General features: G+C 67.5%; 117 protein-coding genes, 6 tRNA genes and 3 riboswitches (1 of these 126 only partly in view). Of the genes, 54 read left to right on the forward strand and 69 right to left on the reverse strand.

Features of this window, described 5'->3' with window-relative positions:
• The 3 genes from serC to C8K36_RS10265 all read left to right on the forward strand — a co-directional run.
• Positions 1-554, forward strand: partial view of a phosphoserine transaminase gene (gene serC / locus C8K36_RS10255; protein WP_107984396.1) — the final stretch only. Its footprint begins 565 nt before the window's first position; only the last 554 of its 1,119 coding nucleotides appear in the window; its start codon lies beyond the left edge, outside the window; its stop codon occupies positions 552-554.
• Between the two features lie 362 nt (positions 555-916).
• Positions 917-1,777: a septation protein SepH gene (sepH, locus tag C8K36_RS10260; RefSeq protein WP_181319501.1), complete on the forward strand. Its 861-nt coding sequence runs from the start codon at positions 917-919 to the stop codon at positions 1,775-1,777.
• Positions 1,732-2,523 (forward strand): DUF6928 family protein, encoded by a 792-nt coding sequence (locus C8K36_RS10265; RefSeq protein ID WP_258195363.1) that lies wholly within the window; start codon positions 1,732-1,734, stop codon positions 2,521-2,523. Before sepH ends, C8K36_RS10265 begins: the two co-directional genes overlap by 46 nt.
• A gap of 6 nt (positions 2,524-2,529) precedes the next feature.
• Here C8K36_RS10265 and C8K36_RS10270 read toward each other — a convergent pair whose 3' ends face one another.
• Genes C8K36_RS10270 through C8K36_RS10280 form a run of 3 tightly spaced genes read right to left on the reverse strand, consistent with a single transcriptional unit; the run spans position 2,530 to position 4,245 of the window.
• Positions 2,530-2,802, reverse strand: coding sequence for a DUF2537 domain-containing protein (locus tag C8K36_RS10270; protein ID WP_107984399.1), 273 nt, complete (start codon positions 2,800-2,802; stop codon positions 2,530-2,532).
• Positions 2,799-3,605, reverse strand: coding sequence for a TrmH family RNA methyltransferase (locus tag C8K36_RS10275; RefSeq protein WP_107984400.1), 807 nt, complete (start codon positions 3,603-3,605; stop codon positions 2,799-2,801). The genes C8K36_RS10270 and C8K36_RS10275 overlap by 4 nt, the downstream gene beginning before the upstream one ends.
• A gap of 31 nt (positions 3,606-3,636) precedes the next feature.
• Positions 3,637-4,245 (reverse strand): TetR/AcrR family transcriptional regulator, encoded by a 609-nt coding sequence (locus C8K36_RS10280; RefSeq protein ID WP_107984401.1) that lies wholly within the window; start codon positions 4,243-4,245, stop codon positions 3,637-3,639.
• Between the two features lie 70 nt (positions 4,246-4,315).
• Here C8K36_RS10280 and C8K36_RS10285 point away from each other — a divergent pair, with 70 nt between their 5' ends.
• On the forward strand, positions 4,316-4,867 hold the full coding sequence (locus C8K36_RS10285) for a hypothetical protein (protein ID WP_107984402.1): 552 nt from the start codon (positions 4,316-4,318) through the stop codon (positions 4,865-4,867).
• On the opposite strand, the gene C8K36_RS10290 is transcribed toward C8K36_RS10285, so the two are convergent.
• The 3 genes from C8K36_RS10290 to C8K36_RS10300 form a co-directional block, all read right to left on the reverse strand.
• On the reverse strand, positions 4,819-6,036 hold the full coding sequence (locus C8K36_RS10290; protein WP_107984777.1) for an MFS transporter: 1,218 nt from the start codon (positions 6,034-6,036) through the stop codon (positions 4,819-4,821). The two genes, C8K36_RS10285 and C8K36_RS10290, sit on opposite strands and share 49 nt — an antisense overlap.
• A gap of 92 nt (positions 6,037-6,128) precedes the next feature.
• Positions 6,129-6,560, reverse strand: coding sequence for a MarR family transcriptional regulator (locus C8K36_RS10295; protein ID WP_107984403.1), 432 nt, complete (start codon positions 6,558-6,560; stop codon positions 6,129-6,131).
• Between the two features lie 35 nt (positions 6,561-6,595).
• On the reverse strand, positions 6,596-8,086 hold the full coding sequence (locus C8K36_RS10300; RefSeq protein ID WP_107984404.1) for an NCS2 family permease: 1,491 nt from the start codon (positions 8,084-8,086) through the stop codon (positions 6,596-6,598).
• 81 nt (positions 8,087-8,167) lie between these two features.
• Between C8K36_RS10300 and C8K36_RS10305 the strand changes: the two genes are divergently transcribed.
• Entirely contained in the window at positions 8,168-8,416 is a 249-nt protein-coding gene (locus C8K36_RS10305; protein ID WP_107984405.1) for a DUF2530 domain-containing protein, read from the forward strand.
• Positions 8,417-8,462: 46 nt separating this feature from the next.
• Here C8K36_RS10305 and C8K36_RS10310 read toward each other — a convergent pair whose 3' ends face one another.
• From C8K36_RS10310 to C8K36_RS10320, 3 genes are read right to left on the reverse strand one after another with little or no spacing between them, the layout of a single operon-like run.
• Positions 8,463-9,020: a phosphatase PAP2 family protein gene (locus C8K36_RS10310; protein WP_107984778.1), complete on the reverse strand. Its 558-nt coding sequence runs from the start codon at positions 9,018-9,020 to the stop codon at positions 8,463-8,465.
• Positions 9,017-11,779 (reverse strand): sacsin N-terminal ATP-binding-like domain-containing protein, encoded by a 2,763-nt coding sequence (locus tag C8K36_RS10315; protein ID WP_107984406.1) that lies wholly within the window; start codon positions 11,777-11,779, stop codon positions 9,017-9,019. Before C8K36_RS10315 ends, C8K36_RS10310 begins: the two co-directional genes overlap by 4 nt.
• Positions 11,776-12,639, reverse strand: coding sequence for a DUF3027 domain-containing protein (locus tag C8K36_RS10320; RefSeq protein WP_107984407.1), 864 nt, complete (start codon positions 12,637-12,639; stop codon positions 11,776-11,778). Before C8K36_RS10320 ends, C8K36_RS10315 begins: the two co-directional genes overlap by 4 nt.
• Before the next feature lie 48 nt (positions 12,640-12,687).
• Between C8K36_RS10320 and C8K36_RS10325 the strand changes: the two genes are divergently transcribed.
• From C8K36_RS10325 to C8K36_RS10335, 3 genes are all read left to right on the forward strand, one after another.
• On the forward strand, positions 12,688-13,455 hold the full coding sequence (locus tag C8K36_RS10325; protein ID WP_107984779.1) for a glutaminyl-peptide cyclotransferase: 768 nt from the start codon (positions 12,688-12,690) through the stop codon (positions 13,453-13,455).
• A gap of 90 nt (positions 13,456-13,545) precedes the next feature.
• Positions 13,546-15,270 (forward strand): MFS transporter, encoded by a 1,725-nt coding sequence (locus C8K36_RS10330; RefSeq protein WP_107984408.1) that lies wholly within the window; start codon positions 13,546-13,548, stop codon positions 15,268-15,270.
• Positions 15,271-15,297: 27 nt separating this feature from the next.
• Positions 15,298-15,795, forward strand: a complete 498-nt coding sequence (locus C8K36_RS10335) for a DUF2771 domain-containing protein (RefSeq protein ID WP_258195365.1) — start codon at positions 15,298-15,300, stop codon at positions 15,793-15,795.
• Positions 15,796-15,874: 79 nt separating this feature from the next.
• Here the strand turns inward: C8K36_RS10335 and C8K36_RS10340 are convergent, their stop codons facing one another.
• Complete coding sequence (locus C8K36_RS10340) at positions 15,875-16,288, reverse strand: cold-shock protein (protein ID WP_181319519.1); 414 nt, start codon at positions 16,286-16,288, stop codon at positions 15,875-15,877.
• A gap of 276 nt (positions 16,289-16,564) precedes the next feature.
• On the opposite strand from C8K36_RS10340, the gene C8K36_RS10345 reads away from it, so the two are divergent.
• The 6 genes from C8K36_RS10345 (at position 16,565) to C8K36_RS10370 (ending at position 21,691) form a co-directional block, all read left to right on the forward strand.
• A complete protein-coding gene (locus C8K36_RS10345) occupies positions 16,565-17,341 on the forward strand; it encodes a cyclase family protein (protein WP_107984411.1) in 777 nt (258 codons plus the stop codon).
• The gene (locus tag C8K36_RS10350; RefSeq protein WP_107984412.1) at positions 17,338-18,993 is read left to right on the forward strand and encodes a thiamine pyrophosphate-binding protein; all 1,656 of its coding nucleotides are present in this window, start codon (positions 17,338-17,340) and stop codon (positions 18,991-18,993) included. Before C8K36_RS10345 ends, C8K36_RS10350 begins: the two co-directional genes overlap by 4 nt.
• 305 nt (positions 18,994-19,298) lie before the next feature.
• Positions 19,299-19,823: an alternate-type signal peptide domain-containing protein gene (locus C8K36_RS10355; protein WP_107984413.1), complete on the forward strand. Its 525-nt coding sequence runs from the start codon at positions 19,299-19,301 to the stop codon at positions 19,821-19,823.
• A 2-nt stretch (positions 19,824-19,825) separates the two neighbouring features.
• Positions 19,826-20,374 (forward strand): hypothetical protein, encoded by a 549-nt coding sequence (locus C8K36_RS10360; protein ID WP_258195366.1) that lies wholly within the window; start codon positions 19,826-19,828, stop codon positions 20,372-20,374.
• Entirely contained in the window at positions 20,371-21,015 is a 645-nt protein-coding gene (locus C8K36_RS10365; protein ID WP_107984414.1) for a signal peptidase I, read from the forward strand. The genes C8K36_RS10360 and C8K36_RS10365 overlap by 4 nt, the downstream gene beginning before the upstream one ends.
• A 91-nt stretch (positions 21,016-21,106) precedes the next feature.
• Positions 21,107-21,691: an alternate-type signal peptide domain-containing protein gene (locus tag C8K36_RS10370; RefSeq protein WP_107984415.1), complete on the forward strand. Its 585-nt coding sequence runs from the start codon at positions 21,107-21,109 to the stop codon at positions 21,689-21,691.
• 403 nt (positions 21,692-22,094) lie between these two features.
• Here C8K36_RS10370 and C8K36_RS24790 read toward each other — a convergent pair whose 3' ends face one another.
• Positions 22,095-22,238 (reverse strand): hypothetical protein, encoded by a 144-nt coding sequence (locus tag C8K36_RS24790; RefSeq protein WP_181319502.1) that lies wholly within the window; start codon positions 22,236-22,238, stop codon positions 22,095-22,097.
• Position 22,239: 1 nt separating this feature from the next.
• Between C8K36_RS24790 and C8K36_RS10375 the strand changes: the two genes are divergently transcribed.
• Entirely contained in the window at positions 22,240-22,695 is a 456-nt protein-coding gene (locus C8K36_RS10375; protein WP_107984416.1) for a hypothetical protein, read from the forward strand.
• 426 nt (positions 22,696-23,121) lie between these two features.
• On the opposite strand, the gene C8K36_RS10380 is transcribed toward C8K36_RS10375, so the two are convergent.
• From C8K36_RS10380 to C8K36_RS10390, 3 genes are all read right to left on the reverse strand, one after another.
• Positions 23,122-23,736, reverse strand: a complete 615-nt coding sequence (locus C8K36_RS10380) for a signal peptidase I (protein ID WP_107984417.1) — start codon at positions 23,734-23,736, stop codon at positions 23,122-23,124.
• Between the two features lie 7 nt (positions 23,737-23,743).
• The gene (locus C8K36_RS10385) at positions 23,744-24,355 is read right to left on the reverse strand and encodes a SipW-dependent-type signal peptide-containing protein (RefSeq protein WP_107984418.1); all 612 of its coding nucleotides are present in this window, start codon (positions 24,353-24,355) and stop codon (positions 23,744-23,746) included.
• Between the two features lie 261 nt (positions 24,356-24,616).
• The gene (locus tag C8K36_RS10390; protein WP_107984419.1) at positions 24,617-25,246 is read right to left on the reverse strand and encodes a hypothetical protein; all 630 of its coding nucleotides are present in this window, start codon (positions 25,244-25,246) and stop codon (positions 24,617-24,619) included.
• A 115-nt stretch (positions 25,247-25,361) separates the two neighbouring features.
• Between C8K36_RS10390 and C8K36_RS10395 the strand changes: the two genes are divergently transcribed.
• The 3 genes from C8K36_RS10395 (at position 25,362) to C8K36_RS10405 (ending at position 27,164) form a co-directional block, all read left to right on the forward strand.
• Positions 25,362-25,601 (forward strand): hypothetical protein, encoded by a 240-nt coding sequence (locus C8K36_RS10395; protein ID WP_107984420.1) that lies wholly within the window; start codon positions 25,362-25,364, stop codon positions 25,599-25,601.
• 36 nt (positions 25,602-25,637) lie between these two features.
• On the forward strand, positions 25,638-26,045 hold the full coding sequence (locus C8K36_RS10400; protein ID WP_107984421.1) for a YccF domain-containing protein: 408 nt from the start codon (positions 25,638-25,640) through the stop codon (positions 26,043-26,045).
• A 309-nt stretch (positions 26,046-26,354) separates the two neighbouring features.
• Positions 26,355-26,527: riboswitch (cyclic di-AMP (ydaO/yuaA leader) on the forward strand.
• Positions 26,528-26,534: 7 nt separating this feature from the next.
• Positions 26,535-27,164 (forward strand): resuscitation-promoting factor Rpf1 domain-containing protein, encoded by a 630-nt coding sequence (locus tag C8K36_RS10405; protein WP_107984422.1) that lies wholly within the window; start codon positions 26,535-26,537, stop codon positions 27,162-27,164.
• Between the two features lie 72 nt (positions 27,165-27,236).
• Here C8K36_RS10405 and C8K36_RS10410 read toward each other — a convergent pair whose 3' ends face one another.
• Positions 27,237-27,425 carry a hypothetical protein gene (locus C8K36_RS10410; RefSeq protein ID WP_107984423.1) on the reverse strand — a complete coding sequence of 63 codons (189 nt, stop codon included), beginning with the start codon at positions 27,423-27,425 and terminating at the stop codon, positions 27,237-27,239.
• Positions 27,426-27,485: 60 nt separating this feature from the next.
• On the opposite strand from C8K36_RS10410, the gene C8K36_RS10415 reads away from it, so the two are divergent.
• From C8K36_RS10415 to C8K36_RS10430, 6 genes are all read left to right on the forward strand, one after another.
• Complete coding sequence (locus C8K36_RS10415; RefSeq protein ID WP_107984424.1) at positions 27,486-29,786, forward strand: helicase-associated domain-containing protein; 2,301 nt, start codon at positions 27,486-27,488, stop codon at positions 29,784-29,786.
• Positions 29,787-29,942: 156 nt separating this feature from the next.
• Positions 29,943-30,068 carry a hypothetical protein gene (locus tag C8K36_RS25160; RefSeq protein WP_258195367.1) on the forward strand — a complete coding sequence of 42 codons (126 nt, stop codon included), beginning with the start codon at positions 29,943-29,945 and terminating at the stop codon, positions 30,066-30,068.
• A gap of 13 nt (positions 30,069-30,081) precedes the next feature.
• Positions 30,082-30,288 carry a hypothetical protein gene (locus C8K36_RS10420; RefSeq protein WP_107984425.1) on the forward strand — a complete coding sequence of 69 codons (207 nt, stop codon included), beginning with the start codon at positions 30,082-30,084 and terminating at the stop codon, positions 30,286-30,288.
• 10 nt (positions 30,289-30,298) lie between these two features.
• Positions 30,299-30,460 carry a hypothetical protein gene (locus C8K36_RS24795; RefSeq protein ID WP_181319503.1) on the forward strand — a complete coding sequence of 54 codons (162 nt, stop codon included), beginning with the start codon at positions 30,299-30,301 and terminating at the stop codon, positions 30,458-30,460.
• Between the two features lie 150 nt (positions 30,461-30,610).
• Entirely contained in the window at positions 30,611-32,269 is a 1,659-nt protein-coding gene (locus C8K36_RS10425; RefSeq protein ID WP_107984426.1) for a DNA repair helicase XPB, read from the forward strand.
• 12 nt (positions 32,270-32,281) lie between these two features.
• A complete protein-coding gene (locus C8K36_RS10430; RefSeq protein WP_107984427.1) occupies positions 32,282-32,950 on the forward strand; it encodes a DUF3239 domain-containing protein in 669 nt (222 codons plus the stop codon).
• 34 nt (positions 32,951-32,984) lie between these two features.
• Here the strand turns inward: C8K36_RS10430 and C8K36_RS10435 are convergent, their stop codons facing one another.
• The 7 genes from C8K36_RS10435 to C8K36_RS10465 form a co-directional block, all read right to left on the reverse strand.
• Positions 32,985-33,161, reverse strand: a complete 177-nt coding sequence (locus C8K36_RS10435; RefSeq protein WP_258195368.1) for a hypothetical protein — start codon at positions 33,159-33,161, stop codon at positions 32,985-32,987.
• A gap of 276 nt (positions 33,162-33,437) precedes the next feature.
• Complete coding sequence (locus C8K36_RS10440; protein ID WP_181319520.1) at positions 33,438-34,688, reverse strand: MCE family protein; 1,251 nt, start codon at positions 34,686-34,688, stop codon at positions 33,438-33,440.
• Between the two features lie 131 nt (positions 34,689-34,819).
• The gene (gene idi / locus C8K36_RS10445; RefSeq protein WP_107984430.1) at positions 34,820-35,446 is read right to left on the reverse strand and encodes an isopentenyl-diphosphate Delta-isomerase; all 627 of its coding nucleotides are present in this window, start codon (positions 35,444-35,446) and stop codon (positions 34,820-34,822) included.
• Between the two features lie 40 nt (positions 35,447-35,486).
• A complete protein-coding gene (locus tag C8K36_RS10450) occupies positions 35,487-36,470 on the reverse strand; it encodes a phytoene/squalene synthase family protein (RefSeq protein WP_107984781.1) in 984 nt (327 codons plus the stop codon).
• Positions 36,463-38,085, reverse strand: coding sequence for a phytoene desaturase family protein (gene crtI / locus C8K36_RS10455; protein ID WP_107984431.1), 1,623 nt, complete (start codon positions 38,083-38,085; stop codon positions 36,463-36,465). Before crtI ends, C8K36_RS10450 begins: the two co-directional genes overlap by 8 nt.
• Positions 38,082-39,377 carry a glycosyltransferase gene (locus C8K36_RS10460; RefSeq protein ID WP_258195369.1) on the reverse strand — a complete coding sequence of 432 codons (1,296 nt, stop codon included), beginning with the start codon at positions 39,375-39,377 and terminating at the stop codon, positions 38,082-38,084. The genes crtI and C8K36_RS10460 overlap by 4 nt, the downstream gene beginning before the upstream one ends.
• Entirely contained in the window at positions 39,374-40,189 is an 816-nt protein-coding gene (locus C8K36_RS10465) for a carotenoid biosynthesis protein (RefSeq protein ID WP_107984433.1), read from the reverse strand. Before C8K36_RS10465 ends, C8K36_RS10460 begins: the two co-directional genes overlap by 4 nt.
• A gap of 407 nt (positions 40,190-40,596) precedes the next feature.
• Between C8K36_RS10465 and C8K36_RS10475 the strand changes: the two genes are divergently transcribed.
• Positions 40,597-41,562 (forward strand): sigma-70 family RNA polymerase sigma factor, encoded by a 966-nt coding sequence (locus C8K36_RS10475; protein WP_107984434.1) that lies wholly within the window; start codon positions 40,597-40,599, stop codon positions 41,560-41,562.
• Here C8K36_RS10475 and C8K36_RS10480 read toward each other — a convergent pair.
• Complete coding sequence (locus C8K36_RS10480; protein WP_107984435.1) at positions 41,492-42,091, reverse strand: carboxymuconolactone decarboxylase family protein; 600 nt, start codon at positions 42,089-42,091, stop codon at positions 41,492-41,494. The two genes, C8K36_RS10475 and C8K36_RS10480, sit on opposite strands and share 71 nt — an antisense overlap.
• Positions 42,092-42,222: 131 nt before the next feature.
• Between C8K36_RS10480 and C8K36_RS10485 the strand changes: the two genes are divergently transcribed.
• Positions 42,223-43,407 (forward strand): pyridoxal phosphate-dependent aminotransferase, encoded by a 1,185-nt coding sequence (locus tag C8K36_RS10485; protein ID WP_107984436.1) that lies wholly within the window; start codon positions 42,223-42,225, stop codon positions 43,405-43,407.
• On the forward strand, positions 43,404-44,420 hold the full coding sequence (locus tag C8K36_RS10490; RefSeq protein ID WP_107984437.1) for an AraC family transcriptional regulator: 1,017 nt from the start codon (positions 43,404-43,406) through the stop codon (positions 44,418-44,420). Before C8K36_RS10485 ends, C8K36_RS10490 begins: the two co-directional genes overlap by 4 nt.
• Here the strand turns inward: C8K36_RS10490 and C8K36_RS10495 are convergent.
• The 5 genes from C8K36_RS10495 to C8K36_RS10515 all read right to left on the reverse strand — a co-directional run bounded on the left by C8K36_RS10495 (position 44,417) and on the right by C8K36_RS10515 (position 46,673).
• The gene (locus C8K36_RS10495) at positions 44,417-44,707 is read right to left on the reverse strand and encodes a WhiB family transcriptional regulator (protein WP_107984438.1); all 291 of its coding nucleotides are present in this window, start codon (positions 44,705-44,707) and stop codon (positions 44,417-44,419) included. The two genes, C8K36_RS10490 and C8K36_RS10495, sit on opposite strands and share 4 nt — an antisense overlap.
• A gap of 103 nt (positions 44,708-44,810) precedes the next feature.
• Entirely contained in the window at positions 44,811-45,254 is a 444-nt protein-coding gene (locus C8K36_RS10500; protein WP_107984439.1) for an SRPBCC family protein, read from the reverse strand.
• 19 nt (positions 45,255-45,273) lie between these two features.
• Positions 45,274-45,606 carry an ArsR/SmtB family transcription factor gene (locus tag C8K36_RS10505; protein ID WP_107984440.1) on the reverse strand — a complete coding sequence of 111 codons (333 nt, stop codon included), beginning with the start codon at positions 45,604-45,606 and terminating at the stop codon, positions 45,274-45,276.
• Positions 45,603-46,070, reverse strand: a complete 468-nt coding sequence (locus C8K36_RS10510; RefSeq protein ID WP_107984441.1) for an SRPBCC domain-containing protein — start codon at positions 46,068-46,070, stop codon at positions 45,603-45,605. Before C8K36_RS10510 ends, C8K36_RS10505 begins: the two co-directional genes overlap by 4 nt.
• Positions 46,071-46,250: 180 nt before the next feature.
• Positions 46,251-46,673 (reverse strand): hypothetical protein, encoded by a 423-nt coding sequence (locus tag C8K36_RS10515; RefSeq protein WP_107984442.1) that lies wholly within the window; start codon positions 46,671-46,673, stop codon positions 46,251-46,253.
• Positions 46,674-46,868: 195 nt separating this feature from the next.
• Between C8K36_RS10515 and C8K36_RS24800 the strand changes: the two genes are divergently transcribed.
• The 5 genes from C8K36_RS24800 (at position 46,869) to C8K36_RS10535 (ending at position 49,078) form a co-directional block, all read left to right on the forward strand.
• Positions 46,869-47,009, forward strand: coding sequence for a hypothetical protein (locus C8K36_RS24800; protein WP_181319504.1), 141 nt, complete (start codon positions 46,869-46,871; stop codon positions 47,007-47,009).
• A gap of 37 nt (positions 47,010-47,046) precedes the next feature.
• Positions 47,047-47,412, forward strand: a complete 366-nt coding sequence (locus tag C8K36_RS10520; RefSeq protein WP_107984443.1) for an STAS domain-containing protein — start codon at positions 47,047-47,049, stop codon at positions 47,410-47,412.
• Positions 47,413-47,429: 17 nt separating this feature from the next.
• Positions 47,430-47,849, forward strand: a complete 420-nt coding sequence (locus C8K36_RS10525) for an ATP-binding protein (protein WP_107984782.1) — start codon at positions 47,430-47,432, stop codon at positions 47,847-47,849.
• On the forward strand, positions 47,846-48,280 hold the full coding sequence (locus tag C8K36_RS10530; RefSeq protein WP_107984444.1) for an anti-sigma factor: 435 nt from the start codon (positions 47,846-47,848) through the stop codon (positions 48,278-48,280). The genes C8K36_RS10525 and C8K36_RS10530 overlap by 4 nt, the downstream gene beginning before the upstream one ends.
• 63 nt (positions 48,281-48,343) lie before the next feature.
• Complete coding sequence (locus C8K36_RS10535) at positions 48,344-49,078, forward strand: SigB/SigF/SigG family RNA polymerase sigma factor (RefSeq protein WP_258195370.1); 735 nt, start codon at positions 48,344-48,346, stop codon at positions 49,076-49,078.
• Positions 49,079-49,087: 9 nt separating this feature from the next.
• On the opposite strand, the gene C8K36_RS10540 is transcribed toward C8K36_RS10535, so the two are convergent.
• The 4 genes from C8K36_RS10540 to C8K36_RS10555 all read right to left on the reverse strand — a co-directional run bounded on the left by C8K36_RS10540 (position 49,088) and on the right by C8K36_RS10555 (position 53,101).
• Positions 49,088-49,531 (reverse strand): response regulator, encoded by a 444-nt coding sequence (locus C8K36_RS10540; protein WP_107984446.1) that lies wholly within the window; start codon positions 49,529-49,531, stop codon positions 49,088-49,090.
• On the reverse strand, positions 49,528-51,153 hold the full coding sequence (locus tag C8K36_RS10545; protein ID WP_107984447.1) for a sensor histidine kinase: 1,626 nt from the start codon (positions 51,151-51,153) through the stop codon (positions 49,528-49,530). Before C8K36_RS10545 ends, C8K36_RS10540 begins: the two co-directional genes overlap by 4 nt.
• Entirely contained in the window at positions 51,150-52,346 is a 1,197-nt protein-coding gene (locus C8K36_RS10550; RefSeq protein ID WP_107984448.1) for a PP2C family protein-serine/threonine phosphatase, read from the reverse strand. Before C8K36_RS10550 ends, C8K36_RS10545 begins: the two co-directional genes overlap by 4 nt.
• Positions 52,347-52,489: 143 nt before the next feature.
• The gene (locus C8K36_RS10555) at positions 52,490-53,101 is read right to left on the reverse strand and encodes a TetR/AcrR family transcriptional regulator (protein ID WP_107984783.1); all 612 of its coding nucleotides are present in this window, start codon (positions 53,099-53,101) and stop codon (positions 52,490-52,492) included.
• 200 nt (positions 53,102-53,301) lie between these two features.
• Between C8K36_RS10555 and C8K36_RS10560 the strand changes: the two genes are divergently transcribed.
• Positions 53,302-54,405, forward strand: a complete 1,104-nt coding sequence (locus C8K36_RS10560; protein ID WP_107984449.1) for an alpha/beta hydrolase — start codon at positions 53,302-53,304, stop codon at positions 54,403-54,405.
• A 4-nt stretch (positions 54,406-54,409) separates the two neighbouring features.
• Here the strand turns inward: C8K36_RS10560 and C8K36_RS10565 are convergent, their stop codons facing one another.
• The 3 genes from C8K36_RS10565 to C8K36_RS10575 all read right to left on the reverse strand — a co-directional run bounded on the left by C8K36_RS10565 (position 54,410) and on the right by C8K36_RS10575 (position 57,028).
• Positions 54,410-54,835 (reverse strand): VOC family protein, encoded by a 426-nt coding sequence (locus tag C8K36_RS10565; protein ID WP_107984450.1) that lies wholly within the window; start codon positions 54,833-54,835, stop codon positions 54,410-54,412.
• 109 nt (positions 54,836-54,944) lie between these two features.
• Positions 54,945-55,589 carry an SdrD B-like domain-containing protein gene (locus C8K36_RS10570; RefSeq protein ID WP_146176487.1) on the reverse strand — a complete coding sequence of 215 codons (645 nt, stop codon included), beginning with the start codon at positions 55,587-55,589 and terminating at the stop codon, positions 54,945-54,947.
• Between the two features lie 362 nt (positions 55,590-55,951).
• Positions 55,952-57,028, reverse strand: a complete 1,077-nt coding sequence (locus tag C8K36_RS10575; RefSeq protein WP_107984452.1) for a 3-deoxy-7-phosphoheptulonate synthase — start codon at positions 57,026-57,028, stop codon at positions 55,952-55,954.
• A gap of 278 nt (positions 57,029-57,306) precedes the next feature.
• Between C8K36_RS10575 and C8K36_RS10580 the strand changes: the two genes are divergently transcribed.
• Together C8K36_RS10580 and C8K36_RS10585 are read left to right on the forward strand one after the other, a co-directional pair.
• Positions 57,307-57,648: an ArsR/SmtB family transcription factor gene (locus C8K36_RS10580; RefSeq protein WP_107984453.1), complete on the forward strand. Its 342-nt coding sequence runs from the start codon at positions 57,307-57,309 to the stop codon at positions 57,646-57,648.
• A gap of 3 nt (positions 57,649-57,651) precedes the next feature.
• The gene (locus tag C8K36_RS10585; protein ID WP_107984454.1) at positions 57,652-58,137 is read left to right on the forward strand and encodes an SRPBCC family protein; all 486 of its coding nucleotides are present in this window, start codon (positions 57,652-57,654) and stop codon (positions 58,135-58,137) included.
• On the opposite strand, the gene C8K36_RS10590 is transcribed toward C8K36_RS10585, so the two are convergent.
• Positions 58,106-59,365 (reverse strand): DUF4303 domain-containing protein, encoded by a 1,260-nt coding sequence (locus tag C8K36_RS10590; RefSeq protein WP_219910006.1) that lies wholly within the window; start codon positions 59,363-59,365, stop codon positions 58,106-58,108. The genes C8K36_RS10585 and C8K36_RS10590 overlap by 32 nt on opposite strands.
• A 142-nt stretch (positions 59,366-59,507) precedes the next feature.
• On the opposite strand from C8K36_RS10590, the gene C8K36_RS10595 reads away from it, so the two are divergent.
• Positions 59,508-60,197, forward strand: a complete 690-nt coding sequence (locus C8K36_RS10595) for a nitroreductase (RefSeq protein WP_107984785.1) — start codon at positions 59,508-59,510, stop codon at positions 60,195-60,197.
• 271 nt (positions 60,198-60,468) lie between these two features.
• On the opposite strand, the gene C8K36_RS10600 is transcribed toward C8K36_RS10595, so the two are convergent.
• Positions 60,469-61,107 carry a TetR/AcrR family transcriptional regulator gene (locus C8K36_RS10600; protein ID WP_258195372.1) on the reverse strand — a complete coding sequence of 213 codons (639 nt, stop codon included), beginning with the start codon at positions 61,105-61,107 and terminating at the stop codon, positions 60,469-60,471.
• Positions 61,108-61,271: 164 nt separating this feature from the next.
• On the opposite strand from C8K36_RS10600, the gene C8K36_RS10605 reads away from it, so the two are divergent.
• The 4 genes from C8K36_RS10605 (at position 61,272) to metE (ending at position 68,122) form a co-directional block, all read left to right on the forward strand.
• Positions 61,272-62,504, forward strand: coding sequence for a cytochrome P450 (locus C8K36_RS10605; RefSeq protein WP_107984455.1), 1,233 nt, complete (start codon positions 61,272-61,274; stop codon positions 62,502-62,504).
• Between the two features lie 29 nt (positions 62,505-62,533).
• Positions 62,534-63,679 (forward strand): phosphotransferase family protein, encoded by a 1,146-nt coding sequence (locus tag C8K36_RS10610; protein ID WP_107984787.1) that lies wholly within the window; start codon positions 62,534-62,536, stop codon positions 63,677-63,679.
• Positions 63,680-63,744: 65 nt separating this feature from the next.
• Positions 63,745-65,358: an ABC transporter substrate-binding protein gene (locus C8K36_RS10615; protein ID WP_107984456.1), complete on the forward strand. Its 1,614-nt coding sequence runs from the start codon at positions 63,745-63,747 to the stop codon at positions 65,356-65,358.
• Positions 65,359-65,491: 133 nt separating this feature from the next.
• Positions 65,492-65,711: riboswitch (cobalamin riboswitch) on the forward strand.
• A gap of 149 nt (positions 65,712-65,860) precedes the next feature.
• Entirely contained in the window at positions 65,861-68,122 is a 2,262-nt protein-coding gene (metE, locus tag C8K36_RS10620) for a 5-methyltetrahydropteroyltriglutamate--homocysteine S-methyltransferase (protein WP_181319505.1), read from the forward strand.
• 48 nt (positions 68,123-68,170) lie between these two features.
• Here the strand turns inward: metE and C8K36_RS10625 are convergent, their stop codons facing one another.
• Together C8K36_RS10625 and C8K36_RS10630 are read right to left on the reverse strand one after the other, a co-directional pair.
• Positions 68,171-69,052: an NAD(P)-dependent oxidoreductase gene (locus C8K36_RS10625; protein WP_107984457.1), complete on the reverse strand. Its 882-nt coding sequence runs from the start codon at positions 69,050-69,052 to the stop codon at positions 68,171-68,173.
• Positions 69,053-69,282: 230 nt separating this feature from the next.
• Positions 69,283-70,707 carry a short-chain fatty acyl-CoA regulator family protein gene (locus C8K36_RS10630; protein ID WP_107984789.1) on the reverse strand — a complete coding sequence of 475 codons (1,425 nt, stop codon included), beginning with the start codon at positions 70,705-70,707 and terminating at the stop codon, positions 69,283-69,285.
• A gap of 171 nt (positions 70,708-70,878) precedes the next feature.
• Between C8K36_RS10630 and prpD the strand changes: the two genes are divergently transcribed.
• The 3 genes from prpD to C8K36_RS10645 are packed head-to-tail and all read left to right on the forward strand — an operon-like array spanning position 70,879 to position 74,415.
• The gene (gene prpD / locus C8K36_RS10635; RefSeq protein WP_107984458.1) at positions 70,879-72,381 is read left to right on the forward strand and encodes a 2-methylcitrate dehydratase PrpD; all 1,503 of its coding nucleotides are present in this window, start codon (positions 70,879-70,881) and stop codon (positions 72,379-72,381) included.
• A 1-nt stretch (position 72,382) separates the two neighbouring features.
• Entirely contained in the window at positions 72,383-73,297 is a 915-nt protein-coding gene (gene prpB, locus C8K36_RS10640) for a methylisocitrate lyase (protein ID WP_107984459.1), read from the forward strand.
• Positions 73,294-74,415 (forward strand): bifunctional 2-methylcitrate synthase/citrate synthase, encoded by a 1,122-nt coding sequence (locus tag C8K36_RS10645; protein WP_107984460.1) that lies wholly within the window; start codon positions 73,294-73,296, stop codon positions 74,413-74,415. Before prpB ends, C8K36_RS10645 begins: the two co-directional genes overlap by 4 nt.
• Before the next feature lie 99 nt (positions 74,416-74,514).
• Here C8K36_RS10645 and C8K36_RS10650 read toward each other — a convergent pair whose 3' ends face one another.
• From C8K36_RS10650 to C8K36_RS10675, 6 genes are all read right to left on the reverse strand, one after another.
• A complete protein-coding gene (locus C8K36_RS10650; RefSeq protein WP_107984461.1) occupies positions 74,515-75,312 on the reverse strand; it encodes an ABC transporter ATP-binding protein in 798 nt (265 codons plus the stop codon).
• Complete coding sequence (locus C8K36_RS10655; RefSeq protein ID WP_420910872.1) at positions 75,309-76,349, reverse strand: FecCD family ABC transporter permease; 1,041 nt, start codon at positions 76,347-76,349, stop codon at positions 75,309-75,311. Before C8K36_RS10655 ends, C8K36_RS10650 begins: the two co-directional genes overlap by 4 nt.
• Positions 76,346-77,395: an ABC transporter substrate-binding protein gene (locus C8K36_RS10660; protein ID WP_107984462.1), complete on the reverse strand. Its 1,050-nt coding sequence runs from the start codon at positions 77,393-77,395 to the stop codon at positions 76,346-76,348. Before C8K36_RS10660 ends, C8K36_RS10655 begins: the two co-directional genes overlap by 4 nt.
• A 67-nt stretch (positions 77,396-77,462) precedes the next feature.
• Positions 77,463-78,218, reverse strand: coding sequence for a class I SAM-dependent methyltransferase (locus tag C8K36_RS10665; protein ID WP_107984463.1), 756 nt, complete (start codon positions 78,216-78,218; stop codon positions 77,463-77,465).
• Positions 78,215-79,219 carry an ABC transporter substrate-binding protein gene (locus C8K36_RS10670; protein WP_107984464.1) on the reverse strand — a complete coding sequence of 335 codons (1,005 nt, stop codon included), beginning with the start codon at positions 79,217-79,219 and terminating at the stop codon, positions 78,215-78,217. Before C8K36_RS10670 ends, C8K36_RS10665 begins: the two co-directional genes overlap by 4 nt.
• 60 nt (positions 79,220-79,279) lie before the next feature.
• Positions 79,280-79,412: riboswitch (cobalamin riboswitch) on the reverse strand.
• A gap of 106 nt (positions 79,413-79,518) precedes the next feature.
• On the reverse strand, positions 79,519-80,964 hold the full coding sequence (locus C8K36_RS10675) for an MFS transporter (RefSeq protein ID WP_107984465.1): 1,446 nt from the start codon (positions 80,962-80,964) through the stop codon (positions 79,519-79,521).
• A gap of 444 nt (positions 80,965-81,408) precedes the next feature.
• Between C8K36_RS10675 and C8K36_RS10680 the strand changes: the two genes are divergently transcribed.
• A complete protein-coding gene (locus tag C8K36_RS10680) occupies positions 81,409-82,179 on the forward strand; it encodes an IclR family transcriptional regulator (RefSeq protein ID WP_107984466.1) in 771 nt (256 codons plus the stop codon).
• Between the two features lie 164 nt (positions 82,180-82,343).
• Here C8K36_RS10680 and C8K36_RS10685 read toward each other — a convergent pair whose 3' ends face one another.
• From C8K36_RS10685 to C8K36_RS10695, 3 genes are all read right to left on the reverse strand, one after another.
• Positions 82,344-83,504 (reverse strand): Rieske 2Fe-2S domain-containing protein, encoded by a 1,161-nt coding sequence (locus C8K36_RS10685; protein WP_107984467.1) that lies wholly within the window; start codon positions 83,502-83,504, stop codon positions 82,344-82,346.
• 88 nt (positions 83,505-83,592) lie between these two features.
• The gene (locus C8K36_RS10690) at positions 83,593-83,865 is read right to left on the reverse strand and encodes a hypothetical protein (RefSeq protein WP_107984468.1); all 273 of its coding nucleotides are present in this window, start codon (positions 83,863-83,865) and stop codon (positions 83,593-83,595) included.
• A 99-nt stretch (positions 83,866-83,964) separates the two neighbouring features.
• Positions 83,965-84,720, reverse strand: a complete 756-nt coding sequence (locus tag C8K36_RS10695; protein WP_107984469.1) for an SDR family NAD(P)-dependent oxidoreductase — start codon at positions 84,718-84,720, stop codon at positions 83,965-83,967.
• 185 nt (positions 84,721-84,905) lie between these two features.
• On the opposite strand from C8K36_RS10695, the gene C8K36_RS10700 reads away from it, so the two are divergent.
• Positions 84,906-85,487 carry a TetR/AcrR family transcriptional regulator gene (locus C8K36_RS10700; RefSeq protein ID WP_107984470.1) on the forward strand — a complete coding sequence of 194 codons (582 nt, stop codon included), beginning with the start codon at positions 84,906-84,908 and terminating at the stop codon, positions 85,485-85,487.
• 74 nt (positions 85,488-85,561) lie between these two features.
• Here C8K36_RS10700 and C8K36_RS10705 read toward each other — a convergent pair whose 3' ends face one another.
• The gene (locus C8K36_RS10705) at positions 85,562-87,994 is read right to left on the reverse strand and encodes an ATP-dependent Clp protease ATP-binding subunit (protein WP_107984471.1); all 2,433 of its coding nucleotides are present in this window, start codon (positions 87,992-87,994) and stop codon (positions 85,562-85,564) included.
• Positions 87,995-88,290: 296 nt separating this feature from the next.
• On the opposite strand from C8K36_RS10705, the gene C8K36_RS10710 reads away from it, so the two are divergent.
• Positions 88,291-88,797 carry a putative immunity protein gene (locus C8K36_RS10710; RefSeq protein ID WP_181319521.1) on the forward strand — a complete coding sequence of 169 codons (507 nt, stop codon included), beginning with the start codon at positions 88,291-88,293 and terminating at the stop codon, positions 88,795-88,797.
• A 56-nt stretch (positions 88,798-88,853) separates the two neighbouring features.
• Positions 88,854-90,290: an MFS transporter gene (locus C8K36_RS10715; protein WP_107984473.1), complete on the forward strand. Its 1,437-nt coding sequence runs from the start codon at positions 88,854-88,856 to the stop codon at positions 90,288-90,290.
• Between the two features lies 1 nt (position 90,291).
• On the opposite strand, the gene C8K36_RS10720 is transcribed toward C8K36_RS10715, so the two are convergent.
• The 3 genes from C8K36_RS10720 to C8K36_RS10730 are packed head-to-tail and all read right to left on the reverse strand — an operon-like array spanning position 90,292 to position 92,763.
• A complete protein-coding gene (locus tag C8K36_RS10720) occupies positions 90,292-90,831 on the reverse strand; it encodes a VOC family protein (RefSeq protein ID WP_107984474.1) in 540 nt (179 codons plus the stop codon).
• 5 nt (positions 90,832-90,836) lie between these two features.
• A complete protein-coding gene (locus C8K36_RS10725; RefSeq protein WP_107984475.1) occupies positions 90,837-91,718 on the reverse strand; it encodes an oxidoreductase in 882 nt (293 codons plus the stop codon).
• Between the two features lie 55 nt (positions 91,719-91,773).
• Positions 91,774-92,763 carry an alpha/beta hydrolase gene (locus C8K36_RS10730; protein ID WP_107984476.1) on the reverse strand — a complete coding sequence of 330 codons (990 nt, stop codon included), beginning with the start codon at positions 92,761-92,763 and terminating at the stop codon, positions 91,774-91,776.
• Between the two features lie 501 nt (positions 92,764-93,264).
• Between C8K36_RS10730 and C8K36_RS10735 the strand changes: the two genes are divergently transcribed.
• Positions 93,265-94,158 (forward strand): pseudouridine synthase, encoded by an 894-nt coding sequence (locus C8K36_RS10735; RefSeq protein WP_107984477.1) that lies wholly within the window; start codon positions 93,265-93,267, stop codon positions 94,156-94,158.
• Positions 94,159-94,266: 108 nt separating this feature from the next.
• Positions 94,267-95,043 carry an SDR family NAD(P)-dependent oxidoreductase gene (locus tag C8K36_RS10740; RefSeq protein ID WP_107984478.1) on the forward strand — a complete coding sequence of 259 codons (777 nt, stop codon included), beginning with the start codon at positions 94,267-94,269 and terminating at the stop codon, positions 95,041-95,043.
• A gap of 21 nt (positions 95,044-95,064) precedes the next feature.
• Here C8K36_RS10740 and C8K36_RS10745 read toward each other — a convergent pair whose 3' ends face one another.
• The 4 genes from C8K36_RS10745 to C8K36_RS10760 form a co-directional block, all read right to left on the reverse strand.
• A complete protein-coding gene (locus tag C8K36_RS10745; protein WP_107984479.1) occupies positions 95,065-95,640 on the reverse strand; it encodes a TetR/AcrR family transcriptional regulator in 576 nt (191 codons plus the stop codon).
• 11 nt (positions 95,641-95,651) lie between these two features.
• Positions 95,652-97,274 (reverse strand): FAD-binding protein, encoded by a 1,623-nt coding sequence (locus C8K36_RS10750; RefSeq protein ID WP_107984480.1) that lies wholly within the window; start codon positions 97,272-97,274, stop codon positions 95,652-95,654.
• Between the two features lie 37 nt (positions 97,275-97,311).
• Positions 97,312-98,487, reverse strand: coding sequence for a 3-hydroxy-9,10-secoandrosta-1,3,5(10)-triene-9,17-dione monooxygenase oxygenase subunit (hsaA, locus tag C8K36_RS10755; RefSeq protein WP_107984791.1), 1,176 nt, complete (start codon positions 98,485-98,487; stop codon positions 97,312-97,314).
• A gap of 198 nt (positions 98,488-98,685) precedes the next feature.
• Positions 98,686-99,288: a TetR family transcriptional regulator gene (locus tag C8K36_RS10760; protein ID WP_107984481.1), complete on the reverse strand. Its 603-nt coding sequence runs from the start codon at positions 99,286-99,288 to the stop codon at positions 98,686-98,688.
• A 235-nt stretch (positions 99,289-99,523) separates the two neighbouring features.
• On the opposite strand from C8K36_RS10760, the gene C8K36_RS10765 reads away from it, so the two are divergent.
• Entirely contained in the window at positions 99,524-100,282 is a 759-nt protein-coding gene (locus tag C8K36_RS10765) for an IclR family transcriptional regulator (RefSeq protein ID WP_107984482.1), read from the forward strand.
• Between the two features lie 74 nt (positions 100,283-100,356).
• Here C8K36_RS10765 and C8K36_RS10770 read toward each other — a convergent pair.
• The 13 genes from C8K36_RS10770 to C8K36_RS10830 form a co-directional block, all read right to left on the reverse strand.
• A tRNA-Phe gene (locus C8K36_RS10770) sits at positions 100,357-100,430 on the reverse strand.
• A 55-nt stretch (positions 100,431-100,485) separates the two neighbouring features.
• A tRNA-Asp gene (locus C8K36_RS10775) sits at positions 100,486-100,559 on the reverse strand.
• 56 nt (positions 100,560-100,615) lie between these two features.
• Positions 100,616-100,692 (reverse strand) — tRNA-Phe (locus tag C8K36_RS10780).
• 56 nt (positions 100,693-100,748) lie between these two features.
• Positions 100,749-100,822: transfer RNA gene (locus C8K36_RS10785), tRNA-Asp, on the reverse strand.
• A gap of 48 nt (positions 100,823-100,870) precedes the next feature.
• Positions 100,871-100,943 (reverse strand) — tRNA-Glu (locus C8K36_RS10790).
• A gap of 117 nt (positions 100,944-101,060) precedes the next feature.
• Positions 101,061-101,717: a TetR/AcrR family transcriptional regulator gene (locus C8K36_RS10795; protein ID WP_107984483.1), complete on the reverse strand. Its 657-nt coding sequence runs from the start codon at positions 101,715-101,717 to the stop codon at positions 101,061-101,063.
• 237 nt (positions 101,718-101,954) lie between these two features.
• The gene (locus C8K36_RS10800) at positions 101,955-103,007 is read right to left on the reverse strand and encodes a magnesium transporter CorA family protein (protein WP_258195373.1); all 1,053 of its coding nucleotides are present in this window, start codon (positions 103,005-103,007) and stop codon (positions 101,955-101,957) included.
• 441 nt (positions 103,008-103,448) lie between these two features.
• On the reverse strand, positions 103,449-103,583 hold the full coding sequence (locus tag C8K36_RS25165) for a hypothetical protein (protein ID WP_258195374.1): 135 nt from the start codon (positions 103,581-103,583) through the stop codon (positions 103,449-103,451).
• Positions 103,584-103,925: 342 nt separating this feature from the next.
• Positions 103,926-103,998, reverse strand: a tRNA-Lys gene (locus C8K36_RS10805).
• Positions 103,999-104,370: 372 nt separating this feature from the next.
• Entirely contained in the window at positions 104,371-105,099 is a 729-nt protein-coding gene (locus C8K36_RS10810) for an MBL fold metallo-hydrolase (RefSeq protein ID WP_107984484.1), read from the reverse strand.
• Positions 105,100-105,113: 14 nt separating this feature from the next.
• Positions 105,114-105,698, reverse strand: a complete 585-nt coding sequence (locus C8K36_RS10815; RefSeq protein ID WP_420910876.1) for a hypothetical protein — start codon at positions 105,696-105,698, stop codon at positions 105,114-105,116.
• Complete coding sequence (locus tag C8K36_RS10820; protein WP_107984486.1) at positions 105,692-106,084, reverse strand: MmcQ/YjbR family DNA-binding protein; 393 nt, start codon at positions 106,082-106,084, stop codon at positions 105,692-105,694. The genes C8K36_RS10815 and C8K36_RS10820 overlap by 7 nt, the downstream gene beginning before the upstream one ends.
• A gap of 437 nt (positions 106,085-106,521) precedes the next feature.
• A complete protein-coding gene (locus C8K36_RS10830; protein WP_258195375.1) occupies positions 106,522-107,961 on the reverse strand; it encodes an MFS transporter in 1,440 nt (479 codons plus the stop codon).
• A gap of 96 nt (positions 107,962-108,057) precedes the next feature.
• Between C8K36_RS10830 and C8K36_RS10835 the strand changes: the two genes are divergently transcribed.
• From C8K36_RS10835 to C8K36_RS10850, 4 genes are all read left to right on the forward strand, one after another.
• Entirely contained in the window at positions 108,058-108,972 is a 915-nt protein-coding gene (locus C8K36_RS10835; protein WP_107984487.1) for a LysR family transcriptional regulator, read from the forward strand.
• Positions 108,973-109,176: 204 nt separating this feature from the next.
• Positions 109,177-110,130: an acyl-ACP desaturase gene (locus C8K36_RS10840; RefSeq protein ID WP_107984488.1), complete on the forward strand. Its 954-nt coding sequence runs from the start codon at positions 109,177-109,179 to the stop codon at positions 110,128-110,130.
• 98 nt (positions 110,131-110,228) lie between these two features.
• A complete protein-coding gene (gene dusB, locus C8K36_RS10845; protein WP_107984489.1) occupies positions 110,229-111,371 on the forward strand; it encodes a tRNA dihydrouridine synthase DusB in 1,143 nt (380 codons plus the stop codon).
• A gap of 157 nt (positions 111,372-111,528) precedes the next feature.
• Positions 111,529-112,389 carry a DUF5996 family protein gene (locus C8K36_RS10850; RefSeq protein WP_420910877.1) on the forward strand — a complete coding sequence of 287 codons (861 nt, stop codon included), beginning with the start codon at positions 111,529-111,531 and terminating at the stop codon, positions 112,387-112,389.
• Positions 112,390-112,442: the final 53 nt, after the last annotated feature.

Consider the following 112,442-nt stretch of genomic DNA (forward strand, 5'->3'; position numbering starts at 1 on the left):
ACTACTTCGCACCGCAGAAGTGCTTCGCCGCCGACGGTGGCCTGTGGATCGCGCTGATGAGCCCGGCCGCGCTCGAGCGTGTCGCCGAGATCAAGGCGTCGGGCCGCTGGACCCCGGAGTTCCTGTCGCTGCCCATCGCGGTCGACAACTCCACCAAGGACCAGACGTACAACACCCCGGCGCTCGCGACGCTGCTCATGTTCGAGAACCAGATCGCGTGGATGAACGCCAACGGTGGCCTGGACTGGACCACCGCGCGCACCAAGGATTCGTCGGATCGTCTGTACTCGTGGGCCGAGGCCTCCGAGTTCGCGACGCCGTTCGTCGCTGACCCGGCGAACCGCTCGCAGGTCGTCGGCACCATCGACTTCGCCGACTCGGTGGACGCCGCGGCGGTGGCGAAGATCCTGCGTGCCAACGGCATCGTCGACACCGAGCCGTACCGCAAGCTGGGCCGCAACCAGCTGCGCGTCGGCATGTTCCCGGCGATCGACCCCGAGGACATCACCCAGCTGACCAAGAGCATCGACTGGGTCGTCTCGCAGCTCGGCTAGTTCTCCACCGAGCTCACGGAGCTTCCACACAGAGGGCGGGCGCGCGCATGCGTGCCCGCCCTCCGTGCGTCTCACCCCTCCCCTGGCCACCCCTGCCTTCCCCTGGCTACCCCCGGCCACCCCTGACCTCCCCTTCTCCTTCCCCCTCGCCCCCGCGTTTTGCGCACTTGTCGCGCGCGGTCGACCCCCCTCCCCGCGCTTCGCGCACTTGTCGCGCTCATCACACCGAAGGCGGCGCGATAAGTGCGCAAAACGCGCAGGAGGAGTGATATATGGCTCGCGTGTCTTCCAGCGCGAGGGTCACAGATGAATTACAGTCGATCTTGACGTGATCGCGAGTCGGCGCGATGAGGAGGACGAACGTGCGAGAGCTGCGAGTGATAGGTCTCGAGCCTGGCGGCGCGCACGTAGTGTGTTCTGATCCAGACACCGGCGAAAAGTTCCGGCTCCCAGCCGATGACAAACTCCGCGCGGCCTCCCGCGGGGACATCGCTCGACTCGGCCAGATTGAGATCGAAATGGACAGTCAGCTTCGCCCCCGGGAAATCCAGGCCCGCATCCGTGCCGGTGCGTCCGTCGAACAGGTCGCCGAGCAGGCGGGCATCCCGCACGCCAAGGTGGATCGTTTCGCGTACCCGGTACTGCTCGAGCGCGCACGTGCCGCGGAGATGGCGCAGGCCGGACATCCGGTGCGCCCGGACGGCCCCGCAGTGCACACACTCTCGGAGATCGTGACGCTCGCCTTCAAGGCGCGCGGCCAGGACATCGAGGTGGCCGCGTGGGACGCGTGGAAGGACGAGACCGGCCACTGGGTGGCTCAACTGCAGTGGCAGGCCGGCCGCACCACCAACGTCGCGCACTGGCGTTACCAGCCGGATGCCCACGGCGGCACCATCGTCGCGCTCGACGACACCGCTGCGCAGCTCGTCGACCCCGATTTCGGTCGGCGCGGCCTCGCACCCGTTCCGAGTAACGCCATCTACGGTCCGGCGGACTTCGAGCAGGACCACGAGCAGGAGTCCGTGGAGCAGAAGGAAGAGTCACCGGTCACGTTGGCGGACAACGACTCCGACGACATTCCGGTAGACGCCATCGACGAGCCCGAGCACGAGAACCCCAAGACCGCACCGCAGCCGGCGCCGGGCAAGGACAAGCGCGGCAAGCCCGCCCTGCCGTCGTGGGACGACGTGTTGCTGGGCGTGCGGAGCAACGGGCGCGGCTGACGCGGGTGCTGGGTGTCACCGCTTCCACGATCTGGTACGTCGATGCCCCCGAGCGCGTCTCGACTCTGCCCGACGCCGCACCGGACCGGGATGCCGCGCAGGCACTGGCCGCGGCGCTGCACCCCGGACTCGACGTCTCCTTCCTCGGCAACGAGCAACTGTCCGAGGCAGTGAAGCCCGAACCAGGCGAGGTGATCGTCGGGTGCTATCCGGGCGTCGCCGTGGTTCGCACGGGCGAGGCGCTACCACCGACGCCGTCGACACTCGTCGAACACTGGATCCGCCCGACCGATGCCGCGCACACATACCTGTGTTCGTCGACTCCCCCGATGGCGGCCGGTTCGTGGGGAGCGTTCGCGCACTGGGAGAACGGTGAGTTGAAGCGTTCCTTCAGCGCCACTCCGGTTCACATCATCGAGGACGTCGGACTGCCGCAGGTCTGGGAGCGCCCGTTCTGGGCGGGCGACCATCCGGCGCCGCCGATGATGGACGTGCTGCCGGACCCCCAGACGCTGCCGTTCGATCCCGGCGCGTTCGCCGAGGCAGCACCGCACGCGTGGCTGGGCGACGACCTGGATGCGTCATCGATCACGGTGTGCCGCTTCGCCGTGTATCCGCCCGGTCAGGTACCCGAGTCGGTGCGACTCTTGGCGGAGAAGCAGCGCGCGGAGCCGCCGCGCAGCGTGCGGCAGGCGCAACCGAAGCGGCGGTCGCTGTTCGCCAGACTTTTCGGCCGCTCGGGCTGACGAGCCCTAGAGGGCACCGAAAAGCAGTGTGATCCAGCCGGATACGACTCCGGCGGTCACGCCGTACACCACCCACCGCCACACGGGCAGATTCCGCCACCGGTAGACGGTGGGTGCGGCGCCGCCGACGGCCACCAGGTTGAAGCCCACTGCGAGGAGCGGATGGATGTGGGCGAGGGTGACGCCGAACGCCACTACCCCGACCATCGTCACGACCGCCACGAAGACACTCACCAGCAGGCCTGTGGCCCACGGGGTCGGTTCCGGGGGCGTCGTCACGATCCGGTCCGGATGCGCTCGTAGAACGCCATCGCTGCCGCGGTCGCCACGTTGAGCGAATCGGTGCCCGTGGACATCGGGATTCGGGCACGAACGTCGGTGGCACGCATGGCGTCTTCGGTCAGCCCGGGGCCCTCCGCGCCGAGCAGGAGGGCGACCCGGTCGCCCGTCATGGCCTCCGCGAGCGTCGGCGCGGCCGGGTGGGGGGTCAGCGAGATCAGTTGGAAGCCCTTGTCACGCAGAGTGTTCAAACCGCGCGGCCACTCCGGAACCTGCGCGAACGGGACCCGTAGCGCGTGCCCCATCGACACGCGTACCGCCCGCCGATACAACGGGTCGGCCACCGACGCACCGAACAGGATGGCGTCCACGCCCAGACCGGCGGCGTTGCGGAACATCGAGCCGATGTTCTCGTGGTCGTTGACGCCCTCGAGCACCGCGACGGTGCGCGCGCCGCGCAGGACGTCCTCGATGTCGAGGGCGGGCGGGCGGTTCGCGGCCGCGAGCACGCCGCGATTGAGGTGGAATCCCACCACCTCCGCCATGACGTCGGCGGTGGTCCGGTAGAACGGCACGTCCACTCCGTCGAGGTCTTCGGCGAGTTCGGCGAGGCGGCGATCGACACCGAGCAAGCTGTTCGGCGTGAAGCGGGACGCGAGCATCCGCTGCACAACCAGCACGCCCTCCGCGATCACCAGACCCTTGCCCCCGGGCAGGTCGGGGCGACGATCCGACGAGTTCAGATCGCGGTAGTCGCCCAACCGGGGGTCGGCGGGGTCTGCAATGTCGATGACGTGAACCACGGAACCATCGTGCCGTATGCCCCGCAGGCCACTAGCGAGCGCTCCCGTCGCCGACGAGGAGCGACCCGAAATGAGCGTCGAGGACGGCCCGGATCTGCGCGGGCCCGACCCGGTGCGGGTGGTTGATCCCGTGCGCCGCGAGGCCGTCGACGAGGGCGTGCAACCGCATCGCCTCGACATCCGGCGAGGCACCGGGCGCCAACAGGCCCGCATCCCGGAGAGCGAGCGTCGCCCTCAGGAACCCGTCGTACATCTCGCTGTCCGTGCGATCGCGCACCTCGGCCAGTGCCGGGTCGGTGCGCGCGGCGACGGTGAACGCCTGCCACACGTCCATCTCACCGCGCCGGTCGTCGTCGAGCGGGACGAACTGCTCGGTGAGTCGCCTGACGTCGGCGCGCAGGTAGCCGGCGAACTCGGTACCCGCGATCCGGTCGTAGACCCGCTTGGTGACGAGTTCCATCGCGAAGAGCAGCAACTCCGACTGGGTGCCGAAGAAGTGCCGCAGCGATCCGGTGGACAGCCCGGCCTCGTCTGCCACCGTCCGCACGCTCGCGGCCCCGACGCCGTCACGCCGGATCACCCGCAGGACCGCGTCCGCGATGTCCTCGCGCCGCGCATCGGGGCTGGTTCGCTTCACCACCTCGCCAAACTAACACAGCCGTGTTAGTTTCGACCTCGACTAACACAGTCGTACTAGAAATGAGGCGGCCATGATCGTGCCACTGATAGTTGCGTGCGAGATCCTCTTCTGGGTGTTCCTCGGCACCGGACTGGCGGCCCGCTATCTGCTGCGGCGGCCGACGCTGGGAGCAGTGCTGTTGGTCGGCGCGCCTCTCGTCGATGTCATCCTTCTCGTCGCAACCACGATCGATCTGAGCGGCGGCGCCGTGGCATCGTCGAGCCACGGCCTGGCCGCGGCCTACATCGGATTCTCGGTGGCGTTCGGGCACAGCATCATCCGATGGGCAGACGCACGATTCGCGCATCGTTTCGCGGACGGTGCCGCGCCCACGAAGCCGCCACGGCACGGGGCGGCACGCGCGATCCGCGAATGGCGCGAGTTCGGCAAGGCCGTGGTCGCGTGGGCCATCGCCTGCGGTCTGCTCCTGGCCGCGATCGCGATGGTCGGCGAACCGTCGCGCACCGCGGCGCTGTCCGACTGGATCCGCGCGCTCACCGCGGTCCTGGGCATCTGGGGCGTGATCGCCCTGAGCTACACGGTGTTCCCTGCACGGGCGAAGGTGGCCGAGCGCCGCACGTAGACCGCGGCGGCGACGCCCGCGAGGACGGAGACGATTCCGCCGGCGACGAGCGGGGCGCGCGGATCGACGGCGTCGGCGAGCCAGCCGAGCAGCGGACTGCCCAGTGGCGTGCCGCCGAGGAACGCGAGCATGTACATGCCCATCACTCGGCCGCGCATCGCGGACGGCACCGACATCTGCAGGATGCTCATCGCCGCAGTCGAGAACGTGAGGACGAGCGCGCCGGTCGGCACGAGCAGGATCGCGACGGCGACGTACGACGGCATGAGGCCGAGCGCCGTCTCGAGGACGCCGAATCCGACCGCGGCGGCAAGGCACCGTCGCACCGTCGGAGTCGTTGCGCCGCGGGCCGCTGCAGTGGCGCCGATCAACATGCCGATGGCGAGCATGGTCGAGAGCAGGCCGAAGGCGTCGGCTCCCCTGTCGAAGGTGTTGCGGGCCAGAACTGCAAGGGTGAGCGAGAAGTTGAGCCCGAAGGTGGAGACCACGAACACGGTGAAGAGGAGGACGGTGAGATCGGCCCGCTGCCGCACGTACCGGAAGCCCTCGCGCACCTGGCCTTTGGCTCGCGGTGCGGGCGTGGCCGGAGTGAGTTCGTCCGCCCGCATCCACACGAGCGAGGCGAACACCGCAACGAAGGACACGGAGTTCACGAGGAACACCGGACCGGTGCCGATGAGTGTGATCAGGACGCCGGCGACCGCCGGGCCCACGATGCGGGCGGCGTTGAACATCATGGAGTTCAACGCGATTGCATTGGCCAACCGGTCGGGGCCCACCATCTCGATGGTGAACGACTGCCGCACCGGAGTCTCCAGGGCCGTCACGCAACCGAGTGCGAAGGCGAGCACGTACACGTGCCAGAGTTCCACCACGCCACCGACGTCGAGGATTCCGAGGATCGCCCCGAAGGTGGCCATCGCGACGAGCGAGATCATCAGGATGCGCCGCTTGTCGTAGCGGTCGGCGAGCACACCGCCGTACATCGACAGGAACAGTGTCGGCCCGAACTGCAGGGCCATCACCACGCCCACCGCGAAACCGTCTCCGCCGGAGAGGGTCAGGACCAGCCAATCCTGTGCCAGCCGTTGCATCCACGTGCCCACGAGGGACACGATCTGACCGGTCGCGAAGTACCGGTAGTTACGCGAGCGCAGCGCGGCGAACATCGACGGCGCGAGATCGGTTGACACGACGCGATCTTGCCCGCGAACGTCAGCTCACGGGACGATGGATCCCGGTGACCGGTCGAGGTGGGGCGTCAGTCCTTCTCTGCGACCAGCGATCCGATGATCGCGACCGCACCGCGCAGGGTCGCGAGTTGCTCGGCGTCGAGGCTCGCGAGCTTCTCCGTCATCCACGCCTCGCGGGCCTGCGCCTCGCCTTCGATGAGGGAGTGCCCGGAATCGGAGAGGGAGACGATGATCTGCCGGCCGTCGGTGGGATGCGGTGTGCGCTCGACCAGCCCGAGATCAGCGAGGGACGCGATGACCCGGGTCATCGACGGCGGCTGCACCTTCTCGCGCGCCGCGAGCGCGCCCGGGGTCATGGAGCCCTCGGCGCTCAGGGTGGCGAGCGCGGAAAGCTGCGTCAGCGATACCTGTGCGTCCGCTCGCCGCCCCCGCAGGTGGCGCGTCAAACGCACCACTGCTAGGGACAGGTCGCTGGCCAGGGCGCGAGTATCCGTTGTCACAAGTTCGAACAATACGGGAACTCGCGCCCCGCCAATCACGTAACGGCGTCAGTGATCGGGCCGACCGCAAAGTAGGCCACGAACAGTGCGGCGACGATCCACAGCAGCGGATGCACCTTCTTCGCGTTGCCACCCGCGGCCGCCAGGACGACGTAGGAGATGAAGCCGACGCCGATGCCGTTGGCGATCGAGTAGGTGAACGGCATCGTGACGACGGTCAGGAACGCCGGCAGGGCGATCGCGAACTTGCTGAAGTCGATGTCGCGCAGCTGACCGATCATCAACGCGCCCACCACGACCAGAGCCGGCGCTGCCGCCTCGATCGGGACCACCGAGTACAGCGGCGTGAGGAACATCGCGGCCAGGAACAGCACGCCGGTGACGACGTTGGCGAGGCCGGTGCGGGCGCCCTCGGCGATGCCGGACGCGGATTCGACGAACACCGTGTTGGACGACGCGGACGCGCCGCCGCCGACGACGGCGCCGGCGCCCTCGACGATCAGGGCCTTGCCGATGCCGGGCAGGTTGCCGTCCTCGTCGGCCAACTTGGCTTCCTTGCCGAGGCCGGTCATGGTGCCCATGGCGTCGAAGAAGTTGGCGAGCACGAGCGTGAAGACCAGCAGGCTGGCGGCAAGGACACCGATGCGGGTGAACGCGCCGAAGATACTGACGTCACCGACCAGGCTCAGGTCCGGCAGCTGCGCGACGACGTCGGGCATCGCGGGGACGCTGAGGTTCCAGCCCGTGGGGTCGACGCCCTTGGAGGCGCCGATGTCGAAGACGGCCTCGAGGATCGCGGCGAGCACGGTGGTGACGACGATGCCGATCAGCAGACCGCCGCGGACCTTGCGGACGGTGAGGACGCCCATGATCAGGACACCGAAGATGAAGACGGCCGTCGGCCATGCCGCGATCGAACCGTTGATGCCGAGTCCGACGGGGACGGAGGTGCCGGCAGCGTCGGGGATGCGGCGCACGAATCCTGCGTCGACCAGGCCGATGAAGGCGATGAACATGCCGATGCCGGCGGCGATCGCGGCCTTCAGTTCACGCGGGATCGCGTTGAACACGGCGGTGCGGAAACCGGTCGCGGCGAGCGCGACGATGATGATGCCGTCGATGACGACCAGACCCATCGCCTCGGGCCAGGTCACCTGCGGCGCGATGGTGACGGCGAGCAGGCTGTTGATGCCCAGGCCGGCGGCGATACCGAACGGATAGTTCGCGATGATGCCGAAGGCGATGCTCATCAGTCCGGCGACGAGCGCGGTCACGGCGGCAACCTGGCTGACCGGCAGGATGTTTCCGAGCACGTCGGTCTTGGCCGCGGCGTCGTCGGCCGAGAAGCTACCGAGAATCAGCGGGTTGAGGACCACGATGTAGGCCATGGCCACGAACGTGACCAGGCCGCCGCGGACCTCGGTGCTGATGGTCGAGCCCCGCTCGGTGATCTTGAAGTAGGTGTCGAGCAACCGCGAGGGTGCCGACGGCCGCGTGGGCTCGGTGGTTGTGTCGGTAACCGCCATGTCGTGTTTCGGTCCAATCGCCGGGAAGTGGGGTTTCGCACCTGGCAGATTAGGGCACCGACGCGCGGGTAACTTAATTGTGTGACCGAAATCCATAGCACGCCGACGCTCGTGGAGCGCCTGTCCGACCCGCGGCCCGTACTGGCGGTGGGGACCCTCGCGTGGGTCGCGGCGACCGTGGTGGTGCTCCTCGCCGGCGAGCGCTGGAATGCAGCACTACCAGTCTGTTACGCCGGAACCGCCCTGGGCCTCCTCGGATTCGGGTTGTTCCTCGTTCAGCGCCGGGCCGCGCGGCGCGGCAGTCGCGGCGCTCAGCAGGGCCTGACCTGACCGACCGGCCTCGGTCTCGCGCAACCCGTTTGCCCGGTGACTGATCTCACACGGCGGGCGCGTGTGTCCGGCGGCGACTCCGATGGCTGATCGCCCAGATCCACAGCGCGGCCCACGCGACCCCGAACGCCCATCCGGCCAGCACGTCGGTGAGCCAGTGCGCGGCCAGATACACGCGCGAAAGTCCCACGGCGACCGTGTAGCAACCGAGCAGGACGAGCAGTCCGATCCGCCGCACGCTCGGTGCGACGAGACGCACGACGACCGCACCGAGCACGCACGCGAGGATCGCCGACATCATCGCGTGCCCCGAGGGGAACGAGTAGCTGTCGAGTTCGACCAAACGCTCGGGCACCGGCGGACGTGCGCGCCCGAACAAAAGTTTGAGCAGGCTCATCGCGGCCCACCCGGACAGCATCGCGCCGGCGACCATGACGGCCTCCGCCGCGTGCCGACGCACCAGCAGCGCGACGGTCACGACGGTGGAGATGACGAACGCGGCGACGGTGCCGCCGCTGTGGGTGACGACGGTGACCGCGTCGGTGAGTCCGGGCGTGCGGATCTCGAGCATCCAGTTCAACACCGACTGGTCGACGGCAGTCATCGCCGCTCCCCCGTCCAGCGTCGTCGGCAGTGCACGCGGCCGTCGTCGTCGATCCACCACGGCACCGCGACCTCGCCGTCGAGGGCGCCGCCGAGTCGCACCACCAGGTCGTCGTGCACCACGACGCCGCCCGTGGGCAGGTCGAGCCCCAGCGCCGTGCACGCGAGCACCGCGCCGGGTTCGCGGTCCCACGTGCTGGGCTCGCCGTCGCCGACGACGTCCGCGTGGATCGCGGCCGACGCGAGCGGCAGGTCCAGCAGGTCGGCGAGCGCGGACGCGGTGTCGAGCGCGCCGAGCACCAGACGCTCCGGCGGAACCACAGCCGCGAGATGGGCGCGATCGAGCACCAGCGCGACGTCGGGGTCGACGACGTTTCCGGTCAGCGCGCGCACCTTCGCGGGCAGGTCCAGGTCGTCGAGGTCGAGCACCCCGCGGCGGGCAGCGTCGGCGAGCAGGCGGTGCGCGCGGACCGCGACGTCGGGGGTGGGTGTGCGCTCGGGGTCGGCGAGGCGGTCGAGCAGGACGGCGGCCAGCTCGTTGTCGTCGACGATCGGCGGCGCCAGCGCCGCGGCCAGCGCGGGAGCGGCGGGGTGGTCGAGGACGTCGAGCAGGCCGGCGAAGGTGTCGTCGCCGGGAGCGCGGAGCAGCCCGAGGGTGCGGCCGTCGATCTCGGCGTGGGTGCGCAGCCACCACGCGGTGTAGCCGTCGCGGTCGGTGAGCGTGGACGCGGTCTCCGGGTCGCCGGCCAGCAGCGACAGCGCCTGCGGCCAGCGCGCGGGGTCGACGAGGTCGAGGTCGCGGACCGCGATCATGGTCGCGGGGTCGTCGGCGAGGGTGTCCCACCAGGCGTCCTCGTCGTCGAGGTCGTGTTCGGGTCCGGTGGGCAGGTCGGCGCGCAGCACCGTGAAGCCCCAGCCGACGCCGACGGCGCGCAGCGCCTGCTCCCCCACCTGCTCCACGAAGGTCGGGTCGACGGTGGCGAACGGGGAATCGTCGTCGAGCACGTCGGCCAGCGGCGCGCCAGGCAGCAGCAGCTGGTCGGCGGGCACCAGTTCGCCGTCGCCGTCCGGCAGCGGCAGTTCGCCGAGCCACGGCGGACGCGCGTCGGGCGCGGCGAGGACCGCGAGCGCGAGCACGGCCGACGCCAATTCGGTTGCCGCACTGGGATCGTCGTAGTCGAGGTCCTCGATCCGCGCGCGCAGCGCCGGATCCGACAGCAGATCGCCCGCGGTGGCGCGCTGGGCGCCCAACCGGCCCAGCAGCGGGTGCGCCGCGTCGGGGTGGACGAGCCGCACCCAGTCCAGCGCGGAGGCGGCGGCGTCGAGCGCATGCCCCAGGCCGGCGCCGGTGACGACGGTCCGCGGTCCGGTGACGGTGCGGCCGTCGGCGAGCGGAACGGGAATGGCGGCAAGTTCTTCCACCGCCAGCGCGTCCACGACGAGCGGTTCGAGGGCGTCGTAGAGGGCGTGCCACCACGACGGCTCGCGACTGTGCCCGCCGAGCATCTCCGCGACGCGGGCCAGCCCGAAGCGGTGCACGTCGACGGCGGCGAGGGCGGGTGCGTGACGCGGCCCGGACAGGTCCGGATCCACCAGCCCGGGGACGACGTCGGTGAGGGCGTCGGCCAGTTCGGGGGTGAGCCCCGACAGCACGCTCGCGCGGGTGGGGACGAGATCCTTTGCTTCGGGGCCGGTCTCTGCCGACGGCACCCACGGCTGGGCCCGCAGGTCGCGCAGCAGCTCCTCGCGGAGGATCGCATCGGCCTCGCTGCGCGCGAACCCGGGCACCGGTACCAGGGCGAGGCGCTGGTCGCGGGGCAGCGCGGCGACGAACCGCGAATAGCCGTGCGCGACAGCGGCGAGTGGGGCGCCGGGCAGCAGGCGTCGACGATCGGGCTGCAGTGGGACGTCGGCGATGAGCAGCGCGGGCAGCGACAGCTCCTCGTCGGACCGGGTGGGGGCGCGCAGGACGTCCTCGCCGACGGGACGGACGCGGCCGTCGACCACCGGAACCAGCCAGCGCGCGGAGTCGGTGGCGTACTGCCACCACGTGCGGTCGCCGATGGTGATCTCGGTGAGCCCGCCGTCCAGGTCACGGGTCGTGCGGTGCAGCGCGCGCTCGCCGACGGTGACGGTCTCGAGCGCGGGCAGTTCCAGGAGCACGTCGACGGCCTCGTCGGCGAAGCCGGACAGTAGTGCGGCCCCATCGACGTCGGACCGCAGGTGCAGGACCACCTCGGAGTCGAAACCGGCGGCCGGCGCCTCGTCGGTGCCCCACACCAGGCGCAGCACCGGAATGCCCGACGTCGGCGCCTCGAGGCCCGCCTCGGCGATCCGGGTGCGGGTACGGGCGGCCGAGAACAGAAGCGAGCCGGTGGTGGAGCGGAGTTCGATCTCGTCGCTCACCGAACGCACGGCGGTGAAGCCGACGCCGAATTGTCCTACGCCCTCGGCATTTCCGGCCTTCCCGGAGGCCCGCAGCGCGGCCAGGGCCTGCACGCCCTCGAGGTCGAGGGGCGCCCCGGTGTTCGCGACCCGCAGTACGTCGCCGTGCAACTCGACGCGCAGCGTCCCGGGGACGCCTTCCTTGGCGGCGGCGTCCGCCGCGTTCTGCGCCAGTTCGGTCAGCAGGCGGTCGCGGTACCCGGCGCGGACGAGGTCGGCCTCGGCGGCGGCGTCCTCACGCAGTCGGGTGGGCGAGTTACGCCACGCGAGGAGCGTCCCCTCGCGTAGCGCGTCGGTACCGAACGGGTCGGTCAATCCGTCGATGCCGCGTCCGGAGCCGCGTCGGTCGGTTCGGGCGCCTCGGGCTGAGCGCGCTCGATCTCGACCACCTCGATCGCGGCGTCGTCGTACGCGTCGTAGCGCGGCGTGCCCGCCCCGGTGGGCAGCATGGTGTCCGAGTGGGCACCGCAGCCGTAGGTCGCGGTCACGACGTGACCGTCGGCCGCCATCTCGTTGCCGCACACACCGAACGCGGCGTGCAGCGAACCGGCCAGCGGAAGGTAGAAACCGCACAGGTGGCATGTCGAGGGCGCGGCCTTGGCCATCTCGGAGTCGGGGCCGAAGTCACCGTCGTGCCAACGCTCGGCGCATTCGAGCCGACCCTCACGGCTCATGACCTGCTTGCGTCCCAGGCCCACCTCGTACGCGACGTCGTCGACCTCGGGGTCGCCGGTCGCGACATACCCGGGGACCAGACGCGGATCGCCGGCGAGCGGTGCCAGCAGGTCGCCGGGTCCGAGGTCGCCGGGGCGGACGCGCTGATCCCACGGCAGCCACTCGGGTGCGACCAGCGCATCCGGTCCGGGCAGCAGCGCGAGTTCGCTGACGGTGACGTGATCGGAGCCCGGGACCGCGGCCACGACGACGGCCCACTGCCAGCCGCGGTAGCCGGGAAGCTCGGCGTCGAAGCGGTGCGTGGCGGCACATTCGTCCTCGGCGGTGACACCGAGGTGCCTACCGACTCCGCCCTCGGCCAGGTCGATCAGTGCCGCTCGGGCAAGCTCGACGGAATCGGCCAGGACGGGGCGCACGACGGCGCACTCGGGAGACGACGTAACACTCACGCCGTCCATCTTGCCGCACTCGGTCCGCTCCGCGCTCGTGCGGGCTGCCATGCTGGGCGGGTGAATCTGCGTAGCACCCCTGTCCGGGCCGCGATCGCGATGTCCGTGGCGGCTGTCGCACTGCTCTCCGGATGCGCCGGCAGCACCCCGCCGGCCGGCGCGACGATCGCCGAACGGATGCACCCGGAGATCGTCCGCGAACTGCCGCACGACCCGGCCGCGTTCACACAGGGCCTCGAGATCTCGGACGGGACGCTGTTCGAGAGCACCGGCCGGGTGGGGCAGTCGTGGGTGCGGGCGTCCGCGCTCGACACGGGCGCCGAGCAGGCCCGCGCCGACCTGCCGCTGCCGATGTTCGGTGAGGGCATCACCGTCGCGGGCGACACGGTCTGGCAGATCACATGGAAGGACGGTGTCGCGTTCGCGCGCGACCGCGCCACCTTGGCCCAGAGCAAGATGGTCGAGTACGACGGCGAGGGCTGGGGGTTGTGCACGCAGCCCGAGCGCCTGGTGATGAGCGACGGTTCCTCCACGCTGACCTTCCGGGACCGCGACTCGTTCGAGGAGACCGGGACGGTGGATGTCACGCTCGACGGCCGTCCGATCGACCGGCTCAACGAACTCGAGTGCGCCAGTGACGGTTCGGTGTACGCCAACGTGTGGACCACCGACACGATCGTCCGGATCGATCCGGCGTCGGGGATCGTGACGGGGCGGATCGACGCGGCGAACCTGAAGGACGCGCTGCCGTCGGATGCGAGCGGCGTCGACGTCCTCAACGGCATCGCGCAGATTCCCGGCACCGACCGATTCCTCGTGACGGGCAAGCTGTGGCCCCGCATGTTCGAGGTCCGATTCGTCGCCTGAGCACGCTTCGTCGGGTTCCGACACGTCCGAGCGAACTGGAAGAGACCGCCCGTGTCGTGCAATGTCCGGGGACTAGGACAGAATTGAGGAGTGACCGGACCCCGCGACCCCCACGACGCCACTGGGCGTGGGCAACACCCGCAGGATCCTTCGCCGCGACGCCACCCCGGATACGAGAACTATCCGCCGTCGCAGCGGGTCAGCGGCCGTAGGGCGCCGCTGCCACCGCTGCACCCGGTGGACCGGTCGCCGCGCACCGAACGCATCGAGCCGCCCACCGAGCGCATCCCCTCGACGCCACCGCCTCCGCCGCCGCCACCGCCGAACGACGCGGACGCGACGGACGACGGTGTGGACGGTTCCGCGACCGACACCGCCGCCCCCAAGCCCCGGGCCATGCCGCGCAAGCTGACGGTGACCCGGGTCGCCGCGATGCGCGGTCGGGAGCTCACCAACAAGGGCATCGCCTCGTTCCGGCGGGCCGCGACGGCGGACGGCGCTGACAAGTCGGGTCTGACCGCGATGACGTATGCGGTGATGGCGAACTTCGCGACCGACGCCACCGTCGCGGTCGCGCTGGCCAACACGCTGTTCTTCTCGGCGGCCACGGGCGAGGACAAGACCAAGGTTGCGCTCTACCTGTTGATCACGATCGCGCCGTTCGCGGTGATCGCGCCGCTCATCGGCCCCGCGCTCGACCGCCTGCAGCGCGGCCGCCGGATCGCGCTCGCGACGTCGTTCGCGTTGCGGACGGTGCTGGCGATCGTGCTGGTCTTCAACTTCGACAGTTGGGCGCTGTACCCGTGCGCGCTGGGCATGATGGTGCTCAGTAAATCGTTCTCGGTGCTCAAGAGCGCGGTCACACCGCGCGTGCTGCCACCGGAGATAGACCTGGTGCGGGTCAATTCGCGGCTCACGGTGTTCGGCCTGCTCGGCGGCACCATCGGCGCCGGCGCGCTGGCCGGCGCCCTGGCTTTCCTCCTCGGGTCGACGGGCGCGCTGTGGCTGACCGTCCTGATCACCGCGTTCGGCGCGTACCTGAGCATGCGGATTCCGGCGTGGGTGGAGGTCACCGAGGGCGAGGTGCCGGCCAAGCTCTCCTTCCACGGCGACGACTCCCCCACCGAACTGATCGACGCGTCCGCCGTCGCGGGCGCCGCGCCGAACAAGCGACGCCAGCCTCTCGGTCGCGCGGTGGTCACGGGGCTGTGGGGCAACGGCACCATCCGCGTGCTCACCGGCTTCCTCACGCTCTACATCGCGTTCGTCGCGAAGGCCAACACCGAACACGAGGCGATCATGCAGGCCGCGATGCTGGGCCTCGTCGGTGCCGCCGCGGGCATCGGCAACTTCGCCGGCAACGCCACGGGTGCGCGTCTCGAACTGGGCCGCCCGGCCGTCATGGTCGTGCGGTGCACGATCGCCGTCACCGTCGTCGCGATCCTCGCCGCGATCACCGGCAACCTGCTCACCGCGGCGCTGGCCGCGCTCGTGGCGTCGGGGGCCAGCGCACTCGCGAAGGTCTCGCTGGACGCGTCGCTGCAGCAGGATCTGCCCGAGGAGTCCATCGCGTCCGGGTTCGGGCGGTCCGAGACCGTCCTGCAGCTCAGCTGGGTCATCGGTGGCGCGATGGGTGTCATGCTGCCCACCGAACTCTGGATCGGTTTCACTGTCGTCTCGGTGGTGCTTACGATCGGACTGGTACAGACCGTGCTCACGTATCGCGGCGGCTCGCTGCTGCCCGGCCTCGGCGGCAACCGTCCCGAGCACGTGAACCAGGAGACCACCGTCGGCCACAGCCCTCGTGCCGACTGATCCACCGAACGAGAAACGGATTCCATGATGCAGGACCGGACGAAGAAGATTCTTGCCCTGATCGCCGCGGTGGTGATCGTGGCGGCTGCCGGTCTGGCGGGGGTCGTGGCCTACCTCGTGGGACAGTCCGAGGAGAAGCTGCCGACCATCACGGCGTACGCCAAGCAGGAGACCGTCAGTGCGGTTCCGGGCTTCTGTGACCCGTCGCTGCAGTGCGAGGGCCTCGAGATCGTCGAGCTGAATGTGCCGGAGGGCTACCCGCTGCAGCTGTCGCTGCCCAAGCAGGTCGCCGATTCGGATTGGCGCCTGAACGTGCAGATCGGCAACCCGAAGACAGGCGAGATCTACGAGGGCTACCGCGACTACAAGCCCGGCGAGGCGTGGGCCGTGACGGTGCCCGGCGCCCCCGGCGAGCAGCTGATCAGCGCCATCATCCAGCTTCCGGCCCAGGGCGGGCTGGCACCGGTGTGGGCCCTGCAGACGATGCCCCTGCCCGGCGGCGGTGTGGTCGCCCCCGCCTCCTGATTCGACGGCGCAACCGAAACGGGCGCCTTCCGGTGATGATCACCGGAAGGCGCCCGTTCGTCTGTTCGTGGTGGGCGACTCAGCTGTCGAGTTCACGGGCCACGGCCCGAACCACCTCGGAGATCCGCTGCGCGGTCTTGCGGTCCGGGTACTTGCCCTTGCGCAGGTCAGGCTGAATCTTGGCCTCGAGCAGGGTAATCATGTCCTCGACCATGCCGTGCAGCTCGTCGGGCGAGTGCTTGCGCGCCACCTGCTCCTTGCGCCCGCCACCGTTCTGACGGAGCGTCGGGGCCGGCTCGAGCAGCGTCACGCTCAGCGCCTGCGGGCCGCGGCGGCCGGCGGCCATGCCGAACTCGACGCGCTGGCCGGCCTTGAGGCCCTCGACACCGTCGGGCAGCGCGGCCGAGCGGACGTAGACGTCCTCCCCCTCGTCCTGAGAAAGGAAGCCGAAGCCCTTTTCGACGTCGTACCACTTCACCTTGCCGGTAGGCACCGCGTTCACCTGCTCATCTGACTGCCGCACTCACCGTTGAGTGCGCGCGTGGGTAATGCAAAACAACGCGCCCCCACTCGGTGTGCGGGACGCGTGAATGCCCGAGTGTACCCGCCGGGTTCGGGGCTGGGCACCCTCGTTTCCCGCCGCGCGAATGTCACGACCAGACGGTCGGTCTGGGGACGACGTGCCCGATACTGTCCCGACAGTCCTGATGCCCCAGGCGGTATGCCCCGGTCGGTCATCAGGACACTCGACGACCGATAGGACGCCACCGTGACGACGCTGACCGACCTGCTCACCAAGATCGGCTCCAAAAGCATCGAGGTCCTCGACCTCACCGCGCCGCTCAGTTCCGAGACACCCGTTCTACATCTGCCGGAGCCGTTCGCGAACACCATTCCGGCGCGGCTGGAGACGGTCAGCAACTTCGACGACGACGGCCCGGCGTGGGCGTGGAACAACCTGCACACCGGCGAGCACACGGGTACGCACCTGGATGCGCCGACGCACTGGATCACCGGCCGCGACGGCGCGAGCGTCGACCAGATTCCGCCGAGCCGGCTCATCGGCCCGGTCGCGGTCGTCGACGTCACCACCGAGGTGCAGCAGAATCCCGACTTCGTGCTCGAGGTGGAGCACCTCGAGGCGTGGGAGGCCGAGAACGGCACGCTGCCCGACGGCGCCTGGCTGATCCTGCGCACCGGGTGGGCCGAGCGGGGCTCCGATCCCGTGCGGTTCGCGAACGCGGACGCGGACGGTCCGCACACCCCCGGCATCTCGGTGGCGGCCGCCAAGTGGCTGGCCGAGCAGAGCCCCATCACCGGTCTGGGCGTGGAGACGGTCGGCATCGACGCGGGTATCGCGGCCGGCTTCGACCCCATGTTCCCGGCGCACTACTACCTGTTGGGCAACGACAAGTACGGCCTCACCCAGCTGCGGGGCGTCGACAAGCTGCCCACCCTCGGTGCGGTGCTGGTGGCGTCGCCGCTGCCGATCGTCGGCGGCACCGGTAGCCCGGCTCGCGTGTTCGCGCTGGTCGAGCAGGCATGAGTTCCACCGTCACCGGTTCCACGGTCGCCCAGTTGGTGGGCGCCACCATCGCCGATCTCGGTGTGGGGCACGCGTTCGGGGTGGTGGGCAGCGGCAACTTCGCGGTCACCAACGCCTTGATCGCGGCGGGAGTGCCCTTCGTGGCGGCCCGACACGAGGGCGGCGCGGCCACCATGGCCGACGCCTACTCGCGCATGTCGGCGCTGCCCGCGGTCGTCACCACCCATCAGGGGTGCGGGCTCACCAACGCGATGACGGGGATCGGGGAGGCGGCCAAGAGCCGCACACCGCTGATCGTGCTCACCGCCGACACCGCCGGGTCCGCGGTGCGGTCGAACTTCCGGATCGACCAGGATGCGTTGGCGCGCAGCGTCGGCGCCGTCGCCGAGCGGGTGCATTCGGCGCAGTCGGCGGTGGCCGACACCGTTCGTGCGTACCGCACCGCGGTCCGCGAGCGGCGCACGGTGGTGTTGAGCCTGCCGTTGGATGTGCAGGAGCAGGCGGCCCCGGACTCGTGGGCGGTGCCGCTGCTGCCGCCGATCCAGCGGGTGCGGCCCGACGCGGGCGCGCTGACGTCGCTGGTAGCGCAGCTCGAGCGGGCCGAGCGCCCGGTGTTCGTGGCCGGTCGCGGCGCCCGCGACGCCGGACCGCAGATCGCGGCTCTCGCCGAACGGACCGGCGCGCTGGTCGCGACATCGGCGGTGGCCAACGGTTTGTTCGAGGGAAATCCGTTCTCGCTCGGCATTTCCGGCGGCTTCTCGTGTCCGCTCACCGCGGAGCTGATCGCGGGCGCCGACCTGATCGTCGGCTGGGGTTGCGCGCTGAACATGTGGACGATGCGGCACGGGTCGCTCATCGGCGCCCACGCCACCGTGGTGCAGGTGGACGTCGAGGACGAGGCGCTGGGCGCGAACCGCCCGATCGATCTGGGTGTGCTGGGCGACTGCCGGGAGACCGCCGTCGCCGCGCTCGCGGACGTCGGGGCGACGCGGTCCGGCTACCGCACCGACGACGTGCGGGGCCGCATTGCGGCGCAGGGCCGTTGGAACGACGTGGTGTTCGACGACCTGTCCACCGAGTCGACGATCGACCCGCGCCTGCTCTCGCGCGAACTGGACGCGATCCTGCCGCGCGAGCGCACGGTATCGGTGGACTCGGGCAACTTCATGGGCTACCCGAGCGCGTATCTGTCGGTGCCGGACGAGTTCGGCTTCAACTTCACGCAGGCCTTCCAGTCCATCGGCCTCGGTCTGGCCACGGCGATCGGAACCGCGCTGGCGCAGCCGGATCGGCTGCCCGTCGCCGCGCTGGGCGATGGCGGGTTCCTCATGGGGATCTCCGAACTCGAGACCGTGGTCCGCCTCGGTCTGCCGATGATGCTGGTGGTCTACAACGACAGCGCGTACGGCGCGGAGGTCCACCACTTCGATGCGCCCGGCACCGACCATTCGGCAGTGACGTTCCCGGACACCGACATCGCGGCCATCGCCCGGGGTTACGGCGCCGAGGCCGTGACGGTACGGTCGGTCGGCGATCTCGACGCCGTGCGTGCGTGGGTCGCGGGTCCACGGACCCGGCCGCTGCTGATCGATGCCAAGGTCAGCTCCGACGGCGGGGCGTGGTGGTTGGCGGAGGCGTTCAAGGGGCACTGACCAGGGGTTTTCGGGCCCATAACGGGCAGCTTCCCCAATCCCGACGATGTGGGACAAATCTCTTCTGGACGATTGACCAGTTTTGCCTTCAGCAAGGTCACGGAAGTGCTACAAATTACACCGGCACCGCGCGGGGGCAGGTGCCAAACGTTCGACCCAGCTCTTCCAGCTTTGCCAGCGCCGGACAAGCGCCGACCAGATGTTGTGAGCAAGAAAAAGTTTCGACTGGTCCAGTGTCTGAACGCCGACGCACCACCCTTGCAACGACCCCTACCTCCGGGGCCAGAAGAAACGAGAACACCCGCATGAACAAGAAGACCAAGGGCGCCATCGCCGCCGGTGCAGCTGCACTGATCCTCGCCGGTGGTGCCGGCACGTTTGCAACCTGGAGCGATACGAAGGACCTGACCGGCGGCAGCGTCACGTCAGGCCACCTCGCCTTCTCGGGCACTGCCACCGGCGACTGGTACAAAGGCACCGACACCAGCATTGTTGCGAACAAGATCGCGGACATCGCTACCTTCCGGATCGTGCCCGGCCAGACGCTGACCTACAAGGCGACTGCAGACTTCCTTGCCGAGGGCACGAACCTGAACGCGAAGCTGGAGCTGGTTGGCGGCAACACCACGGACGGCATCGGCTTCGATTGGGAAGACACCGTGTTCGCTGCAACCGGTGTTGACAGTGGTAGCGGCGTCATCACGCCGAGTTCGACCACGCGCACCGCAACCGTCACGAAGTCGGTGACCTTCGATGCCACCGGCATCGCCAACCAGGGCAAGGTCGCTGACCTCACCGGCCTTCAGCTGAAGCTCACGCAGACCAGCTAACGATGTCCAAGAACCACCGTTGGTGGGCACTCGCAGCGGTGCCGGTCGTTGGGCTGATCTTCTTCTCAACCCAGCAGACCGGGGCCCTGTGGAGTGGCACACAGAATCTCAACGGCGGAACCGTCACTTCCGGAACCCTCGATATCGCCGTCGGCGCTGGCGGCACGACGATGAGCAACTACCCGTTCACGGCGCTGGCCAAGTCCGGAATGATTCCGGGCAGTTTCGCGCAGGCACCGCTGACCATCCGGAACTCCGGCGACGTTGCAATGAAGTACCGCCTGCAGAACGGCGCTCAGTCGAATCCGGCAGTGCCACTGACTCTCACGGTCGCGACGGTCGCGAACGAGGCAGCCTGCCCGGCAACCGGCAACCCGAGCGGAGCTACACAGGTGTACACCGGTGCGCTGATCGGCGCGCAGATGGCGCAGTTGCGCACGCTCACCCCCGGCACCTCCGAGGTCCTGTGCATGCGCGGTGCGATCGGCGACAATGCCGCCCAGAATGCCAACACCACCGCGACGTTCACGTTCGCCGCTGAGGTCGGATGAGCCAAGCGGTCGAGAGCCAGGATCAACCCACCACCGCCTGGTGGTGGGTTAAGTCTGTTGTGTCCTGGGTCCTCCTGATCGCAATGATCGGCATTCTTGCTCTTACGATCGCAATCCCACGACTTACCGGTTCGAGTCCTTACACGGTCCTGACAGGCTCGATGGAGCCTACCTTCCCGCCGGGAACGCTGATCGTCGTCAAGCCACAGGACGCAAGCGCACTTCAAGTCGGTGATGCGATTACGTTCCAGTGGGAGTCCGAGAAACCCGAGGTCGTCACGCACCGCATCGTCGCGGTTCAACAGACGTCAAAGGGCGAACCGCGGTTCACGACCAAGGGCGATGCGAACTCGTTACCTGACGAGAGACTCGTTGTTCCCGAGCAGGTTCGCGGCAAGGTCTGGTACGCCGTGCCGTACGTCGGGTACGTCAACAACTACATCACAGGCAAGCAACGTTCGATCCTCCTCGTGGTGGTCGTCGGCGGCTTACTGACCTACGCGGTGGCGATGTTCGTCAGCTCGGGCCGCGATAAGGCACGCAAGCGCCGGCAGCCGCCGATCGAAGACGACGACAACGCCTCGACGATGGACATCCCAATGCTCCGCAACGAGAGTTCCGCGTCAGATACAGCGCGCTAGCCGCCGCATCACCCGCACCTTGAGACAACCGGGCTACGAACTGAAACGAACAGGGTCGAATTATCGCGATCCGAGGGGAATGAGAGAACCGATGAAGATACGGACGAGGGGCCTCGTCGCAGCTGCCGCGCTGAGCTCGACCCTCCTGCTCACCGCCTGCGATCCGATCGGCACCGGGAGCGCCGGCAGCTCGGGCGGCGGAACGACGACGACCCCTGCCGGGCCGACCACCACAGCACCACCTACCACCATCGGTGGTGGCGGAAATACCTCCGGTTCTTTGGCTCTCACGACCCTCACCGAGCCCACATGGAGTGATCAGAACGGCCCGATCAATATCGCCACTATAAAGGTCGTTCCGGGCGACGTTCTCACGTACCGGGGGACGTTCAAGATCACCCTCAAGGGGGATGGACTGAAGGCGCGACTCAGCACTGGCGATGTGATCTTCACGGGCGGTGGGCAGCTTGAGGGCAAGCTGCAGCCGGTAGTGACGGCCACGGTCAACGGCGCTCCCCTGCCAGCGGGCAACATTGTTACAACCGCGCACGATGGCGCAACCGTCGAGGTGGCAGCCAAGTTCACCTTCGATCCTCAGACGGCCGGCACTGTCGGACAGTCTGATACGGCCAGCTTCCAGGACATCGGCGTTCATCTCGAGCAGGTCATCGGCTAGCGCTCTACCCACCTCTTCAGGGCCACTGGCGGTCCCCCTCCCGGCCAGTGGCCCTGGCTTGCACCACACAGGCTCCCCAGTCTCGATTGAGACTGGGGAGCGTTGTCGTTCGCCCGCGAGCGCGGCGGCATTCAGCGTGGGCTAATGTTCTCCTGCGTGTCCTCGCCGCCAATCGGACCTACGATCCCCGCTGGGCCAGCCGTTGTGGGCGGCCAGGTACTCCAGGGCCTATGCCACGCCCGAGAACCATTCACGGCAGCCCCACCGACCGCCTATCGATCAGCCTGTCGAGTCACGGCATCACAGCCGACCTTGGCCGTTGAGAGCTGTTGGTGTACAGACGCAAACGAAAACGGGGCCGCTATCGACGTTGGTCGATAGCGGCCCCGTTCCGGGGCTACTTCTAGTTGCTTAGTGCGGCAATCGCGGTCGGCACGGTCGTCGACTCCGAGTCGACCGGCACAGCACTCCAGACGCCGGCGGCGACGCGATAGATCTTCCCGTCATCGACGATCCACAGGGTGTCGTCCGTCGAATCCCATTGCACGATGGCATCTTCCGAGACTCGCCAGGAGAACACCTCCTCGCCGGCCAAGTCGCGGACAACAGCATTCGGACCCGACTTCCCGGCGACGTATGTCCCCGCGGGAGACACACTCGCATCCGCCAGCTTCGTCGTCGTCGGTGTCGTCGGTGTCGTCGTGGTCGGTGTCGTCGTGGTCGGTGTCGTCGTGGTCGGTGTCGTCGTGGCCGGTGTCGTCGTGGCCGGTGTCGTCGGTGTCGTCGTGGTCGGTGTCGTCGTGGCCGGTGTCGTCGTGGCCGGTGTCGTCGTGGCCGCGCTCGGCGCTATCGTCGTCGTCGGCATGGGCTCCGCTGAGCTCGAAGGCAAGGGGTCCTTCGCGTCCAAAGGAACCGACACACGCGCCGCCTGCACACCACTAGGCGCCGCTCCGTCACATTTGCCAAGTGAAACCGTGAACGACCACAGATTCTCACCCGAGTAGGCCGTGCCGGTCTGCCCATTTCGGATGGACCGGACCTCGAATCGCGCGGAGCTCGAAGTCTCCCTCACATCGTCCCAATAGTTCACGGTCACTGAAATTGGATCACCGGCGTTAGCCGGAATTGTCGGCGTGAACGACCGACTGCCACGTGAGCCATTGACAATTCGCATGTCGTACGTATAGCCAGGTCCTAGATGCGCCCACTTCATTGCGCTGCTGCCCACACCGCTCGAACCGCCACCTCCAGTGCAACCCAGCCATTTCGGTGCAGGCCAAAAGTCAGCACTCGAGCTGTACGTGTTCGCGGCGGAAGCAACGTCGGTGAACGCCGCGACCGTCCCGACCGTCGAGACGCCCATGGCTGTCACGCTAATGACACCCAAAGCGATTAACGTGTGTCGCAGGGAAATTCGCATCGAGATTCCTTTAGCTACGTATCGATTCGGTGGGCAAACCGGCCGCAGTCTTCGAGCAGCCCAGCGGATACTCGGGCCGCAAGTCGCCGGGCATATCTGAGGATTCGGAATCGCCGTCTTTGCGCTTCGAACCAGATCCGAAGGCCAGCACCAGGACCCCGCCAACCAGCACACCACCGAGGAAAATGGCGACTGGCGACGACAGCCAGGACACCACGTAGCCGAGCGCTGGCACGCTGAAGAACACGCGATCAGCCTCGGTCACGGTGTAGGGCGTGACATCCGCATCCTGGTTGGCATCACCCTTGAGGATCAGCACCGACGTGGAACCTTCCGAGGAGGCGATCTCATCGACACGGTGTGTAATCCGGATGCCCTGCTCAGTCGAGACGCTGACCACGTCCCCGACCTTCAAATCGCTTGCCGGCGTGGTCTTCGACAGAGCCAACGCGCCGGTCGGGATGTCGGGTGACATCGAGCCGGAGCGGAAAATCAACGGCTTAATACCGAACAGGAGCGAGCCCGTCGCCGCGAGCACACAGATCAACCCGGCAACTGCGCCCACATTGAGAGCGATCTCACGACCCCGGGATCGACGGGATTCATTCGAACTCTGAACGGCCATGCGCCACTCACACAGTCGTCGCGCTGAAGTTGAACGACGTGGCGAGGTTCATTCCCTGCACAGACGTCGGCGCCGCCGGATCCAGTTTCACCTGGAAGCACAGTGTCTCACTACCTTGACCGGAGACCGGTCGTGCGGTACTAATCAGGTCCGCCACACCCCCGGAGACCAACGGGATGTCAGTCGCGATCGCTTCGCCTCCGCTGCATACGGTGCCGTTCGACGTGCCCGTCGAAACGGTCACCTTCAGATAGGGCGCGAGGGTCGACGACGTCGCTGCGGCGTACAGCGCGTACGAGAACGGGACCGTGCCTGTGTTCTGGACAGGCAGTGCCGCCGCCACCGAATTGCCGGGCAGCATGTTGGTCTTCGTCAGCGTCGCAAAATCGTAGGCCGTCGGATTACCTTCATTCCCGTTGAGCTTCAGGTTGATCGTGCCCGTCGAGAACGTTCCCGACGTCGCGACCGCGGTGTCGCTCCACGCGGCGAGGGTGCCGATGGCGCCAAGACCCAGGACGATTCCGAGGGACGCGACCGCGCGAGTGCGGCTACCGGTCAGCACTGCGCGGACGCGCGCACCGACCCTCGGGCGCGAGCCCGGAACAATGTGACGAGACATGAGGGTAAGTGCCTTTCCTACAACAGAACCGATCGGGCGCCGCCACGCCGGGAGACCTACCGGGTCAGCGTCAGATAGATATTTACCACCCGAATGGGACTCTTCGCGGCAAAACTGGTCAATCGTCCAGTAGAAAATTGGGCAGGTCAGCCTGCACATTTCTCACCTACCGCCGGACGACGCCGAACGGGCGGCCACCTGGTCCTCGACTGGGAGCCGGGTCAGACAGCCGCCCGCCGGTCGATCAGGCGTCTTCGACGATCAGGACGCGAGACTGCCCGAGCTACCCGCGCCGGCGAAGAGGCAGGACAGCGAGCCCAGGGAACCACTCGGGACGCAGCCCGGATCGGGCAACTCACCCGGAGTGAAGCCGACGGCCCACTTGGGGTTCACGGTGCCGTTCTGCGTGCCGTTGTTGGCGTCGGCCGGCATGCCGACGACGAGGTCGATGTTCGCGACGGCACCGGCCTCGAGGTGAACCGAGCGGACCTCCGCACCGGGCACCACGGCACCACCATGAACGAGCGTCACCGGTGTTCCGACGTTGCCGCCGACGTCGACGCGGGCGGTGGCGACCATGTCCGGGGTCAGCGTGTAGTTGCCCACCGCGAATCCGACCCAGCCCGCCACACCGGACGCATTGCGCACCTGGAAACTGGTCTTCAACTCCTCCCCGGGCACCAGCACGCCGGGATTCCAGTCGATCAACTCGGGGCCGCCCCACGTGGTGCCGCCGTCAGCCGAGTACTCGACGGTCGCGGGCTCGTCGGCGCGCGCCACGGACGGCACGGCGATCACGGCGACGGCCGACAGGAACAGCGCGAGCAGCACGGCGCCCAGGAGCTTGCCCGGCAGCGAAAGCGCCCCGGACACACGGGTGATAGCGGTCATTTCGCGGAGCCTAGAGCAGACTTTCGGACCAAGCGTCCAATTTGGAGATATTGGATGGATCACCCGAGCCGTACAGGCGTGCACCTCGCCGCCCGCGGTGGCCTACCGTTGTGTTGTGACGAACGAACCGAACCGCAACGACGCCGCCGCCTCCACCGAGCATGGCAAGGGACTGTTCTATGCGGCAGTCGCCAGCTTCCTGATCGGGATTGCCGCGATCGTCGCCATCTTCTTCGTCCACTCGCTCTCCGAAGGCGACCCCGGTCTGGTTCTCTACTTCTTGACGCTGGCGTGCCCGCTCGGCTTCGTGCTCGCCATCGCCTACGCTCTGCGCTCCGGCCGCCGGACCCGCTGAGCCGGCCAGTCCCCGACAACTGAAAGGAACGAGACCATGAGGATCCTGCTGAACATCATCTGGCTGATCTTCGGTGGTCTGTGGCTGGCACTCGGATACTTCCTGGCGGGCATCGTGATGTGCATCCTCATCATCACGATCCCGTTCGGCATCGCGTCGTTCCGCATCGGCGTGTACGCGCTGTGGCCGTTCGGCAAGACGGTGGTCGACAAGCCGACCTCCGGTGTGGGTTCGCTCATCGGCAACGTCATCTGGCTGATCCTCGCGGGCGTCTGGCTCGCGCTCGGCCACATCGCCACCGCGATCGCGATGGCCATCACGATCATCGGCATTCCGCTCGCGATCGCGAACCTCAAGATGATCCCGATCTCGCTGATGCCGCTCGGCAAGGAGATCGTCGACGTCGGTTCCCGCGATCGGGCGGCGTGGTCCGCGCCCGCCTGATTCCGTTCCGGATTCTGAGACAAGCGTTCGGTATACCTGTGATCTCGATCACATTACGCCGCGATAACGGAGCGGTGTCGGACCGTGACCCACGCTCACCCGGCGCGACTAGCTGGGGCTAAGCCGTCTTATTCGAATCCTGCTCGCGAACAACACAAGACGCGCCGCGTTATCAACCGGTGACGTTGAGCGACGAATTCTCGTACCGTCGTTTTCGGCCGCAACCTCGGCCACACCGGGCCCGCCGCGCCAAACCCCGTCCAGTGGGCCCGGAAGCACCCACGAACCATCCATGGACGGGGACGGGGGACCCAAGGTCCTCCGGGGAAACAAGTCCCGAACGAGGGACGACCCCGCAGGCATCGGAAGAGCAATCTTCCTGGGGGTGAAGCCAGACCCGCTCCAACCAGGAGTGGCGAGGCCGGGCGACCTCTCAGTCCGAACCCGACAGCTGACCTCGCAGGCGCGTGCGGAGAGGAAACGACCTACATGAGCGGACGCCATCGCAAGCCGACCACCACCGGCCGTACCGTCGCCAAGGTTGCCGTCACCGGCGCCATCATGGGCGTGGGCGGCGTTGCCTTCGCCGGCACCGCCAGCGCGGCCCCCGATTCCGACTGGGACCGACTGGCGCAGTGCGAGGCCAGCGGCAACTGGGGCATCAACAACGGCAACGGCTACCAGGGCGGGCTGCAGTTCTCGCCCAGCACCTGGAGCGGTCACGGCGGCGGCCAGTTCGCGGCCACCGCTGACAAGGCCACCCGTGAGCAGCAGATCGTCGTCGCCGAGCGTGTGCTCGCGTCGCAGGGCTGGGGCGCCTGGCCGTCCTGCTCGTCCAAGCTCGGCCTCAGCAGCGCGCCGTCGCAGCGCACGCTCCAGGCCACCCCCGCGCCGGCTCCGGTCGCCCCGGCACCCGTCGCCGCACCGGCCGCTCCGGTCGCGCCGCCGGCCATGCAGGCCGCCTTCGCCGGCATCGACTCGCTGATCGACGCCGCCGAGGACCAGGGATTCGTCATCCACCCGGACATCCTCGGCGCCTACGACAACGCGAAGTCCTTCGACTTCACCCAGCTGGCCATGCAGAACATCGCCGGTTTCGCGAACCAGTCGCAGAGCTGAGTCGCAGCAACACCCGGAACGTGAAAACGGGCCCCTCGCCGATGGCGAGGGGCCCGTTTCGTTGCGTATGCGTCAGCGGTTGATCACGGTGTGCGGGTGCACGTAGGGCAGAGACTCCGCCGGAAGAGGGAACTCCGTATCCTCGCCGAACGGCGAAAGATTGCCCGCACGGCTGGAGGACAACTCGGTTACCGCGTGATCTCCATCCGCAGTTTCCGGCCACCCTGGATCGACATAGCGCTTCTTCGAATTGTTAGCCACGCGCCCATTTTGACAGGAGCGCGAGGCGCGGTACAGCCCAGGTCACTAATCTCATACTTGATGACCCCCATGCCAGGCACCGAGGGCGCCCCTCGGACCGCGTCGACGCCGACGACACAGACCCTGACCAGCTGGTTGGGCGACCGCAAGGACGCCGCACTCACAGAGCTGCTGCGACTGCGTCCCGACCTCGCCGTTCCCCCACCCGCCACCTCCGCGGTGCTGGCCGGGCGCGCCGAGCAACGCGCCTCGGTGATGCGCGCCGCCGACCTCCTCGATTCCCTCGACTTCACGATCCTCGAGGTCCTCGCCCTGGAGCAGGCCGATCAGATGCCGGTGGCCCGCCTGCACGTCGACGAGGCCCTCGCGGGGCGCGTGCCGCAGCGCACCGTGGACAAGGCGCTCACCCGGCTGCGCGCGCTGGCGCTGGTGTGGGGCGACGACGAGCACCTGCGCATCGTGCGCGCCGCGGTGGAGGCCATCCCGTGGCGGGTGGGTCGCATCACCTCCGAGACCGACGACCTCACCGAGGACGAGATCCGGGCCGCGCTCGACACGATCGAGCCGAAGGAGCGCGACCTGCTGACGACGCTGGCGCGCTCGTCGCCGATCGGCCGCACCCGCGACGCCGCCCCCGGCACCTCACCGGACCGGCCGGTCCAACGGCTGCTCGCCCGCGGGCTGCTGCACTGGATCGACGCCGAGACCGTGGAGTTGCCGGCCCGCGTGGGTCAGGTGCTGCGCGGCGAGGCCGTCTTCGACCCGTCCTCCCCCACCCCGCCCCCGTTGTCGGGCCGCAAGCAGAAGCCGGCCGATGTCAATGCCGCCGCGGCCGGAGAGGCCCTCGAGCTCGTCCGGCACTGCGAGGATCTCGTCGCCGCGCTCGGCGGCTCCCCCGCGCCGGCACTCAAGGCCGGCGGAATCGGCGTGCGTGAGGTGCGCAGGCTGTCCAAGAGCACCGGCGTCGACGAGGCCCGGATCGGCTTCCTGCTCGAACTGCTCGCCGCGGCGGGCCTGATCGCACGCGGCATCCCCGACCCGGCGCCGCTCACCGACGTCGACGACTACTGGGCCCCCACCGCCGCCGTCGACGGCTGGCTCGACGCGGGCACCGCGCGCCGCTGGGCGACGATCGCGGGCGCGTGGCTGACGCTGCCGCGTCGGCCCTGGATCATCGGCAGCCGGGACGCCACCGACAAGGCCATCGCGGCGCTGTCCGAGGAGGTGCGCGCGCCCGGCGCCACACTCGAGCGCCGCCTGCTGCTCGAACTGCTCGCCGAGGCGGGCGGCAAGGAGGTCTCGGCGACGGAGGCCGGCCGCCTGTTGGCCTGGCGGCGACCCCGCCTGGCCGGACGAGTCGGCCCGCACGTCGTCGAACGCACGCTCGCCGAGGCGCGGACGCTCGGGTTCGTCGCGCGCGGCGCCCTCAGCTCCCCCGGCAAGGCGCTGCTGCACGGCGGCGACCCGGAGGGCGAGATGGACGCGGCCCTGCCCGCGCCCATCGACTACGTGCTGGTGCAGGCCGACCTCACCGTCGTCGCCCCCGGCCCGCTGATCCCCGAACTGCTCGAGCAGATCACCCTCGTCGCCGACATCGAGTCCGCGGGCGCGGCGTCGATGTACCGGATCAGCGAGAACAGCATCCGGCGAGCGCTCGACGCCGGGCTCACCGCGTCCGAACTGCAGGCGCTGTTCGCGACCCGTTCCAAGACGCCGGTCCCGCAGTCGCTGCAGTACCTGATCGACGACGTCGCCCGCCGTCACGGCCGGCTCCGGGCCGGGGTCGCAGCGTCCTTCATCCGCTGCGAGGATCCCGCGCTGCTCGCCGAGGTGTTGTCCTCTCCCGTCGCCGAGCAACTGGCGCTGCGGGCACTCGCGCCCACCGTCGTCATCTCGCAGGCACCGCTCAAGGAGGTGCTCACCGAACTGCGCGCCGCCGGATTCGCCCCGGCCGGCGAGGATTCGAGCGGCACCATCGTCGACCTGCGCCCGCGCGGGGCCCGCGTGCCCACAGCCCGGGTGGCACGCACCCGCGTCCCGGCGGCGCCCACCGACGACCAGCTCACGGCGCTGGTGCGATCGCTGCGCTCCGGGGACAAGGCCGCCGCGTCGTCCGGTGTCGGGCTGCGCAGCGACGGCAGCCGTGCCTCCACCGCCGCGACGATGACGCTGCTGCAGACCGCCGCGCAGGTGCGTCGTTCGGTCACCATCGGCTACGTCGACGCTCAGGGCGTCGCATCGCACCGCATCGTGCAGCCCATCACCGTCGGGGGCGGGCAGTTGGACGCGCTCGATCAGGCGTCCGGCGAGGTGCGCCGGTTCACGCTGCACCGGATCACGTCGGTCGCGTTCGCCGACTGAACGAACCCGGCCATCGATCACCGGCGCACCGCCCGCCGCCGCGATCGGCCGGTTCTCCAGCCACCTCTCGACCTCCGGAACTGCGCGACTGGCTTTTTCCTGAAAATGGGCTATGGTCTCGGTCAAGTGATTGCCACTTCGAATTCAGGAGCGACAATGGCAGACAGAAAACCCGGCAAGAGTCTGAAAAAGTCCGCACAGTCCCTCAAGGAAAAGCGGGCGGAAAAGCGCGAGCGCGCAACTGATGCCGGTGAGTTGATCAAAAAGCGGAAGCGCCACTGACGGGACCCTCGCGATGACCCGCGCGGACCCGGCACCCGATGCCCCGGACGTCCTGGATCACCTGCACCGGAGGCTCGACCTGCTACTGGGCGACCACCTGCCCGGACTGGGCGGGCCCGCAGGCTTCCGATCCGCGATCGCGTCGGCGAAACTGTTCGTCCTCGACGAGCGCGCCCAACATTCCGGATTTCATATTTCCGTCGACGCAGAAAAAAGATGAGGACCCGATCGTGAAGCGGACCCTGCATGCCCTGGACCGAATTCAGGCGCGCCTGGAAAAAGAACTCGACACCACCGAAATTCGTTCCGAACGCGACGCGGGATATCGCGCCGGAATTTCCGAGGCACTGATGCAGGTGATGGATACCAAGAACTCCCTCAGCCCGCGCTGACCCTGATCGTGAAGGATTCCCGTCGTCTGGCGACGGGAATCCTTCACGATCGCCTCCTGTGTGGACGGACGCCACATGGCGCGACGCCGCCGCCGTCAGGACAATGGTCTGGTTACCGTTTGCTCTGATTACCGTTGCCAGGAGGCGCACGTGACCGACGGCCCGCTGATCGTCCAGTCCGACAAGACCTTGTTGCTCGAGGTCGACCACGAGCGCGCGAACGATGCGCGGCAGGCCATCGCGCCGTTCGCGGAGTTGGAGCGCGCCCCCGAACACGTGCACACGTACCGGATCACCCCGCTCGCGCTGTGGAACGCCCGCGCCGCCGGGCACGACGCCGAGCAGGTGGTCGACGCGCTCGTGAACTTCTCCCGGTTCGCGGTGCCGCAACCGCTGCTGGTCGACATCGTCGACACCATGGCCCGCTACGGCCGCCTGCAACTGGTGAAGAGTCCGGTCCACGGCCTCACGCTGGTCAGCCTCGACCGCGCCGTGCTCACCGAGGTGATGCGACACAAGAAAATCGCTCCGATGCTGGGCGAGAAGGTCGACGACGACACCGTCATCGTGCACCCCAGCGAGCGCGGGCACCTCAAGCAGCTGCTGCTCAAGATCGGCTGGCCGGCCGAGGATCTCGCCGGTTACGTCGACGGGGAGGCGCACCCCATCGACCTCGCGTTCGAGGAGGGGCACTGGCATCTGCGCGACTACCAGGAGATGGCGGCCGACTCGTTCTGGGCCGGCGGGTCCGGCGTCGTCGTGCTGCCGTGTGGCGCCGGCAAGACGATGGTGGGCGCCGCCGCGATGGCCAAGGCGAAGGCGACGACGCTGATCCTGGTCACCAACACCGTCGCCGGACGGCAGTGGAAGCGCGAACTGATCGCGCGCACGTCGCTCACCGAGGAGGAGATCGGCGAGTACTCGGGCGAGAAGAAGGAGATCCGCCCGGTCACCATCGCCACCTATCAGGTGATCACCCGCAAGTCGAAGGGTGAATACAAGCACCTCGAGCTGTTCGACTCCCGCGACTGGGGTCTGGTGATCTACGACGAGGTGCACCTGCTGCCCGCGCCGGTCTTCCGGATGACCGCCGACCTGCAGTCCCGTCGGCGCCTCGGCCTCACCGCGACGCTGGTCCGCGAGGACGGACGCGAGGGCGACGTGTTCTCGCTGATCGGCCCCAAGCGCTACGACGCGCCGTGGAAGGACATCGAGGCGCAGGGCTGGATCGCCCCGGCCGACTGCGTCGAGGTGCGGGTGACCCTCACCGATGCGGAGCGGATGGCGTATGCGACGGCCGAGCCGGAGGAGCGCTACAAGCTGTGCTCGACGGCCCGCACCAAGCACGCCGTCGTGAAGTCGATCCTGGACCGGCATCCCGGCGCACCGACGCTGGTGATCGGCGCCTACCTGGATCAGCTCGCGGAATTGGGTGAGGAGCTCGGCGCCCCCGTCATCCAGGGTTCCACGCGAAACAAGGAACGCGAGATCCTGTTCGACAAGTTCCGCAACGGCGAGATCCAGACCCTCGTGGTCAGCAAGGTCGCGAACTTCTCGATCGACCTGCCGGAGGCGTCGGTCGCGGTGCAGGTGTCGGGCACGTTCGGGTCGCGGCAGGAGGAGGCGCAGCGTCTGGGTCGACTCCTGCGTCCCAAGCACGACGGCGGTCAGGCACACTTCTACTCGGTGGTCGCTCGGGACACGCTCGACGCCGAGTACGCCGCCCACCGTCAACGCTTCCTCGCCGAGCAGGGCTACGCGTACCGGATCACGGACGCCGACGACCTGCTCGGTCCGACCATCGGATAGGACATCTCACCCGTGCGACGCTTCGAGTTTCCGGTCGACAAGCACCACGCCAAGGCCGTCAACGAGACCCTCGGCGATCTCCGGCGACTGCAGTGGTCGGCCGCGCTGATGGGCGTCCTGCTGGGCGCCGGGGCTGCGTGGATGTTCGTCCTCGGCCATCCGTGGAGCTACATCCTCGGCGTGGTCCTCGCGATCTGCGCGCTCACCTCACTGTTCATGGTGGTGTGGACGCCGCGGAAGGTCGGCAGCATCGAGGACCTGTACGCCAAGGGCGACCTGGTGCCGGCCGTGGTGTCGGAGGTGCATCCGCGCGGCTACACCCTGCTGTCGCTGATCGACATCGCCAAGCCGGGCGCGGCGCGGCCGCACTACGCGCTGGCGTCGCGCACGGTCCGCTCGCTGCCCGGTAAGAGTTACGCGGTGGGCGCCAAGCTGCCGTCGGTGTCGGTCCTGGGCGATCGCGGATCGCGGTCGGGTGCCGAGACGTGGCAGATGATCAGTTTCATGCCGGTCTCGTGGGGCACCCGCGACAGCAAGGTGCTCACCAAGGCATCGGCCGCCATCAGCGACGCCGAATGGAAACTGCTGAACAAGAGCATCCCGAAATCGGAGAAGGTACGCGGATCGGAGGGGCAGTTCGTGCTGCTCGATCCCACCGAAATCCCCGACGAACTGCGCTGACGCACCGCGGCGCAGCGAATGACAGCGACGGGATTCAGATCATCAACGCGGCGAGCCCGAGGCCGCCGAGGGTGATGAGGGCAACGGTGAGCGCGAGGGTCACCGATCCCATGAGCAGAACCGTCGCGACCGCCGGCACGGCGGCGACCATGAGCATCAGGGCGAACCACCACAGCGCCGTCCCGACGGAATTCGATCTGCCAAGATCCAAGTCCGGCAGCATATTTGGCCGAACCGCGCCTAGTGCCGGCTGGCCGATGGACCCGTTGGTGCGGAGTTCCATATTGGTGACCTCCTTCAGGGGGTCAGCTCAGTCTCTCGCACTTCGGAGAATTTCGCAGCAGTGTTCCCGGACCGGTTTCACATTGACCGCTGTGTCGCGTTCGCTCGACCCTCGCGGACCGGGACCGCGGGGGTCGAACCTCGTTGAACGGTGAACGCTTTCGCGGTGAACGGCAATTGAACTGGTGTGCAGCAACTTCGATTTTCAGCGGGACGGCAGCAGACCCATCACGACCGCGAGTTGCGTCGCAATCGGGTTGAGATTCAACGCATCCGGGGCCACCTTCGGCTTGCCGTCCCACGGCTGCGCGACGCTCGGATCGGCCAGCGTCGCACGTTCGGCGCTGCGCACACCGGTGATGCTGCCCTGCGGCGCGAGGCACCGGACGTCGGAGGCGAACGGGAATTCGTCGCGGGTGTCGTCGAACTCCGGGTCGCGCCGCTGCATCTCGGCCAGGATCTCGTGGGTGCTCTCGTAGCCGACCGTGCACGCGGGCGGGTTGTTGGTCTCGAGGACGATGCCGAAGTGGATGGTGCCGTCGCCGGGCGCGACGGCCCGCGCGGCCACCGGCAGGGCCGGCAACAGTTGCAGCACCGAGCGCAGGTAGGGCTCCCGCCCGGGCGCCAGCGCCGCGATCTGTCGAGCGTTCGACAGAACCGTGGTGAGGTCGGCACCACTCTCGCGCACCAGCGCGCCCACCTGATCACTCGCGGCGGCGCCCGTGCCGATCAGCCTCCGGACGTCCGGATCACTCGACCGCAACTGCGCCGCGAGCGCGTCGATGTCGGCACTGAACGAACGGATCGACGACGCCTGGTCGGCCTGGGTGCCCAGAACGGTGCGGCCGTCGCCGATCAGATCGAGCGTCTGCGGCAGCGCGGCGTCGGCCTCACGGGTGAAGGCGCCCAGCGCATCCACGACGGCCTGCAGGTTGTCGCCCTGCCCGTCGAAGGCCTTGCCGAGTTCGGTCACGACGGTGCGCAAGCCGTCGGCGGGAACGGATCGGGCGAACGCGTCGACCGAGGCGACCAGGTCCTCCACCGGGGTGGGCACCGCCGTGGCGTCCCGGCCGATCACGGATCCCTCCACGAGATACGGCCCGTCGGCATCGACAGGCTGCAGGTCCACGTACTGCTCGCCGATCGCCGATCGATTGGCGACGACGGCCGCCGCGGACGACGGCACCTGCGGACCGCCGTCGTCGAGCAGCAGTTCCACGCGCACCCCGTCGGCGGTCAGGTTCAGGTCCCCCACCCGCCCCACCGGGACGCCCCGGTAGGTGACCTCGGCGTTGGTGAAGATGCCGCCCGACGTGGGGAGGTCGACGAACACCGAGTACTGGCCGAATCCGAGGAGGTTGTCGAGGCGGACGTACTTTCCGCCGACGTAGATCACGGACAGGACCGCGAGAATCAGGAAGGCCGCGATCTGCCCCTTCGCCAGCTTCGAGATCATGTTCATCGCCGCCGGTCCTCCAACGCTCGCCCCGAAGAGAATGTCGGCGAGATCACCAGAACCGCCCCACTGTTACGCAGGCAACACGCTACAGCTATCCGTTACCCGGGGTCACATTCATGTGATCGGCGTTACAAAGTGGACAAATGTCCGGGCGCGACGGGGTTGTGACAGCCTCCGGAGTGGCGCGCGGCCGGCGGCAGCGCCGTCACCGGGGCGACGGGCCAGCAGGCAGGGTCCGGACCGAGCCGTCGGAGTTGCTGCACCTGCTCGCGGCACCACGGCGACACGGCGCGGGCCCCGCTGACGACACCGTCGCAGAAGGTCGACCAATCGACCCATCCGACGTCGTGCACCTCCTCCGGATGCGGCGTCGGTGGCGGTCCGTCGTAGAGCACGCGGAAGACGGGACAGATTTCGTTCTCCACGACGCCGCTGTCCATCACCGCGTGGTAGCGGAATTCGGGTAGGACGAGTTCCACGTCGGAGGAATCGATCCCGAGTTCGTGGCGCAGCCGACGTCGAATCGCCTCCCGCAGCGGTTCGTCCGGGGCCGGATGCCCGCAGCAACTGTTCGTCCAGACACCGGGCCACGTGGCCTTGTCGAGGGCGCGGCGCGTGACCAAAAGCCTTCCGCGGCCGTCGAAGACGTACGCGGAGAACGCCAGATGCAGTGGGGTTGCAGTGGTGTGTACGGTCGCTTTCGGTTCGGTGCCGACGGCGCGTCCCGCCTCGTCGAGCAGCACGACATGTTCCATGTGGGTCCTTCTCCTGTCCGGTCGGCGGTCTGGTCGAGCGTCAGGCCGCACGAGAGTGCGCTCTCGCCCGACGGATCCGCGCGGATGTCCATCCCGCGGAAATCAACTGCGGCAGCGCGACCGCGAGTCGGCGCCGGTGGGAGACGACGGCCCGATCCGCAAGGACTCGGTACCCGCCTTCCTCCACTTCCCGCAAGATGTCGGCGTAGAGCACGAACGCGGTCCGGATCGCGGGGCGCGCCGCCGGGTCGAGCATCGCGATTCCCGGTTCGGCGGCGCGGTACACCGACCGGGTGTGGGCAACGAGATGAGCGAGGGCCCGGCAGAGCCTGGCGTCGGTCCGCCCGGCCTCGCGACAGTGCCGCAGGAGATCCTCGTCGACGCCGAACGCCTCGAGCTCGTCGGTCGGCAGGTAGATCCGGTCGCGGTCCAGATCCTCCCCCATGTCACGGATGAAATTCGTCAACTGGAACGCCTCGCCCAGGGCACGAGCCGGGGCGACGGCGTCGTCGAGCGGCACCGACGTGCCCAGTATGGGAAGCATCTGCAACCCGATCACGGCGGCGGAGCCGTACATGTACTCCGAGAGTTCCGGCATCGTCCGGTACCGCGAACGGAACATGACGGTTCCGGGAACGTCCATCCGCATGGAATGCAGGAAGGCGTAGTGATAGTCGTGCGGAATGTCGTATCGCGCTGTGGTGTCCGCCAGTGCGCTGAGGACGAGGTCGGATTCGGTGTGCCCCGACACCTCGCCTGCCAGGGCCGCGCGGACCCGCGACTCGACAACGTCGAGCGCAGCGGCGGCGGTCCGGTCCGTCGGGCCGACGGAGATGTCCGCGCCGACGTCGACGACGTCGTCGACCATCCGCGCGAATCCGTAGAGCGCGTGGACGCCGGCGCGTCTGGACACCGGCAGCAGCCTGGTCGCGAGGAAATAGGTCTTGCCGTGCCGCGCGTTGAGGGAGCGGCACACGCGGTAGGCGGCGTGCAGGCCGGGATCGATCCCGTCGAGTTCACCCACGATGGGCCCCCACTCGGGGCCCCGCCGGGGCTGGTGTCCGCGCACCGCCGCGTGTGCCTGTGATCCGTTCGGCGGCGAGGCGCCCGGAGACGAGGACGGTCGGAACCCCCACGCCGGGAGTCGTCCCCGACCCGGCCAGCACGACGTTGCCGAGACCCGGCACCAGGTTCTTGCGACGGAACGGTCCGGTCTGGCGGAACACGTGCGCGGACGAGAACGGACTCCCCGCGAGCATGCCCTTGTCGAGCCAGGTCCGCGGGGTGTCGAGATGATCGACGACCATCGACGCCCGCAGATCGCGGTAGCCCCGCCGCTCCAGATCGCGCTGGAGTTCGCGCATGTACGACACCCCCAGCCGGTCCCAGTCGAGTGCGGCGCTGTCGAGGTTGGGGCAGGGCGCCAGGATGGAGACCGGCTCGCTGCGGACGCCGTCTCGCACGACATGCAGGCCGGGATCGGTGACGGCGGGGCGGGTGATCAGCAACGACGGGTCGTACATCAGCATTCCCCGACCGCGGGGGGCGGTGATGCGCGCAAACGTCTCGGACCACTGCGCACCGAAGTCGATGGTGTGGTGGGCGCGCGCCGGCCACGTCCGCGTCACCTCGGTGGGAACGGTCCCGTGGAAGACGACGGCCGAGGGCGACACCACGGCGTAGCCCCGGGTCCGCCCCCGAGTCGCGACGCCCGCATCGCCGAGCAGGCGATCCACCACCGGGATGTCGGCTGTGAGAATCAGTGCATCGCAAGCGAAGTCGCGGCCGTCCGCGGTCCGGACACCCGTCGCGCGGGTGCCGGAGACATCCACTGCCGATACATCCGCGCCCGTGTGCACGACCCCACCGTGCCGGGTGAGGGCGTCCGCCATCGCGCGGGCGATGGCGGACATGCCACCCTCCGGGAAGTAGACCCCGAGCGAGGTGTCCATGTGGGCGATCGCGCCGTACACGCCCAGCGCCTTGTCGGGCGACATTCCCGCGTACAGCGCCTGGAAGGTGAAGATCCGACGCAGCCGATCGTCCCGGATGAAGGATCCGACCCGCGGTCCCAGGCGGCCGAAGCCGCCCAGCCGAGCGAGCCTCAGGGTGTCGAGAAGCGCGCCTCTCGACGACACGAGGTCGAGCGGCGAGTCGAAGTTCGACGCGATGTAGCGGTCGAACTCGGTGTCGAAGATCGAGGCCAGCCAGGACCGCAGCCGGCGATAGCCGGCCGCTTCACCGGCGCCGCACACGCGCTCGACCTCGCCGGACATCGCGACGGGATCGGCGAAGACGTTCAGAGACGTCCCGTCGGCGAAGCGTGCGTGGTAGCTCGGTGCGAGCGTGGTCAGCGTGATCGGGGGCGAGGTGGACTCGAACGACTCACCGACCGCAGCGAGGGCGTCGTCGATGAGGGAGGGCATGGTCAGCACGCTCGCGCCGTTGTCGATGTCGTACAGCCGGTGACCGGAGTCGTCCAGCACTTCGTAGGTGCCGACTCGACCGCCGACGGAGCTCTCCCGTTCGAGGACGGTGACTCGCTTACCCGCACCCGTGAGATGCAGTGCTGCGGACAGCCCGGCGAGACCCGCGCCCACCACCACGACCGACTCGGTGGGCCCGTCGACCGCCTTCACGCGGCACCGTCCAGGATCGACATGAGGGTTCCTCTCTTCTTTCGCTTCTGTGCTCGACGCGCGGACGGTTCGTGTGTCGGCCGATGCAGTGGCCGGCCTTTCCACGAGAGCGCATTTCGCGCTCGACGGATGTGGGAATCCACGACGAGCCCGGCAAAGATCGTGACGGCGAGCGGGTGCGCCCCGGCACTCGTGATGCGTCGCGCCGGGCCCCCGATCCCGGAGAGGCCGCCGGGGCGGCCTGCCGTCTCGGCCGCCGCCGACCCGAGTCGGGCGACGACGCCCGCAAAGTAGCCGACAGCCCCCGCGCGGCGCACACGACCCGATCCCAGAACAGCCGCCACGGGAGGCAGCAGGTAGGCCACGGCCGCGAAGACGAGAACCGCTGCGGCACCTGCCCGTCCGCCGAACGACGACCACAGCCATCGCGTGTACCCCATCCGTAGCTCGGCCCCGTTCCGGTACATCCGGCACCCGACGAATCCGGCACCGGACACCAGCGCAGTGTGTGCACCGTCGCGACGCAGGGCCCTCGCGATGTCGAGGTCCTCGGTGGCGCTGGATGCAACCGCCGCGTGGCCTCCGATCCGGTGGTAGGCGGCGGCGTCGAACATCAGGAACTGACCGCACGCCACGGCCAACGCCGGTCGCAGCGAACGATTCGCCGCAGCGACCACCACGGTCGACATCCACGAGAAGCTCAGCAGGGGTTGGAGCAGTCGCTCCGCGATGCTGCCCGCGTACTGCTCGGGCCACGGACACAGCAGCGCGGCGTCGCCGCCCCGCAGTGCGGCCACCGACGCCGCGATGGCATCGGGTGAAAGTCGCACATCGGCGTCGACGAAAGCGATCACGTCGGCGGACGGAGACTCGGCGAATGCCAGGTCGGCCAGTTGCCGGCAGGCCGCCGCCTTTCCGGTCCAGCCGGGCGGCGGCGGGACCGCGTTCGACCGCACGGTGATCTGCGGGTCGCCGCCCGCAGCGCGGTGGGCGGCGGCCAGGGTCTTGTCCCGCGACCCGTCGTCGAGGACGAACATCCGAATCTCACCCGGATACCTCTGCGCACGAAGGTCGCCGATGAGCAGTGGCAGCGTGGTCTCCTCGTCCCGCGCCGGAACGCAGACCACGACCCGCTCGTACGTCGGACCGATGACCGGACGACGCAACCGAGGCATCGACAGCGCGTTGCCGATGGACAACGCCGCCGACGCCGACGCCAGGATCGCGCCGGACACGGTCAGCCACCAGGCGACGGACGTGCGCCGCGGCACCGCGGCAGGCCCGGATGTCATGCCGTCACCGGGAGCGGTTCGCGTCGGCGGATCAGCGTCCACAGCAACGGGATGCCCGCGAGAGCCATGACGCCGAAGCCGTAGATCGCCGAGTACCGCAGTTCGGGGCCCTCCAGCAGCAGTGCGTGCGCAAACGCCGAGCCGAGCCACGTCCACACGAACAGAACCAGTGGCGCGGTGTCCGGCACGCGTGGGAGGGCATCGCTACGCACGCCGACACGCCTGCCCACGAACTCGACGACACCCGCCATCACCAACGCGGTGCCGAACCAGCCGAGATAGTTGGTGAACGGAATCGACGGTATGCCCGGAAGTCCGGCGGCGGCGGACGTCCACGTCCACTGGCCGTCCGTCACCATCTGTGTGTCCAGATACAGGTCCCAGCCGACCATCCCCGCGGCCGTGATCACCGTTCGCAGGATCGCCGGCCGGACCACAGTCGTCCGTGACCGCTCGAGTACGTAGGTCACCGCACACCAGATCGGATAGAAGCCGGCCGTCCATGCGAGCGGCACCACGACGGGGACGCCACCGATATCCCACCCCAGGCGATCGACGGCGTAGAAATAGCTACCGAAGGGAAACCCCGTCGCCGTCCCGATCATCTCGGCGACCAGGCCCAACCCTGCGGTCGTGGCGAGCAGCACGACCGCCCACGCCAGGCCCCTGGACACACTCGCATGCACCAGGACCGCGGCGGCCGACAGTACGACGACCGCAACGGTGATCGTGTCGCGCGATCCCCCACTCACCAGGGCATACGTGATCTGCGCGGCCAACGCGCACCCGACAAGTGCCCACACCAGGAGCATCGCTCTCGGCCGTCGCCCGCCCGCCGCGGGCAGGATGGGCCGGAGATCCGGCCGGGACAGGGCCGGCCCGGACGACGTCACTCCGGTCGCCGATCACCCGCGGCGTCGGCACCGCAGGCCTGTACCGATTCGTCGGCTTCACCACCCGGCCGCACCCACGACTCGGTCGAGGCCTCGCGTCCCGCGAGCCTGTTGGCTTCCATGAAGAGTTGGAGGAACCCCGTGGCAGCCGGGACCGAACCCGCACCACGCTGTGACGACGCATTCGACAACACCATCTCGAACGAGTTCCCTTCCCTCGACCGTCCGGCCCGTCCGGGGAGACGTGGCCTTCGCCTTTCGGGGGTATTCGGAGCGGTCGTGTCGATGGATGGGAGCGAATTCTGCGCGCGTCGTAGGATCGCGACATGAGCGTCCCGACTCTCGCGGACTCGTTCGAATCTCATCGCGGCCACCTGCTGTCCGCGGCGTATCGCCTGACCGGAAGCGTCACCGACGCCGAGGACGCCGTGCAGGAGGCGTGGATCCGTCTCGCCGGCACGGACGCCGAGCGCATCGACGACCTGCGGGCGTGGCTGACGACCGTCGTCGGGCGCATCTGCCTCGATCGTCTGCGCTCGGCGACCGCACGGCGGGAGCGCTATGTGGGTCAGTGGTTACCCGAGCCGATCGTGACGGACCTGACGCCGTCGGCCATGCCCGACCCGCTCGATGCGGTGGTTCGGGAGGAGGACAACCGCTTGGCCGCGCTCGTCGTGCTGGACACGCTCACCGCCGACCAGCGGGTGGCGTTCGTGCTGCACGACGGCTTCGGGGTGCCGTTCGCCGAGATCGCGGACATGCTGTCGACGAGCGTCGCCTCCGCACGGCAACTCGCTTCCCGCGCCCGACGCGCGGTGGCCGACGCCCCGCCGCCGGTGCCGGACGCCGAGCACGCCGAGGCAGTCACGCGCCTGCTCACCGCGATGGCGGCCGGCGATCTCGAGGCAGTCCTGGCCGCATTACATCCGGACGCGATCACGATCGGCGACGCGAACGGCACCACCCGCACCGCGGTCAACGTCATCACTGGCGCCGACCACACCGCCCGGTTCTTCCTGGGACTCGCGCACAAGTACGGCCTCGAGACGTTCCTGGCGGCGACGCCGGCGCGCGTCAACGGTCAACTCGGCTTCGTCAGTCACGGCTCATCCGGCGACGACACCCACCCCGGCTTCCCGGGGAGGATCACCGGTTTCACGGTGCGTGACGGCAAGGTGTGGGCCGCCTACGACATCGCGAACCCCGAGAAGCACCGCGGCATCAGGCTTTCCGGGGCTCCGACTCCTCCTGCTCCGTCGCCCACGGCACCCGGCACGCGTCACCCGAGTTGAAGCCCTGGTCGTGGATGCCGAGCGCCGAGTTCATCCGCGAGCGCATGTTCTCGAGGCCGACCTGATAGGTCAGTTCGACGACTCCGTCGCGGCCGAAGCGCCGCTCGAGATCGGCCACCTGCTCATCGGTGGCGGCGGTGGGCGTCTCGGTCATCGCGTCCGCGTAGGCGATCGCGGCGCGCTCGTCGTCGCTGTAGAGCGGCGACGTCTCGTAGTCGCCGATGTGCTGCAACCGGTCGATGTCGAGGCCCTCGAGACGCTGGAGCATGGTCCCGAAGTCGACGCACCATGAGCATCCGACGGTCCACGCCACCCGGTACACGGCGATGTCGCGCACGTTGGGCGGCAGCACGGTCGACGCCTTCTGTGCGCCCATCTCGTGCCGCGCCGAGACGGTGAACAGCTTGCGATGGTTGGCGAGCACCGCGAACGGTTCGGGCACCTCACCGAAGCGTCGGCCGGCGTACCAGTACGCGGCCTTCACCAGCGGACCTGCCTCCTGCGGTGTCACAGCGTGAATGCGAGCCATGGTTTCCTCCGTCGTCTCTCCGGTCGGTGCCGGGCGCCGATTGCGCCCGTTCACCCCTTGGACGAGACAGCTGCCGAGAACGTGACACGGCCGGGTTCGTTCGACGACGACCACGCCGCTACGCTGGACAAATGCCCGCAGCGCCCCGCTCCCGCACCGTCTCGCGACTGCAGCCGTTCGCGTCCACGATCTTCGCCGAGATGACGGCGCTGGCCACCGAGCACGACGCAATCAACCTGGGTCAGGGCTTCCCCGACACCGACGGCCCCGCGTCGATGCTCGAGGTCGCGCGGCAGGCGATCGCGGACGGACTCAACCAGTACCCGCCCGGACCGGGCATGCCGGTGCTGCGGCAGGCCATCGTGGCCGATCGCGCGGCCCGCTACGGGATCTCGCACGACCCCAACTCGGAGGTCCTGGTCACGGTCGGCGCCACCGAGGCGATCAGCGCGGCCATCCTGGGGTTGGTCGAACCGGGCGAAGAGGTGGTGCTGATCGAGCCGTACTACGACTCGTATGCCGCCGCCGTCGCTCTGGCCGGCGCCGTCCGACGGTCCGTCCCCCTGGTCCGCGACGGCGACCGGTTCGTCCTGGACCTCGACGCCCTGCGCGCCGCGATCACCCCCGACACCAAGATGTTGGTGATCAATTCGCCGCACAATCCCACCGGCACCGTGTTCACCGAGTCCGAGTTGTCGGCGGTCGCCGAACTGGCCTGCGAGCGAGATCTGCTGGTGCTCAGCGACGAGGTGTACGAGCACCTGGTGTTCGACGGCCGCACCCACACCCCGCTCGCCGCGCTACCCGGCATGTACGAGCGCACAGTGACGGTCTCGAGCGCCGCCAAGACGTTCAATGTCACCGGATGGAAGACCGGGTGGGCGTGCGGACCCGCAGAACTGGTCGACGCCGTCCGCGCCGCCAAGCAGTTCATGTCGTTCGTGGCCGGTGGCCCGTTCCAGCCCGCGGTGGCGCACGCCCTCGAACATGAGCAGCCGTGGGTGCGGCAGATGCGAAACAACTTGCAGGGCAAGCGGGATCTGCTCGCATCGGCGTTGCGCGACGCCGGGTTCGACGTCTATTCGGGCGGCGGCACCTACTTCCTCCTGGCCGACATCAGCGCGTTCGGCACGCGCGACGGCATCGAATTCTGCCGGACCCTGCCTCCGACGGCCGGGGTGGCGGCAGTGCCGGTGAGCGTGTTCACCGACCACCCGGACCAGTGGAATCACTTGGTGCGCTTCGCGTTCTGCAAACAGGACGAGATTCTGTCGGAGGCGGCGGCCCGGCTGCGGCGGTTGAGGGCGTCCGAGTGAGCCTGGCGACGGTCCCCGCCGACTTCCTTCGCCGCGCACTGCGCCTCGCAGAGACGGCCGGCGCGGACTTGTCGTCGACGCTCGAGGCGTCGGGCATCGACGTCGCGGCGCTCGACGACCCGCGGACCCGCCTGACGCCGGAGCAGGTCACGGCCTTCACCCAGGCCACGTGGCAACTCACCGACGACGAACTGTTCGGCATCGGCGCCTCCCCCGTGCCGCGCGGGACGTTCCGGCTGATCTGCCTGTCACTCATCCATCGGCCGGACCTGGGCAGCGCCCTCGAGCGAATGGCAGACGTCACCCGTGCACTACCGGTTCCGCCGCTCACCCTGATTCCGGGCGAACACTCGACGCGGCTCGAGGTGCGGGTCGACGTCCGCGACGACGCCTTCTCCCCCGAGTTCGTCGACGCGGCCTTTCGCCTGGTCACCGATTTCGAACTGATCCTGCTGCACCGATTCGCCGCCTGGCTGGTGGGCCGCCGCGTGAAGCTGCAGGCGGTACTGATCCCGTACCCGCAGCCCGAGGCCCGGTTCGCCAAGCACTACGACAGCATCTTCGGCGTCCCGGTCACGTTCGGGGCGAGCGTGGCGACGCTCGAGTTCGACAACTCGATCCTGCGCGCGCCGATCATCCAGGACGAGAGCGCACTCGCCGAGTATCTGCGCGAATCACCGAATCTGCTTCTCTCCGAACGCGACTACGACAGCACCGCCTCGGCACAGGTGCGCCGCGTGCTCGAGATGGGTGCGCGCGGACGGACGTGTACGGCCGACGAGATCGCCGAGATGCTCTCGATCAGCGTGCCGCACCTGCGCCGATTGCTGCGGCAGGAGGGAACCTCACTCAACGCTCTGCGTGAGGAGGTGCTGCGCGACGCCGCCGTTGCCGCGCTCGGCCGCGGCGAATCGGTGGACGAGTTGTCCGCTCGGCTGGGTTTCTCCGAGGCCAGCGCCTTCCGACGCGCCTTCAAACGGTGGACCGGGGCAACACCGAGCGCCTATCGCTAGGACGCCACCGTCCGGCAGCGTCCCGCCGTGGGGCGAGGCCGTCCGCGCGGACGTTTACGGGCGACGACGACACCGCGGTGGAGGATCTCGCCGCCCCATACACCCCACGGTTCGGCGCGATCGAGCGCCTCGATCAGGCAGCGCGTGCGGATCGCGCACCCTCCGCACAGCCGTTTCGCGCGCTCGAGGTCGGCAGGGACCGGGGAGAACCACAGATCCAGATCACCGGTCCGGCACGGCGTCCGTCCCTCGTACTCGACCTCCGTGCGACTCGCGCTGATCGGCATGCCGACGTTCCCCTCACGTTGTTCCGCGGCCCGGGGATCTCCCGCACCATCGGTACAGACTCGCGCGGGCCGGAAAACTCATCGTGCGCCCGGCGGATGCGATCTAGTTCCAGTTGTCGATCTTGACGTCCCGAGGGGCCGGCGCGCCTGCTCCGGTTTCGACCATCGATTTCAAGCTCATCAGAAAGACCGCCCATTTGGTACTGCAGTGGTGCATGAACTCCACGGGTTCCTTCCATCCCTCGTGCGAGAAGAGCACGATCACGTAGGGGCCGTCACGCCGCAGATCCCACTGCACGCGGGTGCCGATCCATTCCTCGGGACCGTCGACCACCTCCCACAGCACGCGTTCCGACGGCCGGAGCTCTACGACCTCGATGTCGAATCCGCCTTCCCCGAAACGGAACTGGAGAGTTCCTCCGACGTTCGGGTCTCCGCTCGTGTCGCCGGTCCACCAACCGGCGAGACCGTCGATCGTCGTCAACGCCGCGTAGACATCGTCGACGGAGGACGACTCGATTCCGACCCTGTGCAGAATGTCGACCATCTCGAACCCCTCTCCCTGGTCACTTTCGACCGTTGCGTTGGATTCCTTCTGCGATCCGCTTGATGCGCTGGAGCCTGGCATCCCACGTCGATCCGACGGCGCCGAGTTGCGCCACAGCACGGGCGAGTTGGGCGTCGTCGACGCGATAGAGCCGCTCCCTGCCTGCGGGCGTCGCGTGTACCAGACCGACGCGATCGAGAACATTCAGGTGTTTCGCGACAGCTTGCCGAGTCACAGGCAACTGTTCGCTGAGGGTGGTCGCCGTCCCCCGGCCGTCCGCCAGCAGCAGGTCCAGCATTCGTCGCCGGGTCGGGTCCCCGATCGCCGACCAGAGCGCGTCATCGACGTTCATCGACTGGCGCCCAGCCGGTTGGCGTACTCGACGAGACGTGGCAGGTAGCGATCCCAGCCCTCGATGTGCGAGTTGTACTGCTCCTCGAGAACGGCTACCTCCCAGCCCATCTCGCGAAATCCGGTTTCCGTCATTCGGACCGTGGTGCCCTCCCCGGATGGGGTGAGCTCGAATGTCACCAGCATGGCCGTGTCGGGGTTCGGCGCATCGTCGGTCAGATGAACCCAACGGAAGGAGAACAGCCGAGGCGGCCTGGTCTCGACCACCTCGATCCGGGCGACATGTCCATCGGGCGAGTTCCTCTCGCCCCACACGAGTTCCCCGACCGATCCACGGGTCGGTTCGAGACCGACGACCTCGTCGGGCCACCACTCCTTCAAGTGCTCCGGACTACTGATGACGTCGAAGACGACGTCCGGTGCGGCTTCGACGTACATCGACCGCTCGATTCGCCCGTACTCCACGCGACCACCTCATGCAACTTTCGGTTGCACATGAGACTATTCGCGCCCGGCGGCATGCGCAACCATCAGTTGCATCCAGACCCACACGAGGTGATGAGGTGACCCCCACCGTGCCGCCCCAGGTCGAGACGAGCACGCCTGGCCACCAGTCCGTGGGTTGTCGGAAACCAGCTGATACGTCTAGCCCTCGACCACCGCTTGCAGCGGAGACTGCGCCGCCACGGCGGCACCCAGTGCGTCGAAGGCCAGATCGAACGCGTCCGCAAGCCACTCGTCTGTGGCCTCGGCGAGCACTCGGGCCGGACCGCCCTCGACATCGTGAAAGGTCACCGTCCAACTCCCGATCGCGTCGGGATCGGCGCACAGGCCGGCCTCGTCGTTCCGGGCGAGGCAGTACCGACCGAACTCGAAGTCGACGCGAACGACGTCGGAGTCTCCGACACGAACGGCGCTGACGGGTCGTTGCGCGGCCGCCGCCAGCAACGCCATGGCATCGGCGAACGGGTCCGGTGCTCCCCCCGCGCGGGACATCGGAATCACGGCTGCTGTTCGGGGCAGGACGCCGGTCGGCGCCTCGCACTGCAGTTCGGCTTGTCCAGCCATCCCATTCCGGTCCTCTCGATCAGTACCAACTCGCGTGAGGCTGTTACCCCGGACTTCGCGTGGCTATACATGCGATGTTCCACGCCTCACCCGAACCTTCGGCGAAGACGATTTGCGGAGGCGACGTATAAAGCCCCGCCGTCCGGGGTAGAAGACTGATGATCGCGTCGAATCAACAGGTCGGGAGTACCGCAGATGTCGTTCTTGTCGAGCACCACCGTTCGAGTTGCCTGTGTCAGGGGCATCTACTCGTGGTGTGGCATCCGCTACTTCGGCGAGCGCGGCGAGTCCGTACCGATGACCCCGCTCGCCGTGCTGTCCACGGCACGGGCGTGAGCGAGGACATGTGAGGACCGACCGTATATTTACCGGCATGGAGATGCCCGGATCCGCAGCAGCGTCCACCCTGTCGATCGACGTCGACGTGACCGGCGGTGCCGTTGTGATGCACCCGCGTGGCGAGATCGACGTCGTCACCGCACCAGAGTTTCAGGAGGCCGTGGAACGAACCGCGGCGCAGCACCCCGACGTCGCGCTGATCGTCGATCTGTCGAAGGTCGCCTTCCTCGCGTCGGCGGGACTGGCCGTGTTGGTCCGGTGCAGCGACGACCTCGCCGATCAGCGACGATTCATCGTCGTCGCCCACGGCCCCACCACCCTCCGGCCGCTCGAACTGACCGGCCTGACCGAGACGCTCGAGGTTCATTCCTCTGTCGAAGCGGCTCTTGCGACGGTGTGAGCTCCGTGGAGCTATCGATGGTCGCGGTTCCCGCCCAGGTATCGGTACTGTCCGCCGCTCGCGCGGCGCTGACCGAGTTCGCGACCGAGGCGGAACTGCCCGATGCAATGGTGCCGGACATGTTGCTGGCCACCTACGAGGCGATGGCGAACATCGTCGAGCACGCCTATCCGCACGACGGTGCGGGAACGTTCGATCTGAAGGCGGCGTACAACAGGGCCGACGAGACGCTCACGATCACCATCGCGGATCACGGAAGCTGGAAGAGCGGCGGCCCGGATCCCGCGTCACGGCGTGGCCGCGGGCTGCAACTGATGCGCTCGTGCAGCGATGTGGCGGACGTCGTCCCCGACGACAGCGGAACCCAGGTACACCTGCAGTGGCGCGGCCGTCCCGGCAGCGCCGTGCCCGACGAGAACAGCGTGGTTGGAAGTTGAAGCAGGCGGACACGAGTCCTCAGCCCTCGCGCGACGAGACGAACGGCGCACCGCCGGTCACGCTCACCGTTGCGGCGCAACACGATCAGCTGCCCCTCGTGCGCATGCTGACCGAGGTCGTCGCGATGCGCAACAACTGCACACTCGACCAGGCCGCCGACCTCAAACTGGCCGTCGACCAGATCAGCACACTCCTGATTTCGGCCGCGGCGGAGCGCACCGAGCTGGGATGCCGTTTCCGGGCGGCCGGCGACACCTTCAGCGTCGTCCTCACCGCGACCACCGTCGGCGACTGGCAGCCCGAACACGGGAGCCTCGAGTGGCGCATCCTCAGTGCACTCGCCGACTCGATCGAGATCTCCCAGCAGCCCGACGACTCGGGGCGCGCCCACGAGTCGACCGTCACCCTGTGCACTCGAAAGCTGGTGTGACCGTTGTCAACTGCGCCAGCAGGTGACGCCTCTTCGTCGCCCGCTTGGAAGGCTGACGGCGAGGTGCCGCGGCTGTTCGCCGAACTGGCGAACCACGCACCCGACGACGACCGCAGCGTCGCACTGCGACAGCAGATCGTCGCCCGTTCACTTCCCCTGGCCCGCAACATCTCGCGGCGCTTCGCCAGCCGGGGTCAGGAAATGGACGACCTCTACCAGGTCGCCTGCATGGGACTGATCCACGCCGTCGACAGGTTCGACCACACCCGGGGCAGCGATTTCGCGGCCTTCGCCGTGCCGACCATCATGGGCGAGATCCGACGCTACTTTCGCGATCACGCCTGGGCGACCCGTGTACCTCGCCGCGTCAAGGACCTCAGTCTCGGCATCACCAAAGCGACCGAAGAACTGTCCCAGCGGCTCGGCCGGTCCCCGACCGCCTCCGAACTGGCGACCGAACTGGGTGCCGACGTGGACGAGGTCATCGAAGCCATCGCCGCCGCCGGCGCTTATCAGACCCATTCGCTGGACAGCCCCACCACGCGCGACGGGGGCACCGACGAAACGCTCGCCGACACTCTCGTCGCCGACGAGGACGAGTTCGAGAAGACGGAAACCTACCTCGCGTTGCGCCCGCTCATCGATCGGCTCGCACCGAGAGAGAAGCGCATCGTCCAGCTGCGGTTCTTCGAGGAGAAGACGCAGACGGAGATCGCGCGAGAACTCGGCGTCTCGCAGGTCCAGATCTCCCGACTGCTGTCGAAGATCCTCGCCGGGATTCGTACGAACCTGGAGTGAGCGTCGCCCTCAGCGGCGATTCGGCAACCGCACGACCTGAACCCAGAAATCGTCGATCTGACGGACCGCAGCGATGAACTGATCCAGGTCGACCGGCTTGGTCACGTACGCGTTCGCGTGCAACTTGTAGCTGCGGACGATGTCCTCCTCGGCTCCCGACGTCGTCAGGATCACCACGGGGATATCCGCCAGATCCGGATCCGACTTGATCTTCTCGAGTACCTGTCGGCCGTCGTACTTGGGCAGGTTCAGGTCGAGCAGGATCAGTTCGGGCCGGACGGCATCCGTGTAGGCCCCGCGGCGGTAGAGAAAGTCCAGCGCCTGCTCGCCGTCACGGACGACGTGGAGATTGTTGCGAACCTTGTTGAACTCGAACGCCTCTCGCGTCATCAGTTCGTCACCCGGATCATCCTCGACGAGGAGGACGTCGATGGCATTGCCTGCAGCGCTCATGTGAGGGCTCCTTCTGTGGTGCGGATGGTCTCTTCGGCCCCGCGGTCGACGTCGGCGGCCTCGGGCAGGGTGAAGCAGAAGCGGGCTCCACCGGTGTAGTCGGTGTCGAGCCAGATCCGCCCACCGTGGTACTCGACGATCTTCTTGCACAGCGCCAATCCGATCCCGGTGCCGCTGTACTCGTCGCGCGCGTGCAGACGCTGGAAGATGACGAAGATCTTATCCGCGAACTCCCCCGAGATGCCGATCCCGTTGTCCTGCACGCTCACCAACCAACCGACGTCCGGCCGGCGCTCGACACTGATCGACACTTCGGGGACCGTTCCGGGCTCGGCGAACTTGATGGCATTGCCGATCAGGTTCTGCCACAGCATCGTCAACAGTGTCGGATCCCCCTCGACGTCGGGAAGCCGTTCGGGCGCGTGGATCCGAGCACCAGAATCCTCTACCGCAGCAGCGAGATTGGAAAGCGCCTTCGCAAAGGGTCGATCGAGCGACAGCGGCTCGAAGCCGGCGCTCATGCGACCGACACGGGAGAAGTCCAGGAGGTCGTTGATGAGCGCCTGCATCCGCTTGGCGCCGTCGACGGCGAAATCGATGTACTGGCGGCCGCGCTCGTCGAGCTCGTCGCCGTATCGCTTCTCCAGGAGCTGGCAGAACGACGCCACCTTCCGGAGCGGCTCCTGCAGATCGTGGGACGTGACGTAGGCGAACTGCTCGAGTTCGGCGTTGGAGCGCCGCAGTTCCACCGTCTGTGCGTCCAGCTTGGTGGTCTGCGCTTCGAGGCGGGCCTGCCGGTCCTGCACGATCTCGAGTTCGGCGACGATCCGCTGCCGCATCGCCTCGACGTCCTCGGCGAGGGCACGGATGTCCGAGGGCCCGTTACCCGCGTCGATCCGCTGCCCGAAGCTGCCCTGGACCACCTTCCTGGACGATTCTCCCAGTCGGCGCAGCGGGTTCAGGACCGCCTTGCGGATCAGCACCGCCAGGATGCCGGTGGCGGCCAACAACACCAGGAACATCACCGAGAAGACGATCGTCCGTAGGTGGCGCGCGTCCGCGAGACGATCCATCGCATCGAGACGAGCCTGTTCGACGTGCTGGTCCAGTTCGCCGATGAGGACCCGGACCTGGTCGAACGCAAGCCTGCCGCGCTCGTAGACGACGGGATCGATCGGGTTGCCCTCGCCGGGCGTGCGCGCGAGCAACGGATCGGCGAAGACGCTGCGCCAGTCGGTGGAAGCCTGCTTGATCTCGATGAGATCGTCACCCAGTTCCGATCTGTCACCGATCATTCCGCGCAGTTCGTCCATCGCTCGCTGCTCGATCTGCACCCCCTCGGTGTACGGCTCGAGGAACGACGAATCCCCGGACAGCGCGTAGCCTCGGACGCCCGTCTCCTGGTTGAGCAACGACGCCTCGAGATCGGCGGCCGCGGCCCGGGCCGGCATCAGGCCCTCGATCAGTTCGTCGGTGGCCTCGCGGGTGCGCTCGAGGGAGACGGCCGCGCTCACCGCTCCGACGCAGATCAGCACCACCATGACCGTCAGCAGCAGGTTGAACCAGGCCTTGACGGTCCGACCACCCGAACCACGGGTCGCGGGCTGCGGTTGCGAACTCATTTACTGCCGTCTTCCTTCGTCATTCGTACATGTACGACCGCGATGTCGTCGGTGAGGCCTCCGTGGTCGGCCGCGAGACTCTCCACGTGGCCGATGAGCGCGTCGACGAACTCGTCCGCCGACGCCGCCCCACACGTGCGCGCGTACTCGAGCAGTCGCTCCTCACCCAATCGCTCGGTCGGGCCGATCCGGCTCTCGAACAGCCCGTCGGTGAACAGGACGATCGCGGTCCGAGGGTCGACGCTCACCTCTTGCGCTGTCCAGCTTCCCCGCTTGCGCCCCAAGCCCACGGCGGGGCCTCCCGGGACCTCGAGCCAGTCGACGCCCGCCGCTGTGCGCATCATCATGCCGGGATGTCCCGCGCGGATGACCTGCATCGTGGTCCGGTCCGGTGCCAGAACCACGGTCGTCATGGTCGCGAAGATGTGCCGCTGAGGACGTTCCGCGATCAGGACCTCCTCGAGTGTCCGCATCGCGGACTCGACGGGTACACCGCCGATGACCAGCGTGCGCCAGGCGATTCTCAGGCTGACACCCAGAGCGGCCTCGTCCGGACCGTGCCCGCAGATGTCTCCGATGAGGAGATGCACCCCACCGTCCCGGTCTTCGACGACATCGTAGAAATCGCCCCCGAGCAGACCGTGTGCGCGCCCCGGACGGTATCGCGCAACCACGTCGACGTTGTCGCCGCGCAGCAACGGAACGGGAAGCAGTCCCCTCTCCAAGCGGGCGTTCTCCCGAGCGCGTTGCTCACTGGCGCGGAGCGCAGTCGCGGCGTTCTCGGCGCGCTTGCGTTCGATCGCGTACCGCACCGACCGGGCGAACATGTCGGCATCGACTCGGCCCTTGACCAAGTAGTCCTGGGCACCGGCGGCGACGGCTGCCAGACCGGTCAGATCCTCGGCCAGGCCCGTCATCACGACTACCGGCGCACCGTCCGCGGAGCGCTGAACCGCTGCCAGAGCATCGAGACCCTGCGCATCCGGGAGGTGCAGGTCCAGCAGGATGCAGTCGGGCCTGTCCGTCTCGAGCCACGCCCGTGCGTGTGTGAGGGACTTGGTCCAGACGAGATCCAGACCGGGCATGGCGTCGAGCGCCATCTCCTCCACGAGAAGAGCGTCGCCGGGATCGTCCTCGATCAGCAGGACGGTGAGTTGGGTGTCCGGTGTCGTCGTCACGCCCGAAGCACCCATGATTCTGTCGACAGGACCACGAACAGCTCCTATCGCGTCAAACCGGCAACACTGCAGATCGCCAGCCTATCGGACGCCTGACTCACACAGCCGAACGGGACGAGCTCGGATCTCCAGCCGGCCGCGCGGCGATTCCTTCGCCGCTATGCCGCGACCACCGGAATCACCACGGCGAGGCCCGCGAACAGCTTCGCGAACGACGCGAGCGACGCCTCCACCTCGTCCGCCCGCCCGTCGGCGAGCCACCCGAGGATGAGGCCGTCGATGGCGGTGGTGACCATCCGGCTGAGCACGGGAATCGGCACGGTCCATTCGATGCCGGCGGTCGCCGCCAGCTTGGCGAGGAATTCGCCGGTGGAGGCGTAGTACTCGCGGTACTGCCACTCGGCGATGTCGCTGCGGTCGGGCGCTCGCACCGCACCGATCGTCAGTTCGTAGAACACCAACTGCTTCGAGGGCCGTGCCCGGACCGTCTCCCACAGGCTCATGAGGCCCTTGAAGATCGACTCCTCGACGTCGATGCCAGGGGTCAGGCTGCCCACTGCCTTCTCGACGAACCCCGCGACGACCTCGCGGGTGAGTTCGCGCAACAGTTCCTCCTTGGAGGAGAAGCAGTAGTGGAACACGCTCTGCTGCACGCCGGCCTCGGCGCAGATCGCCCTCGTGCTCGCGGCGGCCAACCCCACCTCCGCCGAGACTCGGATCGCCGCATCCATCAGGTCCCTGCGCCGCTGTTCCACCGAAACGTATGGCATCGCAACCTTTCCCGAACGTCCCATGCAGTTATGTCGGCAGCGTAGTGGCGTGACCGGTCCGGGACCAGGATTAAACGCGATGAATGTGCCGGGACGTCCGATGTCCGATTTCACCCTTGTTTCCAAGCTGGTCGGTTGACAGACTTCGAGGACCCGGATGCCCCCCGCCCGGGCACCGGCGCGAGAGGACGAATCAACCGATGAAGATGACGATGGAATCGGTGCTCGAATCGGTGGTGCGGACCGCAGCCACGATCGCCGGTTCGCTGCCCTCCCCTGTTCAACGCGCCCTCGCGGGGCGCCCGATCCGGGTCGACGGACAGGAGTTGAACACCGAGATCCAGTTGATGCTGCGCATGCTCGCACTGCTGCCCGACTCGGACTTCGAGGAACTCCCGATCGCCGAGTCGCGCGCGCAGATCGATCTCGAGGCGCGCCTGGTCAGTGGGCGCCCGATCCCCATGGCATCGGTGACGTGCCTGACGATTCCCTCTCCGGCCGGCCCGATTCCCGCACGCATGTTCCGGCCCGAGGGATTGCCGCCGGCGGCACCGTTGCTCGTCTACTTCCACGGCGGCGGATTCGTGCTCGGCAGCCTGGACAGTCACGACTCGCTGTGCCGCTTCCTGGCCCAGCACGCCGAGGTGGCGGTCCTCGCCGTGGACTACCGACTGGCACCGGAGGCCCCGTTCCCGGCAGCCGCGGACGACGCGGTGGCCGCCTTCCGATACGCAGTGGAGAACGCGGCGGCTCTCGGTGTCGACCCCCACCGGGTGGCCGTCGCCGGAGACAGCGCCGGCGGCAACCTCGCCGCGGTCGTCTCCCAGGCGACGCGGGACGGAGGACCGCGGCCGGCCTTCCAGATGCTGTTCTTCCCGTGGCTCGACATGACCGCCAAGCGCGGTTCCTACAAACTCTTCAGCGACGGCTTCTTCCTCACCGAGGCCCAGATGGACTGGTACACCGATCATTACGTCCCGGCCGTCGACGACCGCAACGATCCGCGGGCGTCACCGATCCTCACCGAGGACCTCACCGGCCTGCCGCCCGCCTACATCGCGCTCTCCGGATTCGACGTCCTGCGCGACGAGGGCCTCGAGTACGCCGAACGGCTGCAGGCCGCGGGGGTTCCCACGACACTGCGGGTCCACCCCGGCCTGGTGCACGCGTTCGTGAACCTCACCGGCTACGGGCGCGCGGGTGTCGATGCGCTCCTCGAGGCGACCGGAGCCCTGCGGGTGGGGCTGTCGTTCGCGACGCACACCACCGGCCCGGCTCCGGAGGCAGTCGAACCGGTGGAGTGACCGCTCAGCCGACGCAGAACTCGTTGCCCTCCGGATCGGCCATCGTGATCCACACGCTGGGTCCGACCTGCCCCCGATGCAACACGGCGGCACCGGCTGCGACGAGTTGCTCCGCCACCTCCTCGCGCCGGTCCCCCACCCGGAGGTCCAGGTGCAGACGGTTCTTCCCCGTCTTGGCCTCGGGTACCAGCTGGAACAGCATGCGTGGCCGTTGCGGATGCTCGGAGTCGCTGATCGCTGCGCCCTCCCGCCAGACGAGCACGCCCTCGAACACTGTGGTGTCGGATTCCTGTGCGTGCCCGGCGGCGACAAGTCCTCGGATGAACTCCTCGTCGCTCGGCTCGACGCGCCAACCGAGCGCCTGCGCCCACCATTTAGCTTGGCTGTGCGGGTCTTTCGAATCCACGGTGACTTGAATTTCGTATCCCATGTGCCGACGCTACTGCCGGCCACCGACAAGTCCGGGCGGCATCGGACGCGAAGGCTGCTCCGCGGTGGTCACCGCGGAGCAGCCTGATGGAGATGAGGTGTCTTCGATGTCAGTTACCGGAGGATCCCGATGAACCCGATGAACCGAGCACGTGCTCTACCGACCCGCTCACCGAGCCGAAGATGTTCTCGAGTGACGCACCGATCGAACCGAGCGATCCGGAGGACTGCGGAGTCAGGGCGAAGGCGACATCGTTCGCGTCTCCCGAGCTGAGGTCGACCGTCTGCGTCAACGGGCTACCCGTGCAGCCGGTCGGCGGGACGACTTCGACGACGTATCCCGCCTGCGCCGGCTTGTACTGGAAGAAGTACCAGCCGTTGGGGTTGGTCTCCGTGGTGGAGATGATCGCGTCCATGTTGTCGCGGAGGTTGACGGTGACATTCTCCGTCGGTTGCCCCGTATCTCCCGGGCACCCGGTGACGAAGCCGAAGATACTGAAGACCTTGACCATTTCGAGGTTCAGCCCGGTAACAGGATTTCCGCTGGTCGTGTCCGCCGGGAGCTTGTCGGGAACGGATCCGCACCCTGCCGGCGGGTACAGATTCACCGAGTAGTCACCCGGTGGAATGTTCTGGAATTCGAAGACTCCGCCGGGCCCTGTCGTCACCGACGCCACGCCGACATTGGTCACGGCATCGTGGAGCTCCACCCACGCGCCCACGGGATTCCCGTCGTCGGCACACGTGTTGGTCATCGTTCCCGAAATCGCCGGGAACGGATCGGCGCTTGCCACTCCCGGAAGGCCGATCGTGGCGAGCACAAGTCCTGCGAACAACGTCCCTGCAGCTGAAAGCCTTCGTTTCACGTCGAACCCCCTCAGGTTCCGCGGACAATTACCGAGGGGATGGTAAGCACACTCATTTACAAGACTCGCCGAATTCTGATCAATTCGGCGTCATTTATGAATATTGCCGCGTTTATTCTTCATCCACCAAACAATGGCAATACTGTAATGCCAATGGATGTAATTCTCACGGAATGCACGGCAGTACATTTTCGGCGCGACGGGCGCGCCACCCCCGAAGGGAAGGCGCGGCCCGTCGAGCGGCAGCCGAATCAGCCGCGGCGAGCGGCTACCGCGGCGGCAAGACGATCGAGCGTCGCAGCGGTGGTGCTCCAGTCGATGCACGCGTCGGTGATGGACTGACCGTAAGTGAGCTCGTCGGCCTGGCCCAGCGTCAGGTCCTGGCGTCCGGCCTCGATGAAGCTCTCGAGCATGATGCCGACGACGCCCCGGTCGCCTGCCTCGATACGCTCCGCGATGTCGGTGACCACGTCGACCTGCTTGTTGTGATCCTTGCGGCTGTTGCCATGGCTCGCATCGACCACCACCCGCTCCGGCAGACCCGACTTGTGAAGGCGCGCAAGGGTATCCGCAACGGTCTCGGCGTCGTAGTTGGGGCCGTCGGTGCCGCCGCGCAGGATCACGTGGCAGTCCGGGTTGCCGACCGTGTGGATCAGCGCCGCCTGGCCCTCGAGGTCGGTTCCGGGGAACACGTGACTGGCCGCCGCGGCGCGGGTGCCGTCGACGGCCACCTGCACGTCGCCCTCGGTGGAGTTCTTGATGCCGACCGGCATCGACAGCGCGCTGCACAGCTGACGGTGCACCTGGCTGGCCGCGGTGCGCGCGCCGATCGCGCCGTAGGTGACCAGGTCGGCGATGTACTGCGGGATGATCGGGTCGAGGAACTCGCAGCCGACCGGCAGGCCGAGGCGGGAGATGTCGAGCAGCAGCTTGCGGCCCATCCGCAGTCCGGTGTTGATGTCGTACGTGCCGTCGAGGTGTGGGTCGTTGAGAAGACCCTTCCAGCCCAGCGTCGTACGCGGCTTCTCGAAGTAGACGCGCATGACGATCTGCAGGTCGTCACGCAGTTCCTCGGCCTTCGCGGCCAGACGGCGTGCGTAGTCCATGGCGGCCTCGGGATCGTGCACCGAGCACGGTCCGACCACGACGACCAGGCGGTCGTCGTCGCCGTTGAGGATGTCGACGGTGGCGGCACGGCCCGAACGCACGGTGGCAGCGGCCACCTCGTCGGGGGTGTGCTCGGCACGCACGACGGACGGCGCCACCAGCGGGCTGATGCTGACGGTGCGCTGATCGTCGAGGCGCTGATCGTTTGCAATAACGGTCATGGGGTTCGGTTTCCTGTTCTCAGGCCGACCCTCGAAGACTGTGAAGAATCCCAGCGAGCCGGTCTGTCATCCGGCTCGGGGGTGGATTGTCAGCGCGTGGTTACGCCGACCGACCCACCCGGGGCCGGCCTGCTAAACCAGAAATAGGTCGCTGACACGCCGCCCAGACTAACCGCTGGCGCGCTTTCGCGCATCAGCGACCCCCGGAACGAGACGACGATCACAGCCAGAGTCCGCCCAGCCCTTGACATACAACCAATCGGTTGTACGTTGAGATTGTGGGCGGAGACGACGAGGACCGGGCAGATGCCCTGTTCCACGCGCTCGCCGACCGCACCCGACGCGACATCATGCGCCGCGTACTGGCCGGGGAGCATTCAGTTTCCGCGCTCGCGGCGAGATACGACATGAGCTTCGCCGCAGTACAGAAACACGTCTCCGTGCTGGAGAACGCCGGACTGCTCACCAAGCGACGCAGCGGCCGGGAGCAGTTGGCCAGGGGCGACGTGGCCGCGGTGCGCGCGGTGGCGTCCATGCTCACCGAGTTGGAACAGGTGTGGCGCGGGCGCATCGCACGTATCGACGAACTCATCGCATTCGACTCGACCCAGGAGGACTGAGCAATGCCTGTCACCGACGTCAAGCAAGATCTCGACAACCTCACCCTGATCATCACCGCCGAGTTCGCGGCACCGGTGGAGCGGCTGTGGCAGGTCTACGCCGACCCGCGTCAGCTGGAGAAGGTCTGGGGGCCGCCTACGTACCCGGCGACGGTAGTGGACCACGAGCTTGTGCCGGGCGGACGCGTCACGTACTTCATGACCGGCCCGGACGGCGAGAAGTTCGCCGGGTACTGGGCGGTCTCGGCTGTCGACGAGCCGAGGAGCTTCGCGTTCGCCGACGGCTTCGCCGACGAGGATTTCAATCCGAATCCCGAACTGCCGGTGTCGAAGAACGTCTACGCCTTCACCGAGCACGACGGGGGTACGCGGGCCACGTACACGAGCACCTTCGAGTCCGCCGAGGCGCTGCAGACGGTGCTGGACATGGGCGTGATCGAAGGGGCCACGTCGGCGATCAACCAGATCGACGAGCTTCTCGCGTCCTGACCACGACGCGCACGGCGTCCCGGACCCGCGCGTCCGGATCGGCGGACAGCCTGTCGAGTTCGACCTCGTACCGTGCGCGGTCGAAGGTCTCGAGTCGGACGTCCGAGAGGACGAGCACCGCGTGGCGGCGCACTGCGGCCCACACGGATCCGAGGCCACCGAACGCAACCTCGATCTCGTCCGTGGCGAGCACACAGTAGCCACTGCCCGGAGACAGGCGTGCGCAGACCGGGTCGTGCAGCGCGGGGTGCGCAGTCAGCGCCTCCTCGAGCGGGGCGTAGTCCAGCAGAGTCGGCACCCCGACGTCGCGGAACGAGGTGTACGGCGCACTGAGCCCCCGGACAGCAACCTCCTCGGGCAGGCCGTCGATCCGGGCGATCACGACGCCCATCCGGCCCAGGCGAGCGAGTGCCGCAGCGGCCCACGCGCGGTCGGGTACCGGAAGCGACGGTTTCGCGACGACCGCCTCCAGCGCATCGACAACCCCGTTCGACGCGTCTCCGATCTCGCCGAGAAGCTTTGCCCACTGCCACTTCTCGCGAGCCCGTGACAGGCGACCCAGTACGGCGGGCACGGCCGCATCCCCGAGATCACGAAGCCAGGCGATCGCACGTTCGGCACCGGGTGGCGGGGAGACGGGCGCGTCGACGATCGCGACCAGTTCGGCGATGCGATTCGCCACTGGGAGATCGGTGAGCCGGTCGACAGCGGCCTGTTCCTCGTCCAGTTCGGGGAAGTGTCTGCGCAACTGAGCCTTCGACAGACTGAGAGGGATCAGTTCCCACGCCTCGTCCATCGCGACGGCGACGAAGTTGCGATGAACGATCCCCTCCTCGACGAGGATGCGCCGGGCACTGCGGCAGGCCTTGGCCGCGGCCCGTTCGAATCGACGATGGACGCGCTCCCAGGTCTTGTCGCCGCCCGCTGTCGCGGCCGCCGTGATCTCCGACGCGAGCGCGTCGTCGGCCTGGTCGGGATCGCATTGCCACGGCCAGTCGGCCGGACTCCATCGCAGTGCATCCTCACCGAAGTCGGCGGTTGCGACGGACGCGAGCGCCTTCTCGCCGGCCACGCCGATCATCGGCCATGCGATCGCCCCTCCGGACTCGGCGTAGAACTCGTGGAGCGCGGCGCCGTAGATCCGGTCGTCCGGGTGCTCGGCGCACATCCGCCGCACGCACTCGACGATCCGGTCCCGAAATGCCGCCTCCACCCGCACCCAGTCCACCCGCCCGACCCTAGGCCACGCGTTTCGAATCGGCGCCGGCGTTCACCCTCTGGTGAAACTGAAACCAATTCTATAAGTTGTGACGGGCGCCATAGACGACTTGCGGCGCGACACCGATCCGACGTCCACAGGAGTGCCCCTCGTGACCGAAGCGCCGATCTCGCTACTTCACGCCGATCTGAAGTCCCTGCTCGATTCGCGCACCAGCTGCCGTGCCTTCCTTCCGGATCCGGTCTCACGCGAGACGATCGAGCAGATCCTCGAACTGGCGCAGCAGACACCGTCGTGGTGCAACACCCAGCCGTGGCGCGTGTCGATCACGGAGGGCGAGGCAACCGAACGCTTCCGCAAGGGCCTGATGGAGCACGTTCTCTCGTCTCCGCACTCCCCCGATTTCCCGTTCCCTCGCGAGTACAAGGGCGTCCACCAGGAGCGCCGCAAGGAATGCGCGATGCAGCTGTACTCGAGCGTGGGAATCGCGGCGGGCGATCGTCAGGCGTCCTCCGCGCAGACGATGAAGAACTTCGACCTGTTCGGCGCTCCCCACGTCGCCGTCATCACCACCGACGAGGCCCTCGGCGTCTACGGCGCCGTCGACTGCGGGCTCTACGTCAACACCTTCCTCCTCGCCGCCCGCAGTCTGGGCGTGGCCACCGTCCCGCAGGCGGCGCTGGCGGGCAGTGCCGCATACCTGCGCAGCTTCTTCGATCTCCCGGAGGAGCGGCAGGTGGTGTGCACGATCTCGTTCGGATACGCCGACGAGTCGCACCCCGCGAACAACTTCCGCACCACGCGCGCCGACATCGCCGATGTCGCCGACTGGGTCTCCTGACGGACAGCACCCCTGACAAATGTCATGACAGGTTCGTGACGGAGGCGTGAGGGCCGGACGGCGGCAGCCGGGCAGATCGGGTCCATCGACCTGATTCTCGGTCTCTCACAGCCGAGTTCGGGCACTATCGAGGTGTTCGGAATGCCACCGCGTGTCGCGTCCCGTGGACGAAGTGCTCCGCCGCGCCGGCATCTTCGAGATCGCCGATCGGCAAGACCGGAGCCGAGAACCGCACCGAGGCGGTACGGATCGCGGAATCGAACGGCTGGCTCTAGAACGAACTCAACGGCCGGTCCGGCAGTTCGGCGAGCGAGCCGAGCGTGCCCATCTCGATCAGGTTGATGACGAAGGTGTCGTGGTCGAGCGGTAGTTCGCCCCCGCTGTCGCATGCGCGAGCCCGCGACGCCAGCGCCGACACGATGAAGTTGGTCGTCAACCGGATCCGTTCCTCGCGCAGCGCCTCACTCATTCCTGCCATCGACTGACGGACCACATCCTTCGCGACCGCACTGGCGGGCGAGTACTTGGCATCGGCGAGACCGCCGCGCCGGTCGTACACCTCGTCCATGATCTGCACGAAGTCCCGTCCACGCTCGTCGAGAAGCTTCTCCGCCAACGGAATCGTCATCGCGGCGATTGCGTCGCGCAGCGCCTCTCGTGACGGCTCACGCCCCGCACACAGGCGTTGGACGAGTTCGTCCATCCGGCTGCTGACGTCGGCCATGTGCCGCACGACGATCGCCTCGAGCAGCCCCTCACGGGAGCCGAAGTAGTAATGGACTGCCGAGTCGTTGCGCACCCCGGCGATCTCGTTGAGATCGCGGATCCGTGCTCGCGCAATCCCTTCGCGCGCGAACAGGTACTCGCCTGCCCGCAGCAGTCGCTCCTTCGCAGGAAGTTCCCCCACCATGGCTTGACAGCCTAACAAACATGATTAATGTGTTCCGCATCACTGTTAACGGTCGCCGTTAACAGTTTCTCTTCCACGGGTCGAAGCGCCTTTCCGGCGGCTCCGACCCGCGCTGGACACTGCCCGTTCACGACTCCCGAACCAGCACACGCGGAGGCACTTCCATGGCTGTACCCGACGGCATCGACGTCACCCACCCCTCGACGTTCGAGGACGGGATCCCGCACGATCTCTTCGCCGAACTGCGTCGCACGGCGCCGATCTGGTGGAACCCGCAGAGCCGGGATGTCGCCGGCTACGACGACGACGGGTTCTGGGTCGTCTCGACCCACGAACTGGTGCAGGAGGTGTCGCGGCGCAACGACGTCTTCTCGTCGTGGGAGAACACCGTGATGGTCCGCAACGCGGACGATGCGACACGCGAGCAGATCGAGGCGCAGCGCGCGACGATGCTCAACAAGGACGAACCCGAGCACACGGCCCTGCGGCGCATCATCACGCGCGGGTTCACGCCGCGGGCCGTCAACGGGCTGCGCTCGGCGCTGGCCGTGCGGGCCCAGGACATCGCCCGGACCGCGGCCACCCTGGGCCGGGGCAACTTCGTGGAGGAGGCCGCGTGCGAGCTGCCCCTGCAGGCGATTGCCGATCTTCTCGGTGTGCCGCAGGAGGATCGGCGCAAGCTCTTCGACTGGTCCAACCGAATGACCGGCCGGGACGACGACGCCTCCGCCGATCCGCTCGTCGCGGTCGGCGAGATCATGGGCTACGCGTACGCGATGGCGACCGAACGTCGCGAACGTCCCGCAGACGACATCGTGACGAAACTGGTTCAGGCGCAGGTGGACGACGGTGCGCTCACCCCCGAGGAGTTCGCGTACTTCGTCATCCTGCTGGTGGTGGCGGGCAGCGAGACCACGCGGAACTCGATCACCCACGGGCTGATGGCCTTCCACGACAACCCCGACCAGTGGGAATTGTACAAGCGTGAGCGGCCCGCGACCGCGGTCGACGAGATCATCCGCTGGGCCAGCCCCGTCCTGTCGTTCCAGCGGACCGCGATCTGCGACACCGAACTCGGTGGCCAGGCGGTGCGGAAGGGCGATCGCGTCGTGATGATGTACGCGTCCGCGAACTACGACGAGACCGTCTTCGACGAGCCCCGCCGCTTCGACATCACGCGATCCCCCAACCCCCATCTGGCGTTCGGCGGAACCGGGGCGCACTACTGTCTCGGGGCCAACCTCGCGCGCCTCGAGGTGGAGTTGATGTTCGACGCGATCGCCGATCATCTCCCCGACATCACGATCCTCGGGCCGCCCACCCGCATGCGTTCGGCGTGGCTCAACAGCATCACCGCGCTTCCGGTCGACTACGGGACGTGCCCGATCGCCCACTGACGGTGAACCACAACGGCAGAAGGCAGGCGATGACTACCCATTCAACCGTGCCGCGTGGCGTGAACACCGACGTCACCAAGACCGCAACCGACCTCACGGCGCTCCGGCAGAGCCTCGAACGCTGGATCCGGATCCGACTCGGCACATCGACCGCCCGCATCTCCGGCCTGCGCATGCCGTCGGAGTCCGGAATGTCGAGCATCTCGGTGCTGTTCACGGCCGAGTGGGACGAGGGCGGGGCGGCGCAGGGGGCCGACCTCGTCGCTCGTCTGACACCCGAGGCCAGCGCCCTCCCGGTCTTCCCGGGCTACGACCTCGAACGCCAGGCCGCCGTCATGCGGGCCGTCGCGACCCACAGTTCGGTGCCGGTGCCGCGCGTCCGGTGGATCGAACTGTCGCCCGACATCCTGGGGCAACCGTTCATCGTGATGGATCGCGTCGAGGGCGTGGTTCCGACCGACAATCCCCCGTACGTCTTCGGAGGTTGGCTGCAGGACGCGACGGAGGCCCAGCGGAACGTCCTGCAGCGCACCTCGGTCGAAGCCCTGGCCGGGATCCACTCGATCCCCGATCCCGGCTCCCTGCTGCCCGATCTCGCTCCGGGATCCCCACACGACGCGCTCCGGCGACACGTCGAATCCGAGCGCGCGTACTACGAATGGACCCGCAACGAAGGCGGCCTCCGGATCCCTCTGCTCGACCGAGGATTCGAGTGGCTCGACGACCACTGGCCGCGTTCGCCGTCGGCGTCCGTGCTGTGCTGGGGCGACTCGCGGATCGGCAACATCATGTACCGGGACTTCCGGCCGGCGGCCGTACTCGACTGGGAGATGGCGACACTCGCGCCACGCGAGCTGGACGTCGCGTGGTTCGTCTTCTTCCACCGAATGTTCCAGGACATGGCGCAGCAGTTCGGCCGGCCGGGACTGCCGGCCTTCGCACGCCGGTCGGACGTGGTCGAACTGTACGAGGCTTGTACCGGCGTCGTACTGCGCGACCTCGATTTCTACCTCGTGTACGCCGCTGTCCGGAACGGGATCATTTTCTCCCGCATCAAGCAGCGTTCCGTCCACTTCGGCGACACCCCGGCACCCGAGCATCCCGACGAATACATCCTGCATCACCGCATGCTCGGCCGCCTGCTCGACGGCGACTACGACTGGGAGGCCCTGTAAATCCCGACCCTCGGTGATCAAGCCGCTCCAACGATTCCGCAGTCTCCGAACGGAAGAAGATACGAATGAAACGATCGTCACTGGCCCGCGCCGGGATCGCACTGACCGCCCTGACCGCCGCGGCGGCGCTCCTGGTCGGGTGTGCGGGCGGCGGCACGAACTCGGCGACCGACGCCTCCGATGTCACGACGGGCCTCGTCGGCGAGCAGTCCGACGCGGGCGACCCGGTCTCGGGCGGCACGCTGTCGTACGCCACGTACAACGGGGTGGCCAGTCTGGATCCGGCCGACCGGCAGGACGGCGGCGCCACCGGTGGCAGCGAGATGGCGGCGATCTACGACCTGCTGATGCGCTACGACACCGCGACGAAGCAATTTCAGCCGCAGTTGGCGCAGTCGCTGACTCCCAACGGCGACAACACCGTCTGGACACTGAAGCTGCGTGACGGGGCCGAGTTCAGCGACGGCACCCCGGTGGATGCGTCGGCGGTGCAGTGGAGCATCAACCACTACCTGGAGAAGAAGGGCACCCACACCCAGGTGTGGAAGGTGTCGGTGGACAACGTGCAGTCCCCGGACCCGGCCACGGTGGTGTTCACCCTGAAGCAGCCGTGGAACGAGTTCCCGATCCTGTTCACCACCGGCCCCGGCATGATCGTCGCGCCGACGTCGATGGCATCCGGCAAGTTCGCCCCCGTCGGCGCCGGCCCGTTCACGGTCGAGAAGTTCGCGTCGCAGAACGAACTGGTGCTGGCGGCCAACCCGGGCTACTGGGACGGCAAGCCGAACCTCGACACGCTCCGTTTCCCTGCCATCGTCGGCGAGCAGGCCAAGCTCGACGCGCTGCACACCGGCGGCATCCAGGCCGCGTATCTGCGCGCCGCGGACGTCGTCAACAACGCACTCGAGGCGGGCGACGCCGGCTACGTCTACACCGTCAGCATGGGCAGCGTGCAGGCGCTGAACCAGCGGGAGGGCCGGGCGGCGTCGGATCCGCGAGTCCGCAAGGCCATCGTGTCGGCGCTGAATCCCCAGACCTTCACCGATCGCGGCGAGGGCGGCTTCGGCATGCCGGGCACGGACATGTTCCAGTCCTGGTCGCAGTGGCACGGTGACGTGTCCGGCCCCGGCTACGACCCGGAGGCGGCCAAGAAGCTCGTCGCCGAGGCCAAGGCCGACGGCTACGACGGCAAGCTCAAGTACGCCGGACTCAACGAACCCGGCGCACAGCGACGGGCGCTCGCGATCCAGTCGATGCTGCAGTCCGTCGGTTTCACCGTCGACATCGTCTACAACACCGGCATCAACGATCTGGTCAAGATGATGTACGCCCAGCACGACTTCGACCTGGGCGAGTCCGGCTTCAACGTTCTCGACGAGTCGCCGTTCATGCGCATGTACGGAAACCTCGCCGGCGCGTCGACGTCCAACGTCCTCGGCTACCAGAACCCGGAGATGGACGCGCTGCTCGGCAAGCTGCAGACCGCGGCCACCGACGACGAGCGCCGCCAGGTCCTCGAGGACATCCAGACTCTCGTGAACGAGACCAATCCGATGATGGTGCTGGGCGCGGGCAAGTACTTCATCCCGTGGAGCAAGGACGCACACGGCATCACCCCCAGCGCCGACGGCATCATGCTGTTCGGAAACGCTTGGCTCACTCCGGCTTCGGCGTCGTAAGGATCGTCTTCGCACCGTCGTCCGAGTCACGATCGGGCGGGCTCCACACCGGGGCCCGCCCGATTCGTGTTTTCGTGGGCCTATGCTGGAGGTGCAGCTGGTTCGCCGGGTGCGGTCGTGAGGAGCCCCGAAGACCGTCGCTCGGCGTCGAAGCATCCGTGGTCGCGAGACCGACGGATGTGAGAGGGAACCCGGTGGAAGTCCGGGACTGTCCCGCAGCGGTAAGTGGGAACGACCGCCGTCACACGCACTGGACCGACAGGTCTGGGAAGCGACGGCCAGTAGATTTCCGGCAGGTTTCGTTCCTGCCCGAGCGCCCACGAGTCCGAAGACCTGCCGACTGTGTCGGGCACGCCGTGCCCGACGGTCCACCGCCTCGAGGAAAAGGCGAGTAGATCGGCTCGGTACTTCGTGCTGCCCGCTGGCGGGCGCACCCCCAGGGCTCGTTCTGTTCTCGTCTGCCGGCGGTGACCATCCACGCTGTGAGCAACTGGAGAACACCGTGACATTCGCTTTCACCGCAACCGTTCTGGGGTCCCCCCGCATCGGGCCCCGCCGCGAACTGAAGAAGGCCGTCGAGTCCTACTGGGCCGGGAAGCTCGACGCCGACGCACTCGAGTCGGTCGGCAAGGACCTGCGTCGTCAGACCTGGGCCGAACTGGTCGACGCCGGATTCGATTCCGTCCCCGTCGGCACCTTCTCGTACTACGACCAGATGCTCGATACCGCGGTCATGCTCGGCGCACTGCCCGCGCGGGTCGCCGGCATCGACAACGAACTGGATCGCTACTTCGCGGCCGCCCGCGGCAACTCCGAGGTGACGCCCCTCGAGATGACGAAGTGGTTCGACACCAACTACCACTACCTGGTCCCCGAGATCACCCCCGCAACGACATTCACGCTGAACCCGGCGAAGGTGCTCGGCGAAGTCGCCGAGGCGAAGGCCCTCGGCGTCCCCGCGCGTCCCGTCGTGATCGGACCGGTCACCTTCCTGCTGCTCGCGAAGTTCGAGGGCGGCGCCCCGCTCGATCGCCTGGACGAGATCGTGCCGCTCTACGCGGATCTGCTCAGCCGTCTGGCCGACGCGGGCATCGAATGGGTGCAGATCGACGAGCCCGCACTCGTCGCCGACCGGACCGACGCCGAACTGGCCGCGACCCGCTCGGTCTACGACCGTCTCTCCGCGCTCGACCATCGTCCCGCGATCCTCGTCGCGTCGTACTTCGGTGACCTCGGACCGGCACTGCCGGCGCTCGTGGAGACGGGCGTCGAGGGCATTGCCGTCGACCTCGTCGCGGGATCGCTGGGTTCCGTCGTCGAGGTGCCGGGCATCGAGCGCAAGCATCTGGTCGCCGGTGTCGTCGACGGCCGCAACATCTGGCGCAGCGGGCTCGACGGATCGCTCGATGCCCTCGAAACCCTGCGGGAGCGTGCGGGTTCGGTGGCCGTGTCCACGTCCTGCTCGCTACTGCACGTGCCGTACAGCCTCGACGGCGAGGACGCGATCGACGGCGCATTGCGGTCGTGGCTGGCGTTCGGATCCGAGAAGATCCGCGAGGTCGCCACGCTCGCGACCGGACTGAGCTCGGGACGCGACGCGATCGCCCGCGAGCTGTCCGAGACACGCGCGGCGGCGGCGACCCGCGCCGCGGATCCGCGGCTGCACGACGATGCGATTCGCGACCGTCTCGCGGCACTGACGGAGGCTGACCGCAATCGACGTCCGGCGGCGGAGCGTCGCGTCGTGCAGGCAGCCGAGCTGCCGCTGCCGCAGCTGCCGACCACCACGATCGGGTCGTACCCGCAGACCACCGCGATCCGCGTGGCGCGCGCCGCGCTGCGCAAGGGCGAGATCGATCAGGCAGAGTACCAGCGCCGCATGCAGGGCGAGATCGCCGATGTGATTGCACTGCAAGAGAAGCTCGACCTGGATGTATTGGTTCACGGTGAGCCCGAGCGCAACGACATGGTGCAGTACTTCGCCGAGCAGCTCGACGGCTTCTTCGCGACCGCGAACGGCTGGGTGCAGTCGTACGGCAGCCGCTGCGTCCGTCCGCCGATCCTGTTCGGTGACGTGCGCCGCCCGAAGCCGATGACGGTCGAATGGTTCACGTACGCACAGTCGCTCACCGACAAGCCGGTCAAAGGGATGCTCACCGGCCCGGTGACGATCCTGGCGTGGTCGTTCGTTCGGGACGACCAGCCGCTCGCGGAGTCGGCCGACCAGGTCGCGCTGGCGATCCGCGACGAGACGGTCGACCTGGAGGCGTCCGGCGCGACGGTGATCCAGGTGGACGAGCCCGCGCTGCGCGAACTGCTGCCGCTGCGGGCCGCCGACCAGCGCGCCTACCTGGACTGGGCCGTCGGCGCGTTCCTGCTGTCGACGTCGGGCGTCGCCGACACGACCGCGATCCACACCCACCTCTGCTACTCGGAGTTCGGTGAGGTGATCGGGGCCATCGCGGGGCTGGACGCGGACGTCACGTCCATCGAGGCGGCCCGCTCACACATGGAGGTGCTCGACGACCTCAATGCCGTCGGTTTCGATCTGGGTGTCGGGCCGGGCGTCTACGACATCCACTCGCCGCGTGTGCCGTCCGTCGACGAGATCGCCGGGTCGCTGCGCGCCGCGTTGAAGGCCGTCCCCGCCGAGCGGCTGTGGGTGAATCCCGACTGCGGCCTCAAGACCCGCGGACCGGTCGAGGTCGAGGCGTCGCTACGCAACCTCGTCGAGGCCGCGCGAGTGGTGCGCGCGGAGATCTGATCGAACGATGGTGGGACCCCGGGTCGGGGTCCCACCACTCGATGACGGCTACTCCCCCGCCAGCCCGGCCCGGCGCCGGGTGGCCTCGGTGATCGCGGACCAGTCCTGGTCGGCCTGCCCGTGCGCGAGGGCGTCGAGGAACAGATCCTCGAGCACACTGCCGAAGGGCAGGCCGACATTCGCGTCGTGCGCCTGGGACAGGGCTAGTCGGACGTCCTTCAGCCCCAAGGGGAGCCGGAATCCGGCGGGCTCGTAGCGGCGCTGCGCGATCATGGCGCCGTAGCCCTCGTAGACGCCGCCCGGGAAGAGGCTGTCGTTCATGATCTCCATGAGCAACTCCGGCGAGCCGCCGACCTTCTCAGCCACCGTCGTCGCCTCGGCCATCGCCTGAATCGCATTGGCGATCAAATAGTTTCCCAGAATCTTGACGACATTGGCCTGCTTGGGGTCGTCGCCGATCCGCCATGTGCGACGTCCGATCACGTCGAGCATCGGTGTCACTCCGTCGACCGCGCCCGGATCCCCCGCCGCGAGCACGGTGAGGTTCCCGGCCTCGGCCACCTCGGCCCGCCCGAACACGGGCGCGGCCACGTAGAAGATGCCCTTGTCACTCAGCCGCGACTCCGCCTCGGCAGACATACCGGGGCTGACCGTGGCCAGATTGACGTGGACCGAACCGGGTTTGGCAACCTGCAGCGACGGCGCGGACAGCACCGAATCCGCGAACGCGTGATCGTCCGCCAGCGAACTGAACACGACGGACTTGTGCAGCACCTCCGCCAGATCGGACGCCTCGGACGCCCCGTAATCGACGACACTCGCGGCTTTGCCCGGACTGCGATTCCACACCGTCACGTCGTAGTCGGCACGTGCGAGGTTGCGCGCCATGGGGCGCCCCATCGTGCCCATGCCCAGAAATCCGATGTCCACGCCCGACTCCTCGCGATCGATTGGATGCGGTCACGGCTCGATCCACTCTAACCCCGAATCCGTTCCCGGGCCGGGGGTCTACCGGGTGCAATGGGACAACCTCACCACAGGCGCGGCGGGCGCGTCCGCGGTCGGCGGCAGCGGTCCGACGGCCGTACAGACCGGCCCCGGTGTGGTGACCGCGGCAATCCTCGCAGTTGGACCACCCGGCGAGCCGGAAACGAACCAGATCAGGACGCCGGCGGATACGGCAGTCGACTACTGAAGTCGACGTCCACGCGCACCGGGCGTCCGATCTGGGGAAACGCCCGCTGTGCGCAATTCGTCCGCTCGCAGATCTTGCAGCCGGCACCGATCGGGACCGGTGACATCTGCTCGTCCAGGCGCAGGCCACGCGAGTAGACCAGCCTGTCGGCGTGCGTGATGTCGCAACCGAGGCCGATGGCGAAGCTGCGCTCGGATGTCCCGTACGGCCGGGCGCCGTCGTCCGTCGTCCGGGCGATCCACAGATAGGTGCGCCCGTCCGGCATCTGCGCCACCTGCGTGACGATGCGACCCGGGGTACCGAACGCGTCGTGCACCACCCACAGCGGGCAACTGCCGCCGACACGAGAGAAATGGAATGCTGTGGCGGACTGACGCTTCGAGATGTTTCCCGCCCGGTCGGTGCGGACGAAGAAGAAGGGCACCCCGCGCCGGTTCGGACGCTGCATCGTCGAGAGCCTGTGACAGACCGTCTCGAAGCCGACCTCGAACTGCAGCGCGAGCATCTCGATGTCGTAGTGCAACCGCTCCGCGGCGTCGAGAAACTGGGTGTACGGCAACAGCAATGCTCCCGCGAAGTAGTTCGCCAAGCCGATCTTGGCGAGCTCCCGGGCATTCTCGCTGAGACCCGCCGCCGACTCGAGTTGACGTTCGATGACCGGCGCCTGCGTGAGAAATGCGAGCTGCGTGGCGATCTGGAACGCACGCTGTCCGGGTGAAAGATGCCTCGAGAGAACGAGGATGCGATCGGTCGCGTCGTACACCCGCTTGGGACCGGGACGGTCCGGCGGATCGGTGCGCAATCGGACGACGATGTCGTGCTCGGTTTCGAGCAATGCCGTCAGTTGCACGTCGAGCGACCCGATCTGCAGGCCGCTTTCGACGAACAGCCGCTCGGCGGCATCATCGAGTTCCGCGATGTGATTGTGCCTGTCGTAGAAGAAGTCCCGCACCTCCTCGAACGGCATCGGCACAGCGCCGCCTGCTTCTGAGGCGGCCGGGGTTGCGAGGTGTGCACTGAACTGTTCCAGCTGATCGGTCGCGGCCTGCAGCCTGCGATGGACGCCGACGAGTGCCTGCCCGATCTCCGGCATGCGCGCGACGAACTCCTCGATGGTCGACGCAGACGGCGCCGGAGTTCCCAGAGTCGTCAACACGTCCTGGAGGTCGGCGGCCAATCGTGCATCCGACTCTGCGGCGAAGAAGTGGGCGTCGAGGTCGAACATCGCATTGAGCTTGAGGAGCACCGGGACGGTGAGGGGCCGCTGATCGTTCTCGAGCTGATTCACGTAGCTCGCCGACAGGTCCAAGACGCGCGCGAGCGCGAGCTGCGTCAGACCGCGTTCCTCACGTAACCGACGCAAGCGCGGACCGCCGTAGATCTTCTGCACCGTCGTGTCCTTTCCAGTCGCCTTCACTCAAGCACAACCGACGGCATTCACACCATTCGCAAACCTGGCCGATTCACACCACAAACTTACGCATATTCAGGCTGTTTACCTCCGATCTACTCGTGCATACGCTGCGAAAACAGCAGAAACAGCTCACCGGAGGACACAGCGTTGAAGACACATCCCGTTCGCACCCACCTCTCCGCAGAGGACTTCCCCCAGAACGAGCATCTCGCGTGGAAGGTCGCCGAGGTCGCCACTGACGAGGTCGAGGTCCCCGCCGACACCGCCGAGATGATCGTCAACCGCATCATCGACAATGCGTCCGTCGCTGCCGCCTCCCTGACCCGCCGACCGGTCTCGAACGCCCGCGCGCAGACCCTGTCCCACCCGTACTCGCCGGGTTCGACCGTGTTCGGTGTGGGCGGCACGTTCTCGCCGGAGTGGGCTGCCTGGGCCAACGGCGTCGCCGTACGCGAGCTCGACTTCCACGACACATTCCTCGCTGCCGAGTACTCGCACCCGGGCGACAACATCCCGCCGATCCTGGCGGTCGCACAGCATGCGGGCCGTACCGGTGCCGACCTCGTCCGGGGCCTCGCCACCGGTTACGAGATCCAGGTGGATCTGGTTCGCTCGATCTGCCTGCACGAGCACAAGATCGACCACGTAGCGCATCTCGGTCCGTCCGCAGCTGCCGGCATCGGCACCCTCCTCGGGCTCGACACCGAGACCGTGTACCAGGCCGTCGGACAGGCTCTGCACACCACCACCGCGACCCGCCAGTCCCGCAAGGGCGAGATCTCGAGCTGGAAGGCCTACGCCCCGGCTTTTGCCGGCAAGATGGCCGTCGAGGCCGTCGACCGCGCGATGCGCGGCGAGGGCGCTCCGTCCCCGATCTGGGAGGGCGAGGACGGCGTCATCGCGTGGCTGCTCGGCGGACCGAAGTCCGAATACGCTGTGCCGCTGCCCGGCCCGGGCGAGGCCAAGCGCGCCATCCTGGACACGTACACCAAGGAGCATTCGGCCGAGTACCAGAGCCAGGCGCCCATCGACCTGGCCCGCCGGATGCGGGGCCGGATCGGCGACCTCGACCAGATCGCGTCGATCGTCCTGCACACCAGCCACCACACCCACGTCGTGATCGGCACCGGCTCGAACGACCCGCAGAAGTTCGATCCGACCGCGAGTCGCGAGACCCTCGACCACTCGGTGATGTACATCTTCGCGGTCGCGCTGCAGGACGGCACGTGGCACCACGAGCGCTCGTACGCACCCGAGCGCGCGCAGCGTCCCGACACGATCGAGCTGTGGAAGAAGATTTCCACCGCCGAGGACCCGGAGTGGACCCGCCGCTACCACTCGACCGACCCCACCGAGAAGGCCTTCGGTGCCCGCGCCGAGGTCACGCTGAAGAGCGGCGAGGTCGTCGTCGACGAGCTGGCGATCGCGGACGCACATCCGCTGGGCGCGCGCCCCTTCTCTCGGGATCAGTACATCGCGAAGTTCCGCACACTCGCCGAGGGCATCGTCGCCCCCGCCGAGCAGGACCGCTTCCTCGATGCGGCTCAGCGCACTCCCGAGCTGAAGGCCGGTGAGCTGAACCAGCTCACGTTCACCGTCACCGACGAGGTCCTCGCCCGCGCCCCGAAGTCGCCGAAGGGACTCTTCTGACATGACCGGACTCATCGCCGCCACCACGTCGGCCACCGACAAGCGGATTGCCTTCCGTGCCGGGCTGACGTCCGGAAAGATCCAGCGCCTGCCGGGTGCGATCAATCCGTTGACCGCCAAACTGATCCAGGAGATCGGGTTCGAGGGCGTCTATGTCTCCGGCGGCGCGTTCTCCGCCGGGCTCGGCCTGCCGGACATCGGCCTGACCACACTCACCGAGGTCGTCGCGCACAGCCGTCAGATCGCCGGTGTCACCGATCTTCCGGTGCTGATCGACGCCGACACCGGATTCGGCGAGCCCATGTCGGCGGCCCGCACCGTCCTCGCCGCCGAGGACGCCGGCATCGCCGGCCTGCACCTCGAGGATCAGGTCAACCCCAAGCGCTGCGGTCACCTCGACGGCAAGGCCATCGTGCCGACGGGTGAGATGGTCCGTCGTCTGCGTGCCGCAGTCACGGCCCGACGCGACCCGAACTTCGTGATCTGCGCCCGCACCGACGCCGCCGGGATCGACGGCATCGATGCGGCGATCGAACGCGCCAAGGCATACGCCGACGCGGGTGCAGACCTCATCTTCACCGAGGCACTGAACACCGAGGCCGACTTCGCGAAGTTCCGTGCTGCAGTGGATATCCCGCTGCTGGCGAACATGACCGAGTTCGGTAAGTCGCAGCTGATTCCGGCACAGACTCTCGAGGAGATCGGCTTCAACGCAGTGATCTACCCAGTCACCACCCTGCGTCTGGCGATGGGCGCCATCGAGCGCGGTCTGCGGGAGATTCACGAGACGGGCACTCAGGAGGGTCAGCTCGACCAGATGCAGACCCGCTCGCGGCTGTACGAACTGCTCGAGTACGAGCGCTACAACGAGTTCGATTCCGGAGTCTTCAACTTCACGCTCGGAGGGAACCAATGACCAATGCAGTCCCGACGATCTACAAAGGCCTGGCCGGCGTCGTCGTCGACACCACCGCGATCTCCAAGGTGGTTCCCGAGACCAATTCGCTGACCTACCGCGGTTACGCGGTGCAGGACCTGGCGGCGAACTGCAGCTTCGAGCAGGTCGCGTACCTCCTGTGGAACGGTGAGCTGCCCTCGGACGCCCAACTGGAGCTGTTCTGCCAGCGTGAGCGGGCAAGCCGCCGTGCAGATCGGTCGCTGCTCTCACTGGTGACGAAGATGCCCGACAACTGCCACCCGATGGACGTGGTCCGCACCGCGATCAGCTACCTCGGCGCGGAGGACCCGGACGAGTGGGACAACTCCTCGAAGGCGAATCGCGAGAAGGCACTTCGCATGATGGCGGTTCTGCCGACCATCGTGGCAGCCGATCATCGCCGTCGTCACGGACTCGACCCGATCGCCCCGCACAGCCACCTCGGCTTCGCCGAGAACTTTCTCAACATGTGCTTCGGCGAGATCCCCGAACCGGAGATCGTCAAGGCATTCGAGGTGTCGCTCATCCTTTACGCGGAGCACAGCTTCAACGCCTCCACCTTCGCGGCCCGCGTAGTCACCTCGACGCTGTCCGACATCTACAGTGCGGTCACCGCCGCGATCGGCACCCTCAAGGGCCCGCTGCACGGCGGCGCCAACGAGGCGGTCATGCACGACATGATCGAGATCGCCGAACCCGCGTGTGCCGAGGCCTGGATGAAGGACAAGCTGGCCCGTAAGGAAAAGGTCATGGGCTTCGGGCACCGGGTCTACAAGAACGGCGACTCGCGCGTCCCGACGATGCGCCAGGCCTTCTTCGACGTCGCCTCGAAGACCGGTGGCGAGAAGTGGGTCGAGATGTACGAGATCCTCGAGCGCACCATGAACGACGCCACGGGCATCAAACCCAATCTCGACTTCCCCACCGGGCCCGCCTACTACCTGATGGGCTTCGACATCGAGGTGTTCACTCCCATCTTCGTGATGAGCCGCATCACCGGATGGACTGCACACATCATCGAACAGGGCGAATCCAACGCCCTGATCCGACCGCTCAGCGAATACACCGGAGTGCCCCAGCGCTCGGTGGTGGCCTGAGCCCACGATCAGCGCCCCGGGGGTTGGTCATTGGCATCACCGTCTCCTGCACCCCGGGGCGCTCCCTGCCACCGCTCACCGGTGGGCGAGGTGGCGCCGTCACGTCCTCGGTCCGCACCAGTCTGCGAGATGCTGAGGAGCCCTGTGGAAGTGGACGGACGGAACTCCGTCCGGACCTGTGGAGACAGTGGATCGGACCTTGTAGACGTCGCTCACGAGATCCTCGGTGAGGACGTCCAGCGGTGTGCCGGTCGCGACGATCCGCCCCTCCTGCAGCACCACCAGCCGATCGCAGTACATCGCAGCGAGGTTGAGGTCGTGAAGCGCGATGAAACTCGTCGTCCGCAACCCCGCGACCAGTTCGAGGATCTCGAGTTGGTGCTGGATATCGAGGTGATTGGTCGGTTCGTCGAGCAACAGGTGCTCGGGTTCCTGTGCGAGTGCTCGGGCAATCTGCGCGCGCTGACGTTCCCCTCCGGAAAGCGTGTGCCAAGCGCGACCGCGCCTCTCCGACATGCCCGTACCGGCCAGCGCCTTCTGGATCGCCGCATCGTCGACGGCCGGGTCGGATCCGAACACCCCGCGATGTGGAATCCGTCCCAGCCGCACAACGTCGAGCACCGTGACGTCGACGTCGGTGTGGGCGTGCTGGTCCACCATCGCAACCCGGCGGGCGATCTGTCGGCGTCGCACGGTTCGGATGTCCGCGTCGTCGAGCGTGACCGTGCCGGTGTCAGGTGCCGCGATACCCGCGAGGAGTCGCAGGAGCGACGACTTGCCCGACCCGTTGGGTCCGAGGAGCCCGACGGTCTCGCCGCGCTCGGCGACGACGGTGACGCCGTCCAGCACGAGGTGGCCGTCGCGGCTCCATCCGACATCTTTCGCGGACAAAGTCATTCGCTTCTCCTCATCCGGAACAGGATCAATGCGAACGCCGGTACACCGACCAGTGCGGTCACCACACCGACCGGAATCTCCTGTGGTGCGAAGAGGGTTCGAGCGATCGCGTCCACCCACACCATGAAGATCGCACCGATCAGCGCGGTGGCGGGAAGGAGCCGACTGTGTCTGGTTCCCACCAGGAATCGAGCCGCGTGCGGGAGAACGAGTCCGACGAAGCCGATTGCTCCGGCCGCACTGACCAGCGCCGCGGTGATGAGCGCCGTGACGGTCAGGAGTACCATGCGCACACGGCGAACGGAGATGCCGAGGGTCGCGGCCATGTCGTTCCCGAAGGTGAACGCGTCCAAAGCCGGAGCGTGGTACAGGCACACAACGATGCCGATCAAGACCACGACCGAACACAGCAGGACGTCGGTCCACCCCACGCCGCTGAGGGATCCGAGCAACCAGAACAGCACACCGCGGGTCTGTTCCGCGTCCGCCGACGAAATTACAATGAACGACGTCAACGCCGAGAACAGCTGCGTCCCAGCCACACCTGCGAGAACGACGCGCGAGGTGCCGCCGCCTGCGCCCGCCGCGAGTAACATCACGAGCGCGAACGACACGACCGCGCCGAGGAACGCACCCGCCGACAGCGAGACGATGCCGCCACCGATGCCGAGCACCACGACCGCCACCGCACCGGTCGATGCGCCCGAGGAGATGCCGAGCACGAACGGGTCCGCGAGCGGATTACGCAACAACGACTGCATGATGGCGCCGCACAGCGCCAGCCCCGCGCCACACACCGCGGCCAGCATGGTGCGCGGAAGCCGCAGTTCCCACACGATGCCGTCCTTGATCCGACTCAGTCCGGACGAACCGATCCCCCAGTGCTCCAACACCACTGCGTACACGTCCCGCACGGACAGGTCGGCGGGGCCGAGCGTTATCGCGAGCGCGATCGACAGAACGAGCGCGGCACCGCCACCGACGTAGGCCGCGCCGAGCAGGGGCCTGGAGTCGAGCCGCGCTGTGCGGTGACTCAATTCGTCAGGCCCCAACCGCGAAGCGCTGCCGACACCTTCTCGATGCCGTCGATCGTGCGGATGGAGGGGTTCATGTCGCCGCCGTTGACCACGATGTAGCGCTTGTCGCGGACGGCGTCGATGTTCCGGGTGACCGGGTTGGACTCGAGGAACGCGATCTTGCTGTCCAGCGCGTCACCGTCGATGCTGCGCCGGCTCAGATCGCCCAGGACGAGGGCGGTCGGGTTCCGGTCCGCGACGGACTCCCAACTCACCTGCGGCCATTCGTCGGTAGTGTCGGCGAAGACATTGGCTGCCCCGACGGCACCGGCGATGATCCCGGACGACCCACAGCAGCCGGCCATGTACGGGGTCTTGGTGTCGGCGAACCAGAAGGCGAGCGGAACGCCCGCGGCCTGTACGTCGGCCGACGCCTTCTCGAACCGCTGCTCCAGTTCGGCGACGAAGGCTTCACCGCGATCGCGGACGTCGAAGATTGCCGCCAGGTCCCGAATCTCCTGGTAGACCGCCTCGATCCGCAACGGCTCGGAGCGGGCGCCGTCCGCGTTCGACGCGGACGATTCCTTGCCGTCGCAGCCGTTGTCGGTGGGGGCGAGATAGGTGGGGACGCCGAGGCTCTCGAACTGATCTCTCCCCGCGTCGCCCCCGTCACCGAACGTCGAGGCGAACGATGCCGAGACGAAGTCCGGTTCGGTGTCGAGGACGACCTCGAGGGAGGGCTTGTTGTCAGCCAGACGGGGGACCTTCGCGTTGTCGGCGGCGAGGTTGTCGCGGACGGGATCGGTCCACGTCGCGGTGCCGACCATCCGGTCGGCGAGACCGAGGGACAGCAGGATCTCGGTCGACCCCTGGTTGAGGGACACCGCGCGCTGCGGGGGCGCATCGATCGTGATCTGTCTGCCGCAGTTCTCGATCGTCAGCGGAAATCTGGACGCAGAGGACGTCGGATGGGCGGCCGTCGTCTCCGCGGAGGACGAGCATCCGGTCAGGACGAGGGCCGCGGCGGCGGTGAGGGAAACGCCGATGTGTCGGACGGTTTGGCGCATGAAGAGTAGAGCTCCTTGCTCAGGGCCTGAATTATGTAAACCGGGGATGGGTGGGGCCAACCGCGGGCTACGCCACTCCGTAGACGACGTAGTCGTCGAAGAGTTGCCACACGGTGCCGGACTCGGCGAATCCCGCTTGGCGGAGCGCTGCCAGCTGGAATTTCACGGTGGTCGGCGGTGACGCGTCTCGCCCGGCGAAGCGGCGGGTCCGCTCCCCCTGCAGAGGGCCGATGTCCGGGTGCGCTCCCAGCAGATTCCACCAGGCATCCCACTCGTCGGCGCCCTCGACGAAGCTGCGCTTCTGCGTTGCACTGTCGTGCCGCGCCGCCCAGGACGCGATGTGCTGCGTGCGTTCGTCGAACCGGAAGTGGTCACCGTTGAGTAGGAGGCCACCGCGTGCCAGTAGCGATCTGACCTGGCCGTACACGTCGACCAGCTGGGCCGGGAGGAGCCAGTGAAGCGCCGTCGTCGAGACCACTGCCTGCGGACGGTCCTCGAGCTGGTCCCTCAGCTGGGCACTCCAGAGCGGATCGACGAGATCGGCATCGACGATCTGCACCCGGTCTCCGAACCCGGCCAGGTGCTTACGTGCGAGCGCGAGAAGCATGGGGTCGTAGTCGATCGCAATGACACGGGCCTCGGGGAACCGCGACAGAAGCCGCGAGGCGAGAGACCCTGGGCCACAAGCGAGATCGACGGCGGTGAAGCTGGTGCCGACCGCGAGTTCGAGGGCGCCGAGCATCACCTCGAACCGAGCCTCACGATGGGCGATGTAAGCAGCTTGTTGTCGATCCCACCGCTCGACCAGTTCGGTGTGGTTCATCGCGTCACTCCGAGATCCCGCAGCCCGGCGGCAATTTGCTCGATCCCTTGGACATTCCTGATGGAGGGGTCCATCGCGGTACCACTGATGACGATGTAGCGCTTGTTGCGGACGGCAGTCAACCGGCTCGTCACAGGATCCGATTCGAGGAACCGGATCTTCTCGTCCACACTGTCACCGTCGCCGCCCCGCCCCAGATCCGCGAGCACAAGCACCGTGGGATCACGGTCGAGCACACTCTCCCAACCGATTTCGGGCCAGAGCTGACGGTTGTCGGCGAAAGCGTTTTGCGCTCCTACCTGCTGTGTCATGATTCCCGGCGCCCCGCAGCATCCCGCGAAGTATGGGGTCTTGGTGCCGTCGTACCACCACGCGAGCGACACGTTCGACGCATCGAGTCCGCCTGCTGCAGCCTGCGCACGACCACGCAGCTCGGCAATCAGCTCGTCACCACGATCGTGAACTTCGAAGAGGGTGGCGATGTCCTCGATCTCCGAGTACAGGTCGGCGAGCGTCGACTCGGTCGCCTGGAGTGCCTCCTGGCCTCCACATTCGCTCGACGACTGGTAGGTGGCGATACCCATGTCCGTGAACCGCTGACGGTCGGCGATGCCCTCGTCGGTGAAGGTGTAGTCGAATGTGGTGTAGACGAAGTCGGGCTCACGGTCGAGGACTGCCTCGAACGACGGGAACTCCACATCGAAGTTGTGCACTCGCGACGCTGCCCCCGCCAAATCGGGTAGCACGGGATCGTCGCCGTAGGCGAGGCCGGCGATCCGGTCCTCGAGTCCGAGACTCAGCAGCAGTTCGGCGGCAGGTTGATTCACCGCGATCGCCCGCTGGATCGGTTCGTCGACCGCCACTGTCGTCTCGCAGTTGGTCAGCTCGGTCGTCGCTCGAGGCGAGTCGTCTGCCCCGCTCTCGGAGCCGCTGCAACCCACAGCGGTGAACACGGCCGCGATTGCTGTGGCTCCGGCGATCTTCCGGACACGTTGGCGCATCACACATCAGCTTCCTGCGGGCGCTGCACGCGAGCGGTCCGCACGATCATGCCGGGGACAGAAGGGTCACCCAGCCCAGCAGGTCGTCGGACTCGAGGCGATGCCGCCCCATACCGTTGCGCGTCAGTTCCGGATTCACACCGGATTCCACCTGATCCCGATTGTCGGGATTGCCTGGTAGCGCGAAAATCTAACAGTAGTTTCCGTGGCTTCGACAATCGGGTCGGGGAAAGACGAACGACCTCGGGGCCTGCACCAGATCACGGTGCAGGCCCCGAGGCGTCGAAAGTGTTGCGGGACTATCCCTCGCCGCGCCGACCGACGGTGATGCCGAAGGCCAGGATCGCGCCGAGCAATGCCGCGCCGGCAGCAACCATGAAGGCCACGAAGAATCCGTCCGAGGAGTAGACCGGGCCGGCCGGGCCGACGGCGAAAATGTGCTGGGCCAGGAGCGCGAAGCCCACCGAGGACAGCATGCCGCCGAACATCGACTGCGACAGACCTGTGAAGTTGGCACCGATCGCGCGCTGATCCTCGGGCAGGGCCATCATCACCAGGTTGGGAATCGCCGCGTAGATCATCGAGCCGAAGCCGATGAGACCGTATGCGCACACGACCTGCCAAGCCTGGTCCGGCGTCGTCGCCAGCCACACTGCGCCGAGGGCGATCAGGACCGCGCCGAGGATCAGGTGCTGGCGGAACCCGATCCGCTTCGACGTCGCGCCGACGAAGACACCGCCGAGGACGATCAGGACGCCACCCGGCAGCATCCACAAGGCCATGTCCGTAACCGAGAGCCCGAAGCCGTAGTCGGCGGCCTCCTTAGGCGTCTGCAGCAGCATCGGGATCAGCGTCGCGGTGAGGGTTGTTGCACCGTAAGCGATACCGCCGGCGAGCAGCGTGATGCCGACCTTGCGGCTGGCGAGCACGTCGATGCTGATGAGCGGTTCCGGAACGCGCCGCTCCCACGCGACCCAGGCGACCGCGAAGATGACGGTGACGGCCAGCGTGCCGAGAGTCTTGCCGCTCAGCCAGCCCCAGCCGGCGCCCATCGACAGCGCGAGCATGACGGTGAACAGGGCGACGGTCAGTAGGAAAGCGCCGATCCAGTCGACGGAAACCTTGGCGCGAACCGGGGTCTCGGGAACGAAGAGCAGCGTCAGCAGTCCGCCGACGGCGCACAGCCCGAACGAGAACCAGAAGACCGAGGACACACCGGTGTGGTCGAGCATGTAGCCGGAGATCAACGGGGCCACGACGGTGACGACGCCGACGCCGGTGTTCGCGATGGAGATCGACATGGCCTGCAGTCGCGCCGGGAAGATGTCGCGGATCAGCGAGTAGCCGAGCGCGGTGAACGCGAAACCGACACCGGACAGGAAGCGGCCGACCAAGAGGATCTGGAACGTCGGTGCGATCGCGGAGATGAGGGCACCGAGGCTCGCGATCGCGGCGGTGACCACCAGGATGCGCTTCTTGCCGTAGACGTCCGCCAGCTTGCCGAGGATCGGCGAGGCGATCGCGGCGGCCAGAACTAGCGCCGTCATGACCCACACGACCTGCGTCGTCTTGTACTCGGCGGCGATCTTCGGGAGCGCCGGGGTGAAGAGTGCGAATGCCAGCGCCGCCTGCTCGGTGAGCAGAACGAGGATCAGCAGGACGCGGATCCAGTACCCGGTCGAGCCGCCGGAATCACCGGCGCCCCGGACGGGGGCTGTGTCGCCCTGAGAGACGGTGACTGCCATATCTACCTACACATTCAAATCTTTGTTTCAACAGTGACCGGACGCACACTAAGAGCTGAGAGCGACTCACCTTCATTGCTTCCCGATGAGCGGAAAACTGTCCGATTCGAAAGGCGCAGCCCACAATCCAGCCCCACACGGACCGTCGACCGGCCGGGTTCGGCCCCCCCGGCAATCCGGCTGCACCGGCGGCCGCTTCCCGAGTTCGGCGCCGATCGTTCTACTGGGCTGAAACTCCTCCGGCCCGGCCGCCCGCGGGGAGCGTTGCCGCCGCTGCCCCCCTTCTTCGGCACACCTCGGGCGGGTCCGGCCACGCCGCTCGAATCGAAATAAATTCTCCAGGTCGGTGGAGCGACGCGGCTCACGCTGATACAGTTCGCACCACTTGATTGAACGCTTGCTCAATCAGTTCGGAATGCGAGCACCTCGGAGGTCCAGAACGTCATGACGACGACAGACGCTAGCTCCCCCATCGCAGTTATCGACCGCGTCGCGATCCTGCTGGACGCATTCCGGGAAGCCGAACGACTGACCCTGTCGGAGCTGTCCCGGCGCACCGGGTTCCCCCGGTCGTCGACGCATCGCATGCTGCTGCAGCTCGTCCGGATCGGATGGATCCGCCGCCACGGGCACGCCTACGAACTCGGCATGAAGATGCTCGAGCTCGGCTCCCTCGCGCAGCACCACGACCGCGTACACCAGGCCGCCCTGCCGGTGATGCACGAATTGCACAACGCCACCGGCCTCGTCGTCCACCTCGCGGTGCTCGACAGCTCCGACGTGCTGTACCTCGAGAAGATCGGCGGCCGGTTCACCCTGTCGGTCCCGTCCCGGGTCGGCGGGCGTCAGCCGGCCTACCGCACCGCGGTCGGCAAGGCTCTGCTCGCCAACTCCCGCGTCGACGCCGAGACCGTTCTGCCGCAACCGATCACCGGCCCCACCCCGAACTCGATCGGCGATTCGACTCGGCTGCGCGTCGAACTCGCGCGCATCCGCGACCAGAGCGTCGCCCACGACCGTGACGAGACGACCGTCGGAGTCTCCTGTGTCGCAGCCGCGATCGGCGACGGCAAGAACACCGTCGGCGCAATTTCCGTGTGCGGACCGTCCAAGAGTATGAACAGCTCGGCGTTGGTCGCGCCGGTCCGGATGGCCGCACTCGCGACGTGGCGGCACATGGCGAGCAGCCGGACGCTGCGCCCCATTCCCGCCTGACCCACCGACACCGTGGGGTGGGCTCGCCGTCATCGGCGAGCCCACCCTTTCGTCGTCTCCCCCACCTCTCGCGCATCGGACAGGCCTTGGACCTCGTCACCGAAAATGCCTGTGCCCCTGCCGGATATCCGGCAGGGGCACAGGACTTCGTCAGCTGAGACGGTTTAGACTTCCGCGACCAGCTCGACGGGCTTGACGCCGGCGGCGACGTTCTCCGCCACGATCCCTCGCCAGCTCTCCTGAGCGCGGGTGGTGTCGACCTCGAACTCGAAGCGCTTGGTCATGTCCTCCGTGACGTCCGCGACGTCGACGTAGAACTGCTGGTACCAGCGACGCAGCTGGTAGACCGGGCCGTCTTCCTCGGTCAGCAGCGGGTTCTCGATCCGGCTCTTGTGATTCCAGATCGCGATGTCCTGCTTGAACTGGTGCTCGACGCCCTCGGTGAACTGCTCCGCCATCGCCTTGGCATCGTCGTCCGACAGACCCTCGGTCCGCTTGACGATGGTGCCCCACTGCAGGATGAACGAGTTGTTCGTGATCGGGTAGTGGCAGTTGGCCAGCTTGGTCTCGACCTTGATGTCGCCCGCAACCGTGTAGACGGTGTCGAGCATGAAGGACGGACCGAAGTACGACGCATCCGAGATGGTCTCCGCCTCGGCCATACCCAGCTGCACGCCGGTCTGGATGTCGTCACGACCACCCGAGCGCATCACCTGGGTCGCGACGTGACCCTCGAAGATGTTCTTGAAGTAGGTCGGGATCTGGAAGTGCACGTAGAAGAAGTGCGCCATGTCCACGACGTTGTCGACAATCTCGCGGCAGTGCGAGCCCTCGACGATGTAGGTGTTCCAGCTCCAGTCGCTCCAGCCACCCTCGTCGTAGCCCTCGACCTGGGGGATCGTCACGTCGGCCGGCGGCGGGTTGCCCTCCGGGTCGTTGTAGACGAAGAACAGGCCGTTGCGCTCGAGCGTGACCCACGCCTTGGTCTTGGCGACCGGGGGAACACGGCGAGCGTAAGGAATCTCGGTGCACTTGCCCTTGCCGTTCCAGCGCCAGTCGTGGAACGGGCAGGCGATGGTATCGCCCTTGATCTCGCCCATGGCGAGGTTTCCACCCATGTGACGGCAGAAGGCGTCGAGAACCTGCAGCTCGCCCTTGCTGTCCTCGAACACGACCAGATCGGTGCCGAAGATCTTGACCTGGTGCGGCTTTCCGTCACGGAAGTCCTCTGCACGGCCGATGCAGTGCCAGCCACGAGCGAAGCGGTCGGGGTTGGCGCCCGCCACGATCTCCCGGACCTCGACGTCGTCGGAAATCTCGGTCATCTTGCCTCCTTCGAAAGAGTGATCGCTTCCCGCCTTGGTACGAGCAGCGACAAAAGTTGCGGAGCCGCAGGGAATCCGGCTCCGATGGTTATGAGTAGGGGCGAACTTCCGCAGTCGACCCCGAGACCGGAACGGTGCGATACGACTCGCCGAGATGCCCCCCGGCGACGGCCTCGTCGATGCTCTTGGTCAGGGCGCTGCACGTACGCACGTACATGCTGTGCGTGCCGTTGGCCGCGGACTCGCGGAACTCGGCGCACGCCGTCTCCGCATCTTCGATCCACTGGGTGCTGGTGTGCGTCGAGCTGTACTTCTCTACGAGTACCCGGTTACCGCACGATCCACATTCGACCGGCTGCATTGCGCGATCCTTCCGTTGGAACTGTATTCATCGAGCGTACGAGCTGTCGGCTCGGTCTCTGTTGTCGATTTCCGTTGAGCGGTAAAGAATTCGGGACGGCTACCTGAGGAAAGCCTGCCCTCCGTCGACCGGTAGCGAATGACCGGTTATGTACCGAGCGGCGGGGCTGCACAGGAACACCACGGCTGGTCCGATGTCCGCCTCCGCGTCGCCCAGACGTCCGAGCGGCACGCTCCGCAGGTACTCGTCGTATGCCTCCGGATTGAGCTCGGCCCACTCGTCCATCAGCGGCGTCGACGCCAGCGGAAGGATCGCGTTGACGCGGATCCCGTCGGCGCCCCACTCGCACGCCGCGGTGCGCGTCAGCACCCGGACGGCCTCCTTGGCCGCGGCGTACGCGCCCGTGCCGGTCGGATCCCACTTCAGTCCCGCTGCGGAACCGAGATTGACGATCGACCCGCGCCCCTTCAGGTGCGGGTGGCACGCACGCATCAGGCGCAGCGTCGCCAGCGGACCCGAATTCATGCTGCCCTGGTAGTCGTCCTCGCTCACGTCGAGGAGCGTGCCGTGAGCCGGAGTCTGCGCGTTGTTCACCAGAATCGACAGGCCGCCGTACTTCGCGATCACGTCGGCGACCGCCGTGTCGATCTGCCCCGCATCGGTCACGTCGCACTCGAGCGCAACGGCCTCTCCGCCCCGACGGACGATCTCGTCGGCCGTCTCGACAACCTTCGACAGGGTGCGCCCGGCGACCACGACACGCGCCCCTTCGGCGGCCAAGGCCAGGGCGATTCCGCGCCCGATCCCCTGGCCGGCACCCGTCACCAGTGCGACGTCGCCCTCGAGTACACCCATTACCCCTCCTGCTTCTGCTTTCTTCGCCACAGTTCGCGGACCATTGTGATCCAAGACACCGGATTGAGCAAGCGATCAATCAATGTAGGATTGCCTTGCCAGGTTGGGCAGGAGCTGCGTGGTCACGGGTAGCATGAGGCGCCTCGACCGACTCGAATCGACCCAGCTACAGGGGGACAACCGCGATGGATCCGCTGGAACGTCGGCGCCAGATACTCGACCGTTCCGGCGAGATTTTCGCGACGAAGGGCATCTCCGCCACGACGGTGCGGGAGATCGCCGACGCGTGTGGCGTCTACTCGGGCACGCTCTACCACTACTTCCCGTCCAAAGACGCGATCGTCATCGAGATCATTCGGGTCTACGTCGAGGAGCTGTACGAAAAGTGCAGCGAAGTGATCCTTCGGGCCCTGCCGCCGATCGAACGCCTGGAAGCACTCGTCCTCGTCGCGATCGAGTCTGCCGAGAACCACCGCCACGCCACGGCGATCTGGCAGGTCGAGACCGACTACATGCGGAACCAGATGCTCGAGGCGAGCCTGGAGGAAAAGGGTGACTTCCCGGCCACCTTATGGACGCAGTGCATCGAAGAGGCGCAGGAGTCGGGCGAATTCCGCAGCGACATCGACTCGGCCACCTTCTACCAGCTCATGCGCGACTCAGTGTGGCTGACGAGCCGATGGTTCCGGCAGTCGCCGCAGAAGACGAATGCGCAATTCGCGCAAGAGATCACGTCGATCTACATCGACGGACTGCGGGTGCGCTGACCGAGGGCACACACACGACGAGGGCGGGGCAGGCGATTCTCATCGCCTGCCCCGCCCTTCTCGTCCTCCGTCGATCAGCTGACGACGAGGTCCAACTCGTCGTCGGTGACCTTGACCGTGATCCGGCCACCCTCGTCGAGCGCGTCGTCGAGCAGCAGATCGGCGATACGGTCGTCGACCTCACGCGCGATGGTCCGGCGCAGCGGCCGCGCCCCGAACTCGGGCTGATGCCCGCGCTCGGCGATCCAGTCCACCGCATCGGGGGTGAACTCGATGTCGATGTCCTTGGACCGCAGACGGTCCCGGCTCTCACCCAGCAGCAGATCGGTGATCCGGTGCAACTGCTCGGCCTCGAGCTTGCGGAAGATCACGATCTCGTCGATCCGGTTGAGGAACTCCGGCCGGAAGGACTCGCGCAGCCGGCCCATCACCCTGTCGCGCAACGGCTTCTCCGCCGCAGCGGCGTCACCGGTGGTGAAGCCGAGCGACCCGCCCTTGCTCGAGATGATGTCCGAGCCGAGGTTGCTGGTCATGATCAGAACGGTGTTCTTGAAGTCCACCGTCCGGCCCTGACCGTCGGTCAGCCGTCCGTCGTCGAGTACCTGCAGCAGAACGTTGAACACGTCCGGGTGCGCCTTCTCGATCTCGTCGAGCAGAATCACCGAGTACGGATGCCTGCGCACCTGTTCGGTGAGCTGACCCGCCTCGCCGTACCCGACGTAACCCGGAGGCGCGCCGACCAATCGGCTCGCGGTGTGCCGCTCGCCGAACTCGCTCATGTCGAGCCGCAGCAACTTGCTCTCGTCGCCGAACAGCGACTGCGCCAACGCCTTCGCCAGCTCGGTCTTGCCGACGCCGGTCGGACCGAGGAACAGGAAGCTGCCCACGGGACGTCCTGGATCGCCCATGCCGGTCCGGCTGCGACGCACCGCCCGTGCGATGGCCGCCACCGCGTCCTCCTGGCCGACGACCCGCTGGTGCAGTTCGTCCTCCAGTCGGCGCAGGCGTTCCTTCTCCTGCCTCGTCATCTGGCTGGCCGGAATCCCGGTGGAGCGAGCCACGATCTCGGCGATGTCGTCGGCGGTGACCGACGGCGTCTCGGCCGCGGCGGGCTCACCCGCGCGTGCCTCCGCGACGCGCTTCTCGAGCCCGGTGATCTCGTCGCGCAGTTGCGACGCCCGCTCGTACTGCTCGGCCGACACCGCGTCTTCTTTAGCCTTCTCGAGCCGCGCGATCCGCTGCTGCAGCGCCTTCGCATCCGGGTTGGATGCGCCCAACTGCAGGCGCTTTCGCGCACCAGCCTGATCGATCAGGTCGATCGCCTTGTCCGGCAGGAACCGGTCGGCGATGTAGCGCGACGACAGTTCCACCGCCGCGTCGATCGCCTCGTCGGTGTAGCTGACGCGGTGATGCTCCTCGTACCGCTCGCGCAGCCCCGACAGGATCGCCTTGGCATCGGCGGGGCTCGGCTCGTTCACCGTCACAGGCTGAAAGCGCCGCTCGAGGGCCGAGTCCTTCTCGATGTGCTTGCGGTATTCGTCGAGCGTCGTCGCACCCACGATGTGGAGGTCTCCGCGAGCCAGCTTGGGCTTGAGGATGTTTCCGGCATCCATGGCACCCTCGCCACCCGCGCCGGCACCGACGATGGTGTGGATCTCGTCGATGAAGACGATGAGACGCCCCTCCTGCGCGACGATCTCGTCGACGGCCTTGGTCAGCCGCTCCTCGAAGTCGCCGCGGTAGCGAGCACCGGACAGCATGGCGGGAAGATCGAGTTGGACGATCCTCTTGTCCGCCAGCACCTCCGGAACGTCGCCGTCCACGATGCGCTGCGCCAACCCCTCGACGACGGCGGTCTTGCCGACGCCGGCCTCGCCGACCAGAACCGGGTTGTTCTTGGTCCGTCGAGCGAGAATCTCGATGGCCTGCTCGATCTCGTCGCCGCGCCCGATGACCGGGTCGACGCCGCCCGAGCGGGCACGCTCGGTGAGGTCCGTGCCGTACTTGTCGAGGGTCGGTGTGGCCGACTCCGACTGCGGTTCAGCGGAACCCGCGTTCACCGCGGACTGCATCGACTCCGGGGTGACACCGGCGGACGCGAGGATGCGTCCCGTCGTGGAGTCTCCGTTGGAGACCAGGGACAGGAAAATGTGCTCGGGGTCGATGTACGTCGAGCCGAGCGCCCGTGCGATCTGATGCGCGTCGAGCAGCGCCCGACGTCCGGCGGCGGTAACCGTCGGCGCAGCCGAGATCGCCTCGCCGCCGCGAGGCAGATGCGCCTCCGCGTCCTGCGAGATCGCCTCGGGGTCGCCACCGACCCGCCTGACCATGTCGCGCACCGGATCCTTGACCGCGGCCACGTGCAGGATGTGCAGCGCGTCCAGGCCCGCGTCACCGCGGCCTGCCGCGAATTGCGCGGCGTCCGCCATGAGTCGCTGAGTGTCACTGCTCATGAGACGGGTGATGTCGATGCGACCGGGCCCCTCGGGCCCGAAGAATGCCGGCATTCGCAGCCTCCTCCAAAGTTGAGTCTTACTGACTCATGGAACATGCCTGGGAAAGAATCAATTCCCGACCGTCCAGAATCTTCGACACCAGAGCGTCCCCCGCCCTGCCCGCACCTCTCCCACCGATCCCACCGACACCCTGACCTGGATGTTCTCGAGAAATCCGAGCGTCGACCCGGCGATTGTGAGAGGCGACACAGTTCCATCTGCGGCGTCAACTGTTCGACAGCCGGCGCGGAGTCATCGGTGGGAGGATCGCGTCCGTGTCGACTGCCTCCGGTGACTTCGAATTGACGATGGACGAGCTACGAGTGGTCACCCACTTTTCCGCGGAGAGCGCCCGAGACGTGCTTCCGGTGTTCGAGGACGCGGTCCCAGGTGATCCCCGTCCACGAGCAGCCCTCGACGCTGCGTGGGAGTTCGTCAACGGTGCGAGGCGGACCACGTTGCAGCGCGTCACCTCAGTGGATGCACACCGAGCCGCGAAGGCCGCGGCCACCGAAGCCGCGCGTCTCGCTGCCCGGTGCGCCGGCGATGCCGCGGCCGCCGCGTACCTGCACCCGATATCGCGAGCGCACCAGGTGGGACACATTCTGCGCGCCGCCGCGGGCGCTGCCCGCGTCGCAGAGTTGAATGCGGGCGACGATCCCGCCGTCGGAGACTTGATGATCGAGCAGGCCCGGCAGCGCGCAACACCGATTCTGATCGATGTTCTGTCCCGCTACCCCGCCGCGCCGACCGCCCGGAATCGCGTTGAACAACTCATGAGCACCCTGGACGACGCCCTGCGCGCGCCCAGCTGAGGAGACTCCGGATCCGGCTTGACCTCGAGCGCACTCGAGCTTCTACCTTCGGGTCCATGACAACGCGAACCGAAGGCACCGGAACCTGGGGGCAACTGCTGAGCGGGCGCCATCTCGGAGTCGCCGCCGTGTTGGCCGGCGGAGTGGCGCTGTACGCGACCAACGTCTATCTCACGAGCAGCCTGCTGCCCACCGCGATCGACGACATCGGTGGGCTGCGTTACTACGCCTGGACGTCGACCGTCTTCCTCATCGCCTCGGTGCTCTCTTCGATGATCGTCAGCCGGACGCTCGCCGCTCAGGGGCCACGCCGGGCGTACCTGATCGGCCTGACGGTGTTCGCGTTCGGAACCGCGGTGTGTGCACTGAGCCCGACGATGGAACTGCTACTGGCCGGACGCGCCGTGCAGGGTTTCGGCGGCGGCCTGCTCGCCGGTCTCGGATACGCGGTGATCAACTCCGCGCTGCCCCGGCATCTTTGGACCCGCGCCAGCGCGTTGGTCTCCACCATGTGGGGCGTCGGCACCCTGGTGGGCCCCGCTGTCGGCGGGGCATTCGCACAGTTCGGCGCATGGCGCTGGGCCTTCGGCGCGCTGATCGTGTGCACCGTGGCGGTCGCCGTCCTCGTTCCGATAGTCCTGCCACCGCACCGCGGTGAACGCGACCGCGCCGTCGCGCCCGTACCGGTGGTCCCGCTGGCGCTCCTCACGGCCGCGACCCTGCTGGTGAGCGTCGCCGGCCTCCTCTCCGACGCCGCGATCTCGGGCGCCGCCGTCGCCGGCGCGGTGGCGCTGGTCGTATGGTTCGTCGCGGCCGACCGGCGCAACCCGCACGGGGTGCTGCCACCGTCGACGTTCACCGGGTCGTCCCTGAAATGGGTGTACCTGACCATCGCGGTCCTCGCGATGGCGTCGACGGTCGAGACGTTCGTCCCGCTGTTCGGGCAACAACTCGCGGGGTTGGCGCCCGTGGTAGCCGGATTCCTCGGTGCCGCACTGGCTCTCGGTTGGACGGTGGGTGAGATTCCGAGCGCGTCGGCCGCCGCGCCGCGCATGGTCCGCCGCATCGTCCGGTCCGGACCGATCCTCGTCGCGGCCGGGCTCACGCTCATGGCGGTGGTCCTCGCCGAGGAGGCCGGGAGCGGACGCGTCGCGCTCTGGGCGGCCGGACTGATCATCGCCGGCGCGGGCATCGGCATGGCGTGGCCGCACCTCGCGGTCGGCGCAATGAACGCCGTGGCCGAACCGGCCGAGGGTGCCCGTGCCTCGGCCGCGATCAACACCGTGCAGTTGATCGCCAACGCGTTCGGCACCGCACTGGCCGGCGTGCTGGTGAACCTCGGCGGACAGTCCGAAATGCGCTCGGCACAACTGCTGCTGTTCGGATTTGCCGCACTCGCGCTCGTCGGCGGCTGGACCGCGTGGCGGGCTGCGCCGTCGGACGGCCGCCCGAACCGGGCGGGCCGCCGCGACGTCGAAGCGACCGCGGTTTAGATCAGACGCGCGAGCGAGCCGCGAACACGCGCTCCCACAGATGCCGATCGGTGCGCGGACCGCCGTGGGTGTCGGCGCCGTAGCGCGCGATCTCGGCGGCGATGTCGAGCGGACGCGTCGGCGGCTGCGCGGGAACGAGTTCGTCGATCGCGAGTTCGTCCGGTACCAGCCAGCACACCTCGAACTCGATGCCGTCCGGGTCGGCGGCGTACAGCGCCTTGGTGGAGCAGTGGTTGCTGGCACCGGTCAGCGCGCCGGCCGCGAGCAGGCGGTCCCGCATCTCGGCCAGCCCGGCGAGTGTGTCGACCTCCCAGGCCAGGTGGTACAGCCCGACGTTGCCCGGCGTCACCCGGCTCGCCGGGTTGGGGCTCTGGAACAGGCCCAGGTCGTGGTCGTTCGCCGAGTCCGGCGCCTGCAGGAACGCCGCACCGGGGAAACCGCCCGGCAATGCCTTGAACCCGAGCACATCCTGATAGAACGCCAGACTGCGCTGCAGGTCCGACACGAACAGGACGGCGTGGTTGAGTCGCTCGATCGCCAACGCGGTCAGCCTCCGAAGTCGTAGGTGACGCCGGTGAGTTGCTCCGACGCCGACCACAATTGTCGCGCAACGCTCCGGTCGTGCGACTTCCGGTTCGAGGAAACCACTTTGGGATAGCCGCGCGTCTCGAACATCGACGACGGGCCGAGGTAGCTGCCGCCGATCGCGTCGGGGACGGTGGCGGCGTACAGCATCGGCAGCGCGCCCATCTCGGCCGACTGGGCGATGAACGGATTCGCCAGTGCCATGACACGGCTCGAGATCGACTCGGTGTGCGACTGCAGATTCGTCGCGGCATATCCGGGATGGGATGCGAGTGCCTTCACCGTCGATCCCGCCGCGGCCAGCCTGCGCTGCAACTCGTACGTGAACAACAGGTTCGCAAGCTTGGACTGCCCGTAGGCCGGCCAGCGACGGTACGTCCGCCGCTCCCAGTTCAGGTCGTCGAGGTCGATGCTGCCGATCTTGTGCATCGCACTCGACATCGTGACCACGCGGTCGCGAACCTTGCCCAGCAGCAGACCGGTGAGCGCGAAGTGCCCCAGATGGTTGGTCCCGATCTGCATCTCGAACCCGTCGGCAGTGCGGCGCAACGGGACCGCCATCACGCCCGCGTTGTTGACGAGCACGTCGACCGAGTCGACCGAGTCCGCGAACTCCCGCACGGACGCCAGGTCGGCGAGATCGAGTCGTCGTACCTCGGCCCTCTCCCCCAGCGGCGCCGCCACGGCCCGCCCCTTCTCGACGTCGCGGCACGCGAGGATCACGTGCGCACCCGCCTTGACGAGCGCCTTGGTCGCCTCCGCCCCCAGTCCACTGTTCGCACCCGTCACGACGAACGTGCGGCCGCGCTGATCGACGATGTCCCCTGCATCCCATGTGGTCATGGCCACAGACTACGGAAATCGGGTGGACCGGAGTGCGGATGCGCGCGAGACGTCCTCACCACGCGTTCAACGCATTCAGGATCTGGGGCCGCGCCTGCCACAACTCCGCCGACCAGTAGGGCCACGCGTGGGTGCCGGTGCCGCGGAACTGGAAGTTCGCAGGAATTCCCAGCGTGAGCAGTCGGACCTGGAAGGCCCGAGTGGTGACCATCGACAGGAATTCGAGGCCCATCGCCATCGTGGTGTTCCAGTAGCCGACCAGATCCGTGGGTCGGTCGTACACACCAGGTATCCCATTGCCCGCGGACACGTACATCGACAAGCCCTGCAACTGGGGCGCCGACATGAACGGGTCGTTGCGGAGCCAGGCTGGGTCCCACGGGAAGCCCCACATCGAGTCGGCGTTGTAGCGGCCGGCGTCGTACATCGCGATGCGGATGGCCTCCCGCATCCCGGGCGCGGTCGTGTTGAGGTAGCCCGACAACGAACCCGCGAATCGGAACTGGTCACGATGGTGAGCCGCGAGCGTCATTGCCGCCGTTCCGCCCATCGACAGTCCGACGACTCCGGTATTCGTCCGGTCCACACCGAAATTGGCGAGATAGTCGGGCAGTTCTCGCGTCAGGAAAGTCTCCCACTTGTAGGTGATGGGCTGCGCGTTGAAATTGCTGGGGTTGTACCAGTCCGAATAGAAACTTGCTTCACCACCCACCGGCATGACAACGGTGACGTTGTCGAGGGCGAACTGCTCCATCGCGTTGGTCTCGAAACTCCACGCGTTGCGATCGTTGCGCGCCCGCATGCCGTCGAGCAGATACAGAGACGCACCGCCACCGCGGGAGGCCCATTGGACCTGGACCTTGATGTTCCCCATCGAGGACGGGACCCATACTTCCTGGTAACCGCCCCGCGGCACCTGGCGTGCTACACGCGCCGCGGCGTCGGGCGCCGCAACCAGCACACAGCCCGCGCAGGTGATCAAGGCGACGAGAACCGCTACCAGTCGACGCTGCCAGAGCCTCGGCCAATTTCCCGCGTAATGCATCGAAACTACTTCCTGCCACCGCCGCCGACCTCGACGAACAACCGAACACGATCATCAGTTGATCCCCATTTCACCGACCGCCGTTAACGAACTTAAATGTGGTAAAAATCTCGCAATTCGATTTCTTGAGAATTCGCTGAGAGTTTCCGGAGATTCACTTTTTTCGTGGTACGCGATGAAGGGAATGCCGACATGCGGCGTGATCAGCAGAAACGGCGGGACGGGGGCCGGACACCTCCCGTCTCGCGCACTTCGACGCGAACCGGATCGCGATGAGTCCGGACACAGACGGGCACCCCGCGGCGAAACGGACCACGCCTGTTGTTGACGATTCACATCGACCGTGCCGCCTGCCGGACAGACCGGAGGAGAAGGCAGCGCCACCACTCACCCCTCGAGAGTGGCGGACGCCGCAACTTACCGAAGGGTAAGGTATGAGTGTGTGCACGTCAACGACCTGCACACGACTTCCCGCGGGCGCGGACCCGGTACCGTCGAGGCGTGCCCGCCGCCCCCCTGCCCGTCCGCGACGGACTGAATCCCACCCGACTGCGACTGCCGGACGACGGCGAATGGGCCACCGCGCTCACCTATCTGCTGGCCCGGTTTCCGTCCGACGCGGCGCGCCTGCGAGAGAAGGTGCACGCCGGCGAGGTGGTCGACGAGCGCGGCACCCCGATCACCGAGTCCACCGCGTACCGGCCCCGCGCGTTCCTCTATCTCTACCGCGATCCGCCGGTCGAGAAGCGCGTGCCGTTCGAGGTGGACATCCTGCACCGGGATGAAAACGTGCTGGTGGTCGACAAGCCCCACTTCCTCGCGAGCACACCCCGCGGCGCGTACGTCGTCGAGTCGGCACTCGTGCGCCTGCGGCGCGAACTCGATCTGCCCGAACTGACGCCGGCTCACCGACTCGACCGGATCACCGCCGGCGTCCTGCTGTTCACGGTCCGCCGGGAGGCCCGCCGGGCGTACCAGTCGCTGTTCGACGAGCGACGGGCCGCCAAGGAGTACGAGGCCCTGGCCCGACACGACGAGACGGTCCGGTTCCCGGTCACGGTGCGAAGCCGAATCGTCAAGGAACGCGGAGTTCTACAGGCCCGCGAGATTTCCGGGGAACCGAACGCGGAGAGCCGGATCGACCTGATCGACGTCCGCGACGGCATCGGCCGCTACCGCCTGTCGCCGCGCACCGGCAAGACCCACCAGTTGCGCCTGCACATGTCCTCGCTCGGGCTGCCGATCATCGGCGACAACTTCTACCCGCGCTTCTACGACGTGGCGGCCGACGACTACTCCGATCCGCTGCGCCTACTGGCTCGCAGCCTCGAGTTCGACGATCCGTACACCGGGGCCCGGCGCCGGTTCGAAAGCCGGCGGACGCTCCCTGCCTGAACCGCCGGAGGGGATTTTCCCGCTACGTGGGTCGAACCGGGCCACGCCAAACCAAGCAAGTGCTAGTTTGCCCACAGCCCAGACGGATCGACACACCGGGAGTACGCCGTGAGCACCTCATCCTCGAGTTCGACGACCACCACCGCCCTCGTCACCGGAGGCACCGGCGGAATCGGCGCCGCGATCGTCCGGCAACTCGCCGCCGAAGGACACAACGTGGTCCTGACGTACAGGTCCAATGCCGAGGCCGCCGCGAAGTTGGTGGCCGAGGCCGAGGAACTCGGCGTGCGCGCCGCGGCGCACTCCATCGACCTCACGGACGCGCAGCAACTGGCCGACCTGGTCGGCACGGTCACCGCCGACTTCGGCGACCTGTCGGTGCTCGTCCACGCCGCCGGCCCGCACGTGCCGATGGTGCACTTGTCGCGAGTCGAGCCGTCCACCTACGCACAGCATCTCAACGACGAGGCGACCGCCTTCTTCACCGTCGTGCGGGCCTGCCTGCCGGCGCTACGCGAGGCGTCGGGGTCGGTGGTCGCCGTGACCACCGCAGCCACCGACCGCTACCCCGTCCGGGACGGCCTGTCCGCGGGAACCAAGGGGGCCGTCGAGGCGCTCGTGCGCGGGTTCGCAGCAGAGGAGGGCCGCTACGGTGTCCGCTTCAATGCGGTGGGCCCGGGCATGCTCACCGACGGCATGGCCGAACGCCTGATCAGTTCCCAGAGCCTCGACCAGCGCGCGCTCGACGTCACGATGAGTCGAATCCCGCTGCAGAAGTTCGGCACCGCGATCGACATCGCCGAGGCCGTCTGCTTCCTCGCGAGCGACAAGGCCGGCTTCGTGACGGGCCAGAAACTCAACGTCGACGGCGGTTACACCGTCTGACCCGGTCGCCGGCGGCCGAGATCACGGCAGCAGCATGCGGGCCGAGATCTCGAGCCGATCGGCGATGTGGATGTACGAGTCGTAGCCCATCCCGGCGCGCAGCAGCGCACCCGCGTACAACATCTCGAGCGCCTCGAGGAGATCGACGTCGGACTCGTCGGACTCGTCGCCCATCGCAGCGAGCAGACGCTTGCGGATCTCGATCCCGATCCGCGCCCGCAGGTGCTCGACGTCGGGGTCGCGACCGAGCAGGGCGGTCGTCACCGCGGAGGCCAGTTCGGGCTCGTCCGAGACGAGCAGCGCGACGCTGCGCAGCACCTCGACCACGCGGGTGGTCCGGTCCTCGGAGACGACCTCATCGGTCGGCAGCGCCGACAGTCGGCGCCAGAACACCTCCGCGACGACATGTTCCTTCGACGAGAAGTAGGTGTATGCCGTCGCGGGCGCCACCCCCGCCCGCGCGGCCACCAAACGAACGGTCAATCCGGCGAACCCGTTCTCGCGTAACACCTCCACAGCGCAGCGAGTGAGCCGAGACACCGTCTCGGCCTGCTTGGCCGTCAGACGACGACGGGTCGATTCGAAATTGCCAGACACATGTCCGGAGGCTACGCGAGGACCGCACCCCGTGCGACGACGGCCCCCGCCCGACGACCCGAGTACACACAGTCGGCGATCGACAGGCCACTGACGTACGACTCCGAGCACACGCCGACCGCGGTCCGCCCGGCGGCATACAGGCCGGGGATCGAAACACCGTCCGCCCCGGTCACCGCGCCGGTGTCCTCGTCGACCGTCAGACCACCGAGCGTGAGTACCGGGCACGGGAACCCGGCCTGCACCCGGATCGAGCAGTCGATCGCATAGAACGGTCCGTCGACGAGGGGTGTGACGTGCGCCGGATCCTTGCCCATCGCGTCGGGCACCCCCGCACGACGGTCGGCGTTGTACCGGTCGAGGGTCTTCGCGAGGCCCGCCGGATCGATGCCGGTGCGCCGCGCCAGTTCCTCGGCCGTCGCCCCCTTCTTGTGTCCCACGCTGAACAGATACGTCGTCTGCAGACGCTGGAACCACAGCGTCTGTTCGGGAACCTGACGCTTCGCGTCGGCAAGGACGCGGGAATCGACGATCAGATACGCGGAGACATCGGTCTGTTCCGCGATGTGCTCACCGATCTTCGCGCCGTAGAACAGTTCGTTGCAGATGCGCTCGCCCTCCTTGTTGACGAGCACTCCCTCGGTCATCGCGATCGGCGGGTTGAAGAACCGCCACGCCGACACCCGTTCCATACGGTCGACGGCCCCGCCGGCGGACTGCCCCATCCGGATGCCGCTGCCGTCGTCGCCGATCGTGCCCAGCCCGGTCCCGCCGAGGTAGCGCGGCGCGTGCTCGCCGAGCATCTCGCGGTTGAAGACGAAGCCGCCGGCCGCGAGGATCACACCCTTGCGCGCCCGATACCGGCGCACCACCGAATGACCGTCCTCGATGCGGCGGATCGGCCCGTCCATGAGACGTCCGATCGGACGGTAGTAGAGGTTCCACTTTCGGTTCTGCGACCCCAGCACGCGATGCAGAACGCGGCGCACCGTGGCCCGCGGATCCACCTCGCGACACTCGACACCGATCACGGTCCCGGCGTCGTCGGTGATCAGGGACGTCACGGTCGTCTGGCAGCGGACGTCGATGCTGCGGCGCTTGCGGGCCGACTTCGCCATCGCGGAGAAGAACACCTTCCCCGACGTGCCCTTGCCCTTGGTCCGGTGACCACGCGGGGCGGGCGCCGCCGCATCCTTGTACGGCGGTGCCAGTTCGTTGCCCGAGTAGTACAGGTAGTACTCGTTGGTGGGGTACGACGTCTTCCGGGGAGCCATGCTGCCTTCGAACGGCACCCCCAACCGCTCGAGCCACTGCAGATTCTCGACGCTGCGCGCGCAGAAGTCCTCGAGCAGTTCGTCCGAGACCACGCCCGCCGTCTCGAGTTTCAGGTAGTCGAACATCGCCGACGGGGTGTCGTCGAAGCCGGCCTCCTTCTGCTGCGCGGTTCCGCCGCCCGCGTAATAGATGCCGCCGCTGATCGCGGTGGCGCCGCCGCCCTGGAAGCGCTCGACGACCAGCACGTCGGCCCCGAGGTCCGCCGCCTCGATGGCGGCACTGGCGCCTGCGGCACCGAAACCCACGACCACGACGTCCGCCTCGCCGTCCCACCGATCGGATCCACCGTACGACTGCATGTTTCGTCTCCTCGCTGGTTCGAGATCCACTGTCCGTTCACACCCACGCGTCGTGGATGTCCTGCCCAAGTTCGCTGCGTCCGAACAGCACCAGGGGCTGGTGCGGATCGTTGATCACATGTGCCCGCCCGGCATGGGCGTCCCGCCAGAAACGCTGGATCGGGGTGTCGGTCCGTAGCCCGCCTCCACCGGAGTGGTCGAAGAGCCGGTCGATCGCCCCGACCGCCATCCCCGTCGCACTCACCTGATCGCGGCGCGTCTTGACCCGCAACGACACCGGGATGCGCACGTCGGCGTGTGCGAAGTCCAACATCTCCGAGAAATTGCGTTCCAACTGCATCCAGGAGAGTTCGATGTCACGCGCGGACTGGGCGAGCGCGGCCTGCATGAACTGATCGTCGGACAACCGCAATGGGCTCACCGCGGCGGTGCGCCCGGTCTGGAACGTGGTGAACGCGGAGTACGTTCCGTCGGCCATGCCGATGATCGGCGCCGTGATCGTGGTCGAGAAGACCGCGGAGAACGGCAGCCGGTAGAGCGGCGCGGTGTTGATCGCCTGGCCGGGCCCGCTGCACCGGACGGTGGACGCGAAGCTCAACGTCCGATGGTCCGGGACGAAGACGTCGTCGATCACGATGTCGTTGCTGCCGGTGCCGCGCAGCCCGACGGTGTGCCAGACGTCGTCGATCCGATAGTCCCGGGCCGGGACCAGGAAGGTGCGAAAGTCGATGGGTTCGTCCGCATCGTCGACGACGAGACCGCCGACCAGCACCCAGTCGGCGTGCGCGGACCCGGACGAAAAGCTCCAACGACCCGAGAAGAAGAATCCACCATCGGACGGGATCGCCCGCCCCATCGGGGCGTACGCGGAGGACACGAGGGTGTCCCGGTTCTCGCCCCAGACGTCCTGCTGGGCGCGTGGATCGAAGAGCGCCAGCTGCCACGGATGCACCCCGACGACCGATGCGACCCACCCCGTGGATCCACAGGCACTGGCCAGCGAGCGCACCGCCGCGTAGTAGTCGCGGGGATCCGCCTCGAAGCCGCCGAAGGCGCGGGGCTGCAGCAGCCGGAAGAAGCCGATGTCGGTGAGCTGCCCGATCACGTCCGCGGAGATCTGCCGGTGCTCCTCGACCTGCCCGGCACGCTCGCGCAACACCGGCAACAGAGCCCTGATGTCATCGAAGACGTCGACGACCTGCCGGTCACCCATCAAACCCCAATCCGCGCCGAGGACACCCTCCACGGCCGCATCCGTACCGACCGAAGCTTCGGGCGATCACCTCCACCGGGGTGAGATTAGAACAGGGTCCATAATTTGTCGACGACTCGTGACAAATGTCGAGGCCAGAATCCCGGAATACCCGAATTTACAAACTGGAATCTGTTCCAGTTTGTTGCTCGATTCCGGTCACGCGTGGTCGGCGAGTACCAACCTGACCACGTCCTCGACATTTCGCACCGCCTGCGCATGGCTGATCCGGCCGGCAATCCAGAACGACAGCGCCGCGAGCATCGCCCCGTCGACGGCCAGGATCGCGACCCGAGACACCTCATCCGGGACACCGTCCATCAGCGCCAGGGTCGCGGCCTGATTGTTCTCGGCACGACGCTGCATCGACTGCCTGACGAAGGGGTCCGCGGACGTCGTGAGTTCCAGGTCGAGCCTCGCGAAGTTGGGGCCACGCTGGAATGCCCGCAACTGACGCCGGTACAGCGCCAGCACCCGCTCGCAGACACTGCGGTCGTCGGACTCGCCGGCAGCCTCCGCCCGACGGCGTTCGGTGTCGAGCTTGCAGGACAGCCGGTCGTTCCAGGCCACCATGGACGCCGCCATCAGGTGTTCCTTCGTGGGGAAGTACCGGTACAGCGTCCCCAGTGCCACGCCGGATCGCTCGGACACCTCACGCATCTGAATCCGGTCCGGTTCGGTCTCCTGCAGCAGCCCGATCACGGCCTCGGTCAGGGCCGCTCGTCGCCCACGCTGACGCGCGGTCATCGCCGCCGTCGACATCGGCGCGTCACAGTCTCCTCGCACCGCGCCACGATAACCGAGAGCTCGCAACGATTTGAAACATCATTCTCATTTCTCGTGAAACATGGATCTTCGAAATAGCTTTCGCACCCGCTACGTACCGACGAGTAGGGAGACACGGAGGCGGAAACAGCCGCCGACAGCTTGTTGCACGGCGCTGGGGTGGGTATAACGAATAGACCGGTATGCGATTGCTCCGGAGATTGGAGGACCCGTGACCGTCATCGACGACGAAGTCAGGATCACGGTCGCGGACGTCCCGCCGACGATGGCCGAGCGGATCACGTTGATCCTCGACCAGTTCGACGGCGCCGGCACCCGGCTCACCGCAGAGGATCTCGTCCAGCTGACCCGGATCCCCCGGTCCACGACTCACCGAATTCTCGATCAGTTGACGCAGCTGAACTGGCTCCGGCACAACCGACTCGGTTACCGCCTGGGATGGCGTGCGATCGCGCTCGGTCGAACCAACGAGCGCGACGAACTCCGTGCCGCCGCCGCACCGCACCTGCACCAGCTGCACCTGCACACTCGCATGATCGCCCACCTGGCGGTTCTCGACGGTCGCGATGTGGTGTGGCTGGACAAGATCGGCGGGCGCTGCGCGGACACGATCGCGACCCGCGTCGGAGGGCGCAGCCGGGCCGACCTCACCACCGAAGGCCGGGCGATGCTGTCGCTGCTCCCCCCGGAGCACGTCGACGTCCTCTACAGCGACATCCTGTCGCCGGAGTCGCTGAGGGAGCTGCACAGACGGATCAGCGTCATCCGCACCCGCTTCGGCCGCACGTGGGAGACCGATTCCCAGGGCGTATCGTCGATGAGCGCGGCGTTGCGCACCGGCGAAGCCGATCACGTTCAGCCCAGCTGCATCTCGCTGCGCGGTCGGGTGCATTCGAATCAACTGCAGCGAACGATGCCACTGCTGGCCGCGACGGTGCGGAAGGTTTCGGAGAGGGTCTCGGACCACTGACGGCGACGGTCCCGCACGGAAGGGCCTGAAAGCAGGAAGGGCCTGAAAAGCAGAAAAGCCCTGGCACCGAGAGGTGGCCAGGGCCGGGATCGAACCGGCGACCTTCCGCTTTTCAGGCGGACGCTCGTACCAACTGAGCTACCTGGCCGGAAGGCACCCGAAACGAATGCCGATCGCGCCGCATCCTTTCGGACACAGAAAAGCGACCCTGACGGGACTCGAACCCGCGACCTCCGCCGTGACAGGGCGGCGCGCTAACCAACTGCGCTACAGGGCCTTGCTGCACTCCTTGCGGAGCGTTTCCTTCTTTCACCGAAGTCCGAAGACTCCATGTGGTGGCCAGAGCCGGGATCGAACCGGCGACCTTCCGCTTTTCAGGCGGACGCTCGTACCAACTGAGCTACCTGGCCGGGCGGCACCCGAACCGAATGCCTATATCGCGCTTCACCGTTTCCGATGAAACAAGCGACCCTGACGGGACTCGAACCCGCGACCTCCGCCGTGACAGGGCGGCGCGCTAACCAACTGCGCTACAGGGCCTTGCTGTAGTGCTATTCAACTGTACTTCTCACCTTGCGGCGAGAAGCGTACCCCCTACGGGATTCGAACCCGCGCTACCGCCTTGAAAGGGCGGCGTCCTAGGCCGCTAGACGAAGGGGGCCTGCCGGATTTCTCCGACCAGTACCTCCAACGGCGTTCCGTTGGGAGCTTGGATAGCTTAGGTCACCGATTTCGCAATCCACAAATCGACTGGTCAAACCACACAAACGGCAGTTCGTCACGGCTCTGAGGTGACCGGAACCTCGGCCGGCCAGCCCTTGCTGCGCCAGTTCGCCAACCACGCGTCCGACGCCATGCCGGCGAGGACCACCTCGAGCGACTCCTCGAATCGAGCCCGCAGGTCGACCTCTTGCGCCGTCAGGTCGGACATGTAGCGCTGGCCGGCCAGGCTCGCCGCGAGGACCCGAGTGAACTTGTCGGTATCGACGCCCTCCCGCACGAGGCCCTCGCGCTGCGCCCGCTGGATCAGGTCACGGGCGGACGAACCCCATACCCGAGCACCGCCGTTCTGCACGTCCGTGTAGAACTCGGGCTCGATGATCAACCGGAACTCGGCCTGCACGATCGGATCGGTCAGGAACATCTGAGCCACCCGATCGATCAGTCCGTGCAGGATCTCGAACGGATCGAGGTCGGTACGGGACATCCACTGATCGGTGGTCTCCCTGAATTTCTCGAGCGCGGACACAAGAACCGCGCGCCCGAGTTCCTCCTTCGATTCGAAGTGGAAGTACATCGCTCCCTTGGTCGCGTGCGAACCCTCGAGGATCGCATTGACCGAAGCTGCCGCGTATCCGCGCTTCCCGAACTCGACTGCAGCCGCTTCCACGATCGCAGCACGGGTCCGTCGCGCACGTTCCTGTTGACGTGCCATGCGCCACTCGCCTCCGAAAGCCGTAACGCTCGCCGGTTACCCGACAAGCTGCCACCCGCCCGGAAACCAGACTAGTCCCCTTGTCGGTCGACCCGAAACTGTAAAGCCCTGATCAGGGCTTTTACGCCCTACGTCCGTAAACACACCAAGTGGTATGATTCCTTCCGGCTCGGGTGTGTTGCAGGGGGTACACGCCCGGGCCCTCAAACGTTCCGGACCCGGCGCTGCCGCCGGGCCCTACAGCCATCCACGCCGCCGGAAGCTCACCCACAGCCCGGATGCCAAACCCACCAGCAGGACGGCGCTGAGCCAGAAGCCCAGCGGTTCGGAGTAGCCGGGAAACGGGATGTTCTGCCCGAAGTAGCCGGTCACACCCGTGGGAATCGCGATGATCGCAGCCCAGGCGGTCAACTTCTTCATGATCTCGTTGAGCGAGTTGCCCTGCATCGCCAGGCTCGTCGCGAGGATCGACTCGATCGTGTCCCTCAGACCGTCGATCCGTTCCGTCGCCCGCAGCGCATGGTCGTAGACGTCCTGGTAGTACGGCACGATCTCGGCGGACGTCGAGTGCACGCCGGGACGCAGCAGCGCACTGAGCGCCTCGTTCATCGGCAACACCACACGCGACATCGCCACCACGTCCTTGCGTAGAGAGAAGCTCTGCAACTGGATCGCCCTGACCGGGCCGGCCCCCTCCAGCAACTCGTCCTCGAGCGCCTGGATCCGTTCGTCCGCGTCGTCGAGCGCCTCGAAATAACCGTCCACCAACTGATCGAGCAACCCATGGACGAGAAACCCGATGCCGTGAGCGCTGAGTTCGCCGATGTCGTCCCAGGCATCGAGCAGAGGGTCGAGCACAAAGCCGTCGTCGGACCGGATCGTGATCAGCGCCTCGGCGAGGATGAACGCCGCAACCCGCGTCGAACCCAGCGCGCCGGTGCCGGGATCGACCCGGATCGCACGTGCGTGCAACAAACTGTGATCGCGGTACCGCACCAGCCGGGGCCGCTGGCTGCCCGACGCAGCATTCTCGAGCGCCAGCGGATGCAACTCCACTTCACCGCCGACCAGCGGCGCGAGAGCGACAAGGTCAGCCGGCGTCGGCGCCAACAGGTCCACCCAGATGACGGTGTCGGGGTCGGCACGATGCGCGGCAACCTCGGCGAGTGACAAATCGGAAGCAACGAGCACTCCGTTGCGGTACACCCGACTGCGGTGCTTGCAGTTCACCTGCGCGTCCGGCGCCGCGCCCCCAGGATCCAGAATCTCTTGCTTCGGCGTCTCGTCCACGCCCACGATCATCGCCCACATCTCGACAAAGCGTGTCGCACACTCACTTCTCCTCGCGCCAAACGCTCTCCGGAATACCACTCACATGTTTGTTTCGAGATTCCACTCGTTCGATATCGGCCGAGTAAAATTTGGCACACATATCGAATAGAATTCTTTTACCGACCATCTGGTTCCGAGGCCGACAGCAGGTATCCGGTACCGGTCCGTGATGGGGTATGCCTGTCGAACAATTCCCACCCCGCTTCCAGCCCTGCAATTCAACGCTGACCCACGGAGCCAGATGACACACGGAGGCATCAGCAGTCGAGCGTGCCCCACACAAACGATCCGTGCGGACCTGCTCGAGCAGGTCCGCACGGATCGTTTCCCGCCACCAGGCGGATCGGCACACTGCGATCTGGTCACTCCAGAATCACGGCGTGCCGGAAGAGAGTCCCCCTACGCCTGCGTCCCGGTGCTGCCGAAGACGCTGCCGCTGCTATTGCTGCCGCTGTTCGCAGATCCGAAAGTCACATCGGAACTGAAGGCGTTCCCGTTGAACAAATTGAAGATCAGATCGAACATGCTGCCCATTCGAGCCTCCTGAAATAGGAATTCCATGAATGATGACAGCGTCACAGTAACAGGGGAACAGACCCCTCGTTGTGCTCTTTCATAACAGATTGATATATACACTCGAGTCACACGAATAAACTTGTTTAACAATATCCGCAAAATGGACGTATTGTTCATTGCGTATATGTACCCGAATCGCTCTGCTGCCACACTGCCCACCGCGGGAAATCCCCGAAATCGCTGGCCGCCCCTGAGCACTGGCGGTGCCCGGGGCGACGCACGGCGGCAGAAACGAGTCAGCGGCCCGCTCCGGATTCCAGAGCGAACCGCTGACCTACGGCGTCAGCCGCCGCGCACACGTGCCCCCAGTAGGGCTCGAACCTACGACCTGCGGATTAAAAGTCCGTAGCTCTACCAACTGAGCTATAGGGGCGTGCGGGCAGAGTCTAATGGGATCGACCGGCCGGAGGAAACTGCACCCGACCGCGAAACCTGTTCTCGCAGCCCAGGGGTACTCGGCCGTCGGCGCGCAGTGAGGGAGAGTGTGCCTCACCGGCGCCGACGACCGCCCTCCCCCGAGGGTTCGACGAAGGCCCCTCGAAAGGGAGAAGACTGTGAACGCCCCGCCTCCAGACAGACGGGGCGTTCAGCGGACTGTCGACAGCACCCGTAGCCGACGGCCGGCCCCCGCGCGAGGAGGCACCAACAGATCACCACACCGCGGGGTGCGCCGGAAGAGTTCGAGCCGACAACGGGTGCAACGGCCCACCGATCAGGGACCAAGGGCCCACTCGCGGGGAGGATTTCAACCGCGGAGACGCTGAAGCTCGGAGTCCAGACGGCCGTCGTAGGCGGCGGCGAGTTCACGCAGGGCAGCGGAACAGGGCCCCCGGTAGGCGGGCCCGTGCATGAGCCCCAGCACGTCGGGCTCCAGATCCGCGAGCGCCCGCAGCGTGGACCCCAGCGCCGGGGTGAGCGCCGTCGCGTGTCCGAGGTCTTCCGCGGCCAGCGCGGGCCCGACGATGTCGTGCTCGGTTTCCGACACCGGCCGGCCGAATGCGGTGAAGAAGTCGCCGCACAGCAGCGTCGACGTCGTCTCCTCGAACAGAAGTCCCGCGTCCCAGCCGTGCGGGACGTGTGGGGTCTCGATGCGGCGCACCCGACGGCCACCGATGTCGATGACTTCGCCGTCCTCGAGTGGACGCGGACGCCGGTCGGCGAGATACCCGATCTGGACGAAGCAGCCCATCGCCCCGTGCGCCACCTGCGATTTCGGTGCGGCCTCGAGCCACCGATTCATCGATCCGCTCTCGTCGGCCTCCACGTGGCCGAACGTGATCCAGCGCAGCGTGTCCAGCGGCAGGAGCGTCGAGGCCGCATCCGAGACGGACGGGAAGAGCATCGGCATCCCGGTGTGGAACAGCAGCGGCTCCTCACCGCGGATCAGGAACTGGTTCATGGGAAGGTTCGCCTCGTCGACGAACGTCGACAAGCGGAAGATGTCCGCTGCTATCTCGGTGACTTCGGTGTCCATGTCCGGCCTCCTACTCACATCTCGGGCGCAGGCGACTCCCCCGACGACTGCGGCTCACGCTGATGCAGATCCCCGCGCAGCTTCGCGACCTCGGCTCCGCGCTTGCGATACCGGACGTGGAGGAACACGGCGGCCGCGAACAGCAGCGTGCCGATGATGGCTCCCCACAGCGACGCCCCACGGAACCCGGGAGCATCGACGTCGAGCGTCCGCTCCCCCGCGTGCGCTGCACTGCTGTTGCCGAGGACGACGGTGAGGGTCAGCAGGTTCGGAATGGCAACGACGACGCCGAGCACCAGGAGCGAGATCACCCAGATCCGTGCGTGCGCGCGATGACGTGACCGCCACGCAAAGTAGAACAGCAGCAGGGGAACCCCCGTGCACACCACCCCGTACAGCAATCCCCACGTGATGCCGCGGGAGAAGCTGCCCGACGACAGTGATCCCACGCTCTGCGCCCACCAACGGGGCAGGAACGCGGCGAGGATGAAGTACGCGACGACGAGCGCAACCGCGATCACGCCGGCCCAGATGGCTTTCCTCGCCCAGGGCGGCAGGCCCGACTTCGCGGGCACTGTCGTGGAAGCGTCGGTCACGATCGTCCTCCTGTCGTCGGGGCATCGTCCTCCGCGAGAACGACGCGCGCCAGGGTCTTCGGTGCGATCAGCGTGTACGACGTGCGCGCCCACTCTCGGAGCTGATTCCACCAGTCGTCGTGGCCTGCGCGCGGCACGGTGAGGGAGACCCAGCCGTGTCGACCGAGCCCGTACCCGGCAGGCGCCGCCCCCGGTTCGGTGGCGACCACCGCGGCAGCTTCGTCCTTGGGGAGTTTGAGCGACAGGCTCGACGCGTCGAGATCGCTGAACACGAAGTTCTTGCCGCGCACCCGAAAGGTGGGGTGTCCGCCCCACTCCTCGATGTCGACGCGGTGAGCCTCCGGCAGTTCGCCGACAATCTGCTGCAGCCGACTCATGTTCGCGACCATGGCGCGATTCTGTGCCCCTCCGCCCCGTGCCGCAAGGTTTTCGAGGAGACGATGCCGCCACGGAATGTTTCAATCGCCAGGTGACTCAGGTCGTTGCCGCCACGAACAGTCGGACCCGCGGGATCACCGCCACCATCGAGGGATTCTTCGCGTTCATGTGGTTCGGGTGGGGATCCGCCGACGCACCGGGAACGCTGCAGGCGGTGCTCGTGGCCGGTCAGGTGGTCGCCGGGCTGGTGGTGATCGCGGGCATCGCGACCGCCATCCGGGGCACTGGAGAGCGCACTGCGCTGGCCGACCCGCGCGTGCGCCGCAGGTACAACATCGTGGTGGGAGCCGAGTTCGGCATTCTGTTCGCCGGCGCGGCAGTGCTGGGAGCGGCCGGACTCGGCGCGTGGACACCGGTGTGGATCTGCGCCGGCGTCGGCCTTCACTTCCTACCGCTGGCCCGACTGTTCGACGACCTGTGGCTCGTCCCACTCGGCGTCGCAGTGACGGCAGTCGCGGTCGTGGCGCTCGTTGTGGGTCTGGCGACCGACGTCGCGCCGAGTACCGTCGCCGGGCCGGGCGCCGGACTCCTCCTCGTCGTCGCTGCGATCTCGGTCCTCGCCGGGGCTCGGGGCCGTGAGCGTGAGACGATCCCGCCGCCGCGTCTGCCGGAACATCGCTGACGCTGCCGGCACGGCGACGGCGAGCAGCGCCCCGACGAACCCGACGGTCGCCGGCCACCCGCCGTGGGCGTACGCGATGCCCGCTCCGGCCCCCGCGACGCTCGAACACAGGTAGTACGCGAACAGATACATCGACGACGCCTCGGCCCGATGCTCGACGGCGAGAAGGCCCACCCATCCGCTGGCCACCGAATGCGCGGCGAAGAACCCGCCGGTGAACAGCAGCATCCCGGCCAGGACGAGCGGCAGCAGAGTCGACAGCGTGATCGCCAGGCCAAGCGCCATGACGAGCACGGCGCCGAGCAGGACCGCACCGCGGCCGACGCGATCCGCGGCCGCCCCCGCCACCGCCGATGTGTACGTCCCCGCGAGGTACATCAGGAACACCAGGCCGACGAGCGCCTCGGGGAGTGAGAACGGCGCGTCGAGCAGTCGGAAGCCGAGGAAGTTGTACGCCGAGACGAATCCGCCCATCAGCATGAAGCCGAGCGCGAACAGCATGGCGAGTGCCGGATTGCGAAGGTGCCCGGCCAGATTCGACAGCACGATGCGCGGGCTCACCCGCTGCGGGCGGAAGTTGCGCGACTGCGGGAGCTTGCGGGTCATCACGACGGCGAGTACGAGCGCCAGCACGGACGCCGCTTCCATCGCCCAGCGCCACGACGCGACGTCGAGCACCGTGGAGGGCACGAGACGTCCGATCAGGCCGCCGATCGTGGTGCCCGCGACGTATCGGCCCATCGCCGATCCCAGGTCCCGGGTGTGGATCTCCTCGGCCAGGTAGGCCATCGCGACCGCGGGGATTCCGGCCAGCGCGATACCCTGCACGGCCCGTCCGATCAGCAGCACCCAGATGTTCGGGCTCAACGGCAGCAGCACACCGAGCACGCTCGAGACCGCCGCGGACGTCACCATCACCCGCGTGCGCCCGAACCGTTCGGAGAGCACGCTCGCGGGGATGATCGCCAGCGCCACCATCCCCGTCGTCACCGAGACCGCGAGCGCGGAGATCGCCGGCGCAACGTCGAACGCGTCGGTCAGCGCGGGCAGCAGGGCCTGTGCCGCGTACATCGAGACGAACGTCGTGAGCCCGGCCGCGAACAGCGCGACCGTGATGGCGCGGTACTCGCGCGTGCCCCGAGTCGGTCGGACGTCGGACCCGTTCGCCGACGTCGACGCCGCCTCGTCCACGAGCGTGTGTTTCATGCGATCTCCTCCGTGAACCATCGTCGCGAGATCGCAGACATAAAGGAAATGCATTTCTCAACAGCTGTTGATGCAGCCTGTGCATAAGCTGGTGCTGTGGAACTGATCGAGGGCCTGCGATGGTTCATCGCACTCGCCGAGACGGAGCAGGTGACGGCCGCATCGGACATGCTCCGGATATCGCAGCCGACACTGTCGCGCCGGCTGGCCCGGCTCGAACGGGACATCGGCGCGGAACTGTTCGACCGACACGGCCGCCGCCTCGAGCTCAACGAGCGCGGGCGACTGCTGCTCGATCATGCCCGGCGAGCGGCCACCGAACTCGCGGCCGCCCAGCGCGAGATCGAGGCGTTCGACAGCCCGGACCGGGGCACCGTGCGCCTGAGCTTTCTGCACTCGTTCGGCACGTGGTTGGTTCCGGATGTCCTGCGCGCCTACCGCGAGCGGCACCCCCGCGTGTCGTTCACGCTGTACCAGGACGCCGCGCAGGCCCTGACGGACCGAGTCGTCGAGGGCCGCGACGACTTGGCGTTCGTGTCGCCACGACCCCGGAGTTCCCTGGTTCATTGGACGCCGGTGACGTATCAGCGACTGGCCCTTGCCGTGCCGTCGGGACATCCGCTGAGCGCCCACATCGACCTCGATCTGGGCGCCGCGGCGGGCGAACAGTTCATCGGGATGCACGAGGACTACGGAATGCGTCGGATCTTCGACGAGCTGTGCGCCGAGGCCGGCATCGTGCCCGACGTGGTGTTCGAGTCGAGTGAACTCGCGACGATCGGCGGCCTGGTGTCCGCGTCGCTCGGCGTCGCGGTGATGCCGTGGCAGGAACCGCGCGCGTGGCCCGAGGGTGTCACGCTCGTCCCCCTGCGCGGCGCCGGACGGGAGATCGGCGTGATCCGCGCAGTGGGCCGCCCACTGCCGCCCGCCGCGGATCGATTCCTCCGATTCACAGCGAACTCACGGTGTCTGGAACCGAAAACGGATCCCCTGCAAGTCACCGACGTGTAACGTTCGCCACACGAAATGCGGTGCATTTCATGACGGGCAGGCGACCTGCGCGGAATCCGGCGTGGGGGCGCCCTGAGACACCGACCGATTTGTTTCGATCCCCCCGTGGGCCGTAAACCTACGGTACCGTAGGTTCGCAGCGGGATCCCTGAAATACAGCGCCACAGGCTTTCAGCGTCAACAACTTTCACGGAGGCAAAACCGATGTCGAGAGACCTCACTCAGCTCGAGCTGCTCCAGGAGCTGCTGCCGGTCGCCGAAGAGAACGTCAATCGACATCTCTCCATGGCCAAGGATTGGCATCCGCACGATTACGTCCCGTGGGACGAGGGCCGTAACTTCGCCGCGATGGGCGGCGAGGACTGGGATCCCGAGCAGTCCCGACTGGGCGAGGTCGCGAAGGCCGCGATGATCACCAACCTGCTGACCGAGGACAACCTGCCCTCCTACCACCGGGAGATCGCGGAGAACTTCTCGCGCGACGGCGCGTGGGGCACCTGGGTCGGGCGCTGGACCGCCGAGGAGAACCGCCACGGCATCGTGATGCGCGACTACCTCGTGGTCACCCGCGGCGTCGATCCCGTGGAACTCGAGAACGCCCGCATGATCCACATGACCAACGGCTACAGCTCGCCGGCCGGCGACAGCGTCGGACTGCTCCACTCCGTCTCGTACGTGACGTTCCAGGAACTGGCGACCCGCGTCTCGCACCGCAACACCGGCAAGGCGTGCCAGGACCCGGTCGCCGACAAGATGCTCCAGCGCATCGCGGCCGACGAGAACCTGCACATGATCTTCTACCGGAACATCTGCGGCGCCGCGATGGACATCGCTCCGGACCAGACGCTCAAGGCCGTGACCGACATCATCATGAACTTCGAGATGCCCGGCGCCGGAATGCCGAACTTCCGCCGCAACGGTGTCCTGATGGCCAAGCACGGCATCTACGACCTGCGTCAGCACCTGGAGGAGGTCGTGATGCCGGTGCTGCGGAAGTGGAACATCTTCGACCGCACCGACTTCACCGCCCGCGGCGAGGACACCCGCGAGGAGCTCGCCACCTTCCTCGAGAAGCTCGAACTGCAGGCCACCAAGTTCGAGGAGATGCGTGACCGCTCGCTCGCACGCGACGCCGCTCGCGCCGAGAAGGCCTCCTGACAGGTCGCCACCTGCCTCGTTGCAGCTATCCTGTGCCCGGTACCGGATTCGGTACCGGGCACAGTCTTTTCTCACGTAATAGTTATCCCGAGGTCTTCATGTCACCCCTTCGCATCGGTTCGCTCGAGCTGGGCAGCCCCGTCGTTCTCGCGCCCATGGCGGGCATCACGAACGTCGCGTTCCGCACCCTGTGCCGCGAACTGGAACTCGAGCGCGCCGGCAGCACGTCGGGCCTGTACGTGTGCGAAATGGTGACGGCTCGCGCCCTCGTCGAGCGTCACCCGGTGACGATGCACATGACCACGTTCGGCCCCACCGAGACGCCGCGGTCGCTGCAGCTGTACACGGTGGATCCCGAGATCACGTACGCCGCGGCGAAGATGATCGTCGACGAGAACCTCGCCGACCACATCGACATGAACTTCGGCTGCCCGGTCCCCAAGGTCACCCGCAAGGGCGGCGGGTCGGCACTGCCCTACAAGCGCCGCCTGTTCGGGCAGATTGTCGCGGCAGCGGTGAAGGCGACCGAGGGCACCGACATCCCGGTGACGGTGAAGATGCGGATCGGCATCGACGCCGAGCACCACACCCACCTCGACGCGGGCCGCATCGCCGCCGCGGAAGGCGCCGCTGCCGTGGCGCTGCACGGCCGCACCGCCTCGCAGCGCTACTCGGGCACCGCCGACTGGTCGGAGATCGCCCGTCTCAAGGAGCACGTCACCGACATCCCGGTGCTCGGCAACGGCGACATCTTCGCCGCCGAGGACGCCGCGAAGATGATGGCCGAGACCGGCTGCGACGGCGTCGTCGTCGGACGCGGCTGCCTGGGCCGGCCGTGGCTGTTCGCCGAGCTCAGCGCCGCCCTCAACGGCAACGAAATTCCCGTCCCGCCGACGCTCGGCGAGGTGACCGCGATCATGTTGCGGCACGGACGCCTGCTCGCCGACCACCACGGCGAGGACCGCGGCATGCGCGAGATGCGCAAGCACATCGCGTGGTACATGCGCGGCTTCCCTGCCGGCTCCGAACTGCGCAACGGGATGGCCCGGGTGTCGTCGCTCGCCGAACTCGAGGGCTTCCTCTCCCAGCTCGACCCGACGGTGCCGTTCCCCAAGGACGCCGAGGGCCCGCGCGGGCGTCAGGGTTCGCCCGGCACCGTCGCGCTGCCCGACGGCTGGCTCGACGACCCCGAGGACACACTCGTCCCGGCCGGCGCCGACATCATGCATTCCGGCGGATAGCCCCGGCCTCTCACACCCGCGCCTAGACTCCGAAGAAGCCTGCAGTTCCTCGAGGATTCTTCCGGAGGTAGACGTCGTGGCCGCTTCACCAGCAGATTCGGACCCCTGGCCCGCGCTGCGGGTCGACGACTGGCAACCCACCCGCGACACCCTGCACATGTGGACCCAGATCGTCGGGAAGGTCCGCATGGCCCACACGCCGCTGGTCAACCACTGGTGGCAAGTCCCGCTGTATGTGACTGCGCGAGGGCTGACGACGTCGGCGATCCCGTACCGGACCCGGGTGTTCGAGATCGAGTTCGATCTGTCGGGCCACCGACTGGTGATCCGGGACAGCAACGGGGCACACCGCGAGTTCCCGCTCGAGCCGATGCCGGTCGCCGACTTCCACGCCCGCGTCATGCGCTCACTCGACGAGCTGGGCATCGAGACGCACATCCAGCCGACCCCCAACGAGGTTCCGAACGCGATCCCGTTCGCGGAGGACACGGTCCACGCATCGTACGATCCGGCGTCCGCGAGCCTGTTCTGGAAGCAGCTCATCCAGGCGGATCGTGGCCTGCACGCGTTTCGGTCGTGCTTCCTCGGCAAGGTCAGTCCCGTGCACTTCTTCTGGGGCTCGTTCGACATGGCGTGCACGCGGTTCTCCGGGCGGACCGCACCCCCGCATCCGGGTGGCACCCCCAACTGCGGCGACTGGGTGATGGTCGAGGGCTACTCGCACGAGCTGTCGAGCTGCGGGTTCTGGCCGGGCGGCGGCGAGGAGGGCGCCTTCTACGCCTACGCGTATCCCGAACCGGACGGTTTCGCCGCCTACCCCGTCGAACCCGATCAGGCGTCCTACAGCCCGGAATTTCGGCAGTTCCTGCTGCCGTACGAGGCGATCCGCACCGCCGCCGACCCCGACGCCACGCTGCAGAGATTCCTGCAGACCACCTACGCCGCGGCCGCCGACAAGGGCGGCTGGGACCGCGCCGCACTCGAGTGCGATCCGCACCGGTGGGACAGCGTCCGCTGACGTCCGGCAGCGCCGCCGACCAAATCTCGCCGCGCGCACTGATGCCTCGGCGG

This window comes from Rhodococcus sp. OK519 (genome assembly GCF_003051005.1).
Taxonomy (GTDB): domain Bacteria; phylum Actinomycetota; class Actinomycetes; order Mycobacteriales; family Mycobacteriaceae; genus Prescottella.

Bases quoted from the DNA above. Each gene is read 5' to 3' on its own strand.
- C8K36_RS10500 (WP_107984439.1), bottom strand. From the start codon at position 45,254: ATGGTCGACATTCTGCACAGGGTCGGAATCGAGTCGTCCTCCGTCGAC.
- C8K36_RS10405 (WP_107984422.1), top strand. From the start codon at position 26,535: ATGAGCGGACGCCATCGCAAGCCGACCACCACCGGCCGTACCGTCGCC.
- C8K36_RS10570 (WP_146176487.1), bottom strand. From the start codon at position 55,589: ATGACCAACACGTGTGCCGACGACGGGAATCCCGTGGGCGCGTGGGTG.
- C8K36_RS10605 (WP_107984455.1), top strand. From the start codon at position 61,272: ATGGCTGTACCCGACGGCATCGACGTCACCCACCCCTCGACGTTCGAG.
- C8K36_RS10600 (WP_258195372.1), bottom strand. From the start codon at position 61,107: ATGGTGGGGGAACTTCCTGCGAAGGAGCGACTGCTGCGGGCAGGCGAG.
- C8K36_RS10320 (WP_107984407.1), bottom strand. From the start codon at position 12,639: ATGGCAGCCCGCACGAGCGCGGAGCGGACCGAGTGCGGCAAGATGGAC.
- C8K36_RS10695 (WP_107984469.1), bottom strand. From the start codon at position 84,720: ATGGGTGTACTCGAGGGCGACGTCGCACTGGTGACGGGTGCCGGCCAG.
- C8K36_RS10685 (WP_107984467.1), bottom strand. From the start codon at position 83,504: ATGACCGAGATTTCCGACGACGTCGAGGTCCGGGAGATCGTGGCGGGC.
- C8K36_RS10550 (WP_107984448.1), bottom strand. From the start codon at position 52,346: ATGGGTGCTTCGGGCGTGACGACGACACCGGACACCCAACTCACCGTC.
- dusB (WP_107984489.1), top strand. From the start codon at position 110,229: ATGTCACCCCTTCGCATCGGTTCGCTCGAGCTGGGCAGCCCCGTCGTT.
- C8K36_RS10525 (WP_107984782.1), top strand. From the start codon at position 47,430: ATGGTCGCGGTTCCCGCCCAGGTATCGGTACTGTCCGCCGCTCGCGCG.
- C8K36_RS10610 (WP_107984787.1), top strand. From the start codon at position 62,534: ATGACTACCCATTCAACCGTGCCGCGTGGCGTGAACACCGACGTCACC.
- C8K36_RS10710 (WP_181319521.1), top strand. From the start codon at position 88,291: ATGGACGAGCTACGAGTGGTCACCCACTTTTCCGCGGAGAGCGCCCGA.
- C8K36_RS10730 (WP_107984476.1), bottom strand. From the start codon at position 92,763: ATGCATTACGCGGGAAATTGGCCGAGGCTCTGGCAGCGTCGACTGGTA.
- C8K36_RS10820 (WP_107984486.1), bottom strand. From the start codon at position 106,084: ATGGTCGCGAACATGAGTCGGCTGCAGCAGATTGTCGGCGAACTGCCG.
- C8K36_RS10675 (WP_107984465.1), bottom strand. From the start codon at position 80,964: ATGGCAGTCACCGTCTCTCAGGGCGACACAGCCCCCGTCCGGGGCGCC.
- C8K36_RS10415 (WP_107984424.1), top strand. From the start codon at position 27,486: ATGACCCCCATGCCAGGCACCGAGGGCGCCCCTCGGACCGCGTCGACG.
- C8K36_RS10485 (WP_107984436.1), top strand. From the start codon at position 42,223: ATGCCCGCAGCGCCCCGCTCCCGCACCGTCTCGCGACTGCAGCCGTTC.
- C8K36_RS10310 (WP_107984778.1), bottom strand. From the start codon at position 9,020: ATGACTGCCGTCGACCAGTCGGTGTTGAACTGGATGCTCGAGATCCGC.
- C8K36_RS10515 (WP_107984442.1), bottom strand. From the start codon at position 46,673: ATGGCTGGACAAGCCGAACTGCAGTGCGAGGCGCCGACCGGCGTCCTG.
- C8K36_RS10705 (WP_107984471.1), bottom strand. From the start codon at position 87,994: ATGCCGGCATTCTTCGGGCCCGAGGGGCCCGGTCGCATCGACATCACC.
- C8K36_RS10700 (WP_107984470.1), top strand. From the start codon at position 84,906: ATGGATCCGCTGGAACGTCGGCGCCAGATACTCGACCGTTCCGGCGAG.
- C8K36_RS10360 (WP_258195366.1), top strand. From the start codon at position 19,826: ATGTCCAAGAACCACCGTTGGTGGGCACTCGCAGCGGTGCCGGTCGTT.
- C8K36_RS10715 (WP_107984473.1), top strand. From the start codon at position 88,854: ATGACAACGCGAACCGAAGGCACCGGAACCTGGGGGCAACTGCTGAGC.
- C8K36_RS10375 (WP_107984416.1), top strand. From the start codon at position 22,240: ATGGCATCTTCCGAGACTCGCCAGGAGAACACCTCCTCGCCGGCCAAG.
- C8K36_RS10750 (WP_107984480.1), bottom strand. From the start codon at position 97,274: ATGCAGTCGTACGGTGGATCCGATCGGTGGGACGGCGAGGCGGACGTC.
- C8K36_RS24800 (WP_181319504.1), top strand. From the start codon at position 46,869: ATGTCGTTCTTGTCGAGCACCACCGTTCGAGTTGCCTGTGTCAGGGGC.
- C8K36_RS10560 (WP_107984449.1), top strand. From the start codon at position 53,302: ATGAAGATGACGATGGAATCGGTGCTCGAATCGGTGGTGCGGACCGCA.
- C8K36_RS10830 (WP_258195375.1), bottom strand. From the start codon at position 107,961: ATGAAACACACGCTCGTGGACGAGGCGGCGTCGACGTCGGCGAACGGG.
- C8K36_RS10840 (WP_107984488.1), top strand. From the start codon at position 109,177: ATGTCGAGAGACCTCACTCAGCTCGAGCTGCTCCAGGAGCTGCTGCCG.
- C8K36_RS10810 (WP_107984484.1), bottom strand. From the start codon at position 105,099: ATGGACACCGAAGTCACCGAGATAGCAGCGGACATCTTCCGCTTGTCG.
- C8K36_RS10335 (WP_258195365.1), top strand. From the start codon at position 15,298: ATGCAGGACCGGACGAAGAAGATTCTTGCCCTGATCGCCGCGGTGGTG.
- C8K36_RS10690 (WP_107984468.1), bottom strand. From the start codon at position 83,865: ATGCAGCCGGTCGAATGTGGATCGTGCGGTAACCGGGTACTCGTAGAG.
- C8K36_RS10290 (WP_107984777.1), bottom strand. From the start codon at position 6,036: ATGTTCGCCGCGCTGCGCTCGCGTAACTACCGGTACTTCGCGACCGGT.
- C8K36_RS10585 (WP_107984454.1), top strand. From the start codon at position 57,652: ATGCCTGTCACCGACGTCAAGCAAGATCTCGACAACCTCACCCTGATC.
- C8K36_RS10400 (WP_107984421.1), top strand. From the start codon at position 25,638: ATGAGGATCCTGCTGAACATCATCTGGCTGATCTTCGGTGGTCTGTGG.
- C8K36_RS10505 (WP_107984440.1), bottom strand. From the start codon at position 45,606: ATGAACGTCGATGACGCGCTCTGGTCGGCGATCGGGGACCCGACCCGG.
- C8K36_RS10285 (WP_107984402.1), top strand. From the start codon at position 4,316: ATGATCGTGCCACTGATAGTTGCGTGCGAGATCCTCTTCTGGGTGTTC.
- prpB (WP_107984459.1), top strand. From the start codon at position 72,383: ATGACCGGACTCATCGCCGCCACCACGTCGGCCACCGACAAGCGGATT.
- C8K36_RS10615 (WP_107984456.1), top strand. From the start codon at position 63,745: ATGAAACGATCGTCACTGGCCCGCGCCGGGATCGCACTGACCGCCCTG.
- C8K36_RS10385 (WP_107984418.1), bottom strand. From the start codon at position 24,355: ATGTCTCGTCACATTGTTCCGGGCTCGCGCCCGAGGGTCGGTGCGCGC.
- C8K36_RS10460 (WP_258195369.1), bottom strand. From the start codon at position 39,377: ATGACATCCGGGCCTGCCGCGGTGCCGCGGCGCACGTCCGTCGCCTGG.
- C8K36_RS10420 (WP_107984425.1), top strand. From the start codon at position 30,082: ATGACCCGCGCGGACCCGGCACCCGATGCCCCGGACGTCCTGGATCAC.
- C8K36_RS10540 (WP_107984446.1), bottom strand. From the start codon at position 49,531: ATGAGCGCTGCAGGCAATGCCATCGACGTCCTCCTCGTCGAGGATGAT.
- C8K36_RS10760 (WP_107984481.1), bottom strand. From the start codon at position 99,288: ATGTCGACGGCGGCGATGACCGCGCGTCAGCGTGGGCGACGAGCGGCC.
- C8K36_RS10850 (WP_420910877.1), top strand. From the start codon at position 111,529: ATGTGGACCCAGATCGTCGGGAAGGTCCGCATGGCCCACACGCCGCTG.
- C8K36_RS10380 (WP_107984417.1), bottom strand. From the start codon at position 23,736: ATGGCCGTTCAGAGTTCGAATGAATCCCGTCGATCCCGGGGTCGTGAG.
- C8K36_RS10300 (WP_107984404.1), bottom strand. From the start codon at position 8,086: ATGGCGGTTACCGACACAACCACCGAGCCCACGCGGCCGTCGGCACCC.
- C8K36_RS25160 (WP_258195367.1), top strand. From the start codon at position 29,943: ATGGCAGACAGAAAACCCGGCAAGAGTCTGAAAAAGTCCGCACAGTCC.
- C8K36_RS10520 (WP_107984443.1), top strand. From the start codon at position 47,047: ATGGAGATGCCCGGATCCGCAGCAGCGTCCACCCTGTCGATCGACGTC.
- C8K36_RS10440 (WP_181319520.1), bottom strand. From the start codon at position 34,688: ATGATCTCGAAGCTGGCGAAGGGGCAGATCGCGGCCTTCCTGATTCTC.
- C8K36_RS25165 (WP_258195374.1), bottom strand. From the start codon at position 103,583: ATGGGCAGCATGTTCGATCTGATCTTCAATTTGTTCAACGGGAACGCC.
- C8K36_RS10480 (WP_107984435.1), bottom strand. From the start codon at position 42,091: ATGGCTCGCATTCACGCTGTGACACCGCAGGAGGCAGGTCCGCTGGTG.
- C8K36_RS10545 (WP_107984447.1), bottom strand. From the start codon at position 51,153: ATGAGTTCGCAACCGCAGCCCGCGACCCGTGGTTCGGGTGGTCGGACC.
- C8K36_RS10795 (WP_107984483.1), bottom strand. From the start codon at position 101,717: ATGGCACGTCAACAGGAACGTGCGCGACGGACCCGTGCTGCGATCGTG.
- C8K36_RS10350 (WP_107984412.1), top strand. From the start codon at position 17,338: ATGAGTTCCACCGTCACCGGTTCCACGGTCGCCCAGTTGGTGGGCGCC.
- C8K36_RS10465 (WP_107984433.1), bottom strand. From the start codon at position 40,189: ATGCTCCTGGTGTGGGCACTTGTCGGGTGCGCGTTGGCCGCGCAGATC.
- C8K36_RS10680 (WP_107984466.1), top strand. From the start codon at position 81,409: ATGACGACGACAGACGCTAGCTCCCCCATCGCAGTTATCGACCGCGTC.
- C8K36_RS10565 (WP_107984450.1), bottom strand. From the start codon at position 54,835: ATGGGATACGAAATTCAAGTCACCGTGGATTCGAAAGACCCGCACAGC.
- C8K36_RS10660 (WP_107984462.1), bottom strand. From the start codon at position 77,395: ATGCGCCAAACCGTCCGACACATCGGCGTTTCCCTCACCGCCGCCGCG.
- hsaA (WP_107984791.1), bottom strand. From the start codon at position 98,487: ATGGGTGACCGGCAGGTCGTCGACGTCTTCGATGACATCAGGGCTCTG.
- C8K36_RS10370 (WP_107984415.1), top strand. From the start codon at position 21,107: ATGAAGATACGGACGAGGGGCCTCGTCGCAGCTGCCGCGCTGAGCTCG.
- C8K36_RS10725 (WP_107984475.1), bottom strand. From the start codon at position 91,718: ATGACCACATGGGATGCAGGGGACATCGTCGATCAGCGCGGCCGCACG.
- C8K36_RS10665 (WP_107984463.1), bottom strand. From the start codon at position 78,218: ATGAACCACACCGAACTGGTCGAGCGGTGGGATCGACAACAAGCTGCT.
- C8K36_RS10555 (WP_107984783.1), bottom strand. From the start codon at position 53,101: ATGCCATACGTTTCGGTGGAACAGCGGCGCAGGGACCTGATGGATGCG.
- C8K36_RS10475 (WP_107984434.1), top strand. From the start codon at position 40,597: ATGAGCGTCCCGACTCTCGCGGACTCGTTCGAATCTCATCGCGGCCAC.
- C8K36_RS10645 (WP_107984460.1), top strand. From the start codon at position 73,294: ATGACCAATGCAGTCCCGACGATCTACAAAGGCCTGGCCGGCGTCGTC.
- C8K36_RS10355 (WP_107984413.1), top strand. From the start codon at position 19,299: ATGAACAAGAAGACCAAGGGCGCCATCGCCGCCGGTGCAGCTGCACTG.
- C8K36_RS10575 (WP_107984452.1), bottom strand. From the start codon at position 57,028: ATGACCGTTATTGCAAACGATCAGCGCCTCGACGATCAGCGCACCGTC.
- C8K36_RS10365 (WP_107984414.1), top strand. From the start codon at position 20,371: ATGAGCCAAGCGGTCGAGAGCCAGGATCAACCCACCACCGCCTGGTGG.
- idi (WP_107984430.1), bottom strand. From the start codon at position 35,446: ATGGAACATGTCGTGCTGCTCGACGAGGCGGGACGCGCCGTCGGCACC.
- C8K36_RS10390 (WP_107984419.1), bottom strand. From the start codon at position 25,246: ATGACCGCTATCACCCGTGTGTCCGGGGCGCTTTCGCTGCCGGGCAAG.
- C8K36_RS10650 (WP_107984461.1), bottom strand. From the start codon at position 75,312: ATGACTTTGTCCGCGAAAGATGTCGGATGGAGCCGCGACGGCCACCTC.
- C8K36_RS10325 (WP_107984779.1), top strand. From the start codon at position 12,688: ATGTCCGTGGCGGCTGTCGCACTGCTCTCCGGATGCGCCGGCAGCACC.
- C8K36_RS10495 (WP_107984438.1), bottom strand. From the start codon at position 44,707: ATGCCGATCAGCGCGAGTCGCACGGAGGTCGAGTACGAGGGACGGACG.
- C8K36_RS10670 (WP_107984464.1), bottom strand. From the start codon at position 79,219: ATGCGCCAACGTGTCCGGAAGATCGCCGGAGCCACAGCAATCGCGGCC.